This is a genomic window from Polaribacter irgensii 23-P (genome assembly GCF_000153225.1).
Lineage (GTDB): Bacteria > Bacteroidota > Bacteroidia > Flavobacteriales > Flavobacteriaceae > Polaribacter > Polaribacter irgensii.
This window is the reverse complement of record NZ_CH724148.1, coordinates 660669-776011: the sequence shown is the minus strand read 5'-3', so window position 1 is coordinate 776011 and position 115343 is coordinate 660669. Positions and strand designations below refer to the sequence as shown.

Below are 115343 nucleotides of genomic sequence, written 5' to 3'. Positions count from 1 at the left end.
CAATAGCTTCAAATAGCAGTGAAAGTATTTTTTCTTGGGAGTGTTTTTTATCTACAGCTCTAAAAGTCTCTTGTTCAATTGTACCGTTTTTTATGCGGCCAATATTAATGTTTGTGCCACCAATATCGATTCCAAGTAGTGTACCCTCCATAGTTACTTTTGTGAATTTTTTAGATTGATTGTTTTATTATGTATTAAGGGAGATGCCCAGAACCCGATACTTAATATAAATAGTAATGGAAGAATCAAAAAGAGCATTCCTGTTTTTAAAGAGGTTAATTCGCCAAGCCATCCCACAATAAAAGGGACAATTGCACCACCGGCAATTCCAGTGCATAAAATACCTGACAAGGAGCCGTGATGTTTTTTTACAGAGTTTAGTGCTAATGAAAAGATGATAGACCACATGACAGAGATAAAAAAGCCAACCAAAGGAAATGAAATTAGGGCAACATTTGCGTTTCCTGTTAACGCGAACAGCAAAGCTAAAATAGTTGCAATGGTTGCAATAATTAATAGTTTTCGACTGTCCATTATTTTTAAGAGTAGTAAACCAAGTAGACAACCAACCGTAAGCATTGCCCAAAAATAAGCAACTGTATTCGCTCCAAATATTTTGGAATCTAAGCCGTGATATTGTAATAAAAATTGTGAAATCCAATTTCCAATTCCTTGTTCGACTCCTACATAGCAGAAAATTGAAATAAAATAAAGCGCAGTCCATTTATTTCTTAAAAGTTGCAAGTATGAACTTACATCACCAGCCCGTTCGCTTTCGTTTTTTATAAAAATCGGGTATTTTGTTTTGAATACAACTACTAATAGAATACAACTGATTAATGCAAATACCACATAAAGGGATACCCAAGGAAGCTCTAAAGGCACAAGGGATGTCAAGAAGCTAGCAAGAACGCCTTTTGTTTCAAGATTTGTATTCACCAGGCTTTGGTATAGAAAAGGACTTGCAAAAGAGGCCAGTCCGAATACAAGTTGGGCCAATACAGAATTAAATGCAAAATGTTCTTCTCCACCAGAAACACGAAGCAATGGGTTGATAACCACTTGTAAAACAGCCATACAGGAACCCAAACTAAAGAGGGTAAAACTAAACGATATATATCCTGGAGAAATCACAAAAAGTAAGGATGCCAATACCATCACAAAAAAGGAGAGTGATAGTAAATTCTTATTGCTATATTTTTCAGATAAGAAACCTGCAGGGATCGACATGACGCCGTAAGCAATAAAAAAAGTAAACGGCAATAACCCCGTAAGGGTTAAACTTAAATTAAAACTAGTTTTAACATCAACGATTATAGAGTTAAGAATATTTGTAATGAAAGATATGACAAAGAAAATCAACATTACTAGGGCAATAATAGAATAGGGTGTTTTTTGGATAGGGGTCTCTTTTGTCATGCGCTTTTTTCTATTACAAGATTAAAAATGGGTGTATACTTTTACTTTAACATTGGAAAAAGTCTTTTAATTTCTTTGGTATTGGGTTGCTTTCCATATTCACAAATTTCAAAGAATTCTGCGTGTTTTGGCAATATATTTTTTGAATTAGGGTACCACTTCTTTAGCACATCTAGTTCTTCTTTATCCCAAATGGTTTTTTTTGCGTACTTTTTCTTTAACCAAGCGAGCCGGTCTTCCTTGCTTGTGGGTATTTCCTTTTCTTTCACACCACTAACCCAAGGCAACCATTCAAACATTTGAGAGTCGTGGGCTGCTAATGCGGCTATTTTTTGGTCAACAACGGCATCTATAACAATAGCAATATCTTTAGAAAATGGATACGGCTTCTTAAAGTGATCTTTCATGTAGAGAAAAACTGGATTTTTTTTAAGTGGAGGGGTGTCTGGCGTTACATTTGGAACGATTACCAAATACGCGGCATCTTGCACTGCAATTCCAGCATTCCTGTGATCTGGGTGATAATCATTGGGTCTTAAACCCAAAACAATGTCTGCATCCCATTCTCGTATTTTGCGAATTACTTGGTGTCTTACATGTAAGGTTGGTATTAATTCGCCATCGTGATTGTCAAGGACATCGTATGTTATGTTTAATATTTCTGCTGCTTTTTGAGCCTCAGCTCTTCTTCTTTTTCCTAAAAAACCACCACCTTCACTTTGGTGACCTGCATCTCCATTTGTTAAAGATACAAACTTCACTTTGTGTCCCATTTTGGCATACAGTGCTGCAGTGCCTCCAAACTTAGCATCACAATCGTCAGGGTGGGCACCAAAAGCTATAATTTTAAGAGGTTTTATCTGATTATTTTGAGCGCCTAAAAAACCTCCTGTGTTTATCAGGAGTACAAGTAAAATTAGCTTTTTCATTTTTTATTGTTTAGAAGTTAGCATGGGAAAAAGTTTTAGAATCTCTTCATCTGTTGGTTGTTTTCCATATTCACAGATTTCGAAAGACTCCACATACTGGACCGCATTTCCTTTTTCATTACCGTACCATTTGGTAAGCGATTTTCTTATTTCTGGTGTAATGTTACTTTTAGCACCCCACTTATTTTTTAGGTATACTAGACGCTCAGATTTGTCCTCTGGAACATCAGATAATTTTCCTTCTGTCCAGGGTAACCATTCGTAAAACTGCGAATCATGCGCATCTAGACCATACATTTTTTGGTCTAAAGTACTGGAGATATCAATTGTAATTTCCGGCTGAAACGCATACGGCTTTTGAAAAGGATCCTGTAAGTATAGAAACACTGGGTTTTTCTCAAGAGGGGGCGTATCAGAGACTACATTTGGAACAATTACCAAGTACGCTGCATCTTGCACGAGAACTCCTGTATATCGGTGATCTGGGTGGTAATCAACAGGTCTGTGTGTAAGTACAATATCTGCGTTCCAATTTCTAATTTCTCTGATTACTTGGTGCCGAATATCCAACGTAGGCAAAAGCTCTCCGTCATGATTGTCTAAAACAGTGTATTCAATATTTAACCGTTTTGCAGCTTCGTTTGCTTCAGCTCTTCTGATTTTAGCAAGTGCACCACCGCCTTTCTCAAAATGACCGGCATCTCCGTTGGTTATAGATACAAACTTGACATTATGTCCCATTTTAGCAAAGAGTGCTGCAGTGCCTCCAAATTTATTATCACAGTCATCGGGATGAGCTCCAAAAACAATAATATTTAATTTTTTAGTGTTCTGACTTTTTAAAGTGCCAGTAAAACAGAGCAGTAGGATATGGGATAAAAGAATTAATTGGGATTTATTTGACATGATATCCGTTGTTTTATCTTGAGAAAATTATTAATTGTTTTGAGTAAAATTACTGTTTATATCCATTTCTCTTTGAGGTATATAAAACAGCTCTTTTACTGCTGATTCAGGTACAAATGACTCTGCAGTATTAACTTTTTCTTTCGCAACGTTCAATCTTTTGATGTCTGCCCATCGGTGGTTTTCAAAAGCTAGCTCGACTCTTCTTTCGTGAAGAAGCTTTTCCAAGAATGTTCCACTAGACGCAGCATCTATGTCTGCTAAGCCCGCTCTATTTCTAACTTGATTTATAAATCCATAGCTTTCTGTGGATTCGCCAAGAGATTCTGCTAACATTAAAAGCACATCTGCATATCTAAAAACCACAAAATTAATATCGGAATCATTTTCTACAGGTGGGTTACCACTGTACTTTTTGATATAGTTTGCTGTAATTGTTTCATTATTTTCGTTGATATAAGAAGTGCCTACAGAGATGTCAAATCGAGTGTCGTTTACTTCATAAGCTCCTATCATTCCATCCGTGGGTCTATTTCTACCAAAGCCCTGACCATTTTGTAAAAAAGCGTTGGGAGAAAAGTCATTTGTAAAAGAACTCCCTTGTCCGATGCCCCCGCTTATGAACTGCACTTCAAAAATAGACTCGTCATTATTTTCATTCATGTGTCCCCAAAGAGAAGTGTAATCTGGAAGCAGTCTATAATTATAGGTAGAAACGATCCGCCTTAAAACCATCTCCGCTTCACTTTTTTGACCCACAGTTAAATATACTTTCGCTAACAAAGTTGCCGCTGCGCCTTTTGTTGCTCTACCTACATTTAATACATCATAATCTTGAATAAGATTTCCTTCTGCTTTCACTAGGTCCGTAATAATCTGTGTGTATACTGCAGTTGGACTTACTTGCGTTAATTTTTCACCAGGTATGAAAACGTCCAATTGTAGGGGAATATTGCCATAGGCAATAGCAAGATGATAATACATTAAAGATCTAAGAAACAAAGCTTCTCCAATGATTCTGTTTTTAAGAGTATCCTCCATTTCAACAGCATCTATTCTATCCAGTATTGCGTTGCAGTTAGAAATTACCCTGTAAGACCCTTTCCAAGCGGCATCTACCTGCTCGTTTAAAGCGTCTTCTGTAAAGGTATTTATTACAGTAAATTGATTTGCTAATCCCGTTTGGTCCGGACCTTGGTCGGTATTATCACTTCGCATTTCAAACATGGTCCAATAAGATCTTCCATACACTTCTTTGGACTGCAAACCTCTATAGCTTGCATTAATACCAAAAGTAAAGTCTTCAACATTCGTATAAAAGTTAGCTTCGTTCCTTTCAGATACAGGCGCTAGGTCGGTATAATCGTCGCTACACGCAGTGAACGCGATCGTTGTTAATATAAATAGGATTATGTTTTTCATTTGACTTAATGTTTTGAATTAAAAGTTAAGGTTTATACCAAATACAATAGTTTTATTTAATGGATAAGCGCCATAATCTTCACCGGGAGTTAGACCTCCTGAGATATTGCTTACTTCGGGATTGTACCCTAGATAATCAGTGAATGTAAACAGGTTGTTTCCAGTTATATACAGCCTTAATTTATCTATACGTCCATTTAGAATTTTATTTTCTGGAAAAGTATATCCAAAAGTTATATTTCTAAGTCTAATAAATGATCCGTCTTCAACTTGATAAGAGGAAGGTCTGTTATTATTACCGTGTTTTCCAGTCTCTCTGTCGGCTCTAGGAATAATGCCATTCCCAGGATTTTCTTCAGACTTCCACCTGTTGTTCCACATGGCATAAGAATTAAAGTTAGCTTCTCCGTTTCCTAAGTGTCTTCTGGTAAGGTTTAGTATTTCATTTCCTTCAACCCCTTGAATAATAAAGCTTAGATCTACTCCTTTATAGCTAAAGTTATTGGTAATACCCCAGGTAAAGTCTGGAAAATAACTACCTGTAACGGTTCTATCTGCTGCTGTAATTTGCCCATCTCCGTTAACGTCTTTAAACTTAAGGTCTCCAGGTGCTGGATTTGGAGCTTGTGTATCTACTGGTGCATTGGTAATATCGGTTTGATTTTGATAAATTCCGTCTACTACATAACCATAATAACTACCGATCTCACTTCCCACTCTAGTAATATGCCTTTCGCCGGCTCCACCTTTTGAAATTATAGGTTCATTTTGAGCATTTAAAGACATCACTTCGTTTTTATTTGCAGAAAGATTAAGGTCAGTACTCCAAGAAAATTCATTCACAAAATTTCGAGATCTCAATGCTATTTCAAATCCTTCATTTTTTACTTCACCTAAATTTTGTAACACTGTATTAAAACCAGACACAGCTGTTAAACTTACGTTTAATAGTAAATCTGAGGTAATTGTTTTATAGTAATCTGCGATGAAGAACAAACGGTTATTAAATAACCCTAGCTCAACACCAATGTTTGTTTGCGCAGATTTTTCCCAAGTAAGTTTTGGATTTGGAATGGTTGTTTGTAATAGTCCATTTGCTTCGCTTCCGTTAAAGTTATAGTTTGAGGGGCTTAGCAGACCAACAGATCCATAGTTTGGAATTTCAAAATTTCCAGTTTCACCCCAACTTAAACGGACCTTTAGCTCTGAGATAGCATCTATTTTTTCCATAAATCCTTCTTTGTGTAAGCGCCACCCTAATGAGAAAGATGGAAAATATCCAGTTTGGTTGTCATCGCCGAAACGAGACGACTTATCAGTTCTCATCGTTCCTGTAAAAAGGTATTTATCTTTATAACTGTAAGTTCCTCTTACAAACGCAGAAGCTAAAGACCATTCTTCTTCAACTGAAGTTCCAGCAAATACTTGCCCTCCACTTAGCGTTGTAACCTGGTCGTCTGGAAAATTATTTGCAGAAACTTGTGAAATATTTATTTTATCTTTTTGAAAAGAATATCCAGTAACTGCATTCAAATAATGATCGCCTTTTTCAAATTCATAATTTAAGGTATTTTCCCATAAATAATTTACACTCGTAGAAGCAGACGCCTGTCCGAAAGATTCGCCATTAGTTGCGTTTCTATAAAGCAGTGAATTAGCACGGTAAAAATCACGGTTAAATATATTTATATAAGAACCTCCAAATGTTTTAAAATCCAATCCTGGAATTATTTCATAGGTAAGCCCCAAAGAGGCTTGGTTTTGAAATTGAAATAATTGGTCGTCAATGGCGTCTGAAATAGCTAAGGGGTTACTTGCAGTCGTAGTACCTCCACCAAGATGAGATTGATTGTTGGTTTGATTGGGCATTCCTTCTGAATTATAGGGCTTTACAATTGGAGAATGAACCAACGCAGAATAAATGATTCCTGGAGGTCTTGCAAAATAAGGTGCATTTGCAGGTTGCTTTTGATTATTTGTTAATGTAGGAGCTAATCGTAAGTCTAACTTTAATTTTTCAGTTAGCTCAGAATTTATTGTAGTTAATAACGTAAATCTCTCATATTCTGATTTTGCAATGATTCCTTCTTGATTAAAATAACCTCCTGAAATATAAAAACTTGTTTTCTCTTTTATAGGAGAGGCATAAGAAAAGTTATAACTGCGCATGGTTGCTTCTCTAAAGATTAAATCTTGCCAATCGGTGTCTGTTCCATCCCAATTTAAGTAGGATTCAGGCAATTCATAATTTGTATTACCTCTGTCTCCTGGACCTATGGGATTATTAATAGATGCGCCGGGTACTGAAGAAAGATAATTATTGTTTCGTGCATCACGTGCATAACTTATCAATTCTTCAGAATTCATTAAATCAATTTTATTGGTGACATTTTGTATTCCGTAAAAAGAGTTGAATGAAAATACTCCTGTATCTTTAGATGTGCCTCTTTTGGTTGTTACTATTACCACCCCGTTTGCTCCTCTAGAACCGTAAATAGCAGCAGCGGATGCGTCTTTTAGTATTTCAATAGAAGCGATGTCATTTGGGTTTATAGTAGCAAGGGGATTTGAAGAAGGTTGCTGAAAGCGTCCAACTCTTCTTGATAATTCTCCTTGTGCACTTACACTTGTGGAACCTTTAGAAATGGGAATGCCATCAACAACAAATAAAGGGTCATTTCCTGCAGAAATTGAACCAGTACCACGGATGCGTATTTGTGGGCTTGCTCCTGGCTCTCCTGTTGTTTCTTGAACTTGAACACCAGCTACTTGTCCAACAATAGCATTTTCGATACTAACTACTGGAAGGGCTGCAATTTGATTTGAGCTAATTGAAGATACAGATCCGGTCACTCTCTTTTTAGCTAACTTTCCATATCCGACCACTATGACAATTTCATTTAGTACATTCTTATCTGGATTTAGCTTAACCACAATATTTTCGCTAGAAAAAGGAATTTCTTGTGTTTTGTAACCCGTGTAGGATATAATTAAAATGTCTGTTTTATTTTCTAATGTAATTTGAAACAAACCGTCAAAATCAGAGACCACTCCTTTTTTAGAGCCTTTGATTAAAATGCTTGCTCCCGGAAGGGGCTGATTATTTTCATTTAATACTTTTCCAGAAATTTTAAAACCTTGTTTTGTCGTTCCATCTTTGCCGTTGGTTTTTTTTAAAGCTGCTAAAGAATTATTTGGATTCGTTACAATTATTTGTGTTGAGACAATTTTAAAGGCATAGTTTAAATTTGAAAATAATTTTAACAATGCTACTTTAATATACTCGTCTTTTACGTCTATACTTACTTTCGAATTGAGATCTATTTGAGACTGTTCGTAGAAAAAATTATATTCTGTTTGTGATGAAATGGCTTCAAAAATTTTTGTTAAAGTTGTGTTTTCTAACTTTAATGTAATTTTTTGATCCTTATCGTTTCCGTAAGTAAAGCTGTTTACCATAAGAAGTAGCGCAGCAATGACGAAAACTTTTATTTTTTTTCGAAATTTCTTTTCATTTTGTTGGAATAGATTTTTTTTCATTTTGCTCAGGTTTTAGGGTTAATCAATTTAAAAATTCGTTTTAGAGATTGAAAGTGATTTTTACATGTCAATTTTTTTTTTAATGGTAATTTTATTTCCTTTTATTGTGTAATAAAAGCTTGTGTGATTACTTAAGGTCAGTAATATTTCATTTATATTTTTTGTTTTAAAGACTCCTGTATACGAGTGCGTGTAGAGATTCGCATAGCTATTTCTTATTTCAACATCAAATTGTCGTTCTAGCTTTTGAAAAATACTAGCAATGTTCTCATTGTCGAATATTAAAAGACCTGACTTCCAAGAGATGTAGGGTTTGACATTCACTTTTTCAATCTTGAGAATGTTTGAAACCCCGCCTTTAGATGCTTTTTGTGAAGGTTTAATAATGAGATATTCAGTATTGGATGTTTTTGTCTCTTTCACTTCTTTAACCCCTACGCTTCCTTCCACAAGAACTACTTCTGTCGTAGCATCCGTCTTATAAGCAGATACATTAAATTCAGTTCCGTAGACTCTTGTATTGAGTGTTTCTGTTTTTACGATAAATGGAATATTTTTATTTTTAGCCACTTTAAAATAGCCTTCTCCTTTGAGAAAAACCTCTCGTTTAGCAGCTCCATTAAAATGAGCAGGATAGGTAAGTACAGATCCAGCATTTAAATAAACATAGGTTCCATCGCTTAGGACAACGTCAAACGTCTTTCCATAAGGCACAGTAAGTGTATTTTCAGATGCCAATTGATTTTCGCTGTTTGTATTATCAGTATACTTTAAAATATTTTTTTGAATGGTTCCTATTTTTTCTCCATTTCTATTTGTGATAACTTGTATCCCATCATTCTCAATTAGTTGTGCGTTGTTGTCTCCAGTTATTTTTAAAATGATACCAGAGGTATTGAGTACAGAGAAGGCGTGTTTTGTTTTATTATACTCGCTTATTGCATAGGTTGTTGTAAGTAATAAACCGATAAAAACGGCTGCGTATTTTAGCCAATTATTAAGAAGTTTTTTGCGTTTATTCTTAGAAGAATTGATTGCTTTAATCTTATCAAAAAGTAAATCAGTGCCTTCTTCTGAGTTAAAAGTCTTAAATTTAATAGCGAGTAAAAGGTCCGTTTTCACAGCAGCTTTGAAATCTTGTTTATCTTTTTCAAGCCATTTTAAAAATGGTTTTGTTTTAGCCTCAGAATTGTTTGAGACTAAAGAACTATTCTTTTCTTTTTTATTAAAATCTTGGGTCATTTTTAATTAAGGCTTTTGTTTTTTATAAAGACGTAGATTTTTCTAAACACCCCCAACATTTTTCTTTTTATTTTGTTGAATTTGTTAAATTTTAAAACAGGACACATATGTGAATATATTCAAACTACTATAAATCAATTCATTGAGGTGTTTAAATAATTTTTAATAAAAATGTATTCCTACAATAAAAAAGAGTGAATATTACTTTAAAGATATAAATGAGACTATTTTAAATTTTTAAAAGCTTCGGGCGTTCACTATTTTTTGAGGTAGACTTCGCAATAAGCCAGTGTTTTGAAGAGAATTTAAGTTTTATAAATGAAGGGTACGATTCTACTAATCTGTATTGAGATATAAGTAGGCTTTGGGGGATGCGTGGACTTTAGAGAATTTTCACTTTTATTTAAAGTGGCAAAATAGGCGCATCCGAGAACTTTCTTTTAAAGGAGAAAGACAAAGGGGTGATGAGGTTTTTTTTAAAGCACACGTATTCGTAATTATTTAAAAATTATAAACACACAGTTTAGGAGGATTGGGTTACTTTTTTTCTAATTTTTTTTAAAGCGATAGAGATCTGTCTCTCTACAGTTTTTATAGAAATATTTAATTTGTGTGCGATCTCTTTATACTTCAGCCCCTCTTTTTTAGCGAGGATAAAAATATTTTTACATTTTTTTGGCAATAGCTCTATTTCTTGAGCAATAAGTAAGTGCATTTGCTCTATCTCTTCCGGAGAGGTTTCAATATATTCTAATAATGCTTCTTGTTTTAAGTGTTGTAATAGATTCTCTTGTTTTTTTTCTTTTCTTTTGGAGTCAATAAAATAGTTGTAAATCGCTTTTAGAAGGTACCCTTTTAGAGAAGTATTAATATCTAAAATTTTTCTTTTTTCCCAAATTTTTACAAGGGTAAGTTGTACAATATCTTTTGCTATTTCGTCGCTTCCAGAGAGTATGGATGCATAGTTGCACAGTTCTGAGTAGTATAGTTTATAAAGATGCCTGTAGGCCGCTTCCCTTCCTTTCTTTAGTTCTGATATAAAGAAGGCTTCCACACAGTAATCATGTTTTTTTTCCAAACGATTAAAATCAGTTAACAAAATTAGATACAAGTTTATGAAAATCATCAGGAATTAACAAGTTTTCTAAGGGAAAACCTAAAAGGCATATTTTATTTTGATTATCCTTCATTTTTTAGAAGTTAAGAATAATAAAACGTTTTTAATTGGTACTTCCTTTGTCTTTTTAAATTTGCAAGATGTACAGCAATTTAACTTAAAAAAGAGAAGAGGTATTGAGGTCATTGGTGAGAACGACGTGAAAAAGTACACAGCATTTTACAAGCGGTAGTTGTGGTTTTTGACATTCATTCAAAATACAGCAAGGGCATTGTTAATTGTGCTGTCTTTAAAATGGAGAGGTGTTTTTAACACGCGTCCATGGATAAAAATTTCAGCAAGAGATAGGTAAGATGCTTTGACTATTAATTCTCTGGCGAAGAACGTTGGAATAAGTAGCATTGATTCGGTATCTTATAATTCTTGTTCTCTTATTGCCTTCCAAGGTACAGGAAAGGTGCTTGAAAATGCAACGTTTGAAGTACCCAGCCGTTTTAATAACTCAGGGATGAGAGGTTGTGCTTTGACGTTTTTGTAAGGTTTCCAGTTTTTATTTATCAAACAAAAAAGACAGCTTAATGAAAAATTTTGTAACAATTTTATTGATGGCTATTTCCATTCCCTTTCTTGCTCAAGAATATAAATTGAAGCAAGGATATCTTGCTGAGGGGTATATTGTCGCATCTTATTTTTTGGTAAAGCGGCAGAAGGAGATAAAAAAGATAGTGCTGAATTTAATAATATCAACGTTGAGTTTGCATCCAAATAAAAAATTAAAAACTTTTAAAGGTGTGCCTAAAAAACAGATTCTTGCTTTAAAAGTGTTCTTATTACTTCTAAATTAAACAAAAAAAGAGCTCAATAGTTTCAGCTCTTTTTTATGTTTTATTTGAGGTATAAGCTAGGCGACAACCAATAAGTAGTAGGTCTTTTTACCACGTTGCAATAAGACGTATTTATTTGCAATTAAGTCTTCTTTAGAAATCGTATAATTTTCTTTGATTTTTTCTTTATTTACAGAAATAGCATTTTCTTTTAAAGCCCTTCTTGCATCTCCATTAGAGTCTAGGAAGCTTGTTTGTGCGGCCAAAGCGCCAATCATATCCAAACCCTCTTCGATCGCAGCAAGAGATACCGTTGCTTGCGGTACGCCGTCAAAAACATCTAGAAAAGTCTGCTCATCCAATGCTTTTAAATCAGCAGCAGTAGACTTTCCAAATAAGATATTAGAAGCGGCAATCGCTTTTTCGTATGCTTCTTTTCCGTGCACTAGCAGCGTAACCTCTTCTCCTAGGCGCTTTTGTAAAACACGCATGTGCTGTGCTTCACTATGCTCTGCAATTAAAGATTCAACTGTTTTTTGATCTAAAAAAGTAAATATTCTGATGTATTTTTCAGCGTCTTCATCCGAAGTATTTAACCAATATTGATAAAATTTATAAGCAGAGGTTCTCTTTGCATCCAACCAAACATTTCCACCTTCAGATTTTCCGAATTTAGAACCGTCAGATTTTGTAATCAAAGGACAGGTAATTGCATAGCCTTTTCCTCCAGCAATTCTGCGGATCAACTCTGTTCCTGTTGTAATATTCCCCCATTGATCAGAACCACCCATTTGAAGGGTTGTTGCATTTTCTCTAAATAAATGCAAAAAGTCGTATCCCTGCACCATTTGGTAGGTAAACTCTGTGAAAGACATTCCTTCTTTAGACTCTGAACTAATTCTGTTTTTTACAGAATCTTTTGCCATCATATAATTTACACTGATGTGTTTTCCAACATCCCGAATAAACTCTAAGAAAGAGATTTCTTTCATCCAATCGTAGTTATTTACTAAAAGCGCGGCATTTTCTGTTTTCGATTTAAAGTCTAAAAAGTTGCCCAACTGTGCTTTTACACATTCTTGGTTGTGGCGTAAGGTTTTTTCATCTAATAAATTGCGCTCAGAAGATTTTCCAGAGGGATCCCCAATCATACCAGTAGCACCGCCAACTAAAGCAATGGGCTTGTGGCCACATCTTTGGAAGTGTGCTAGGAGCATTATGGGTACTAAGTTTCCAATATGTAATGAATCTGCCGTTGGATCAAAACCAACATATGCACTTCGCATTTCCTCAAGTAAGTGTTCTTCAGTACCTGGCATGCTATCATTTAACATTCCTCTCCACTGCAATTCTTCAATAAAATTCTTCATGGTATTCTGTTTATCAGGCTGCAAATATAACTTTATCACTTAAAATATACTAAATTCGCTCTATGATTTTAGTTACCGGAGGAACAGGATTGGTAGGAGCACACTTGTTGTATCATTTGATAATAAATAAGGAAGAAATTCGAGCTATTTATCGTTCTGAGGAAAAAATAGAACTGGTAAAAAAAGTTTTTTCTTATTATACTGACGATCTTTCTTTAATCGAAAAAATTAGTTGGTTTAAAGCCGATATTACAGATGTTCCTTCCATGATTCCAGCCTTTGTTGGGGTTGAAAAAGTATACCATTGCGCTGCCTTTATTTCTTTTAATCCAAGGGATTATGTTGAAATGAGAAAAGTAAATATTCATGGAACTGCAATTATTGTCAACCTCTCTATCGATGCAAAAATAAAAAAGTTATGTTTTGTGGGTTCGATTGCTGCAATTGGAGATGCCCCTAATGGTGTGTTAATCACAGAAGAAAATGAATGGAATAAGGACTTGGACAATAGTGGTTATTCCATAACAAAGTTCGGTGCAGAAATGGAGGTTTGGCGCGCTAGTCAAGAACAAGTAGAGGTGGTTATCGTAAATCCAGGAGTGATTTTGGGCGCTGGATTTTGGGCGACGGGTTCTGGGAAATTATTTCATCAAGTGCATCACGGGTTTAAATATTATACAGCGGGAATTACTGGTTATGTAGGTGTAAAGGATGTTGTAAGTCTTATGATTTTGTTGATGAATTCTGATGTTAAAAATGAGCGCTTCATTTTAGTTTCAGAAAATAAAACATACAAAGAGCTTTTCTTTTTAATAGCAGACACCTTTGGGAAAAAAAGACCTGCGATACGAATAAAACCTTGGCAAACAGAGTTGTTATGGCGCTTTTCAGCTGCAATGGCAAGATTCACAAGTAAAGCGCCTCTACTAGGCAAATATGCTGCAAAAAGTGCACATGAAATTTCGGAATATTCTTCACAAAAAGTTATTAAAACAACGTCTTTTAAATTTGAAAAAATTGAGGAGGTTGTCAAAGATGTTTGCAGTAGCTATAGAAAGTAACGTTTTTATTTTTTTATTTTTAAACGATCTAATTTATTTTTCTTTTCAGTATCGGTAATCGCTTCTTTAAGCGAGTCTGCGTTTTTTTTAATTTTTTGAAAGGCATTTTTTCTAGACTTTAATTTTGCTGCAGCATTTTTTAAAATCTCTTGATATTGATCGACGGTAGACATGTAGTAATAATTACTCGCATTAAAACGCGTGCTGTCAATTTTAAACTTTTCGTAAACCAAAGGCATGTAATTAATATTTTTTTGTAGCTTTTTGTTTTTCAAGAACTTTGCACTAGAAGCAATGACCATTTCTTGAAGTAAGAGGCTCATCGTGTCACGAGGTATTAAATTCTTTGGTTTCTCAAAAATTGTATTGCTTGTACAAGAGACAAAAAACAGGAAAATGAAGAGGCCGCTAATTGTTTTCATATTATCTGTTAAACGTGATTCTTTTCCCTTTGATATCGTTGTTAAAAATGCCGTTGTTGTAGATTAAGTTTCCATTCACAAACGTATGCGTTATCGTTGACGAAAAGGTAGTTCCTTCAAATGGTGACCAGCCGCATTTGTATAGTATATTGTCTTTAGAAACCGTTTGAGATTGGTTGGGATCAATCAGTACTAAATCGGCAAAATAACCCTCCTTTATAAATCCACGTCTTTCAATTTGGAATAATTTAGCAGGATTGTGGCTCATTTTTTCAACCGCTTTTTCAATAGGAATGACGCCTTCTTTTACCTTTTCTAAAAGTGCAACAATTGCGTGTTGCACCATCGGTCCGCCACTAGGCGCTTTGGTATAGATATTATTTTTTTCTTCTATCGTATGGGGTGCATGGTCTGTTGCCAATACATCGATTCTATCATCTAACAAGGCTTTCCACAAACCTTGCCTGTCGTCTTCCGTTTTCACAGCTGGATTCCATTTAATAAGCGTTCCTTTCTTATCGTAATCTTTGTCGGAAAACCAAAGGTGGTGAATGCAAACCTCCGACGTAATTTGCTTTTCTTCAAGAGGAATGTCATTTCTAAACAAATGAGTTTCTTTTTCTGTTGATAAATGAAAAACATGCAGCCTAGCACCCGTTTTTTTAGCCAATTCAATCGCTTTTGAGGAGGACAAATAACAGGCCTCTACACTTCTAATAAAGGGATGATATTTCATAGGGATGTCATCACCATATTTTTCTTTATAAATGGCAGTATTCTTTTTTATGGTTGCTTCATCTTCACAATGTACAGAAATAATCATCTTTGTAGAAGCGAAAATTTTTTCCAAAATTTCTTCATTGTCCACCAACATATCTCCCGTCGATGAGCCTAGAAATAACTTAATTCCAGCTACTTTTTTGGGGTCTGTTTTTAAGAGTTCTTCTAAATTATCGTTAGTTCCACCAAACATAAAAGAGTAGTTGGCATAGGAGTCTTGTGCGGCAATTTTAAATTTGTCTTCTAACAGCTCTTGCGTTGTCGCTTGAGGAATTGTATTTGGCATTTCTATAAAGGTGGTAATTCCACCTGCAATTGCAGCTCTACTTTCGGTCGCAATGTTTGCTTTGTGCGTCAAGCCAGGTTCTCTAAAATGTACTTGATCATCTATAAATCCAGGGATTAAATAACTCCCTTTTGCATCTATGATTTCAACACCTTCCGGAGCCGTTATTTCCGAAGAAATAGTTCTTATAATTTCGTTTTCAATGAGAACATCGCCCTTAAAAATTTTATTTTCGTTGACGATTGTTGCACTTTTTATTAAGGTTGCTTTTGTCATTTTATTTTAAATATCAATTCTCATATTAACCAAACTCCTTTGGAACCCAAAACGTTCATAGGGCTTTATGGCGGCAGAATTATTACTGTATACGTCTAATCTTAATTCTTTTAAACCTTTTTCTGTGCCCCATTCTCTTAAGGACTCTAAAACGAAAGTGCTGACCTTCCTTCCTCTAAACGATGGTTTTACGAAGATAAACCCAACATATCCATGTTTGGGATTTTTGTGATACGTCTGGGATTTTTTTATTTTCAGATAACCGCAACCTACTAATTCTTCTCCTACTAAGGCTACTAAAAAATGCGTGTTTTTATCATTTATTAGTTGGGGAATATTGTAATAATACAGTGTGCCATCTCCTAAAAACGTATCCAAAGGTTTTTCTGCAGCAACCACTCCTTGCTCAAATTCTAAAAGTGTTTCGATGTCGCTGAGTTGTGTCGTTCTTAGAGAAATTTGATTCATTGTCTTTTATTTTGGCAGTCCTTTTAAGGTCATTTTTATCACACCAAACAAGGCTTCAGAAACAATATTTCCATTCATTTTTGAGGTGCCTAGATTTCTATCTGTAAAAACAACGGACACTTCTTTGATCTGAAATTTATGTTTCCATGCCTTAAATTTCATTTCAATTTGAAAGGCATATCCAACAAGTTTTACCTTGTCTAAGTTTATCGTTTCTAAAACACATCTCTTCCAGCAGACAAATCCAGCAGTGGTGTCGTAAATAGGAATTTGAGTTATAAAACGAACATATTTTGAAGCAAAATAGGAAAGTAACAATCGTTTAATATTCCAATTTATTACATTTACCTTGTTGTTTACATATCTAGATCCTATAGAAACTCCAATGCCTTCATTGTTACAAGCATTGTATAAGCGAACTAAGTCTTTAGGATCGTGTGAAAAATCGGCATCCATTTCTATAATGTACTCATAGCTTTTGCACAGCGCCCATTTAAAACCGTGAATGTAAGCAGTTCCTAAGCCTGTTTTATTCATTCTTTTTTCTAGAAAAAGCTGGGCTGGAAATTGTTCTATTAATTTCTCTACAATAGTAGCGGTTTTGTCAGGAGAATTATCATCAACAACTAAAATATGGAACTTCTTTTTTTGAGCAAAAACAGCAGTAATGATTGCCTCTATGTTCTCTTTTTCATTAAAGGTGGGTATGATAACAAGCGTATCTGACATAAATGAAATTTCATGAGGTAAGATGGCAAATATACATTTTTAAATTATTAGTTTTGTGTTAATATTTTCAAATTATATAAATTGCAAGCACTAGAAAAAATAGCGAACAGTACAAATTGGATTTCCATCGTGCTGCTTTTGCTTTTGGTATTGATTGCTGTTTTAAAAGTACTTGATTCAGAGAAATTAAAAGGCTACGTTTTTGCTGTTTTTAATAAAGGTTTTGCAGACGGTGAGTTAGGTAGAGATACTTCTTTTTTTAGTCTTTTTCACAATGTGCTTTTTGTCTTTTCGTCTTTAGTGTTAGCGTTTGTCATTAGTTTAATTACTGCACAAAACAAAGATGGTTTGGCAGTAAGTTTCTCTTATTACTTGACTATATCAGGAGTTGTTTTTTCATATCTATTAATTAAAAGACTGCTTGAAGTATCTTTTTCAAATCTTTTCCTTCTTAGAAAAAGATTGCGATTTTATATCGTCTCTAAATATAGTTCGCTATACTCTATCTGTTTTTTTCTACTTATTTTATTTATTGTTTGTCAATTTGGCCCACTGAGTGTTTCCTATTTGGTACCTATAATTATTGGCTTATTTCTTGTGAGATTTGTGCTTCATATACGCCATAATAAAAACCTGGTTTTTAATGAGTTATTTTATTTTATATTGTATCTTTGCGCCTTCGAAATAGCACCGCTATTAACTCTGTTTAAGTTGATGTTTTAAATTAAAAACCCCAAGCGTATGAAAGTGAAAACTATTTTAGTATCGCAACCTCCTCCAAAGACAGAAACCTCTCCTTACTTTGATTTGTCAGATAAACAGAAAGTAAAAATCGACTTTAGGTCTTTTATTCATGTAGAAGGTATTCCTGTAAAAGAAATTAGAAATCAAAAAGTTGATTTTAAAGAGTTCACTGCCATTATATTGACAAGTAGAAATGCAGTAGATTATTTTTTTAAAATTGCTGAAGAAATGCGTTTTAAAGTGCCGGATGATATGAAATATTTTTGTCAATCTGAGGCTGTTGCCTACTATTTGCAAAAGTATGTGGTGTATCGAAAGCGTAAAATCTATGTGGGAGCTAGAACTTTTATTGACCTAACAAAGTTAATTAAGAAACACAAGACAGAAAATTTCTTGTTACCTTCTTCGGACAAACTAAAACCTTTAGTTCCTGAGGAATTAAATGCATTAGGAGTAAAGTGGACGCGTCTCGATTTGTATCGCACTGTTGTGAGCGATTTGTCTGATTTAGAAGATGTTTTTTATGACGTATTGGTTTTTTTCAGTCCTTCAGGGATTGAGTCATTATTCCAAAACTTCCCAGGATTTAAGCAGAACAACACGAGAATTGCTGCTTTTGGAAACTCAACTGTAAATGCCGTTACAGAAGCGGGTTTAAAGTGTGATATTGAAGCACCATCCCCAGATACTCCGTCAATGACTATGGCCTTAGATAAATACATAAAAGCTGTAAATAAGAAATAGGATTGTACTCAAACGGATATAAATACAAAAACCAAGCAGTACTGCTTGGTTTTTGTATTTACATTAAAGGTTGAATTTAAGAGGTCCTTTTTTCACCCGTACTTAGGCAAATAGTGTTGCAAATGCCTCTTCAATTTTACCTACTAACACTAGCTTGATGCCATGGTTTTTAGAAGCTATTTTATTATATTTTGAAGCTACTAAGGTTTTATACCCTAGTTTTTCTGCCTCTAAAATTCGTTGGTCGATTTTAGAAACAGGTCTGATTTCTCCGGCCAATCCCACCTCCGCAGCGAAACAAACGTTGGGGTTAATAGCAATGTCTTGATTTGAGGACAAGATTGCAGCCACGACTGCTAAATCAATTGCGGGATCATCAACATTGATGCCTCCAGTAATATTTAAAAAAACATCTTTTGCACCTAATTTAAAGCCAGCACGTTTTTCTAAAACAGCCAAAATCATGTTGAGACGTTTTAGATTATAACCGGTTGTTGAGCGTTGTGGTGTGCCATAAACAGCAGTAGAAACCAAGGCCTGTATTTCTATCATTAATGGGCGTATACCCTCTAAGGTAGAAGCAATTGCAGTTCCACTTAAATCAGAATCTTTTTTAGAAATTAATATTTCAGATGGATTTGAAATTTCGCGGAGTCCAGTAGAGAGCATTTCATAAATACCCAGTTCCGATGTGGATCCAAATCTATTTTTTTGAGATCTTAAAATTCGATAGGTGTGGTTCCTGTCGCCTTCAAATTGTAAAACAACATCGACCATATGTTCTAGAATTTTTGGTCCAGCAATGTTTCCGTCTTTGTTAATGTGACCAATTAGCAATACTGGAGTAGCGGTTTCTTTTGCAAATTTTATGAGTTCTGCAGCCGTTTCTCTAATTTGAGAAATACTTCCAGGGGAGGCATCAATATTTTTGGTATGCAGTGTTTGTATCGAATCAATAACCAAAACTTCTGGCTCCGTTTCTTCTATGTTCTTAAAGATTTGTTGGGTGTTGGTTTCGGTAAGAATTAAACAATTAGAATTGTTTGCCTCCAATCTATCAGCTCTCATTTTTATTTGAGACTGACTTTCCTCACCAGAAACATACAGGACTTTTTGACGGATGTTTAAAGCTACTTGTAATAATAGCGTAGATTTTCCAATGCCAGGTTCTCCACCCAGAAGCGTTACAGATCCTTTTACCAAGCCTCCGCCTAACACAGTATCCAACTCTTTGTTGTTGGTAACAATTCTTTCTTCAGGGTTTAATTGGATATCTGCAATTTTTAGAGGTTTGTTTACCGTTTGTTTTGCAGTGGTTGATTGTTTCCAAATTCGTTTCTCTTCTTGCTGAATTATTTCTTCAACAATGGTATTCCATTCTTTACAAGCACTACATTGCCCAACCCATTTTGCATGTTGTGTGCCACAATTCTGACAGAAAAAAGTTGTTTTGGTTTTCGCCATCTTTAGTAGTTTTTTGTTTTTATAATTTTGAATTTACGTGTTCTTATTGTAAAGTGGGAGTAATAAAAATGCCAATCCCCCAAAAAGAACAATCATTGCCGTCTGGGCTGTCCACATAATCCAGCCAAAAGCGGTAGCTGTTTCCGTAGGAATATCAAACAATGCCAGTGCACTAGCCACAGCAATTGGATACAAACCAATCCCGCCGTTTGTGGCGGCAATGGAGAATCCACCTGCAATAAAACCGATTAAGATACCCCCTAAGGGAACGTGTAAACCTTCAATTGCGGGTATGGTTGCCCAAAACATGGCAACATACATTATCCAAATAAATACGGTGTGAAAAATGAAGGCCCACTTATTTTTCATTTTAAAGATGCTTGTAACACCTTCTATCAAACCAGCTACAAATGTTTTAATTTTTAACAAGAATCCTGATTTTGCTTTTTTTATAAAAGCATATGATGTAAAAAATCCAATTCCTAAGACAACAAGACTTACACTAATTTTTATGGGATTAAAATTGCGAATCAAAAGACCGTAAATAAAATCAAATTGAACAAAAAGCGTAATTATAACTACGCAAAGCATCATAATTAAATCTGCAATTCGCTCCGCTACAATGGTCCCAAATCCTTTTTCGAAAGGAATTTCTTCATAATTTGTCAAGACCAATGCTCTCGAAACCTCTCCTGCTCTAGGAATTGCTAAATTCACTAGGTACCCTACTAAAACGGCTAAAATACTATTCGTAAATTTTGGTTTAAATCCAAGAGGCGCCAACATAAACTTCCACCTATAAGCTCTTGATAAATGGCTTAAAATGCCAAAGAAAAGACCTAGAAAAATAAAACTATAGTTTGCTTCTTTGAAGAAAGTACCAAGCGTTTTTAGAGAGATGTCAGAGAGCGAGTACCAAACTAAAAAACCACCTAAAGTCAGTGGTAAAACTATTTTTAAAATCTTTTTAATATTCAATTTACGTGAGTGTATTGTCGTTTTCATTTGGGAAAACTAAGCATGGCTTGAACTTTTTGGCTTCTTCAAAATCCATGAAGCAGTATACGATTAAGATTAAAACATCTCCCTTTGCAACTTTTCTTGCCGCCGCCCCGTTTAGTGTAATTTCTCCACTTTTTCTCGGACCGGGGATTGCATAGGTTTCCAAACGCTCCCCATTATTATTATTAACGATCTGAACACGCTCTCCTTCGATTATATTCGCTGCATCCATTAAATCTTCATCTATGGTTATGCTTCCGATATAATTTAAATCAGCACCCGTAACTTTTACTCGGTGGATTTTAGATTTTACAACTTGAACTAACATTTTACAAAAATACTATTTTTTAAATTACAAATTGTTTAAATGAAGGTTGTCAATTAATCTTATTTCATCAGCGAAGACCGCAATAAACGCACGGTGTTTTTTACGAGAATCTTTAATTTTAATTGATTCTAAAGATTTTTCATTTGCAATTGTAAAGTATTCTAAACGCAAAGAGGTGTGGTTTTTAAACTGATTATCAACCCATTCCGTAACTTCCAAAACACTTTGTGTATTGAACTTTCTACCAACCTCTTGCAGCACTTTATAGATTAGTGGTGCGGCAATCCGTTGTTCTTTAGACAGTCTTACGTTTCTAGAGCTCATTGCCAGACCGTCTTGTTCTCTATAGATTGGACATCCTTTGACTTTTACTTGTAAGCCATGTTTTTTTACCATTTTTTTTATGACCTGCAATTGTTGAAAATCTTTTTGGCCAAAATAAGCTTTGTGAGGCGCTACAATTTCAAAAAGCGCTTTTACAATAGTTCCTACACCGTTAAAATGTCCTTTTCGAAATTTCCCTTCCATTTGGTGCTCTATTCCGTCAAAATTGAAGTTTTCTGAAGTAATATTATTTTCATAAATTTCTTCTACAGATGGAGTAAATAGAATGTCGCAGTGCACTGAGCGTAACATGTCGATGTCTTTTGCTAAGGTCTTTGGGTATTTCGCTAAGTCTTCAGCATTGTCAAATTGAGTAGGATTTACAAAAAGGCTCACCACAACAATATCATTCTTTTGCTGAGCTTTTTTAATTAAGGACAGATGACCGCGATGTAAGGCGCCCATCGTTGGTACAAAACCAATGGTTTTATTGTTGCTTTTATATGCTAAAAGACAGTCTTTTAAGTCGTTTTTTTTACTGAAAACTTTCATTTTAAATACATTGATAAAGTGTGCAAACTTACCATTTTAACACGATATTAGCATAATAATTTGTATTTTTGCGACTCTTATAAAAGAGTTTGATTTAATGAAGGACAAGAGAATTTTATTTGTTTCATCTGAGGTGGTCCCTTATCTACCCGAAACTGAGCTAGCGCTGACTGCATTTAATGCAGCAAAAAACGCCCATTCCAAAGGAGTACAAACTAGAATTTTTATGCCAAGGTTTGGTGTTATCAATGAAAGAAGACACCAACTACACGAGGTAATTCGCCTTTCTGGAATGAATCTTGTCGTAGACGACATGGACATGCCGCTTATTATAAAAGTAGCTTCTATTCCCAAAGAAAGAATGCAAGTCTATTTTATAGATAATGAAGAGTATTTCAAGAGGAAAGCAGTTTTTACAGATGAAGATGATCAACTTTTTGAAGACAATGATGAGCGGGCAATCTTCTTTGCGAAAGGTGTTGTAGAGACGGTTAAAAAGTTAAATTGGGCACCAGATATAATTCACGTGCACGGTTGGATGGCCTCATTATTACCACTTTATCTAAGAGAATTTTACAATGAAGAACCTCTTTTTTCTGAAAGTAAAATTATTACTTCTGTTTACAGTAACCCCTTTGAAGGAACTTTAAATGAAAAACTTGCGGATAAACTAAAGTTTGATTTAAACGAAAATGATAAAATCGCTACAGTTCGCATTCCGAGCCATACGAATATATTAAAAAGTGCGATCGAAAATTCGGATGCAATTATTCATGGGAGTGAGAATATATCTGAAGAGTTAACTACTTTTATCGAAGAGAAAAAAGTTCCTGTGTTGAGTTTTCAGGAAGAGAATTTTAAAGAAAGTTATTTAAGTTTTTATGCTGATTTAGTTTCAGCCAAATAATTGTTTTATTTTGGAAAATATTTTTAGAAAAGGCACCTCTCTTGGTGTTTTATTTTTGTTATTCGTTGGTTTTGTTTCATGTGAAAAGGATTTTACAGATATTGGATCCGGTGTAATTAGTAATACAGAGTTTTCAACAGGAGATGTTTTTTTAGATGTTGAAATCACACAAAATAATATTACTTCTGTTCGAGCAGACAATATCAGACTTGGCATTTTGGGGGAATACTGGTTAGGAGTCTATAATAAGCCTTATGCAAAAAAGATAGTAGCAGGATTTGTTTCTCAACTCTCCTTACCATCAGGTCTCGAAATATCTAAAGCTCCAGTCAATGACACCACAACTAGTTATAATTTAGATAAAGTCATTTTAAAAATACCCTATACATCCATATTTACTGGCAAACAAGCAGATGGTAAATCAAAATTTAGATTGGATTCGATTTTAGGGAATCCATCCCTCCCTACAGAATTAGAGGTGTATCGAAACGGAACATTCATAAATCTTTTAAACCCTGAAGATCCATCAAAAGGGAATTCATTTTCATCCGATTTCGTGTACCAAGAAGAGGAATTATTAACAGAAGTAGGTTTCACTTTCAAGCCCAGTGCTGTTGATACGGTTTTTTATTTCAATAGAACAGACAGAAGTGCGGCTGTTAATAGCACTTTAATTATTCAAGATACTTTAAAGCTCTCGAATGCAAGTAGTCTTGCGGCTCCTTTTTTGGCAATTCCGTTAGATTTAGATGAAATGAAACGCTTGTTTTGGGATAAGTTTGAAGATCCTGATTTTTCGTCATCTGCCGAATTTCAAACTTATTTTAAAGGAATTATTGTAAAAGCGAAAGGTGAAGATGGTGCTTTGGTTCCAATTAATTTAGCAGCCATGCCTTCAGCAGCAATCGACTTTTTCTATGCAAAAACGGTTCTAAAAGACGGTGACGTCGTAGAAAATACCACAAGTAGCTATAGTTTTCCACTTTCTAATGCAAGAATTAGTACCTATACGATGTCTTCTGCTTCTCAGCCTGTTCCAAACGAGAATTTCATAATTCAAGGGACGGCCGGCACCTCTGCAACAGTCAAAATTTTAGGTGTAAATTTAGTAGAACTTGAAAGTAAAAATCCTTTAGACCCTATTTTAAAGTACAAAAATAAGGACGTGAATGCGGATGGTTTTTTAGACTTGGGAGAATTGGGATCATTGACAGATGAAGCAAGCCAGGGAGGTTTGTTAGTAAACGACGCGCTGTTAACTTTTCACGTAAATAGCTCCACTAGTAATACTGCTGACCTTTTACCTCAAAAATTGTTAATTTATAAGAATATGCAAAGTGTTGGTCGCTCGTTGTCTACGCATGTCGAAGATGCCTACACCGAATTTGCATCGTTTGGTGGTGCTCTGTTGATAGGTGAAGACGGAACTCCGGATAGCTACAACTTTAAAATTACAGATTATATCTCTAATTTACTAGACGGAGCCACAGAGGAGTTTCCTACTTTAGAATTAAAAGTTTTCAACCAGATTACAGATGTACCTTTAAGTGGTGCAGGAGTTTTAGATGTGAACGTGAAAACGTACAACTGGAATCCAAGATCTGTGCTTTTGTTAAATGGAGAAAGTGCTGTAAACGGAGTTGGAAAAGCACAATTAAAAATATCGTATACAGAGAGAAAGAAGTAAATAAATAACCAAGGGAAGAAACAATTACTATGTGTGGAATAACAGGTTATATAGGATATAGAGATGCATATCCTATTGTAATAAAAGGATTAAAAAGATTAGAGTATCGCGGGTATGACAGCGCTGGAATCATGATGTTTGATGGCACTAAGATCCAACTTTCAAAAACGAAAGGAAAGGTTGCTGATCTTGAAGATATTATAAATAAAGAGCAAAGCCGAAAAAATGGAAATCTTGGTATTGGTCACACGAGATGGGCTACACACGGGGTTCCAAATAATGTTAATTCCCACCCACACACATCTCAATCAGGAAATTTAGTCATTGTTCACAACGGAATCATAGAAAACTATGATGCATTGCGGAAGGAATTAATTTCTAGAGGATACGTTTTTAAGAGTGACACAGATACCGAGGTTTTAATAAACTTAATAGAGGACGTCAAGAAAAATGAGGCCTGCAAATTGGGGAAAGCGGTGCAATTAGCTCTAAACAACGTGATAGGAGCTTATGCCATTGCTGTTTTTGATAAAGCAAAGCCAGATGAAATAGTAGTCGCTCGCTTAGGGAGCCCCATTGCAATTGGAGTGGGAAAAGACAATACTGAATTTTTTATAGCTTCAGATGCCTCTCCTTTTATCGAATATACAAAAAACGCTATTTATTTAGAAGATGAAGAATTAGCGATTATTAAAATTGGGAAAGGAATAAAAATTCATAAAATTAAAGGTGACGCGCAGGTTCATGCTAATGTTCAAAAGCTGAAATTGAGTTTAGACCAAATAGAAAAAAGTGGTTATGATCATTTTATGCTTAAGGAAATCCATGAACAGCCCAAAGCGATTATAGACACGTATCGCGGTAGAATGCTGGCAGATGAAGGAATTATAAGATTGTCTGGTATCGACGACAATATAAATAGGTTTTTAAATGCAGAGCGCATCATTATCGTTGCTTGTGGTACTTCTTGGCACGCAGGATTGGTGGGAGAATATCTTATTGAAGACAAGGCTCGCATACCCGTAGAGGTAGAATATGCCTCAGAATTTAGGTATAGAAATCCAATAATAACGTCGAAAGATGTGGTAATTGCGATTTCACAATCTGGTGAAACTGCAGATACATTAGCTGCTATAAAATTAGCAAAAGCCAAAGGTGCTTTTGTTTTTGGTATTTGTAATGTTGTAGGATCTTCGATTGCAAGAGAAACACACGCGGGCGCATATACACATGCAGGACCAGAAATTGGGGTAGCGTCTACAAAAGCATTTACCACACAAATTACACTTTTAACGCTGATCGCATTAAAATTAGCCTCTAAAAAAGGAGAAATTTCTAAACCTCAGCTTCGTGAGTTTATGCAGGAAATGCAGCTCATTCCTAAGAAGATAGAGGCATTGTTAAAGATAGAAGATAAAGTAAAGGAGATTGCTGCGGTTTACAAAAATGCAACGAATTGTTTATACCTTGGCAGAGGTTTTAATTTTCCAGTAGCCTTAGAGGGAGCTTTAAAATTAAAGGAAATTTCATACATTCATGCAGAGGGATATCCTGCGGCTGAAATGAAACACGGTCCAATTGCTTTAATCGATGAAAATATGCCAATCTTTGTGATTGCAACGAGTAAAGGACACTATGAAAAAGTAGTAAGTAACATTCAAGAAATTAAATCGAGAGCCGGGAAAATTATTGCAATTGTTACGGAAGGCGATACTCAAGTAAGAGAAATTGCAGATCATGTAATTGAGATTCCGGAGACCGCCGAGGCGTTGACACCTTTGTTAACGACTATTCCTTTTCAATTACTTTCTTATCACATTGCCGTCATGTTAAATAAGAATGTAGACCAACCAAGAAATTTAGCGAAATCAGTTACGGTAGAGTAATTTACAGTCATTTTATCTAAAAAACCCAATTAGTTAGTTGGGTTTTTTAAATCTATTTTGTCATGGATTTTAACATGGTTTCCATCATTCCAAAGTGTTAAAATATCGGTTGCAACTGCCGCTCCGCTCCCTGCAGCAATTGCAAATTGACTTCTACATCCGGCAATAGTGCCACAACAATACATCCCTTTCTGTATAAAATAATTTGTGTTTTTAAGTTGAATTCTATCCTTTTCGGGATTTGCTTTTTGGTGCGGTCCTATAAAGTCGTTCAAACCTTTTATGGTGAGAGGTTTTGAGTAGTTTAAGGCGATAATTATTATTTTAGCGATGTACATTCCTTTATTTGTGGTTACTTCATAAAGATCAGCAGCATGTACTATTGAAATTACTTTTTCATTTTCTATTTGAGAGATCCAAGGATATTCTGTTGCCAATTGTTGTTTGCCAGAGACTAAAATATCTTTACCAATCGTATTAGGAGACAACCCTAAAACATTGTTGAACAATGCGTTTTGTAAGTGTGAAGCTTTTTGATGTGCGATAATGGCAATATTCTTTTGAATTGCAAAAGGTTTTTCTCTTGCAGACCCCAATATTAACGCACATTGTAAACCAGCAACACCACCGCCTATAATAAGTGCATCAAAATTCATATTAAATAAATAAGGCTTTAATATTCTGAGCAAAAAGTTTTACCGAAATCGCTAACAATATAACTCCAAAAATCTTTCTAATAATTTGAATTCCGTTGGGCCCGATGATGCGCTCTATTTTTGAAGACGTTTTCAATACAATATAGATTAAAGCTACATTTAAGAGTACGGCAACAATGATATTTTCTATATAAAACTCTGCCCGCAAAGAAAGTAAGGTTGTTAAGCTTCCAGGACCAGCAATTAGTGGAAAAGCCAAAGGAAAAACGGTTGCGGTAATAGGTGCGGAACCAGAATCATCTTTGTATAATGTGATGCCTAAAATCATTTCTAACGCAATAAAAAATAAGATAAAAGAACCGGCAACGGCAAAGGAATTTACATCGATTCCTATTAAAGTTAATAAACTTTGGCCCAAAAAAAGAAATACAATCATGATAACACCTGCAATTACAGATGCTTTTTCAGACTGAATATGTCCTACTTTTTTTCGTAAATCTATGATAATAGGGATGTTACCGATAATATCTATCACCGCAAATAAAACCATAAAGGCTGTGAATATTTCCTTAAAATTAAATTTCATACGTATTTTTTTATTTTGCGAAATTAGTCAACTAACTTTATCCAAGTGTAAATTTAAAGAAAAAAAATCCCTTATTTTTGCAGCATGTTTCAATTAGGAAAAACAATAGTTTCAGAGGATATTATCGAAAAAGATTTTTTGTGTAACCTTTCAGCCTGCGGGGGAGCGTGTTGCATAGATGGCGATGCCGGAGCGCCCTTAGACAAAGAGGAGGCAAAAATTTTGGAAGAAATTTATCCAAAAGTAAAACCTTTTCTTAGAAAGGAGGGAATTGCAGAAATAGAAAAACAAGGAACTTGGGTTACAAGTGAATGGGGCGAGCTAGAGACGCCTTTAATTAACAATGCAGATTGTGCGTATGTGATTTTTGATAAAAAGAAAACAGCACTATGTGGAATAGAAGAAGCTTATAATTCTGGCGCAATCGATTGGAAAAAGCCAGTCTCTTGTCACTTATATCCAATAAGAGTAAAAGAGTACAGTGAGTTTTCTGCAGTAAATTACGATAAATGGGAAATTTGTGATGATGCCTGTGCTTTAGGAAAAGAATTACAGGTGCCTATTTATAAATTTGTGAAACAGGCTTTGGTTCGTAAATTCGGTCAGCAGTGGTACGAGGATTTAGAGAAAGTGGCAGCAAAGCATTTGGAAAAAAACACACCTGTAGATTAAAAAAATATTTGCGGAGGTAGGTGTTTCTTTGGAGTTGCTTGGGAGTGTTCATGCAGATTAAAAAGCAACTATTAGCGTGTTTTGTAAAGGCATCATTTAGTTTTAGTACTTTTATAATATGAAAATTTCTCAATTTTTAGATGCTACTTATTTAAAAACCGCACAACAAGCAGGTGTTTCCGAACAAGAAAATCTGCTTGGGGTCTTACAACTTGCAGAAGAAGCTATTTTGAATGGGTATAAGTTGATTATGATTCGTGCGAATTATATAGTGCATGTGAAAAATATACTCAATGCTGCTAAATCTCCAGTTTTAATAGGAACTGTAGTCGATTTTCCTGAAGGGAAATCATCAATACAACAGAAGCTGGAAGAAGCACAAAAGGCCATTTCTTATGGAGCGCATGAATTAGACTTTGTGTTAAATTACAACGCCTTTAAAGCGGGAAATATTGATGCTGTAATCGCAGAACTCAAGCAGTGTGTTGCACTTTGTATAAGGCATCATAAAGTGGCGAAATTCATTATAGAGGTAGCGGCATTATCAAATGAAGAAATAATTGTAATTTCCCAATTGATAAGAAAAGTAGTGCTCGAAGATTTTGGAGAGGAAAATGCAAAGAATGTATTCGTAAAATCTTCTACAGGGTTTTTTCAAACGGAAGCAAATAAGCCAAATGGCGCAACGATAGAAAGTATGAAGTTGATTTTAGAAAATGCGAAACCGTTAAAAGTAAAAGCAGCTGGTGGCGTAAAAGACTATAAAACGGCTCTTGAGATGCTTCTTTTGGGGGTGGATCGTATTGGCACTTCTTCTTCGAAAGAAATAATAAGTAAAGGGCACAACACAAATTCAGGATACTAATTTGAAGGATTTTTTTGCACACGAAAGCGCTATTATAGACAGGAATTGCAGTATTGGTAAAGACACCAAGATCTGGCATTTCAGTCACATTATGTCCAATTGTAGTATTGGTGAAGGCTGTACTATTGGTCAGAATGTGGTAGTTGCCCCAAAAGTGATTTTAGGAAGAAATGTAAGAGTTCAAAATAATGTCTCTATTTATTCGGGAGTTATTTGCGAAGATGATGTGTTTTTAGGTCCCTCTATGGTTTTTACCAATGTTATAAATCCGAGAAGCGCCATAAAAAGACAGCACGAGTATCAAGAGACTGTTGTAAGAAAGGGTGCAAGTATTGGTGCTAATGCAACTATTATTTGTGGCAATAATATTGGTCAATATGCTTTTGTTGGTGCGGGGGCAGTTGTTACAAAAGAGGTATTGCCTTTTGCATTGGTTGTTGGGAATCCTTCAAAGCAGATTGGTTGGGTTAGTGAATATGGTCATCGGCTTGCATTTAACAAAGTAGGATTTGCAGTTTGTAAAGAGAGCAAACAAGAATATCAATTAAAGAACAATGCGGTTTTTAAACTCTAGTTTCAAGGGCTATTAAATTATTAGTTGTCCTTGGGATAGCAGAATTTTTAGAAGGGCAGTTTTCTGACTGTTTTTGGTAACTTTTCCGTTTCAAATGGACTGGTTTTTGTTGAAATTTTTTTCTATTTTCGTTGTCTTCGCAATTTTATTATTCAATTTAACGAGCGTTTTTTTCAATTATTTAACACTAAAAGCTCTGAAAATTGCGGTAAATTCATAATTATCAAATATCTTTGCAGTCGAATTGATGGGATATGAATACAGCCGTTATTTTAGATAATAAAACAGATATGAAAACGATAATTTCAGACCTTAAGCAACTGACAAAAGTTGGCTTGTCCTTAAGTGTCGTGTTTTCATCTGTTGCCGGTTATCTTTTAGCTGCAGAAATCATCAACTATTTTACGCTTCTTCTTTTGGCAATTGGTGGGTTTTTTATGGTTGCTGCTTCTAACGCCTTCAATCAAATTATAGAAAAGGATACAGACGCTATTATGAAGCGAACTCAAAACAGGCCATTACCAACAGGGAGAATGTCTGTCAATGTAGCACTTGCGATTGCCATTGTATTTGCAATTTCAGGAATTTCAATTCTATATAGTATCAATCCTAAGTCTGCGTTGTTTGGAGCAATTTCCATTTTTTTATACACTTGTGTCTATACTCCATTAAAATCGGTAACCCCTTTAACGGTTTTTGTGGGTGCAATTCCTGGAGCAATTCCGTTTATGTTAGGGTGGGTCGCAGCGACAAATAATTTCGGTATCGAAGCAGGGTTTTTGTTTATAATTCAGTTTTTTTGGCAATTCCCTCACTTCTGGGCAATTGGCTGGTTACAGTTTGAAGAATATAAAAAAGCAGGTTTTAATATGTTGCCTATGGGCACAAAAGACAAAGGCGCTATCAAACAAATCATTTTTTACACAGTTGTTATGATTTTAGTATCCATAGCACCTGTTTTAAAAGTTTCAGGTGCTTTTTATATACACCCAATAACAGCAGTTATTGTGGCTTTGTTAGGGATTTTAATGTTGTACTATGGTTTGAAGCTTTACAAAAGCGAGCAGAATATAGACGCAAGAAAGTTAATGCTGTCTAGTGTGTTGTACATTACAGTAGTGCAGATTATATATGTTGTAGATAAATTTTTACATTAAAAAAGGAAGATGGTAGAACAAACATTAAATGAAGAATTAACAGTTGCAAGAAAAATATCTGCAAAACCAATGTTGTGGGTTGCAATGATAAGTATGGTTATGTTTTTTGCAGGATTAACAAGTGCATACGTAATTAGTATGAAAAGAGATGATTGGGTGACTTTTGACTTGCCAAATGCTTTTTATATTAGTACTTTTTTAATTATAGGTAGTAGTATTACTTTAATGTTATCCCAAAGATTTATAAAACAAGATAAAAGACAATTATCTATTTTGTTATTGGTAACAACATTGCTTTTAGGAATCGGTTTTATTTGGCAGCAATATGTGGGTTTTAATCAACTAAAAGACCTCGGACTTTACTTTACAGGAAAAGGGAGTACTGTGTCCACATCTTTCATTGTTGGGATTACCTTAATGCACGTTTTACACCTGCTAGCAGGGGTAATTGTCCTTCTCGTTGTTATTTATAACCATTTTAAATATAAGTATAAACCAAATGATTTGCTGGGGTTTGAACTCGGTGCGATCTTCTGGCATTTTGTAGATGTACTTTGGATTTACCTATTTTTCTTTTTCTATTTTATTAGGTGATGAAAAATGATTATTTTTGCGAGACTACTTTAACACTCAATCAATAGAATACGTTTATGGAAGCAAATACTGCTGTACCAATGGAAGAAAAAGGAAAATGGGACGGAGGTGGTCCGAAACCATTTGCATCGAGTTACGGAAAGATGATGATGTGGTTTTTTATTTTATCAGATGCATTGACTTTTTCAGGTTTCTTAGCAGCTTACGGATTAACGCGTTTCAAGTTCATAGACTCATGGCCCATAGCTGACGAAGTTTTTACACACGTTCCTTTCGTTCACGGTGAATTTCCAATGATTTATGTTGCCATTATGACATTTATCTTAATATTTTCATCGGTAACTATGGTTTTGGCGGTTGATGCTGGTCATCAAATGAAAAAAAGTAAAGTAACTTGGTATATGTTTATCACAATAATTGGTGGTATCGTTTTTGTTGGTTCGCAAGCTTGGGAGTGGAATACATTTATAAACGGAACCTATGGGGCTGTAAAGACTACCGAAGGAAAGGTACTTCAGTTTGTGAAAAATGGGAAACAAATTGCTTTGGCAGATTTTGTAACAGAGCCGAGAACAGATGGAAGAATACAACATACTCGTAAGAATGGATTATGGTTTGAGAGTGAAGGAGCAATTCCAAATTATTCTGTAGCACAAGTATTACAAGCTTACAATGCAAATTCTGACATTCAAGTGAGGTCAGAATATATAGATTCAGGTGAAAAACAAAAAACAATTCTTTCCAGAGAAGAGGGCTCAGCAAGCTTGTTACAAGTAAAAAATGTTGTTGAAGGTGCAAACCTGCAAGCAAATGAATACGGAAAGACTAGTTTTTCAAATTTCTTTTTCTTTATTACTGGTTTTCACGGATTTCACGTAGTTTCAGGAATTATAATTAATATTATTATATTTTTTAATGTCATTTTGGGAATCTACGAGAAAAGAGGCAATTATGAAATGGTAGAAAAAGTAGGATTGTATTGGCATTTTGTAGATCTAGTTTGGGTATTTGTATTTACCTTTTTCTACTTAGTTTAATAAAATATAAAGAGCATATATGGCACAAGCACACGTATCAAACACAAAGAGAATCTGGATTGTTTTTGGAATTCTTTCTGTAATTACATTGGTAGAAGTTTATTTGGGAATTATCAAACCAGATGCCTTGCATTTAAGTGGTCCGGGGACAAGTTGGTTGAATTGGATTTTCATTATTTTAACACTAGGAAAGGCCTATGGTATTGCGTGGGTTTTTATGCACTTAGAAGGGGAGAATAAATGGTTCAGACGTGCTATTGTTTGGTCAGGAGTTTTTTTAGTTTCTTACTTGGTAACCTTGTTATTAATAGAGGGTGGTTATATATCCGATATCTTGTCACCACTGGTGAGATGGTAACATAAAATATCAAAGAGGTGGTGAGGGCCACCTTTACTGCATTAAATAACACTTTTTAAAAAGCACCTATGAAATTTTTCACTAAAAAAAGAGTAGTCCTATTTTTGTTATTTATTTTTCCACTTATTTGTTTTTTATTGCTTTCTACCGGTAAGAATAACTTTACAAAGTTATCTACAATTACAAAAAACGTTACGGATGTCTTAGAAATTGATGCAACGAAAAATGTTACATTGTCAGGAAATGTCTCTTTAATTTGTTTTTTAGGAGAGGACGTTGGCAAAAATAAGGCTGGGCTCTTTAACTTAAACGAAAAAATTTATAAAAAATTTATAGATAATAAACAATTCCAAATTATTGCATTATTTCCTGACGGAAAAGAAGTGGAAGCAAAAAGGTTAAAGGAAGAAATAGGAGCGTTTACAGATATGAAAAACTGGCACTTTGTGTCGGCTTCAGCATTGAATATTAACCTGTTTTACGAGAGTTTCTCTCTTGGAGAGCCACTCGTAGCTCTTTCGTCTCCAAACGCTTTTATTATAGATAAAAAACTGAGTTTAAGGGGGCGTGCAACAGAAGAAGAATTTGTTTTTAGTTATAATATGAATTCAGTTTCTGAGTTGAAAGACAAGCTTAAAGACGACATTAACGTTTTGTATTACGAATACTACGCAGCTTTTAAAGAACGAAATGAAAATAAAGCGGATCGATAAATAAAAAAATACCATGAAGAAGAAAAATTCTTATGTTGGGATCGCATTTATTATATTATTATTTGGCATTTATACAGTTCCCAAAGTGGTAAATCGCTTCAAAACGAATGCCGAGCTGGTTTATTTATATACAGATGAGGTGCACCCTGAAAAAAGAAAAGTTCCTGCATTTGAGTTTATCAATCAGGAGGGAAACATTATTACAAATAAGGACTATGATAATAAAGTCTATGTAGTAGAATTCTTCTTTTCAACATGCCCTTCGATTTGTCCAATCATGAATCAAAAAATGGTAACTATTCAAGACGATTTTTTTGGCAACCCCGAATTCGGAATCGCTTCTATATCGATTACACCAGAAATAGACACCCCAGAGGTGTTACGGGCCTATGCGAAGGACAATGGAATTACACACAAGAATTGGCATTTGTTAACAGGAAAGTCAGATGCGATTGTATTTGAATTAGCAAAACAAGGATTTAAATTATATGCTGGTAAAGGAGCCGACGAACACGGTGGTTTTGAACACTCTGGTTACTTTGCTTTGGTAGATAAAAAGGGGTTTATTCGTTCGAGAACTGATGAAAATGGAAATGTTATAATTTATTATAATGCTTTACAGGACAACGGTTTTCCCGACCAGATAAAAGAATTGAAAGAGGATATTAAAATTTTGTTGAATGAATAAGTTAGCACAAGAAAAAAAATATAAAAAAATTATTACCGCGCTATCGGTTGTAATTCCGATTGCTGTAGCTGCGCTGTTTGGTGTAAATCTTAGGAGCTTAGGCTTTGACGTTGCACCTTTGATGTTTCTTCCACCTTTGTATGCAACGATAAACGGGGTAACAGCGATTTTATTAGTTGGGGCTGTGATTTCAATTAAACGCGGAAATAGAAAGTTACATGAGCGTTTTAATACTGCTGCGATTGCTTGTTCTCTATTATTTCTTGTGATGTATATCGCGTACCACATGACTTCAGATTCAACAATATTTGGTGGTGAAGGAATCATAAAGTATGTTTATTACTTTATTTTAATAACGCACATCGCACTGTCTATTATTGTAATCCCTTTAGTATTGCTCACGTATATGAAAGCAAAGTTAGGGCTGTTTATAGAGCACAAGAAAATTGCTAGGAAAACCTTTCCTATCTGGTTATATGTTGCCGTTACTGGCGTTGTAGTTTATTTAATGATATCTCCTTATTATGTTTAAAAACAAACTTTTTTTTATCGTTTTAGTGTTGGTTGCCTTTATTCCAGAAACAACCTTCTCTCAGTGTGCCATGTGTAAAGCAGTGGTAGAAAATGGTGATGTTGCTATTGCAGAAGGCGTGAATAGCGGTATTACGTATTTAATGGTCTTTCCTTATCTTCTAATAGCGATTTTATTTTTCACTATTTACAGATATAATAAGAAAGTGAGGGCTTAACTTTTTAAATTAGAATAAATACTGTAACATCTTGGGCTTTTGTGCGTCTTATTAAAAGTATCACAAGCTAACTTCTTAGTAGCTTTCGATTTTTTTATTGGGCAAGTAATTAAAAAAAAGTAGGCTTTTTGATACTAATATTTATACTAGAAATCTCATAATATTAAATATCTTGAAAACTAAATTTATTCTATTTGTAGCGTTGTCCATTTCAATCACTTCTTTTTCACAAAAAAAGTGGACATTAAGAGAGGCTGTAGATCAAGCTTTGGCAAAGAACATTTCTATTCAGCAAAATAAACTAAGTGTAGCGCTTGCTAAAAGCAATGTAGATGTTGCGAAAGGTAATTTTCTTCCAAATTTAAATGCTTCTTCAAGCGGTAATTTTTCTTCCGGTTTATCACCAGATCAAAGTGGTATTTTAACGAATACAAATAACTTTAATGGGTCTTTTAATTTGAACAGTAATGGTATCATTTTTAATGGGTTTAGAAACACAAATACTTTTAAACAGGCGCAATTGGGTGTTGAAAGTAGTTTGTATGACCTTAAGAAAATGGAAAACGACATTTCTTTAAGAGTTGTAAATAATTATTTAAACGTGTTGTTTGCGAAAGAAAATTTGGAGGTTGCAAAAATACAGGCAGCAATTAGTAAAAAACAAATTATAGCAGCGCAAGCTCGTTTTGATGCGGGTTTGTCAGCAAAGGGTGAGTTGTTAAATTTTAAATCTACTGCTGCAAATGACGTTCAAAATGTAATTTTGCAGGAAAATTCATTGGATTTAGCATTGTTAAATATCGCGCAATTATTACAAGAGCCAGCAGAAGGTTTTGATGTTGCGCCAATAGAAGTAGAGGCGCCTTCGGCAAATCTATTATATGATAATTCTTCGATTGTTTTTAGTAAATCATTAGCGTACATGCCAGAAATAGCCAATGCAAAATTAGATATTGAAAATGCTAATTTTAATATAAAAATTGCAAAGGCATCTTTTTTACCTTCATTAAGTTACAACATAGGAGCAGGAACTTCTTATTTCCATCAATTTAATAATTTATTCCCAACTCAGGTGAACAGTAGCTTTGGAAGTCAATTTGCTGATCGTTTTCGATATGGAGCAGGAATTTCATTGAATATTCCAATTTTTAATAGATTTCAAACCAAAAACAGGGTAGCGCAATCTTTAATTAATAGAGAAATTTCCGAAGCGAGATTAGAAATTCAGAAGCTGCAATTAAAACAAACTATAGAACAGGCCTTTTTAGATGTAAAATCTAGTTTAAAGACCTTTGAAGCTTCAAAGATTTCTTTAGAAGCGCAGATAGAAGCTTTTAAGAACGCACAGGAAAGATTTAATTATGGCGCAATGACTTTATTTGACTTTGATTTGGTGCGAACGCGTTTAGTAAATGCGCAAGGCGCGAAAATTCGCTCTAAATACGATTATGTGTTTAAAACAAAAGTATTGCAATTTTATTCTGGAGAATTGGTTTTGTAGTAAATTTCATAAAGACATTAGCTAGCAGCACTCGTTTATCAACTTGTGCTGTTTTGTTTTTTTGAAATACTATCTTTGTAAAAAATTAGATTTTGGCTATTATTTTAAACATAGAAACTTCAACAAAAAATTGTTCTGTTAGTATTGCTCGGAATGGAGAAATTATTGCAATTAAGGAATTGAATAATGGGAATTATTCACATGCAGAAGTCTTACATCCTTTTATGCAAGAAATTTTAATTGAAGCAGATATCTTAAGCGAAGAATTAGATGGCATAGCAGTTAGTAAGGGCCCAGGATCATATACAGGATTAAGAATTGGTGTTTCAGCCGCAAAGGGCCTTTGTTTTGCTTTAAACATCCCCTTAATTTCGATTGATACGCTGCTGGCGCTGTCGCATTCAATAAATGTTGATAATGGTGCGATTGTACCGATGCTGGATGCAAGAAGGATGGAAGTATATGCTGCGGTTTTTGATTCTGGGCATAACAAAATAAGAAAGGTGCAAGCAGAGATTATTGATGAAGCTTCTTTTTCTAAATATCTCTCGCTTGGAACGGTGTACTTTTTAGGGGATGGTGCCCAAAAATGCCAAGAAATAATAACTCATAAGAATGCAGTATTTATTCTAGACAAGTTCCCTTCTTCTAGACAAATGGCAGCGTTGTCCTATCAAAAGTATGTGAGACAAGAGATTGAAGATGTTGCTTATTTTGAGCCCTTCTATTTGAAAGACTTTGTGGTAATAGCTGAAAAAAAGAAGAAGCCTACTTTTTAAATATTTTTAGTTTATTGGCACTTTGGGTATAATTTGCAGTCAACAAGCGTTCGTGGCTCCGCATACTTTTCTAGGAGCGGGATATATACACGACGAATCTAAAGAACTTCATTAATATTTTGGCGCCTTACCTTGCAGATACAGATAGATTTAGTTTTTAGTGAGACGAATGATGTTAATATTGTCGAATTTCTAATGTTAATTTAATGTTACGTAAATGTTTGTAAATTGTTACAAAAAAGCATATCTTTGATTGTAACGCATTACGTAACAAACAAATTATGAAAAAAATAATCACAATTGCAATGTTTTGCATCGCAGCGATAGGATACTCTCAGGATATAGAACCAACGTATGAGGCGGAAGGAGCACTTGTAAAGGCGACTTATTATCATGAAGAGGGTACAATTAGTAAACAAGGATATTTCAAAAATAAGAAGTTAACAGGGAAATGGACGCGCTACGACAAACAAGGGAATAAAGTACAGATGGCTTTTTATAAAGATGGAAAAAAGACTGGAAAATGGTTTTTTTGGAATGAGGGCTCTTTACAAGAAGTTACGTATGTGAATAACGCTGTGCAAAGTGTAAATCGATGGACACCAGAATCTAAATTGGCAATAAACAAATAAATAAAATTTAAAAAGGGCACAGATAAAACCAGAGTATAAAATACTTTGGTTTTTTTTGTGTCTTATTTTTTGGATTGAAAAGGGAGGTTTTACTGCGACATTTATGATTTTAAATAGGGCTCATTATTGCTGTATTTGACAATTCTTTCGGTCGCGTTTACATGCGAACGTTGCATACAAAAAACGTTGAATGTCTCTTGATTAAGAGCATGGGTAAAACCAGCTACTGCAACCGGGTCTTTTGTAAATGCAAAAACGCTCAGAGCGAGCTCTAAGCGTTTTTTATATAGTCTCAAGATTTTTTTTACTCTACGAGTAGGGAAAACGGAATGTTATAGCTTACACCTACTGGCTTACCACGTTGTTTACCAGGTTTCATTTTAGGTAACATGTTCATTACTCTAATAACTTCATCTTTAATTTTTGGGTGTGGTGCACGTGCCTGAATTTTAACAACATTACCTTGCCTATCAATTTTAAATCCTATGAAAACTCTTTTTCTACCTGGAGATAATCCGAGTTCATTTGGTAATTCTGCATCAAATTTTCGTGAAAAATGTTTTTGAACCATTTTACTAAAGCAGTCTTTTAATTCTTTTTTATCGCCTTTGCATCCTGGAAATATAGGTGCATCTTCAATAATCATAAAATTCACATCTTCAACAAATTCCTCAGCTTCTGCAATCTCAACAATTTCTTCAATTTCAACAGCTTCATTTTCGTCTGTTTCGGTAGATTCTATGACGGTTTCTTCAACTTCTTTTTCGTCTTCCACAACTTCAATTTTTTCAGGAGCTGGTGGTGGTGGTGTTTTCGGCTTCACGGGCTCTACTCTCTCCGTAATTGGAATGTCTTCATCCATCATTGCATTCATACTCACAACACCTAATCCATTGGTGGTTTTATCGTACGTTTTCTTCTCAATCGCAGCATACGTAACAAATAAGGCTAAAACAAGACCGATTTGCATAAATATCTTACTGTAATTTTCTAAATTTGATTTCGGATTTTTCTTTATTTCCATGAGGTAATATTTTATATATAGTTCGCTAATTTAACTAAATTATTGTTTTAATTAGAAGTCTTTTCTTTTTTTAATCTATTTTTTTTTGAAATTTGATGAAATAGTAACAATCCCAGTAAAACTCCCAAAGAATTGGCGGCAACATCAAGGTAATCTCCTGTTCTGTAATTTGTTATTGCATATTGCAATACTTCAATAATCATACCAAATAAAATACAGCAAAGTGCTATTGCATATTTTTTTTGTTTTTTTTGCAAGGCGATCAACCATGTAATACAGAGGGTTGCGTACGCCACACCGTGCTGGAGTTTGTCTAAGTGTTTGATTTGAATACTTTCATGAATGGGTATTTTTATCAAGCTCAGATAGAGTATTCCTACGGAAACAATGAGGGCGATGCTTTTAAATTTATCCTTTAATAAGAAGTTCATAAGCGGCAGCATCTAATAAATCCGCGATCTGCGATTCGTCAGAAATTTCAATTTTAATCATCCAACCTTTGTCATAAGGATCAGAGTTTACCAACTCAGGATCGTCTTCTAGCGCCTCGTTAAAGGCTATAATTTCCCCTGTTAACGGCATAAATAGGTCAGAGACCGTTTTTACGGCTTCCACAGATCCAAAAACTTCTCCTTCGGCTATGGTATCATCTAAAGTGTCCACATCTATATAAACAATATCGCCAAGTTCTCCTTGTGCAAAGTCTGTAATTCCTACAGTTGCTATTTTACCTTCTATTTGAATCCACTCGTGATCTTTTGTATACTTTAACGCTACTGGGATATTCATTTTTAATCTATTTTATTGATGTTACTTATTTAATTGCCTCCTAAATTATAAATAATGTTAAATCCTCCATTGATCGCTTGTCTTGGAAATGTGGTGGATATAGCATACTTAGATGTTTGATGGTTGTAATAGAAAGATGCTGTTAAACTATTACTCAGTCTATAATCTGCTGTAAATTTAATAGAAAATAACCTTTGTCCACCACTTATTTGGTTATTATCTTCGTCAACAGCCCTAATTTGTGTTAAATTATCTCTTAAGGATACATCGGCTCTTAAAATGATATCACCTTTTAAGCTTACTTTCTTTCCAGTAAAACGAGTATCTATTTTCACATCTTTAATTACATACCCGAGCCCTGCAATATATTCTATTCCTTTGATATCTGTCAAGGTACTATTATTGAAATTCATTGTAAGTGTTCTGTCGCTCTTAATCTCCCCTCTTAGAGAAAATGAATTTCTCATTTTCATATCAACTTTTATTAAAGGAGAAAATTCATCTACTAAGGTAACTGATGAAACGAGAAGTTGTGGCTCGTAATTATTAGATGCATTCGTTATAGAATAAGGGTTTTCATTGTTGTATTGTAAGTTGTTGGTAAAACTAGAGATGGTATATGACGATTTATAACCATGGGATACAATAAAATTACTAAAGTTTTCTTTAAAGAATCCCAGTTGCATCAATCCAGTATAGCGAAGCGTCCAATTCGGAATCGGAATATTTTTGAACAATCCAGTATTTATATTTTCTGGATTAGATCCTGAATATGCCGCTAGAAATGCGGGTAACAAAACTTGTTGACTGTTGCTTCCAAAACCTGCGATAGGAGCTCCTGTCTCCTGTGCTAGTCTATTTGCAATCACACCCCTATAGTCGCGCATGGTTTGAAAGAGTGCATCACCGTCTTTAAAGGCAGTGGCAATCATCGAGTGACTGGCACTAAAGTTTCCAGTTTCGAAGGCAGGAGCGCTAAAATCTAAAGCGCCAAGAGCAGTGCCGTCTGCAAGTACGTCTAATTGTTGAGAGAGATCGCTTGTTTGAATTTTATTTCCTCTAACGTCAATATTTAAATATTTAAAAGGCCTTAATGTAAAGGTATAATCCAATTTGTTATACTTGGTTTGTCGGTATGTTTTATTGTAATATTCACTGTTATCAGGATCTCTTGGACCAACCAACCAGCCATTTTGCAAGGCGTTATTTCTAATATCTACTTGACTACCAAAAGCAAAAGAAGTTGGAGCACCTCCAAAAAACCCGATATCTTCTGTGTAGCCTGGTAAAAATTGACCATTATTTTCTGAATAACTTATTTTTCCTTGCTTTATAGCGGTGATGACCGTGTACATACCCTTTAAAAGGGTCTTAGCAAGGGGTGTTTTTTTACCTAGGTATGGCACTCTTTTGTATTTTTTTCTCGCTTTTTTTGGTTTTTCAGCGAGGCTATCTAGTGGCTTTAGAGAACCCCTTTGACTTGGGATAGCTCTTCTTTGAGTTCGTGCCCATTTTTCGAAGCCTAAGCTTTTGTATAATTTATCAAAATTGAACGTTCCATTTAAATTTTGAGTATTTGCATTTTGAATAACATTACCTACTAAATCAACATAGGCAACATCTATTCCGTTAACATCGATGGTACTTTGTGCAGCAGCTTGCCAATCGAAGTCTGCCGTATAGCCGTAATCTGCTGTTATAAAACTTAGAAAAGGAATTTTATTAATAGGCAACTGATAGGTACCGTTTAATTTTTGATGATAATGGTTGGCTCTTCCCATATTAAAAAATTCATCGAAGATTTGAATGTCGTCCTCAGTATCAAAGGTGTCATAAATAGCACTATTGGTTGCATTAAAATTAAATTGTAGCGCTTTTGTGAGATTAAATCCAATGGTGTAATCCCAGTCAAATAAAAATCTATGCTGTTTTAATGCAGGTTGGTCTGACAAGCCAGGCACTAAGTTTCGAGACTGCTGTTCTGTAAAGTTTCTATTTATTCTAGAATTTACAGCAATCGAAGAGGGAACAGGGTTGAAATTAAAATCTTTAAAAAGTTGTAAATATTTGCTTTGTAAAAAAGAGATATTTTTAAAGGGTTCTATAAATTTTCCTGGAAAGTTATAATTATAAGTTGCGCTAGTAGTTACGTTTTCACGGACATATTTTTTGATGTTGTAATCTCTGTGGAGTTCTTGGTTTTGAGCATAGGAAAGAGAAATGTTTTCAACGTCATAGAAGGCCGTTTTTTTCGATGAATTCGGGTTTCTATTCTTCTTGACATTCATAAAACTAATACTCGTTCTTTTGGTGTAATCTCGAGAAAACTCACTGTTGGGATTTTGTTCTAAAGCATCTTTTAAAATAACATCTTGGTATTGGGGATCAAATTTTGGATCTATAAATTTTTCTCCAATACTATAGCTCATAGGCAATTGTATTCCCCATTTTTGTGGAGTTAAGACTTTGCCTAAATGGATCGTAGTTGCAATGTCATATTGTTTTGTTTCATCCAAACTTCGTTGATTTATGCGATCTCCAACATTTCCAAAGCCTATGGTAGACATACTTCCTGCTAGTGAGATATTTGCAACATCTGCCAAATTTGCATCTGCATTTATAACTCCTGCCCAACCACCTTTGTTGTCAAAGTTGGCAGCGCGTAATTCATTAAACCAGATTTCTCCACTTTTTGCAGACAAAGAGGTGTTTTTAATACCCAACATAATAGTTCTTAATTGCGCCAGCGTAGGATTCCCTTTTACACTGATGCTGTATGGGACATTGTTGTCTTGTATTTGAGAGGTATATATTTTGGCGACAGAATAATTAATGGTGTTTCTTTCTAATTTCACTTTACCAAAAGCTTCCAAGAAAGCATTTAAATTATTTGCTTCTGGCCAAATATCTAAGGCAGTTGTACCTGTTTTAGTAACGGTTAACGGAATTTCAATCTGATAAAAATTTTCGTTTAAATCAGTTCCGAGTCTTATGATTGCAGACATGTCTCCGTCAGCTAAAGTACCTTCTCCTTGAATTTCTTGCAAGTGCATAAACATCTTTAATTGTTTAAAACGTCTCAAGTCTACACTAATGTTTTTATAAATAGCTCTTACTTCCGACGGTTTTAAGAGATGTGTTTTTAAAGTTACAGATTGTTCATTTTGCAATTGCACAGTGGTACTTCCTTGCAAGCGCTCTCTTTGAATTCCGGGGGGTTGCGTGTAGCTTCCCTCATTTTGTTCAATACTTACAACCCCAACTTCAAAAGCATTTAATTCCTTTTGATTTAACTCTCTGTCTGAGTTTGGCTCCGAATCTAGCGTTCTTACATAGCGTCTCCAATCTCCTCGAACCAAGTCTAATGCACCAAAACGAATTACAACAGGCATTTTGAAATTAGTTAAAAACATTCTAATAAAACGAATACTGTTAAAATCAGAAATGCTGTTAAAATCAGAAATGCTGTCTTTAGGGAAAGAGGTTCCACTGCGTATAGGAACCCTAAATTGATACCATTTTGTCTGCTGTGTGTTTCCGTTTTTAAGAGTTGTAGTCGTTGTTTTTTCGTCAACAACATAACCAGTGCCTTTCGCTAAGTCTGCTTGGTTCATCGAGATTTTATACTGATAATAACTCTCTACAGTATTCATGGTTTGGTCTCTGTTGATGTCTTCAGTGTCTGGGTATGTTGAGGAGGAAGTGGGAAAAGACTCTGTTGATTGATTTAAAGTTGGCGAGTTTCCTTGTGGATTATTAAAGTCTTTATATCTTTTTATAATGGATGCGTCTATGTCATCTAAAGCAGCTCCTCGAAAGAATTGAAAGTTATCTGCAGCAGGATCCTTTAAAGCGGCAAACGGTCCAATACCATCCAAATTTTTTTCTTCGGCATCATTTAAGCCGTCAAAACCAATATCTTGATTTATACGAGCATCGTCTTCTTCATTAAAAGCATAAATAATAGAAGGGTTCTTCGGAATATCTCCCCAAATAGTTTGGTTTATATTATTATCTTTAATTTTTAAACCGTCTTCTGGCAGACCATTTTCATACATTTTTCGGTTGTCTTTTAAAATATCTTCAGAGATATTTCCTAAGTTGATGTATAAATCTCCAACTTGGTTCATTAAATTTGTGGGGTCGACATCCTGGGGCAGCCCTTCTTCGGTGGTTATCGAGTAATTTTGATAGGGATCCATAATCCAAAACTGCATGTATTCCACATTTGCTTGGTCAAAGTTGTTGGTTGTTAACGCACGCATCACTCCTCCCCATCTTGTTTCAGGATTTTGCAAGCGAACTTCATCACCTTGAATAATTGCGGCTGGGTCATAATTATAAGATCCTCTTTCTTGCGGGAAAAAAGCCAAATCTAAAGTTCTTACTAAAGAGTTCTGAGTAATATCTAATTGCAGATTTGGAAATAGTTCACGGTAATTAATTTGTCTTGTTTCAGCTCTAGAAAGTTGGTCTGCATTTATGTTTGAAGGTGTATTTCCAAGACCATAAAAAAGTTGATCTATGCTATACCAGGCTAACTTTCCTCTTTTATAATTGTAGGATAAATCCTCTTTTTCTCCGTTTAAATTTAGGAAATATTTCGGAGTACTTGCCTCATACCAGTCCAATGCAGATAAGATACTTATCGGTATTTGAGAGGCCTCAAAATCATCTATGTACGAAGTAGCGCTACCGGCAACATCAATACCGCTGGGTGTGCCAGGAATTAAATACGCTAGGTCTCCTCTTATAGACAAGTTAGAGGCGGCATCTGTGTCTACAAAAGGCAGCTTATTTGCTAACTTTGTGAAAAACGGAATTTCTGAAGAATAATCAAAATTAAAACCGATCATGGTGTTGTCTATGGGCTCAGCTCCAAAGTTAACTTTTGGCGTCAAAGGCCTTTCTTCAATATTTAAGTACGTAGCACCAACTATAAAATTTTCTGAAAAGGTGTGTTCAATATCTACGCCGAAGAACGTTTTTCTTTGTTGATTGAAAACAGCATTATTTTCTGTAGAGACATTAATTGGAGCTCCAGAGGCTTGTAGGCCTGGGTCTATAATCTGCACTCTTCCTAATTGATAATCTACAACGTAATCTACGCCTTCTACCAGCTGTCTTCCTCCAGAAGAAACGCGAACAGATCCTCTTGGTACGTTAAAGGCACCAATAGGAATACCACCAGAATTCTCAGATTTGAAATACCCTTTTAGAAAGTATTTGTCTTTATTTTGGAAGTTATTTTTAATGTTAATTTTTGTGTTTAAATACAGTTCTTTAAATAAGAAACTAGCATCAGAAGGAGCCGTTAAAGTACCTTCTAAACCATTTCCAAAAGGCTCGGGTTCAGGGAAAAAGATAAATCCGTTTTCAGAGTTTACAGTAACACCTTCTATATAATCAAAAAAGCCATCAGCACTTCTAAACTGACTTTGGTCTAATTGATCTAATTTTAAAATTTGCAGCAAAGGCAAGTTAGAAATGCCAGTAGTTTGTGCGTTTTGTAACACATTGGAAGGAATTCCGGTTTGATCGTCTCTGTATTGAACTTCAAATCTAAAACCGTCTTGCGTAAGTGGAAAGGCTCCCAAGGCATACACGTTTTTCATCATTAAACGCCATGTTGGAAAAGACTCGTCTTCACCTGTATTGGTATTTGTTCTCTTTGTTTGTAAGATTTCTGAACGCAGCAACTTTACGGCTAAATTGTCAGGAGCCTGAATACCATCATTAGAGAACTCTCCAACTTTAAAGGAGTTTTTAGTACTTCCTGTTACAGTGCCTGCAACGGTATATTCGTAGGCTACTGCCAAAACCTCTCCATCGTTTAATCTTCTATTTAAAGAGATAAAACCCAATTGAGAATTTAAGTGATATTCATTTACTTCTAATTTTCTAGCATTTTCTAAGACAGAATAATTCGTTCCGTTTTGCATCGCATAAGGCTGCAGCTTCCTAGCTACATACGCGACATCTCGAAAAGACTCAGCTCGAATATCGCCAGAGGGAATGATGTCAGTACCTATTCTGTTTGCACCATTAAAAGGTAGATTATTTCCTGAAACCTGAGCCTGCAGAATACTAGGGTCTAAAACCAGTCCATTAGGGTCTACCAAAACATTAGACTTAGATTCTCCAATATCTGCAAAGGCAACAATACTTCTAAAATCTTCTGTACTTGCGTTTCTATTGGTGATCCAAACTTCTACTCTCGTAATATTTATTGGGCTGTTAATTAAAGGGTAATTTTTGAGTGCGTTGGCATAGGTATCAATAAAGTATTGTGCTAAGAAAAAGTGCCTGTCATTGTCATAATCTGTGGTTCTCAGTTCAAAAGATTGTATGGAAGCACCTCCTTCCGCTACAACTGTTTTGGATTCAGAATTTTTTTGAGAAAAGACAGTGGTAACTTTCGTATTTCCAAACTGTAAATCTGCTTTTACACCAAACAAACTTTGTGCTCCCGTAATCAAAGAATTTTTTATTGGCATGGATATGTTACCCGCTTCAAAACCTTGCAAAATATCATCTTCATTGGGTTCAAATCCAATTTTTATTAGATTTTGGAAATCGAAAGAAGCCTGTGTATCGTAATTTGCAGTAAAATCTAAACGCGTCCCTATTTGCGCTCGAATACTTGCGTTTATTTGCTGATCAAAATCAAAGGTAACATTACTTCTATTTTTTTCGGAAATTTGAGGATTGTCAGTATTTTGATAGATAAACCCAAGTTTTAGGTTTAAGCTTCCCGTGGGTGTCACTTTTACCTCTGTTCCACCAAAAATAGTTTCAAAAAATTTATTGTTTACGTAGTAGGTAGGCAACAAGTCTTTCTGAGCTTCTTTTGCTCCTTCTTTCTTTCCGTCCGCAGCACTTACTTTTTCTTTAAAGTAGTGCAACATGTCCCTTTTTAAACGATATTTTTGATAGTCTCTTGGAGATAAATAAATAGGGATACGGGTGGCATAATTTCCTATTTTCTCCACGATTACGTACTTGTTTAACAATTTGTCAAAGACAACTTCTTTTTTGGCAAGATCATCTAAAAATAAGCCCCCTTTTTGCGTGTTTTTAAAGTTATAACGCATTCCTGTAGAATCTATTACAGCTTTTACGGAATCATTTATTACAGTGTTTTGAGCGCAGATGGTAAGGTTTACTCCGAAGGTAAGGGTGAGAAATAAAATAAAATGCTTAACAAATGAACCCAATAGATTATAAACTTTTTAAAGCTAATTTTATGATTTGCTCTATAGTTGCATTTGGGTATTCCTTAACAATGGTTGCGACCAATTTGTCGGATTGTTTTCTTTGAAAACCTAATACTTCTAAAGCAGATAACGCTTCCCCTTTGTTTGTATTGCTTGGGCTCATAGAAACTTCGTCAAGATCAAAAGTTTTTACTATTTTATCTTTTAAATCTACAATTACTCTTTGTGCTGTTTTTGCACCAATACCTTTTACAGATTGTATTAGCGCAACATTTTCTGATGCAATTGCCTGTTGAATTTCTTCTGCAGTCATTGAAGACAACATGGTTCTAGCAATACTAGGACCAACGCCGGAAACGGAGATTAAAAATTTAAAAATTGCCCGTTCCGTTTTGTTGATAAAGCCAAACAACGTGTGCGCATCTTCCCGAACAGACAAATGTGTGTATAAAACAACATTTTCGTCTGCTGGGAGAGCTGCATACGTATTTAAAGAAATATGCAATAAATAACCGACACCGTTACAGTCTACAACAACTTCCGTTGGGTTTTTTTCTACTAATCTTCCGCGAACTTGTGTGATCATAAAAATATTTTCAGATTTCTAAAGTACTGCTTTTATTTCTTGTTTCTTTTTTCTTTTTGCTGTGCATCTACAACTGCCAAAGCAGCCATATTTACCATTTCGTCTACACTAGCTCCTAATTGAAGAATGTGCACTGGTTTGTTAAAACCTAAAATTACAGGTCCAATAGATTCTGCTCCTTCTACTTGCTTCAATAATTTATAAGTGATATTTGCAGATTCTAAGTTTGGGAAAATTAAAACATTGACTTTCTTTCCGTTCAGCTTAGAAAAAGGAAATTCTTTTGCTAACATTTCAGGGTTTAGAGCAAAGTCTGCTTGTATCTCTCCATCAATAACTGTGTTTGGAAAATGACGATGGGTATACGCAACAGCTTCTCTTATTTTCTTAGAAGTTTCTGAGTTTGAAGAACCGAAGTTAGAATAAGAAAGCATGGCAATGTTTGGTGTCATACCGAACATATTTACAAATTTTCCTGTCATTTGGGCAATTTTTGCCAACTCTTTCGCTGTTGGATTTTCATTAATCGTAGTATCTGCCAAAAATAAAGGACCTTGTTTGGTAAGCATTAAATTACAGGCAGCAATTTTGGAAACATCTTTGTCTTTTTCAATAAGTTCTAGCATTGGTTTCACAACTGTTGGGTAGGGTCGCGAGTACCCCGTGATTAGGGCATCTGCCTCGCCCTCATTGACCATCATGGCAGCAAAATAGTTTCGCTCTCGCATGAGTTTCTTTGCTTCTGAAAACGTGCGTCCTTTGCGTTGTCTGTTTTTCCAATATGCTTCTGCAAAACGGTTTCTTCTTTCTTTTTCTTCGTCTGTTTTTGGATCTATAATCGTTACATTATCGGTAAAACCTATTTCTTCTTTTAACTCAAGAATTACATCTTTTCTACCTAATAAAATTACAGTTCCTAGTTTTTCTTCATGCACCCTTTGAGCTGCTTTTAGCACATCTAAATGGTCTGCTTCTGCAAAAACAACGCGTTTTGGATTGCTTTTTGCTCTGTTGTGCAAAAGGCGCACCTCTTTGCTTCCTGAGCCAGATCTTTCCATTAGTTCTTCTTTGTACTTTTCCCAATCTGTAATTGGCTCTAAAGCAACACCAGATTCCATTGCAGCTTTTGCAATTGCGGGTGGTATTTCATAAATTAATCTTGGATCAAATGGTTTAGGAATGATATACTCCCTTCCATAAGTTAAACTAACTTCGTCATACACAATGTTCACTTGCTCGGGGACTGATTTTTTAGCCAGGTTTGCCAAAGCATGAACGGCTGCCATCTTCATTTCTTCATTAATTTTGGTCGCTCTTACATCCAAAGCACCTCTAAAAATAAACGGAAATCCAAGTACATTATTTACTTGGTTAGGATGGTCAGATCTTCCTGTTGCCATGATAATATCCTTTCTCGTTGCCACCGCAATGTCATATTCTATTTCAGGCACAGGGTTTGCCATTGCGAAAACAATGGGGTCTTTTGCCATAGATAAGAGCATAGCAGGGGTTACAATATTTCCCTTAGACAAGCCTATAAAAATATCAGCATCGTGCATCGCTTCCTCTAAGGTTTGTAAATCTCTGTCGGTTGCAAACTCTTCTTTTTGTGAAGTTAAGTCTCCTCTGTCTTTTCGAATAACACCTTTGCTATCACACATGACTACATTTTCTCTTTGTACACCTAATTTTAGGTATAATCGAGTGCAGGAAATTGCGGCAGCACCTGCCCCATTCACAACAATTTTTACTTTGCGAATATCTTTTTCGGTAATATCAATTGCATTCTTTAGGGCTGCAGCAGATATAATTGCAGTTCCGTGTTGGTCATCATGCATGACAGGAATGTCTAATTCTTCCTTTAAGCGTCTTTCAATTTCAAAAGCTTCAGGAGCTTTAATGTCCTCTAAATTTATCCCTCCAAAAGTAGGTGCAATTGCTTTTACGGTTTGAATGAAGAGTTCTATATCTGTGGCGTCTATTTCAATATCAAAAACATCGATATCTGCAAATATTTTAAAAAGCAATCCTTTTCCTTCCATTACGGGCTTTGACGCTTCAGGACCAATATTTCCCAAACCTAAAACCGCAGTTCCATTTGTAATTACTGCCACTAAGTTTCCTTTAGCGGTATACTTGTATACGTTATTTCTGTCTCTTGCTATTTCTAAACAAGGCTCAGCAACTCCTGGAGAGTACGCTAAAGCTAAATCGTGCTGGGTTGCATATTTTTTTGTAGGAACAACCGCAATTTTTCCTGGTTTTGGTTTGGCATGATACAATAAAGCCTCATGCCTTTTTCTTGAATCGTTCATAAATGAATTGTTTAGTATAACTGACAAATATAAGGATTTCAAAGGAAGAGAAAACGAAGAAAGAGAATCTTTTAAGAGATATAAAACGAATCTTTTGCATCTTTCTTTTATGGTGTTTGTCAATGTGCATCTTAGAGAAGAAATGGTCTGTATTTGAATTGAAAAAGAGGTTGTCTAAGAAGTCAGATGCATCAAAAAAATAACACCAAAATATTTTTATCAATTTGTAAAAGAGAAAAGAAAATAGAATATTTTTGAAATCATAATTTCTATCTATTAAAAATATTAATGAATAAGTATATTGTTGTTAATCAGCCAGAAAAATGGAATTTTTCCATAGAAAATAGCACGGTAATTTCTGCTCAAGAGTACCTCACAGATCCCAGGTTTTCGCTCATAAAAAAAGCGAGAATCTTTAATTTATGTAAAGATTATAGCTATCAAACAAAAGGATATTATGTTTCTCTTTTAGCTGAGGCAAGAGGGCATTTGGCAATTCCTACAATTAAAAATTTAGTAGATTTAAAAAATTTAAAATTAGTAAAATTTATTTCTGATGATTTTGAAGATGTACTGCAGCAAAGTTTAAAAAATATTAAGACAAGAGAATTTGTTCTGAGCATTTATTTCGGGCAAAATATTGCCCAGAAATACAAAGAAATAAGTGGTCTTTTTTACAAACATTTCCAAGTTCCTTTTTTGCGCGTTCAATTTTCATTTCATACCAAATGGAACATAGAAAGTATAAAAGCAATTTCAGAAGCTGAAATACCAAACGAACATTTGGCATGCATTTATGAGTTTGCAAATCAGTATTTTGCAAAAAAGAGGTATGATACGCCGAAGCTAATAAAGACAGATTTCGATTTGGCAATCTTAGTAAATCCCAATGATGCTGCGCCGCCAAGCAATTTGAAAGCGTTAAAAAAATTCATTGAAATTGCGGAAAAAATGAATATTTATGCAGAAATTATTGGTCCCAAAGATTTAAGCAGACTTACTTCTTTTGATGCCTTGTTCATTCGCCAAAGTACAGAAGTGCACAATGAAGCCTATGCCTTTGCTAGAAAAGCACAACAGGAAGGCATTGCAATTATAGACTATCCAGACGCTATTTTAAAGTGTTGTAACAAAGTTTTTATGGCAGAAGCTTTAAATAATGCACACATACCGACCCCAAAAACTTTAATTGTTTACAAAGAAAATAAGTTGAATGTTTTAAAAGAGATAGGCTTGCCTTGTGTGTTAAAAGCGCCAGATTCTACTTTTTCTTTTGGAGTGAAAAAAGCAGAAACAGCAGAAGAGTACAGCAAATTAGTAAATGAAATGCTCAAGGAATCTGAGTTGATTATTGCACAAGAGTTTTGCGCATCAGATTACGATTGGCGCATCGGTATTATAGACAATGAAATTTTCTATGCTTGCAAATACTATATGGCTAAAGGACATTGGCAAATTTACAATTGGAAGGCAAAAAAGAAAAATGACCAAGATGGAGATGCAGATTGTTTGCCGATAGAAAAAGTGCCAAAAAAAGTACTGAATATGGCCCTAAAATCGGCTAAGATAATGGGCAAAGGTTTGTATGGGATCGATATAAAAGTGGTGCATAATAGCCCCATGGTTATAGAAATTAATGACAATCCAAACATAGATTTTGGTGTAGAAGATTTGTATTACGGAGATTTGGTTTATAAAAAAATCCTTACCGCATTAAAAATAAGAGTGCAATAAAATGGCTAAAAAATATCATTTATTTGAAGTGTACGGCATCGAGTTAGAATACATGCTTACCGACAGTCGCTCCTTAAAAGTTGCGCCAATTGTAGACCTTCTTTTGACACGAAAAAACGGCAAATTAACAAGCGATGTCGACAATGGAGAAATTGCTTGGAGCAACGAGTTAGTTGCCCATGTAATAGAATTAAAAACAAATGGACCCACTAAAAAGTTAGATAATTTACCCGCACTATTTCACAAAAATATTAAAGAAATAAATACCATTTTAAAATCTTTAAATTCGCAATTAGTACCTACAGCTGCGCATCCATTAATGAATCCTCTCACAGATACTTTATTATGGAAACATAGTTATAGTGATGTGTATGCGTTGTACAATAAAATTTTTGACTGTAAAGGCCACGGTTGGAGTAACGTGCAAAGTACACATCTTAACTTGCCATTTTTTGACGACGAGGAGTTTGAAAAACTACATGCAGCCGTGCGAATTATCTTGCCTTTAATTCCGGGTTTGTGTGCAAGTTCTCCAATATTAGAAGGAAAAAATACAGGATTTAAAGACACGCGTTTAGAGTATTATAAAACCAATCAAAAAGAGATTCCAGAAATGGCAGGGATGATTATTCCCGAAAATGTTTTTTCTAAAAAGGACTATTACAGCACTATTTTTGATCCTATAAACAAGGCCATAAAGCCTTTTGATACCGAACATATTTTAGAGCACCATTTTTTAAATTCTAGAGGCGCAATTGCTCGTTTTGACAGAAGTGCCATAGAAATAAGATTGATAGACATTCAAGAATCTCCAAAAGCAGACATCGCTATCTGTGTTTTCATTATCGAAGTTTTAAAATTGTTGGTGAATGGCAATTTAGCGCCGATTTCTGATCAAAAGAAATGGACAAATGCAGCGCTGTTTCCGATTTTAAACAATGCAATAAAAGAGGGCGAAACAAGCATGGTTTCTAATTTAGAGTATTTAAGTCTTTTCGGGATCTCAGAAAAAGTGACCGTTAGCACTATTTGGATACATTTATATGCGCTTGCAAAACCGAATATAAACCCTTCACATTATGAAGCTTTAGAGTGTATTTTACAAAATGGCACCTTGGCAACGCGGATAATAAATGCATTAAACAGTGATTTTTCTGAGAAAAACATTTTAGCAGTGTATCAAAAATTAGCCGCTTGTTTAGAATTCAATAGCCTTTTTAAGGGATGAAACTAATCTTGTCTTGCGAGCACGGAGGAAATGAAGTTCCTGTAAAATACCAATATTTATTTAAAAACAATCAAGCAGTATTAAACTCACACAAAGGGTATGATCTAGGAGCGTTAGATGTTTTTAATGCACTAAAACCCTTGTCATATACTTCTTTTTTCAGTGTCGAAAGTCGCTTGTTAATTGAGTTAAACAGATCTTTACATCACAAGAACTTATTTTCTAAATTTTCTAAAGAACTTCCTTTAAAAGAAAAAGAATCTTTAATTAAGAGCTATCAGACTTATAGAAATGCGATAGAAACTGCCATTAAAACAGTTGTTGACAGGAACGAACGGGTACTTCATATTGCGGTGCATTCTTTTACACCAATTTTAAATGAGGTAAAAAGAAATTGTGATATCGGCTTGTTATATGATAGTAGAAAAGAGCAAGAAAAAGAGTTTTCTAGGCGATTAAAAAGAGAGATTCTTTCTGTGAATGCTGCATTGAATGTTCGTTATAACAATCCTTATTTGGGCAAATCAGACGGTTTTACAACCCATTTACGAAAACAGTTCCCTAAAAACTACTTGGGTATTGAGCTGGAAATCAATCAAAAATTTTCCAACAAAAATAAAATGGATTCCTTTTTAAAGGCTTTAATATACGACGTTTTGAATAAAGGGATAAGTTTTTAAGAGTATTGCTTGCGCTTCTTTTGTGGATGTTTTATAGTATCTCAAATCTTTAAAAATTACAGCGATTAAATTTATAACAATTGCTTAACGATCTCTTTTCTTTTTTGTAATATTGAAAATGACTGTTGTATTACTCCTAAAAATTAAGGTTATATTATTTTTAGTTTTGCATAAATGAGATGCGCCGCGTAACAAAACCCTTAAATTTGCGTCTACTATAAAAAATTATTCATGAAAAAAATCACAGCGATCCTTCTCTTCTTTTTTGTCTTTGCGATGAATGCGCAGGTAGCGGGAAATGTAACGAATGAAAAAGGAGTTCCCCTTTCTTTTGTGAGTGTTTATTTAAGTAAAACAGTCACGGGAACGACTACAAATGATAATGGAGATTATATTCTAAAGTTAGAAAAACCGGGTAATTATACTTTAATCTTTCAAATTATAGGCTACACCACTTTAAAAAAAGAGCTACAGATTACCTCTTTTCCGTTTGAATTAGATGTGGTGCTAACTGAAGAAAATATAGGCTTAGAGGAAATTGTGATCTCCACAAAGGACAATCCTGCAAATAGCATTATTAGAAATGTAATTAAAAACAAAGAGAAGAATACAGATGCATATGCGAAGTATACCGCAAAATTTTATTCCAGAGGATTGACGCGTATTAAAGAGGCACCAGAAAGTTTTCTTGGCCAAACTTTGGGCGATTTTGGCGGTGGTTTAGATTCTACGAGAAGTGGAATTATTTACTTATCAGAAACTTTTTCTAAAATCTCTTTTCAAAAAAATCCAAGTAAATTTAAAGAGAAAATTACAGCATCTAAGGTTTCGGGTAGCGATAATGGTATTAGTTTCAATAGAGCACAAGACTCTAACATAGACCTATATGAAAACAGTTTGCCAGTTTTTAATGATTTAATTTCACCAATTGCGACAAACGCGTTCAGTTACTATCGTTACAAATTGGTGGGTACATTTTATGACACCAACGGAAAGTTAATCAATAAAATAAAATTAATTCCAAAGAGAAAGGCAGACCGCGTTTTTGACGGTTTTATTTATATTGTAGAAGACGATTGGGCTTTGTATGGTGCCGATGTTACGGCTACTGGTGCGCAAGTAAACATACCAATAATAAATTCGCTACAGTTAAAGCAAGGGTATAACTATTCGAAAGAAATAGACGGATGGGTTTTAATCAATCAAACCATTGATTTTGATATTTCTATTTTTGGATTTAAGCCAAATGGACGTTTTTCGTATACATACTCGGACTATAACTTTACACCTAATTTTACGGAAGATACGTTCACAAACGAAGTCTTGTCTTTTGAAAAAGAGGCAACAAAAAAAGATACGGTTTTTTGGAATAAATTAAGACCTGTTCCTTTGACAGATGCGGAGACGGCGGATTATAAAATTAAAGACAATCTTCAAACAATTAGAAAGTCAAAAAAATATTTAGATTCTTTAGATACGAAATCGAATTCTTTTGGTTGGTTGGATCCAGTAACAGGATATACCTATAGAAACTCTTTTGAAGATTGGTCATTTTCATATAACGGACCCTTGTTTCAGACAGCATTCAACACGGTTCAGGGGTTGAATGCCACTGCCGGTTTTCGGTATTTCAAGTCTTTAAATAAGAAGGGAAAGTGGTGGAGTGCTAGTGTAAAGGCAAATTATGGTTTTTCTGATAAAAAGATGCGTCCAATTTTTACATACAGCAAAAAGTGGGACAATCTTTCGAGACCTAGCATGACAATCTCTGGAGGAATCGCAGCAGTTCAATTCAATAGAAGGGTTCCTATATCTACGCTCGACAATTCAATACGCTCTCTTGTATTAAGACAAAATTATTTAAAAATTTATGAAAAGCAGTTTGCTGAAATCAGGTATTCAGAAGAAATAAAAAATGGTATTTATTTTTCATCAAGTTTAGAATACGCAGAAAGGAAGCCTCTTTTTAATACGAATGCGTACTCTTTTGCCAAGCAACGTGGAAATGAAGCGTACACTTCCAACAATCCTTTAGCCTCTTCAGATGTCGTGAATGCTCCTTTTTCCGCACACAAAATAGCTATTTTTAATATTGAGACACGCTTTGTTTTTGGGCAAAAGTTCCTGTCTTATCCCGATAGGAAGTCGAATTTAGGAAGTGAAAAGTATCCTTCTTTAAGCCTAAATTACAGAAAAACATTTGCAGCTTCGCGAAAAGGACTGCAGTCTGATGTGCTAATTACAAATATTAGACAAGAAATTAAGACAGGTACATATGGTGATTTAGCATACCATATTCGGGGTGGGTTGTTTTTAAAGAAAAAGGATATTGCGTTTATGGATAATTTACAGGCCAAAGGGAATCAATTGACTTTTGTAACGGATGCACAATTGAATAATTTTGGTCTGTTGCCTTATTACAAATTTTATACGAATGATAAATATGCAGAGGCGCACGTGGATCATAATTTCAAGGGTGCTATTTTAGGCAGAATACCTCTTGTAAATAAATTAAATTTTCACTTAATAGGAGGCGTGAAAACGCTTCTGATGGCCGATAAAAATCCATATACGGAGTATGCTGTTGGGTTGGGTAATATTGGAATTGGAAAGTGGCGTTTGCTAAGGATAGACTATGTTCGTTCTAATTTTGGGGGAATTAAAAAAGAAGGTTTTTTATTTAGAGTCAGTTTGTTTAATTAACTTCGAGCAATGAAACTGAAACTACTTTTTTTTGGAATTACTTCAGATTTAATGGGGGTTCGCCAGTTAGAAATAGCGCTGGAAGGATTGGCTTCTGTGGCTTATTTAAAGCGGGTGTTAGAAGAAAAATACCCGCAGTTAAAAGAGTGTAATTCGTATGCATTTGCGGTAAATGAAGCGTATGCTCTTGATTCTTTATTGTTAAAGGAAAATGATGTGGTTGCTTTGATTCCCCCAGTTAGTGGCGGTTAAGTCTTCCTTTTTCTTTTAAAGGGAAAGTAGCGTAAAGTAAAGCATGCTACGCGTTTTAAGGGTGTTATCCGTCTTTTACTTCAAGTACTTCTTGTCTACATAGAAAGTGCCAAAAGGGATCACAGAAGCAAGGCATACAATTCCCAGAGTCTTAAAGTTCCACTGCATTTCTTTTTTTAGGACTACTGCCAAAACGAGATACAACATAAATAAGACACCATGAGGCATTCCCAGTCCCTTAACAAAACTTGGATCATTCAAAGCATATTTATAATACAGGCCCAAACTCATTAATAATAGGTAAGAAACTCCCTCTAAAAAACCAACAACCCTAAAGATATTTTTCATGTATTATTTTAAAATTATAAATGTGAAAAGTTTTCGTGTTTTCTAGAATTAAAACCGATTTATTTTCTGTCTTAACACACACTGTAAAAATACAAATTTGTTTTCCTATTTTTGTGCAACAATGAAGAGAACTTCTATAAAAATACGATCTAAAAAATTAGATGTGAACGAATGTCGTAACTTTGTGACAGATGCCTCTTGTGGAGGTATTTCTATCTTTATAGGAACGGTTCGAAATGATACTGAGGGCAAAGAAGTATATCAGTTGGCATTTTCTTCTTATAAGGCAATGGCAATTAAAGAAATGGAAAAGATTGCATCGCTTGCTTTAGAGAAGTTTGCTATTCATAAAATTGCAATTCACCATGCAGAAGGAACGCTTCAGATTGGGGAGGTTCCCGTGATTATCGCCGTGTCTTCTAAACATAGGAAAGCGGCTTTTGAGGCCTGCGAATTTGCAATTGATACGTTAAAAGAAACTGTACCTATCTGGAAAAAAGAATATTTCGCTGACGGGGAAGTTTGGGTTAACGCACATCCGTAGTTTATTTGTTGTTTGCTGAATGCATTTAAACAGACCCTACCTGAAGGAGTAATTAACCAACAGGCAAGGTTTTAAGTGTACTATTTTGCATAGCGATTTTGTAACCACAAGTAAAATTGCAGTCCAAATAAAAGTGCGCCTGCAAGCAAATGGACAGCTTGTGTTCCAATTGGGATGTCTGCGTAATACATTAAGATACCTGTAATTGCTTCTAAGAAAATTAAAAAGACAACCCAATTTATAAGCGTGTATCCTAAGTTTTTTAATTGATTTAAATAAAACATTCCGAAGTTTACCAGGACAATTGCAATGGTAAATGACCTGTGAAAGTAGAATTTAAAACTTGGGTTCATTAGACTGTGGTTTTTGTTCTCGAAACCAAACAATTTTACTTGTTCATCTATAAATTGACGCACTTGCGTTCCCATCGCAATTTGTACCAATGAAAAAAGCACAGAAACAAGCAATAATTTACTAAATAAAGAATTGTATGTAAATATTTTTTTAGACTTAGACACAATAAATTTAAGCCATAATAAGAGTCCAATAATGACTAAACCAACAATCATGTGCACCGTAATAATGGCAGGAGTTAAGTTGGTGTCTACAACCGTTTTTCCCAACCACGCTTCAAACAGCATTAAAAAGAAAGCTCCGAATGCTAGTAGTGGGATTCTTTTGTCTGTTTTTCGGAGTTTAAAAGCACCATAAATTAAAAATAAAAACACAAATCCAGCCAATACAGAGATTAAACGGTTGATGTATTCTGTCCAGGTATGGTATTTATTGAAGGTATTGTAATCGTGTTTTGTGTATTCAGACCAGTTTTTTGTATTGAAGTTTGTTTCCGTTTTTAAATCGCGCTTAGCAACAAATAAAACTTCTTCTTTTATAATAATCAAACCTTCTTTATAAGCAGTATTTGGCTTCCACGTTATTTGATCTTCGGATGTCGGGGGGATGTAGTAACCAAAACATTTGGGCCAATCAGGACAGCCCATTCCAGACCCAGTCATTCTTACAATAGCACCGGCTAAAAATATTAAATAAACAGAAATAATAGTGATTTGTACTATTCTTGGAAATCTATTTTTCATCAAAAAATCTTTTTACAAAGATACTTCAAAAATAGCCTCGCGAATACAATATATACAACCTATCCTTATGTTTAAAAATTCTAAATAAAGCCTGTTTTTTAAAAAATAAATTTTGAATTTTACTACAGTGGATTACACGTATTTTATTTTTTGAGTAAAAATTAATTTTAAAAGTTCTTTTTGAGAATATCAACAGTAGTAGGAACTTAGGTGTTTTTTACTTTTTAAAACGTTGTATTTCAAGTGTTTGAAAAACTGAAGTTTGTTTGCGATATCCGCAAAATCCAGCAAATTGTTAAAAACTTCCCGCATTTTGTGAATAACTATGACTTTCGATTTGGTACAAAAAAGGCAACCTTTGTAAGGGTTGATTCCAACAATCTATTAACTACTAAAAACACCAAATTCCCGTGAAAATTACACAAATTATAAAAAGAGACGCTTTAATTAGCCTTTTTGAATTAGATAAAATTACAAAAGCAATTCAAAAAGCAATGTTATCTGTTGAGAATGGAAACAAAAGCGACGCTATAGCAATTTCTGAAAGTGTGAATGAAACATTACTAGAAAGAAAACGCAGCGAACCAGATTATATCCCTACAGTAGAGCAAGTGCAAGATATTGTCGAGTATAAATTAATGGACAGCCCTTTTCAAGATGTTGCAAAAGCTTATATTTTGTATAGAAATGAGCAGGCAAGAATTAGAAAAAGAAATGTGTTCGAAAAAAGGTTAAATCTAAAGCCGTACGATTATCCCGCTTTAACGGAATATGTAGATGCGATTAGACACTCCTATTGGATTCACACAGAGTTTAATTACACGAGTGACATTCAGGATTTTAAGGCATATCTTTCTGAAACAGAGAAAAGTGCCATTAAAAATACAATGCTTGCAATTTCTCAAATAGAGGTAGCGGTTAAAACTTTCTGGGGAGATATTTATAAAAAAATGCCCAAGCCAGAAATCGGTGCAGTAGGTTCTACGTTTGCAGAAAGTGAAGTGCGTCATCATGATGCATACTCTCATTTGTTAGAGATCTTAGGGTTGAACAACGAGTTCGAAAACTTAAAGAAGAATCCTGTTATGATGCGACGGGTGAATTATTTAGAAGGTGCTTTAAAAAATGTTAAAAGTGAAGACAACAAAGAATTTTCGGAATCTATAATTCTATTTTCTCTCTTTATCGAGCATGTCTCTTTGTTTTCTCAGTTTTTGATTATCATGGCTTTTAATAAGCATAAAAATGTCTTAAAAGGAATTTCGAACGTGGTAGAGGCGACTTCAAAGGAAGAGCAGATACATGGAGATTTCGGTATCGATATTATTAAAATAATCAAAGAGGAAAATCCAGACTGGTTTGACGAAGACCATAGTTTAATGGTTCAAGAAATGTGTGAAGAAGCATTTATTTCTGAGAGCAAAATAATTGATTGGATTTTTGAAAAAGGAGAATTGGACTTTTTGCCTAAAAATGTAATCAAAGAATTTATAAAAAATAGATTTAACAAATCGTTAGGAAGTATAGGAATTGCAAAAATATTTGAAATCGATGCAACTTTATTAGCCCAAACAGATTGGTTTGACGACGAAATTATAGGAACTAAACACGGAGATTTTTTCGTAAAAAGATCCATCAACTATAGCAAAAGAACGAAGAGTATAACCAGCGACGACTTATTTTAAATTATGAATCCAAACGAACTAAAGACCACCGATCTTACCGAGCACGAAAAATTAATTCAAGCAAATAATAGCGCTAGAAAAGAAATTTTAGAAAAAACAAAGGAACCAGAAATCAGTTGGCTGACAGAAAATAGTCGTAAATTTTTAGAGTCGGGTTATTTGACGGGGAAGACAACGCCAGAAGAAAGAATACGCGAGATCGCAGATAATGCAGAAGGTATTCTAAAAATGAAGGGTTTTTCGGATAAATTTTATAAGTATATGGCAGCGGGTTATTACTCGTTATCATCACCAGTTTGGTCTAATTTTGGAAAGAAAAGAGGTCTGCCTATTAGTTGTTTTGGTTCGCACGTGGCAGATGACATGGGAGATATTTTATATTCGCAGTCAGAAGTTGGTATGATGTCTAAATTAGGAGGTGGTACTTCTGGTTACTTTGGTAAATTGCGTAAGAGAGGTGCAGATGTTAAAAATAACGGTTCTTCATCTGGATCTGTTCATATCATGCAGTTGTTTGAAAAAATGGTAGATGTTGTGAGTCAGGGTTCTGTAAGACGTGGACGTTTTTCTCCATATTTGCCAGTAGATCATCCAGATATTAAAGAGTTTTTAGAGATAGGAACAGAAGGAAATCCAATCCAAGAATTAACCCACGGTGTCACTGTAAGTGACCAATGGATGGAAGAAATGATTGCTGGTGATGTAGAAAAGAGAAGTATTTGGGCAAAAATATTACAGAGAAGAGGAGAGATTGGATATCCATATATTCTTTTTAGAGACAATGCAAACAACGGAACGGTAGATGTCTATAAAGACAAGAACCATGAGATCTATGCAAGTAACTTGTGTACAGAGATAATGTTACCTTCTAATGACGATTGGTCTTTTGTATGCTGTTTGTCTTCGATTAATTTGGTGCATTATGAAGAGTGGAAAGATACAGATGCAGTAGAAACACTTGCTTACTTTTTAGATGCAGTAATGGAAGAATTCATTACAAAGTTAGAGGTATATAAAGATTCCTCGAAAAGAGACGATCAATTTACGTTTCGTTTTATGGAAAAAGCATACAATTTTGCAAAAGACAATAGAGCACTCGGTTTAGGAGCTCTTGGTTGGCATTCACTGTTACAGTCTAAAATGCTTGCTTTTGATAGTCAAGAGGCCTATGATTTAAATACAGAGATCTTTAAGGTGATTAAAGAAAAATCATACAAAGCGTCAGAAGAAATGGCAACATTGTATGGGGAACCAGCAGTTCTAAAAGGGTATGGAAGACGCAATACAACCTTAAATGCGATTGCACCAACAACGTCATCTGCATTTATTCTAGGACAAGTATCACAGGGTATAGAACCAATATGGTCTAATATTTATGTAAAAGATATAGCGAAGATAAAAACAACCATTCGGAATCCTGTTTTAGAAAAGTTATTAGAAGATAAAGGTGAAAGCACTTCAGATGTTTGGAAAAGTATTCGAGACAACGACGGTTCTGTGCAGCATTTAGCAATCTTAACAGATGCAGAGAAAGAGGTGTTTAAAACCTACTCAGAAATAGATCAAAAGGTAATTGTATACCAGGCGGCAAATAGACAAAATCACATAGATCAAGGGCAATCTATAAATATAATGGTGCACCCAGACATGCCAATTAAAGAGGTAAATGATGTCTATATTACAGCTTGGAAGTTAGGTGTAAAATCGATGTATTACCAACACAGTATGAATGCAGCGCAAAAATTTAAACAAAAGAAAGACTGCGCAACCTGCGAGGGATAATCTTTACGATTATTTTTTATTAAAAGTAGATAAAAAAGAGAAGTCGGAAGGCTTCTCTTTTTTTGTATTTTCGTTCTTTCTATTATTTTTTGCTCTTAAATTTAAGAATAAGAATTGCATTACTAAAAAGACACAATTATGAATTGGGAACAACTCCTCTCTTTAAAGCGCTTTGGCGACACACAAAAACGCGAAAGAATCGCACAAGATGAAACCCGTCTGGGTTTTGATGTAGATTTTGATAGAATTATCTTTTCATCGGCATTTAGAAGCTTGCAAGACAAAACACAGGTAATTCCGTTGTCTGAAACTGATTTTGTACACACGCGTTTGACACACAGTTTAGAAGTTTCTGTGGTGGGAAGAACTTTAGGAAGAAGAGTGGGTAAAGTGTTGTTAGAACGCTACCCAAATTTAGCAACTTTAGGGTATACTTTTAATGATTTTGGCGCCATTGTTGCCGCTGCTTCTGTAACGCACGATATTGGGAATCCTCCTTTTGGACATTCTGGAGAAAAAGCAATTGGCGAGTATTTCAAAACAGGGAACGGTGCAAAATACAAAACACAGCTTTCAAAAAATGAATACCAAGATCTCATCGATTTTGAGGGAAATGCAAACGGATTTAAAATATTAACAGAATCTAGAGAAGGAGTTTCTGGTGGTCTACGTCTGTCTTATGCAACTCTAGGAGCCTTTTTAAAGTATCCGAAAGAAAGTCTTCCGAAAAAACCTACAACACATATTGCAGATAAAAAATATGGGGTTTTTCAATCGGAGAAAAAAGAGTTTTTAGACGTAGCAAAAGATCTAGGAATGTTGCAAAAATCAACAATAGCAATTTCTTTTCACAGACATCCTTTGGCGTATTTAGTAGAAGCTGCAGATGATATTTGTTATACAATTATCGACTTTGAAGACGGGATCAACCTAGGCTTAATTGAAGAAGAGTTTGCTTTAGAATACATGATTAAGTTAGTAAAAGATACGATTGATAGCAAAAAATATCATTCACTAAAACATAAAACTGACAGGGTGAGCTATTTGCGTGCTTTGGCAATTGGTGTGCTAATCAATGAGGCTGTAACTATCTTTTTAGCAAATGAAGAAGCTATTTTAGAGGGCGCTTTTGAAAAATCTTTACTCGAGAAGTGTAAGTATGAAGCACAAATAAACGACATACTAAAAATAAGTTTCGATAAAATTTACAAAAGTAAAGAGGTGGTAGAAAAAGAAGTGGCTGGCTACCGAATTATTGCAGATTTATTAGATGTATTTGTGACCGCTTTAAATAATAAATTTGATGGGAATGCGTCTAATTTTGACGATTTAGTATTAAACTTATTGCCAGAAGAATACAAAACAGAATCGGTTCAGTTGTATGACAGAATTATGCAGGTTTGCAGTTATGTTTCAAGAATTTCTGACAGCTATGCCATCCGAATGCACAAAAAATTAACAGGAAATATTAGTTAATGTTAACTGCGTATCAATTCAGTACTAAACTAGGTTGAGAAAATCATAATAGTGAAGAAAAAAGTACTGTCCATATTTGCTACAATAATCGGTATTTGTGTTTTCTACGTCAAATTCCAAACGGAGGAGAATCAATCATTTATTATAACTCCAGAGGGCAAGCTTAAGCTTAAATTAAAGCCAAACAATGCGAGCCAATTGTATGCTATTGAAAGAGAAAAGTTTGAATTGAATATGCAGAAGAACCCAATCAAGGGTGAGGTTCTTTCTCAAGAATAAAGAAAAGGGTACAATACATTTTTTAAATTAAAGCGGAAAAACAGTCACAAAAAGGAAGCTTTGATGTCGTTTATTTCCAGAGGTCCTTCAAATTTAGGAGGAAGAACAAGAGCTTTTTCAGTAGACATTTCTGATCTTACCAGTAATACAATGCTGTCAGGTGGCGTAAGTAGCGTATGTTTAGAACTACGAATGGTGGCGCAAGTTAGACAAAAGTAACACCTCAAGGTGCAATTCATCCAACAAACCCTGATATCGTTTTAGCAGTATATGCAAATTATGGAATTGACAACATCTTTTTAACCACCAATGCAACATCAACAGCACCAAGTTGGACTTTGGTAGAAAGAAACTTATCGGCACATTCAATTCGTTCTGCTGCAATAATACAAGTTGGTTCTCAGACTGTTTATCTGGTGGGAACTGCAAGAGGTTTGTTTAGTTCATCAGACCCTACCAGTAAAGATTGGGAAATGGAGGGATAGAACAGTATCGGACTTGTTTTAATTAGTGGTTTGGTTTACAGACCATCAGACAATACACTTTTAATAGGAACGCACGGCAATGGAATGTTTGAAAGTACAGTAGGAAGCACACTTGCTACAAATGATTTTAATACCCCTGAAATGGGGATATCCTTCTATCCAAATCCTATTCAAAAGGATTTAAATTTACAAAGCACTGCCATTGAGTTAAGTAAGAATGTAACGTATTACATTTCTGATACTACTGGAAAAATAGTAAAAAAAGGAAACGTTAAAAACAAAACAATTGATGTTGAAAATTTAAACTCTGGAGTCTATTTTATTCATTTAAATATAGATGGTAAAAAACAGAATTTCAAGTTCATAAAAAATTAATAAACGGCATGATTAAAACACATATTTTAAAATATTGTTTTTTACTTGTGTTGATAGGCTGCGCAAACACGTACAAGTTAGAAAAGAAATCCACTTTGAGCTTTAGTGAATCTTATTTTAAGTTTGTGCCCTCTGGTATCAGAGGAGGAAATTCTGCATATAATATTTATCTAACAATCGATAAAAGCAGCAGTCTTGACAAAAAGGATGTAAAGATTCTGGGTGTTTATTTTAAAGAGAAATATGCGAAGTTTAAACGTCAAGGTTTAGGTACATATTAGGCATATGTTAAAGAAAAAAGTACTGCTAATAAATTAGCGTTTGATACCAACACTACATCTAAGATTTTTGAAAATACTGAGCAAAAAACACCGTTCAATTTAAAAGAGAACGAAGCTGTAATTTGTTATTTAATGCATGAAAAACGGAAGTATCTCAAAATAATATTAACGAAAAAAAAGGTAAACTTCTTTCCTATGTAAGTGTAAAATAACGATTATGTATCTAAAAAAACGCCGAATTTGGCGTTTTTTATGCTTTTGAGAATAGGACAGCTAAACTATTTGGATCTAAGCCGATTTTATTTTGAAGTTCAGAAATACTACCATGTGTTATAAAATTGTCTGGAATTCCGAGAACTCTAACTTTATTGTAATACTCGTTCTCTGATGCAAATTCTAGAACAGCCGTTCCAAAACCTCCTTTTATTATACCATCTTCAACTGTAAATATGGTTGTATGGCTCTTAAAAATTTGGTGTAATAATGCGGTATCTAGAGGCTTTACAAAACGCATGTCAAAGTGCGCTATCTCAGATGGGTCTTTCATTAAATTGATTGCTGTAGAAACATTTCTAGCAATTGTTCCAATGGAAAGTATTGCTATTTTATTTCCCTTTTTTAATGCGACTCCTTTCCCGATTTCAATTTCTTTAAAAGGTTTTTGCCAGTCTATAATTTCACCCGTTCCCCTTGGGTAACGAATAGCAATTGGGCTTTTTAACCCTAGTTGTGCGGTATATAAAATATTGCGCAGCTCAATTTCAGTACTGGGAGCAAAAACAATTAAATTAGGAATGCTGCGCAAGTAGGCCAAGTCGAAAACACCATGGTGCGTAGCGCCGTCTTCTCCAACCAACCCCGCACGATCTAAACAGAAAATTACTGGCAAGTTTTGAAGGGCAACATCGTGAATTACTTGATCATAAGCACGTTGTAAAAAAGTAGAATAGATGTTGCAATACGGAATTAGACCCTGTGTTGCCATGCCTGCTGCTAAGGTTACCGCGTGTTGCTCTGCGATTCCAACGTCAAAAGTTCTTTTCGGAAACTCCTCTAACATAAGTTTTAAGGAACTTCCGGTTAACATTGCAGGTGTAATGCCGACAATATTTTCGTTGTTTGCCGCGAGTTCCACAATTGTTTTTCCAAAGACATCCTGATATTTGGTATATAAACTCGCAACTTTCTGAATCCGTTCTCCTGATATTTTGTCAAATTTTCCGGGAGCATGATAGGTCACCTGGTCGTCTTCAGCCTGTTGTAATCCTTTTCCTTTGGTGGTGATAACATGCAGGAATTTAGGTCCTTTAACTCCCTTCAAGCGTGCGAGCTCTGCGAGTAGTTTGGGTAAATTGTGGCCATCTATAGGTCCCGAATAATCGAAGTTTAGCGCTTTGATAATGTTGTTTTGTGCCGCAAGCTTGCGATCGGTTTTCACCCGTGTCAAATACTCTTTTAAAGCGCCCACAGAAGGGTCAATACCAATGGCGTTGTCATTTAAAATAATAAGCAAGTTGGCGTTGGAAACTCCTGCATGGTTGAGTGCCTCAAAAGCCATTCCACTGGCAAGAGAAGCATCGCCAATAACAGCAATGTGTTGTTTTTCTGTGTTCCCTTTTAGATTAGAAGCAATTGCCATTCCCAATGCTGCTGATATAGAGGTAGAAGAGTGTCCCACACCAAAAGTGTCATAGGGACTTTCTTTTCGAGAGGGAAAGCCCGAAATTCCATTCAAGCGTCTATTGGTATGAAAAACAGTTTTTCTTCCTGTTAAAATTTTATGTCCGTATGCTTGATGTCCTACATCCCACACCAACAGGTCGTTTGGAGTATCAAACAAATAATGTAGTGCAATTGTGAGCTCTACAACTCCTAAGCTTGCGCCTAAATGGCCTTCTTTTGTAGCCACAATGTCGATAATAAATTCCCGCAATTCTTTCGCCAATTCTGGCAATTGTATAGGATTTAATTTTCTTAAATCTTTTGGGTTCGATATGTGGTCTAACAAAGTGTGCATCTTAGGACAAAAATACAACTTCAATTTTTAGGTTAGCAAAATGGCGAAAGAATAAGTTTAAATCTATTGGAAATATTTTACTTAATTTTGTTTCTAAGAACGTACTCGATATGATACAGCCTTTTGACGATATTTATTTTATGAAAAAAGCTTTTCAAGAAGCTGAAAATGCCTTTGATAAAGGTGAGATTCCAGTGGGAGCTGTAATTGTATTAAAAGATCAAATAATAGCAAGAGCACACAACTTAACAGAGACTTTAAATGATGTTACTGCACATGCAGAAATGCAGGCGTTTACGTCGGCAGCAGATTTTTTGGGTGGAAAATACTTGAAAGAATGTGTTTTGTATGTCACTTTAGAACCTTGTCAAATGTGTGCGGGAGCAAGTTACTGGGCCCAAATCGGTAAGATCGTATACGGCGCTTCTGAACCAGAAAGGGGTTTTAAAAATTTGCAGACCACATTGCATCCAAAGACAAAAGTAATTGGTGGAATTCTAGAAAATGAATGCTCGCAAATTCTAAAGCGCTTTTTTATCGAAAAGCGAAATTTAAATTAAGTATCTATATACTCTAGAATATCTGCGGGTTGGCATTCTAAAGTTTTGCAAATAGCTTCTAAAGTGGAAAAGCGAATTGCTTTTGCTTTCCCAGATTTTAAGATGGATAAGTTTGCTGTTGTAATCCCCATAATTTCAGCCAATTCTTTACTTCTCATTTTGCGTTTGGCAAGCATTACATCTAAGTTTACAATGATTGGCATATTATATTGTTAAATCGTTTTCTTGTTTTGTTGATATCGCTATTTTGAATATTTCACTTAAAACTAAAAAGAATAAGCCCAAACAGATAATTACTAAATGTTGATTTAAGCCAAACGCCAAGGTTATTTTTTGTTTAAAATAAATTTCACCAATTATAGATATAGACAGAGAAATAAAGCCAGAGAGCATTAAAAGGTTTCCTATTTTTTGAAATAGTTTAAGGACTGTTTCTTCAAAGATTTTTATTCTTGTGAAGTAGTGTAATACTTTTCTAAAGAAATACAAGGCGGCAATAATTAATAAATAATTTAGCGAAGAGATGGCAAATAATACTTTTGACAGTAGATCTTTTTCGTTAAAATTGATTGTATTTATTTTAATATTGAATTCACTAGGGTCGACAAAGAAAATTGCAAAAGATAAGCCAAGTAGCATCAGTATTATTGGCGTAGAGAAAATCCAAAGTAGATCTACAATCGCTTTTAAAAGAGATAATTTTTTCATAGTTATATGGTGAGGTTATTTTCTTGTTTCAGTTTTCTAGCAATCATAAAACTTGCACTAAATAAAAGAAGGAATAATCCTGCAATCATTAAAAAGATGCTTTTTAAATCAAAAGCAGCAATAATTAGGCTAGAGCGCGCAAATAATGAGTTCATTTTTACAATATTTTGAGTTGTGTTTAAGATATAAATACCTGATAAAAATTGAATGAGAATAATAGAAACCCCAATAAAGACAAATATATTCCCTGCCTTTTTTAAGTTAACTATTACGCTTGCGGTGTAAAAGAGAGAATTTACAAAGGAGGCCATGCTTTTTTTTAAGTAATATACAGCAACAATAAAGAGAACAAAATTTAGTGCATTTGTAAATGGATCTATTAAAGTTTGCCAATTAAAAAATACTGGATTAAAGATCATTTTAAAGTTTTGCAAGAGCGGCGGTAGCGGGTCGTTAAAAAAATAGACTGCGCACCAAAATAGTAGTTGCGAAAAAAAGACGGTTATGAGTCCAAAAAATAACAAGTGGATCGCTACTTTTAAAGTTTTTATTGTTTTCATCTTTTTTATTGTAGTCGACAAATATATAATAATTATTGATAAACAATAATAAAATACCCTAAAATAATAATTTAATAGTTTAATGACCTTTGTTTTGTTTCAAAGAGATACAGTCAATCTTTAGGAATATTTACAATTAGTTTGGTGTATGCGCTTTTTAATTTTTCAATTGCACAGGTCATTTCTTCAGTGTCTAAATGACCAAAACCGAAGCGAATGGCACAGGTGTTTTTATTCTGATATAGAATCGTCTTGGGTAGAAACAAATTATTTTTTTCGGCTTCTTCAGCCAATTTCACCAAGGATATTTTTGGCTCAAATTGTAACCAAATAGATAAGCCACCAGCAGGAATTTTCCAATGTGAAATTTCTGAAAAGCTTTTTTTCAAAAGTCCACATAATGCATCGCGTCTTTGTTTATAGTGGACCACATTTTTTTTCATAAGGCGAGAAATTTCACCTTCAATAATTAATTCAGACAGCATCTGTTCTTGTATAAAATCGCCCTGTTTATCGAGCAACTGTAAATAATTTTTTGCTTCAGAGATGAGGTCTTCTGAAGCAACGACAAAACCTGTTTGAAAACTGGGAAATAGTGATTGCCCTAGCTTTCCTAGATAGATAACCATTCCGTTTCCGTCTGCACTTGCCATGGGCAGCATGGGAGAGCCTTCAAACTGAAAATCATAATCGTAATCATCTTCAATAACAGCAAATCCATAGGCTTTTGCAAGCTGCAATAACGCCAAGCGACGCGCTGCACTTAATTTTACAGTTGTTGGGTAATCGCGATGTGCACAGATATACACACAGCGAATGCTATTTTTTATAAAATGTTTTTTAATGTATTCAATATCTAAACCATCTGCATCTACAGGAATAGTTTTGATGTTCGCACCCGCTTGTTGAAAAATCATATTGGCAGCGTAATTACTTAAATCGCCAACTAAAACAACATCCTTTTGTTTTATCAATAGTTGAGATACGATGTACAAACTCATTTCTGTGCTCCGCGTGCTTATGAGATTTTGTGGGCGTATGTGAAACCCCCTCGTGGCATTTAAATAGTTACACAGCTGTGTTTGAAAGATAGAATGAGAAAGTTCGCTGGGTCTGTTCCATTTTTTTATCAATGTTTTTCTTTTCATAGCAGCACTGTACCATCTTGTAAATTGATGCACAGGGTGCAAGCGTACATCTGGTTTACCGTCGTTAATGCTATATTTTGCAGTAGTTACTGGAAGCGTAGACGCTAAATGAAATGATTTTTGAAACGGAAATCCCGTGGTTGTAGCGTAGCTATATGCTTTGGCTATTTTTTGTGAAGCTGCTTTTATTTTTGTCGTGTTTAGGGCGGTTTCTAAAACAAAAGTTCCTTTATTGGGCAGTATTTCTACCCAACCTTGGGCCGCTAGTTCCTCGTAGATTGCCACGGCGGTATTTCTATGCACCTTTAACAATGCACTCAATATCCGTGTCCCAGGTAACTTTGTTCCTGTAGCGAGATATTTTCGTTGTATGGCATTTACAATTTGCTGTGAAACTTGGATGTAAACAGGTTGAGGCATTGATTTGTCAAAATCAATTAATTGTTTGAATACGATATTAACCGGACTATCTATCATTTTGAAACTGGACTAGTTTAGTCGTCCGGAAAGTTACCACTTTTGCACTGCTTTTAAATACTAAAAACGATTAAAATGATGCGAAGTACCTTAATAATGTGTGCGATTTTGATGTTGCACCTAAATCTATTTTCACAAGAAAATAAGACGCCACAAGAATTAGACACCATTGTAATCAAATCGACACGGATTGATTTGCCGTTCAAAGAGAATTCGAGAACGATAACTGTGATTACTACACAGGATATAAAAAATAGTGCTGCAACCAATGTTGCAGACATATTGCAACAAGTGGCAGGTGTAGACATTAGAAGAAGAGGTACTGGTGGAGGTCAGGCTGATTTGTATATTAGAGGAGGCGGTTTTGATCAGACATTATTGTTAATTGATGGAATTAAAATGGATGATTCGCAAACAGGTCACCATACCATGAATGCTGCGTTGCCGATTGAAGTAATTGAAAGAATAGAAATTATTAAAGGACCTGCAGCAAGAGTTTTCGGACAAAATGCATTTACAGGTGCTATCAATATTGTCACTAAAAAGAAGTTGTCAAATACGGTTTCCGCAAATATAGAAGGGGGTTCTTTTGGACAATTAAATGGATCTGTGACAATTGGAAAAGAATTTAAAAACACTTCGATAATTGCGCACGTAGGGGCACTTACCTCAGATGGATATCGAGAGAATTCTGATTATAACAATTATAACTATTTCCTTAAAGGAGTTTTTAATAAGGAAAAGCAAGCGATAGAAGTTGTGGCTACTTTTTTCGATAAAAAATTTGGTGCACAAAATTTTTATACACCTGAAGCCTTTGGGTTTAATGAGTATGAAGAAACGCAAAACAGTTTATTTGGTATTTCAACAACTTTTAAAACTGATAAATTAAAAATTACTCCTAGGATATACTGGAAAAGAGGCCAGGATATTTTCTTGCTGAAAAGAGACGATCCAAGTTTTTATCGAAATTTACAGATTACGAATAAGACAGGTGTGGAGGCAAATGCTGCCTATACTTCGAGATATGGGGTCACAGGTTTTGGAGTTGATATTTCTAAAGTTTCTATAAGTAGTAATAATTTAGGAGATAGAAGTCGGACAATGGCAAATTTATTTTTAGAGCACCGTTTTAAATTTGCAGATGGTGTAATCGATGTAACTCCAGGTGTGGCGGTTACCTATTTTTCTGATTTTAAATTTCATGCGTTTCCAGGATTAGATTTGGGGATTGTGTTAACAGACAATTTGAAAGCGTATGGGAATGTGGGAGTTACGTATCGCATTCCTACCTATACGGATTTGTACTATAAAGATGCAAGTACGAGTGGGAATCTCAATTTGAAACCAGAAGAAGCGTTCGCACAAGAAATTGGATTAAAATACAACTCAACTCGATTTACGAGTTCCTTTGCCTTTTTTAATAGAGATGCCAATAATTTAATCGATTATGTGCGAACGAACAATACAGATGCTATGTTTATTGCTACAAATATTACAAAGGTAAACACCAAAGGTTTTGAGTTTAATACTGCGTATCGCTTTAAAATTAACGATTTTAATCAGAGCTTATCTTTCGGGTACAGTTTTTTAGATGACGATATTTTAGATCAAAACAAAGAATTGTCAAGGTACTCTTTAAACACCTTAAAGCATCAATTTATCACACGCTTTACCAGTAAATTATTTAAAAACGTTAGCCAAAATATTATCTATAGGTACGCAGAGCGCGCTGTAGGGACCAGTTATAATGTGTTGGATGCTTCTTTAATTGTAGCGCTTAAGACTTTAAGCTTAACCGTTACAGCGAACAATATATTTGATGCAGCGTACATAGAATCGGGATTTGTTCCTATGCCGCCGAGAGCTATTTTGTGTGGTGTTCGTTATGGATTTTAATCAAACTCATTTTTTTACATTTTAGATGCCTTGATACCTCAATTTGTCAGGGCATTTTTGATGTCTAAAGTTTTTAATAGAAGCGCCTTTCGTTTGGATAGAATAGAAATTGGCAATCCTTTTAATGAAGCTTTGGTATTTCGTAGTACATTGAAAAACACACTTTTTACAGGCAGTCAAAAAAGAATACAAACTTGCAATGCAATTCATGAAGTGTTTTTTGGTCAAATAAGACTCTTTGTCCAAATAGAAGGAACTTTTGTCCACCTTTAATAGGCGGTATTGGTTGTATCTTTGTAATCTATTAAGGCAATGCGTTTTTAAGTTAGTGTTCACCTATTTTATAAACACTAGAATCCTAAGCAAACAAATAGATAAATAAAAAACCACAAAATTCAGAGGGTTTAAATTGTTTGGGTATTTCAGTTGTTATAATCAAAGACCACGAAAACGGCGTTTTGATATGTAGACAGCAGTCCATAAAAAAGGGACCGTATAATCAATAAATTAATTAAAAAAAGTAATTATGAGTACATTTAATGTTCCAACAAAGAACGAAGTATCAGAAGATAATCAAGTAATTTTCACTCAAATTGAAAAAAAATTAGGCTTTGTGCCCAACGTATACGCTTCGCTTGCACATAGTGATACCGCTTTGGGTAACTTTTTAGCTTTTGGGAGTTCAAAAACAAGTTTTTCAGCAAAAGAAAAAGAAGTAATTAACCTAGTGGTAAGTCAGATAAACGATTGTACATATTGTTTGGCTGCGCATTCTGCAATGGGAAAAATGAATGGTTTTTCTGAAGAAGAAATTTTAGAATTAAGAGCGGGTACAGCTTCTTTTGACCCTAAATTAGACGCTTTGGTGAAACTTGCAAAGTATACTGCGGAGAATAAAGGCGCAGCAACAGTAGCAATTTTAGAGAATTTTTATGCACAAGGGTATACAAAGGGAAGCCTTGCCGATGCTATTTTAATTATTGGAGAAATTACAATCACCAATTACTTTAACAATGCGATTGAGGTTGCGATAGATTTTCCTGAGGCGCAGGCTTTATAAGGAGCTCGAATATTTTAAGGTAAGCGTTGCATTAGAAAAAACAATTCTATAGTATTTTGTGAAGGATACTAAAGTAATTCGTTTTGTGTTAAAAGGAGACAGACAGGGATGTTTGTCTCCTTTTTTGTTTCAAATAAAGCACAAGTGAAAGTTCTTCTTTTATTTTTTATTCAATACTGTAATGCAGCGAATGGCCATTCATTTTTTTGCAGTTGCGTATTTTAAAAAAAAGGAAAGTGTCAGCGAATAAAAAAGAATTGATATTAATGAATATGGATCATTCACAAATTTTTGACTAAAAAGGTTCTAAAATGTAGAAGTAGTCGTTCTAACAAATAAAAGTCCTATTTTTGTATTGTATTACCAAAAACACACTATTGTTAAACTATTATTCTTATCCACATACCACATCTAAAGAATGGGTAACTTTTGTTCATGGAGCAGGAGGTAGCAGTTCTATTTGGTATAAGCAGGTGCGTGATTTTAAAAAGCATTTCAATGTTTTAATTTTAGATTTACGAGGCCACGGAAATAGCAAGCCAAAGCTAAAGGATACGTTTAAAGTAAAATATACATTTGATTCTATTACAGCAGACATTGTAGAGGTTATTGATGCATTGAAAATTGAAAAATCTCACTTTATTGGTATTTCTTTAGGAACGATCTTAATACGGAATTTAGCGGAGAAAAGACCAGAGTTGGTGAAGAGTATGATTATGGGTGGTGCCATTATAAAGATGGATTTTCGTTCTCAAGTGCTCATGAAAGTTGGCAATATTTTTAAGTCTGTAGTGCCGTATATATTTCTATACAAGCTCTTTGCATTTATTATTATGCCGAAGAAAAACCACAAGAAATCTAGATTATTATTTGTAAATGAAGCGAAAAAATTATATCAGAAAGAATTCATTCGCTGGTTTAAGCTAACGTCAGAAATCAATCCTTTGTTGCGCTTTTTTAGAACAAAAGATATTAAAATTCCCACGTTGTATGTTATGGGAGCGGAAGACCATTTGTTTTTACCTTCAATTAGAAACATTGTTGCAGAACACGTAACGTCTTCACTTTTTGTCATTGCCAACTGTGGCCACGTAGTCAATGTAGAACAGCCAGAAACTTTCAATAGTAAAACTATTCTTTTCATCAATTCTTTGGCATAAAAAAAGCACGTTTTTCAACGCGCTTTTTAGATTCCTTATTGCAAGATTAACTTTGCATAAGATCTTCAATTTCTTCTGCTTCAATAGGAATGTTTCCCATTAAATTATAAGGATTTCCTTGTTCTTGAATCACAACATCATCTTCTAAGCGAATTCCAAAACCTTCTTTAGGAAGATAAATTCCGGGTTCTACTGTAAAGACGTTGTTTGCTTCCATTTTTTCATATAACAATCCGTAATCGTGCGTATCTAAGCCAATATGGTGAGAAGTTCCGTGCATGAAATATTTCTTGTATGCAGGCCAATTTTTATCTTCATTTTGAACATCAGACCTGTCTAATAAACCTAATTTTAAAAGTTCTGAGGTCATTAAATTTCCAACTTCCTCGTGGTATTCTTTCCATAAGTTGCCTGGGACTAGCATTTTAGTTGCTTCGTTCTTTACATGGTTTACAGCGTTGTATACCTCTTTTTGCCTCGTTGAGAATTTGCCAGAAACAGGAATTGTTCGTGTCATATCGGAAGCGTAATTGGCATATTCTGCAGCGGTATCTAATAAAATTAAATCTCCACTTTTACATTGCTGATTGTTTACTGTATAATGCAGGACATTGGCGTTATTTCCAGACGCTATAATTGGCGTGTATGCAAAACCTTTTGAACGGTTTTTCATAAACTCGTGAATTAATTCTGCCTCAATCTCATATTCCCAAACACCGGGTTTTGTAAAGTTTAAAATTCTACGGAATCCTTTTTCTGTGATATCACACGCATTTTGCATGAGTTTCAATTCAATAGGATCTTTGACTGCGCGTAATTTTTGTAAAATAGGATTGCTTTTTGCCACGGAATGGGCGGGGTATTTGAGCAACAGTTTTTTTATAAAACGATCTTCGCGCGTTTCTGTTTCTACGTTGGCTCTGTAATGCTCATTGGTATTGATGTAAAAAGTATCGCAATAGGTAGACATCTCAAACAATACTTTGTCTAAATCTTGCAGCCACAGCACTTTTTTAATCCCAGACGTTTCAAAAGCAGCTTCTTTGTTTAGCTTTTCACCTTCCCAAACTGCAATGTGCGCGTTGGTTTCTCTTACAAATAAGACTTCTCGTAAATTTTCATTCGGACAGTCAGGGAATAACACCAAAACACTTTCTTCTTGATCTACACCACTTAGGTAAAAAATATCTCTGTGTTGTTCAAAGGGCAATGTGCTGTCTGCACTGATGGGATAAATATCGTTAGAATTAAAAACAGCTAAACTTTTTGGCTTCATTTGCGAAGTAAAGTTTTTCCGATTTTTTACAAATAACTGACGTTCTATTTTATGATATTTCATTTGGGGTCATTTTTATTGAGCAGCAAAGGTAGGAATAATTAATACGAACTTAAAAGAAGGGTGTGGCTGTCTAAAAATAAAAAACCCTTTGCCGGTTGTTAAAAACGGCAAAGGGTTGTGTAAATCTGAATTGGTTAGAACGGTTTAGTAACGCTTCTTTTTTGGAGCACTCGTTCTTCCCCTGCCTGAAGGCTCTGAGGGTTTATTTCCTTTAAAGTGCGGTTTGCTCTTTGGTTTATTTCCGTCTGCTTTATTTTTCTTACCAAAAGAACCTTTGCTCTGTGAAGCAGCTCTCTTTGGAGGATCTGTATCTGTGGGCTCAAAACCAGCAACGATGGTCGATTTTAGCTTTTCATTCAGTAATTTTTCAATCTCACTTTGGTATTCACTTTCCTCACTACACACCAAAGAAATTGCTTCTCCTGCCGCTCCTGCTCTTCCTGTTCTTCCAATTCTGTGTACATAGTCTTCTGGTACATTTGGCAACTCAAAATTAACAACATGTGGCAATAAAGGAATGTCCAATCCACGAGCAGCAATATCTGTAGCGACTAAAATTTTAATACTTCCATCTTTAAAGTTTTTTAGTGCTTTGGTTCTTGCACCTTGACTTTTATTTCCATGAATAGCAGCGGCAGAAATATCAGCTTTTATTAATTTCTCTGTCAGCTTATTGGCACCGTGTTTTGTTCTCGTAAAGACTAAAACTTGATTCCAATTCCCCTCTTTGATTAGTTTTATGGTAAATTCTGTTTTTTTGTTTTTGTCAACTTTATACACCTTATGGGTAACTTTTTTAGCAGTTGAATTTTGAGGAGCCGTTTCTACGGAAACTGGGTCTCTTAAAATTCCCGAGGCCAACTTTTTAATATCGTTTGAAAAGGTTGCAGAGAACATTAAGTTTTGACGCTTTGCAGGCATAAAACTAATAATTTTGTTGATATCTCTCACAAAACCCATGTCTAACATGCGGTCTGCTTCATCTAAAATTAAAACTTCAACACGCTTAAAAGAAAGCGCTTTTTGGTCATGCAAGTCCAATAATCTTCCAGGAGTTGCTACTAGAATATCGACACCACTTCGCAACGTTGCAATTTGTGGTTTGGCGTTTACACCTCCAAAAACAACGGTGGATTTGATGTCTACGTATTTGCTATATTCTCTAACATTATCGTGTACTTGGGCAGCCAATTCTCGTGTTGGTGTCAATACCAGCGCGCGCAAAGGTCTGTATTTGGGATGCTTTGTTTCTACTAAATATTGTAAAACAGGCAGTGTAAAACCTGCTGTTTTTCCAGTTCCAGTCTGTGCGGAAGCTAAAATATCTTTTCCCTCTAGTATGTGTGGAATTGCTTTTTCTTGTATGGGGGATGGTTTGGTGTATCCCTTTTCTTCAACAGCTTTTACTAGTGCTGGGGATAGGCCTAAATCTTTAAATGTCATATGTGTAATTTACGAAGTCAACTTTATATAATTGTTTCAGGGCACAAAGATACATTCTTTAAAATTAGACCCGAATATTTCTCAAGGAACCTTTTTGTGTTAATTTTTTTGATATGGTGATTACAAGTAGTAATTTCATCCCTTGAAATTCAAAAAAAATCTTATGAAATTTATTATCCAATCTTTAGTGCTTTGCTTTTCGATGTCCTTAGTAGCACAAAACCCTACAGAATACGAGGTGATTCAAAAGTCTCTAGCGCAAAAAGCGGCTATGAGGGAGACTTCATTAGTAAAGAATCTTCCGTTTAAAAATATCGGTCCCACGGTCATGAGTGGGCGCGTTGCAGATGTGTCGGTAAACCCTAAGAATGTTACAGAGTTTTATGTGGGATATGCTTCTGGGGGTTTGTGGTATACAAACAATAACGGAACTACGTTTACTCCTGTTTTAGACAATGCGAGCACGCAAAATATTGGAGATATTGCCGTTGATTGGGAAGCTGGAACTATTTGGGTAGGCACCGGTGAAAAAAATTCATCTCGTTCCTCGTATGCGGGGATTGGAATTTTAAAATCTACAGATAAGGGCGCAACTTGGACACATGTGGGTCTGTCAGATGCGCACCATGTGAGTAGAATTCTAATCAATCCAAATAATAAAGACGAAGTAATTGTAGGAGTTATTGGACACTTGTATTCTTCAAATGCAGAAAGAGGTGTTTTTAAAACCGTTGACGGTGGAAAAACTTGGGTAAAATCACTCTTCATAAATAATGAGACAGGGGTGATCGATATTGCGGTTGCGCCGGAAAACTTTAATATTATGTACGCTGCCTCTTGGGAGCGGGTTCGGAAAGCTTGGAGTTTTGATGGGGATGGAAATAGCGCTGCGATATATAAAAGTACGGATGCCGGAAGTTCTTGGGTGAAAATCGGAGCCAACAGTGGCTTTCCTATAGGAGAAGGTGTTGGTAGAATTGGACTGGCTGTTTTTAATGAAAGTACGGTGTATGCTTTGCATGACAGTCAATTTAGAAGGCCAAAAGATGCTAGTGAAAAACACTCAGATGCGTTAACAAAGGAAGATTTTAAAACCATGTCTTCAAAAGATTTTCTTGACATCGCAGATAAAAAATTAAATGCGTACTTAAAAAATAATGGATTTCAGGAGAAGTACAGGGCAGAAAATGTGAAACAAATGGTGCGTGTGGGCTCTGTAAAGCCAATTGATTTAGCGAAATATTTAGAAGATGCGAACGCCGTATTATTTGACACGCAAGTAATTGGAGCAGAGGTTTTTAAAACAACAGATGGAGGGGTGTCTTGGAAGAAAACTCATGATTACTTTTTAGACGGAGTCTACAGCTCTTATGGATATTATTTTGGTGAAATTAGAGTAGATCTCCAGGATGAAAACGGAATTTACGTTTTAGGAGTTCCAATTATCAAATCGAAAGATGGGGGAAAAACATTTACGTCTATCAGCAAAGAGAATGTGCATTCAGATCATCAAGCTTTGTGGGTAAATCCTAAAAAATCAGGACATATTTTAAATGGGAATGATGGAGGATTAAACCTTTCTTATGACGATGGTGAAAATTGGATTAAGTTGAATGATCCTGCGGTGGGACAATTTTACTCCGTATACGCAGACAACCAAAAAAATTATAAGGTGTATGGTGGTTTGCAAGACAATGGTGTTTGGGTTGCGGACAACAATGCTAAAATTGATAAAGGATGGCAACAATCAGGTCAAAATCCATACGAATCTATTATGGGTGGAGACGGAATGCAGGTGCAAGTAGATGAGAGAAACCAAAACATTGTATACACAGGGTATCAATTTGGAAATTACTATAGAATCGACAGAGCAGCAGAAACTCAGAAGTACATTCAGCCAAAACATGTGTTAGGAGAAAATCCATACCGTTTTAACTGGCAAACACCAATTCATTTATCAAAACACAATCAAGACATTCTATATTTAGGAGGAAATAAACTGCACCGCTCATTGAACCGTGGAGACGCTTGGGAAACCATTTCTGGGGACCTAACAGCAGGAGGTAAAAAAGGAAACGTGGCTTACGGAACTTTGACCTCAATATCAGAAAGTCCGTTTCAATTTGGGTTGCTATATGCAGGCTCCGATGACGGTTATGTGCACGTTACTAAGAACGGTGGTGGATCTTGGACACGCGTCTCTGATGCATTTCCTGAAAATTTATGGATCTCTAGAGTGGTTGCTTCAAAATTTAAAAAAGAGCGTGTTTACGTGACTTTAAATGGATATCGATTCGATGACTTTACTCCGTATATTTATGTTTCGGATGATTACGGCCAAAATTGGAGGGATCTCGGAAATCAACTTCCTACAGCTGCCGTAAATGTGCTCAAAGAAGATTCAGAAAATGAAGATTTATTGTACGTAGGAACAGACAATGGTTTGTATGCTTCCTTAGACCGGGGGCTTTCATGGGAGGCCTTTTCAAAGAATCTTCCCAATGTTGCGGTGCATGATTTGGTGATTCAGCCAAAAGCAAAAGAATTAATTGTAGCCACACACGGTAGAAGTTTATACAAGGCCAATATTGCCATGCTTCAAAAAATGAATGCTGCTATCTTAGCAAAGAGTATTCATCTCTTTTCAATTGAAAATCTTAAAAAAAATACTGCATGGGGACGTTCTTGGAGTCAATGGAGCAAAGCGAACACACCAGAAATTAAAATTCCTTTTTATGTAAATGCAGATAAAGAAGTTGTTTTAGAAATCTATTCAGGAGCTGTAAAAGTAAATGCAATTTCGGTCACTGCGAAAAAGGGCTATAATGAAGCAATTTTTGATGTTTCATTTTCTAAAAAAGGCAAGAAAGCATTTGAGAAAGCAATGAAAGATGCAGCAGTAGAAACAGCCAAAAACGGTGTTTTTTATTTGCTAAAAGGAAAATATAGGGTGAAAACTAGTTCTTCTGAAAGTGAATTTGAGATAAAATAGGGAGTAGCTATAAAAATAAAATTGAAGGTAGTGTGGTTTTCGCTTTTTTACAAGAGCACCTCACTATCTTTTTTTTGGAAATACATTCTCTTTTTTTGAGGGACATTGAAAGTTATTTAAAACTGTTCTAAATATTTACTAAAACGTTGTAATTTTTTTGTTAGACGATCTGTTTAGACGTATTTTTGTAGTCACAATTTTAACCAGTTATACAATGAGCGGATTTTTTAAATCTTCAATTGGAAGAAAAGTAGCAATGGCGCTTTCGGCGTTTTTTTTAATGTTCTTCTTACTCCAACATTTATCAATAAATATTTTATCAGTTTTAAGCCCTGAGACTTTCAATGAAGTATCTCATTTTATGGGAACAAATCCCTTGGTTCAATTTGTACTGCAGCCCATCTTAATTTTTGCTGTAGTTTTTCATTTTGTCATGGGCTTTGTATTAGAATTAAGAAATTCCCGAGCTAGGAAAGTAGCGTATGCTAAAAACAACGGTGCAGCAAATTCTAGTTGGATGAGTAGAAATATGATTTGGAGTGGAATGACAATTTTAGCCTTTATTGGGTTGCACTTTGTTGATTTTTGGTTTCCAGAAATGAATACAAAGTTCATCCAACAAGACTGGTCAGGAACGATGGAAGGCGTAGAAGGTTTGCGTTACCATCACGAGCTGGTTGAAAAATTTGTAAATCCGGTTAGAGTAGGAGCCTATGCTTTTGCTTTCGTTTTGCTAGGGTTGCACTTAGCACACGGCTTCACATCAGCGTTCCAGTCAATGGGAGGCACCGCAGGAAGAAAGAAAATATTACAAACTATTGGTAAGGCGTATTCAATTTTAATTCCCTTAGGGTTTATTACCATCGCCGTTTACCATTACTTTAACCATTAATCCTATCGTATTATGGCTTTAGATTCAAAAGTACCAAAAGGTCCAATTCAAGACAAATGGACAGAGTATAAAAATCATATCAATCTCGTAAATCCTGCGAACAAGCGTAATATAGACGTAATTGTTGTAGGTACTGGCTTGGCAGGTGGTTCTGCGTCTGCAACTTTAGCAGAGCTGGGATATAATGTAAAATCATTTGCATACCAAGATTCTCCGAGAAGAGCGCATTCAATTGCGGCGCAAGGAGGAATCAATGCAGCAAAAAACTATCAAGGAGACGGAGATTCTACTTACAGATTGTTTTATGACACTGTAAAAGGAGGAGATTACCGTTCTCGTGAGGCAAATGTTTATAGGTTGGCAGAGGTTTCTGCAAACATTATTGATCAGTGTGTTGCACAAGGAGTTCCCTTTGCACGTGATTATGGTGGTTTGTTAGACAATCGTTCTTTCGGAGGGGTTTTAGTTTCTAGAACTTTCTATGCAAAAGGGCAAACAGGTCAGCAATTATTATTAGGAGCGTACTCTGCAATGAACCGTCAAATTGCACGTGGAAAGATTGAAATGTTCAATCGCCATGAAATGTTAGACGTTGTTATTGTCGATGGCAAAGCACGTGGAATTATTGCACGTAATTTAGTTACAGGAGAAATTGAAAGACATTCTGCACATGCAGTAGTCATTGCTTCTGGAGGCTATGGAAATGTATATTTCTTATCTACCAATGCCATGGGATCTAATGTAACTGCAGGTTGGAAAGTGCATAAAAAAGGCGCGTATTTTGCGAATCCATGTTACACACAAATTCACCCAACATGCATTCCAAGATCTGGAGATTACCAGTCGAAATTAACTTTGATGTCAGAGTCATTGAGAAACGACGGTAGAATTTGGGTTCCAAAACATATGGAAGATGTTTTAGCGATTCGAGAAGGAAGTAAGAAACCTACTGAATTAACAGAAGAGCAAAGAGATTATTATCTAGAAAGACGATATCCTGCATTTGGAAATTTAGTTCCTCGTGATGTTGCTTCTAGAGCAGCAAAAGAACGTTCTGATGCTGGTTATGGAGTAAATGCAACGGGCGAAGCGGTGTATTTAGACTTTGCGGCTTCTTTTGAGCGGTATGGAAAAGAGCAAGCGAAGATTCACAATATTCAAAATCCATCAGAAGCGAAAATAAAAGAATTAGGCCAAGCGATTGTAAAGGCAAAATATGGAAATTTATTTCAGATGTATGAGAAAATCGTAGATCAAAATCCATATGAAACGCCAATGATGATATATCCAGCGGTACATTATACAATGGGAGGTCTTTGGGTAGATTATAACTTGATGACCACCGTTCCAGGCTGTTATGCTATTGGGGAAGCAAATTTTTCTGATCACGGGGCCAATAGATTAGGAGCTTCTGCATTGATGCAAGGATTGGCAGATGGTTATTTTGTGTTGCCATATACAATTGGTGATTATTTAGCAGACGATATTAGAACCGGAACAATTTCGACAGAAAGTCCAGAGTTTGAAGCTGCTGAAAAAGAAGTAACAGAAAGGATAGAATTTTTGATCCAGAACAAAGGGATACATTCAGTAGATTATTACCACAAAAAATTAGGAAAAATTATGTGGGATAAGTGTGGAATGTCTAGAAATACCGAAGGTTTAAAAACTGCTATTGAAGAAATTTCTGCTTTGAGAAAAGACTTTTGGCAGAACGTTAATGTTCCTGGAACCGCTACGGAGTACAATGAGCAACTGGCAAAAGCAGGAAGAGTTGCAGACTTTCTTGAATTGGGAGAGTTGTTTGCAAAAGATGCTTTGGTGCGAGAAGAATCTGCTGGTGGACACTTTAGAGAAGAGCATCAGACAGAAGACGGTGAAGCAAAAAGAATTAAAGAATTCCAATTTGTTTCTGCTTGGGAATACAAAGGAGAGCCAAAAGACGCCGTTTTACACAAAGAGCAATTGGAATACGAAAATATAGAGGTTAAAGAAAGAAGTTATAAATAATATAGTTTATGGTTGAAGGTTGCTAGTTTATGGAAACAAAAACTAACAACAAACAACTAAAAACCAAAAGCTAAATAAAATGGACTTAACACTTAAGATTTGGCGTCAAGTAGACGCAAAAGACAAAGGAAAAATGGTTGATTACAAGGTGACTGAAATTTCAGGAAGCATGTCTTTCTTAGAAATGATGGACGTCTTGAACGAGCAGCTAGTAAACGCTGGAGACGAGCCTGTGGCTTTCGATCACGACTGTAGAGAGGGAATTTGCGGAATGTGCTCTATGTATATCAATGGTGAAGCACACGGACCAGACAGAGGGGTTACTACCTGTCAATTGCACATGAGAATGTTCAAGGATGGTGATACCATTACTATTGAACCATGGAGAGCTGCTGCGTTTCCTGTAATTAAAGATTTGGTTGTTAACAGATCTGCTTTTGATAGAATTCAACACGCAGGTGGATATATTTCTGTGAATACATCAGGAAATACGCAAGATGCAAACGCAACTCTGATATCTAAAAAGGCAGCAGATACTGCCATGGATGCAGCAACTTGTATTGGTTGTGGTGCCTGTGTAGCTACCTGTAAAAATAGTTCAGCAATGCTTTTTGTGGGTGCAAAAGTATCTCAGTATGCACTTTTACCTCAAGGACAAGTGGAAGCGGCAGACAGAGTTCGAAACATGGTAGCGCAGATGGATTTAGAAGGCTTTGGAAACTGTACAAACACTGGTGCGTGTGAAGTAGAATGTCCAAAAGGTATTTCTTTAGACAACATTGCAAGAATGAATAGAGAACTTATGAAAGCTTCTATTTAAGATACACAGTACGCTTCTATTGCTAGCGATCTTTCTTTTTAGAAAAATCGTGTAAAAAAATAAAAACCCAAAACTACTATAGTTTTGGGTTTTTTATAGTCCTTGCCTTTAGTGTAGTTGATTTCTTTTAAAAGTTCTTCAGGACTTATTTCTAAGAGCCCTAAAACTTCAAAGAGTTCTTGTAAATCTAATTTAGTTCTTCCATTTTCTATTTTAAAATAGCCGCTTTCACCTATTTTAGTCTGATCTACTATGGTTCTTTGGCCAACTCCAGGATGCTTTCTGGTAGCCACAATTTTTCTAAAATTGTAGCATAATTAGATTTTGCAGCAAATCTTTTCTTCTTCTTCTTCTTCTTCTTCTTCTTTTTCTTGCATCTTAAAAATTTTCCCAACACAAAAATATTAAGTATTCTGTGGTCTGATTTGAACTCCCTGAAAACAGTACTTTTTGGACTCCCTGAATCCAGCTAGTCTGAATTGGAGGGTTCTTTATTTTGGTAGCTAAAAACTTTTTTTTAAGTTTATAAAAAGTTGTCATAAAAAAGTAATTAATACTAATAAGTATCGATACGTATACATTGTTTGAAACACCTTTAACAGCTTTATTTGAAGTGAAATAGCTCTTTTGAAGCTTTGTTCTGCTAACAAATACAATTCTGGTTGGCCGTTTTTAAATTGTATCAAAAGTAAAAAAAACCTCCGTTTGCGGAATTAAGAAATATAAAAATTACTAAATAAATGTATCACTTAAACAAATGCTTATGTAAATAAACATTCCCGGTATCTCGGGACAAACAGAGGAAGTCTTGCAAAAGTAACCCTTTTTCTAAAAGTTTTTGAAGAATTTTAAACTTGTGTATTCATTTAAAGATCTAAAAATTATTAATAACGAACCTAAATAAAAAGGAGGTTATAAAATTTCCCAAAGTGAAAAAGTTATTATGAAGTCTAGTTTTTGTGCTAGCAACAGAAAGTACTTGAATGAATGCTACTAATTCTAGTACTCCAATGGATCGAGATTGTTTTCAGGAAGCTTGGGATTTTGGGACTGAAGAAGGTGGTGGAGATGAGACTAGAGAATGGGAAATGATGAATAGATATTATACACATTGGTGTACATAATAAGTTTAAGAGGTGATTCGTCACCTCTTTTAATTTTAAAAATATAATAAAATGAAAATATATTTAACAAGTGCTTTTTTATTTCTTTTTATAACCTCAGTAACTTCCCAAGATTTAAAAGGTAGAGTAATTTATGGTAAAAAACCTAAAACTCAAATTTTATCGAAAACTGATTCAATTAGATTAAAAGAAAACCCAGAAAAACATAGAAGATTTTTAAAAGTGAGAGAAATAATTTCTGATGAAGAAAAGAAATTAGTTTTTGAATTAAACTTTAAGAATAATGAAAGTTATTTTTATTTAAAACCAATATTAGAATCAGAGAATCATAGAAATCCATATAGTTCTATAAGTACTTATGATAAAGGGATTTATTATAATAAAGAGAAACGTATTTTACAATTAAATGCTTTTGGTGAATTATTTTTAATTACCAAACCCAAGTTAATATGGAAAATACAAAAGGAAAGTAAAAACATAGGAGGTTATAATTGTATCAAAGCCACAACAGAAATTATTGTGAATACAAAAGGGAGAAAACAATTAATTGCTGCTTGGTTTACTACAAAAATACCAATTTCTTTAGGGCCTTTAGGATATGATGGTTTACCTGGTTTAATTTTGGAGCTAGAGGTTTACAAGAAAATTTACTATGCTAAAAAAATTACGTTAAATGCTAAAGAAGTAATAAAAATAGAAAAACCAATTAAAGGAATTAAGGTGTCTGAAAAGGAATATCATGAGATGGCATCATCAACAATGCAAAAATTAAAAAAAAGTAAAGGTTTATAAATTAGCGGAGAAAAATAGGACGAAATTTTAGAAAAGTCAGCAATAACTAGTAATAATAAAATAAAAAACAGCAGTCTAAAGAAATAGTAGAGAAATACCCTGCTGTAAAAAGGAATAAAAATAGTCGATACTTATGAATATCGATACGTCTAAATTATTAGAAACACCTTTAACAGCTTTATTTGAAGGGAAATATACCTTTTGAAGATTTGTTGTGCTGCTAAACACAATTTTGGTTGGCCGTTTTTAAATTGTATCAAAAGTAAAAAAAACCTCCGTTTGCGGAATTAAGAAATATAAAAATTACTAAATAAATGTATGCGTAAATAAACAACAACAAACAGCGGAAGTCTTGCAAAACGAACCCTTTTTCTAAAAGTTTTTAGAGAATTTTAAACTTGTGTATTCATATAAAATTCTAAATATTTATTAATAAATAAGCCTAAAAATATAATTGGGTTTTAAAATACATTATAATGAAAAAGTTAATTTTAAGTCTAGTCTTTGTGCTAGCAACAGGAACTACTTTAATGAATGCGAATTCTAATGATGAATTATTTATTAATTTAATGAAAGTTACAGAAGTTTTGGAACAAAATAATTGTAGCGATTGCGTTGCAGACTTAAGAGCAGGAGCCTTGGCTATGGCAGAAGATCACGATGATAGAGGAGCAGGCGGCGAATTGATGGAGTTATACGGAAATTTTTATACTGCATGTCGCGCAGCTAGGTGTTAATTTTATTTAATTTTTATGCCCAGAGGTCAAAAACTCTGGGCATTCTATAAAAACTTTTAAAATGAATTTATTAAAAACACAATTATTACTTTTCTTCTTTTTTACTACAGGATTTTTTTCTCAATCAAATTCTTCGGGAATAATACATTACGAGTCTGAAATTAATAGTAAAAAATTAAAGGAATACATGACAAATAAAAGAGAAAAAATAAAGAGCAAAGGTCTTGTTAAATCTCTTGATAAAATCTTCCAAAATACAAATTCCATTAAATCAAAATTAGTTTTTTCTGATGGAAAGGGTTTATTTAAAGTTGAAGATAAATTAAGTTTAGGGGATAAAGATTTGGCACAAAAAGTTCTAGAAACAGTAAGTGGTGGTTCAAAAGAATATTATTACAATACCAACTTAAAATCATACTTAATTAAAGATTGTGGAGCACTTGGGGAATGTTTTATTTATCCTAACACATTTTTAGAATGGAAATTAACTCAAGAAACCAAAATAATAAATGGGTTTGGCTGCTATAAAGGCACAAGAAGTAACGGAAAGGTTATTGCTTGGTATGCACCTTCTATTCCCATTAGTTTTGGGCCAAAAGGAGAATATGGTTTACCAGGTTTAATTTTAGAATTAGAAGAAGGAAAAATTATTTTTAAAGCAACTAAAATTATATTAAATCCAGAGAATGAGCTTGAAATTAAAGTTCCAAAAGATGGGAAAATAGTTACAACAAAAGAATACACACAAATTATAAAAAAAGCCAAAAAAAGCGTGTTTGGTAATTAATGGAATAGGCTAAAAAGATGCTATTTTTAGGAGCTGTTATTTTTAGTAACAGGAAGTACTTTAAGGAATGCAACAACATCGAACAAAGAAACTTTAACCAACGATATGGCCTTATTTGGTTGTTGGGAGTCTGCTGATTTGACTGAAAGATTTTCTGATGCTTTGGCAAGTTCAGAGGGACGTACAATGACATATGAACAACGTCACAATGTTTGGGCAGCAGCATACGATACTTGTATGAATTAAAAAAAGAGAATAAGCTTTAAATTGAAATTTAAAGCTTATTAGATAATTGATTGAGGCACTAACAAAGTGCCTCAATTTTAAAAACAAAAAACAAAAAATGAAAATTTTAATTATTTATGCTTACTTTTTATTAAGTATTAACTCATACAGCCAAAAACAAATTTATACTGGTGAAATAAACTATGAAGTAAATATGTTAGTAAATGAAAGTAAATTAGATTCAATCGCTAAAAAAATTAAAGGATCGGAAAATATGAAAAAGATGATAATTTCTAATATGAAAAATCAAAAAAGTATTAATTTTAAGTTGAAATTTAGTAAGAATGAATCTATTTTCGAAGAAGAAAAAAGACTTAAAATAAATGAGAAAAAGATTAATTTTACTAGAATAATGATGGGAAATGGTTCTTATTACACAAATAAAAAAACAAAAGAAACTTTAAACCAAAAAGAAGCTTACGGGCAACTGTTTATTGTTGATGTTTCACAAGTAGAATGGGAATTAACTCAAGAAAGAAAAAAAATAGATAGTTATGTTTGTTACAAAGCTACCACTTTTAAAGAGGTAGAAAATTCAAAAGGAAAAAATAAAGTAGAGGTTATAGCTTGGTATACAACAGAACTACCCTATAATTTTGGTCCTAATGAATTCAACGGTTTACCCGGTTTAATATTAGAATTACAAGAAGGTAATTTAATAATTAAAGCATCTAAAATAAATTTGATGAATAAGAATGTTGAGATTAAAAAACCTTCTAAAGGGAAAAAAATAACTTTAGAAGAATTCAATATTCTTAGTAAAAAAATGTATGAAAATAGAAAAAATTAATTTTGAGATTAAAAATAATTGATATTATTTATGAAAAAGAACCTCCTATTTATTTTATTGCTTATTTCATTTTCTGTGTTTTCTCAGAAAGTAACATTAAGCGGATCGGTAAAAGACAGTTTACAAAATCCAATGCCGTATGCAAATGTCATTGCAAAACCCAAAGATATCTCTAAAAACTTGCAATTTGCTATTACAGATAACGAGGGTTTTTATCGTTTGCAATTGGCAAAAGGAGATACCATTAATATTAGTATTTCTTATTTGGGTTATAAGCCGTTAGCCTATCAATTTATAGCTTTAAAAGGCGCTCAAAAAGATTTTATTTTAAAAGAATCTTCAGAAAGTTTAGATGAGATTGTGATTGAGATGCCCGTAACCGTTAAAGGAGATACTACAACTTACAAAACGTCTAAATTTATAGATGGTTCTGAGCGAAAACTAAAAAATGTTTTAAAAAAATTCCCAGGCGTTGAAGTCGATAAAAACGGAACGGTTACGGTACAGGGCAAAAAAGTAACCCAAATGCTAGTAGATGGTAAAAAGTTTTTTGGTGGGAACTCGAAACTTGCCGTAGAAAACATTCCTGCAGATGCCGTGGGCAATGTAGAAGTCATCGACAATTACAACGAAGTGGCTTTTTTAAAAGGACTCACAGATTCTGATGAAATGGCAATGAACATCAAATTAAAAGAAGATAAAAAACGTTTTGTTTTTGGTGATGTGGAAGCCGGAAAAGGCAATGAAGATTTTTATAAAACCAGTGCAAACCTTTTCTACTATGCACCAAAAACGAATGTAAATTTTATAGGAAACATCAATAATACAGGCGAAAAAACATTTACGTTTCGAGATTATATGAGTTTTTCTGGAGGTGTAAATGCCATTTTTAGTGGCAATTTTGATTGGAAAGGAGGTTCTTTTTCTCAATTTATGGAAAGTAATGATGTCTTAGTAAGCAAACAAAAGTTTGGCGCTTTGAACATTACTAAAACAGCGACTTCTAAACTAGACATTGCTGGATTTCTTATTTTTTCGAATACAAATACCAGTAGTTTTATAGAAGATTTTAATGAGTATAATGCATTTACAGAGCAAAGAACCAATAGTACCCATAAAGACAATGTCTTAGGTATTGGGAACCTGAACATCGAATATACCCCCAACTCTTTAGAGAAATGGTATTTTAGAACCCAAGTAAAAAGAACCAATAATAGCAATAACAATCGTTTACTCTCTTTGGTAAACAATGCTGCAAATACCATTGATACAGACAGAGATTTGGTGGCAACTTATATCAATCAAAATATAGAATGGCACAAAAGACAGTCTGATAAGCACACTTTTTCTGCTGTTTTTAGTTGCGTTTCTGATACCAGTGCTCAAAATGCTTTTTGGCAAACCGAAAACCCTATTTTGCAAGGTTTAATTCCTGCAGACAATGCGCAAGACTTGCTGAGCATCTTACAAGATAAAAACACCAAACAGCAACAGATAGACTTTATTTTTAAACATTTTTGGGAGCTGAATAACAGCAACCATATTTATACAACCTTCGGGAATAAATTTTTAAATGAAGATTTTTTCACAGAAGACAGGCAGCAATTAGATGATTTTAGCTTCAATAATTTTTCTTCTGATGGCTTTGGAAATGATGTAAATTTTAAACTGAATGATGTTTTTGCAGGACTTCACTATAAATTTAGGACAGGTATTTTTACTTTTAAACAAGGTGCTTTTTTGCACAACTACAATTGGAGCGTGAACCAGCAAAACCAAACAACTAAAAATAAATGGGTGGTTTTACCCGATTTTTTAGCAAAAATTGAATTTAATAAATCGAAAAAAATTACCGTTAATTACAATTTAAAAACCACTTTTTCAGATGCCAGTAGATTTGCCAATCGTTTTTATTTACAATCGTATAACTCGGTTTTTAAAGGAAATGAAACGCTAGAAAACAATCTATTTCATGCGGCAAGAATTTATTATAGCAGGTTTAGCTTGTACAGAGGCATTATGCTGTTTGCAAGTCTAAACTACAACAAACAAATACAAGGAGTAAGAAATACGGTGGCATTTGATGTAAACAATCCAAATGCTTCTCAAAGAATCAATCAGTTTTTAACAGCAAAATTATTTGATAATCTGTCGGAAGACCTGAGAGGAAATGTGCATTTAGAGAAAAGTATCAAAGACATTAAATACAAGTTAGATGTTGGCTTTAACAATGCTAGTTATATTCAAGAAATAGACACTATACTTCAAACGAATAAAAACAAGAACTACGATTATGAGCTTGCTTTCGAAACCATGTTTGATAATTTTCCTAAGATAGAAATAGGAGTTCGTAGGGCTATTGGTCGGTTTACTTCTAGTAGCAATACCTCAAAATTTGTAACTACAGAACCTTTTGTAAACATAGATTACGACTTTCTTAAAGACTTTATTTTTAATTTCGATTATAGAAAAAGCATCTATGAAAATAAAGATTTAAGTCAGAAAAACACCTATGAAATTGCAAATGCAACACTGTCTTATAAAAACGAGGATAGTGCCTGGTCTTATAAAGTAAGTGCAAAAAATATGTTCAATGCACAGTTTAAACAAAGCAATCGTTTTTCAGAGTATGTAGTTTCAGACACCAAAACTTTTATTTTACCAAGAATATTGATGTTTTCTATTGGGTATAATTTATGAGAATATTCTTTAACTACAAAAACAAATAGGGGTTGCAGATAGCATGTGAAACACGGTAGAGCAAATAGGTCTTGATGGTTTTGAAAAATGTAGAGACGCGGTTGTTTGACAAGTCGAGTGCCTAAAAGGTATTTTTTTAGACCACATTGCAACAATGAACAGAGCATTCATGAAAGCATCCATACAATGCGGTCTTTTGCGAATTAAAGACAAGTAGCTTGAGATAAAATTGAAAAAGTTGGTATCCATAAAAAATTCAAAAAGAGCATTCGTCTTGCGTTTTTTAGAATCTTTGGCTTTAACTTATGCGATGTCTTTAAAGAATTCTTCTGGACTTATTTTTAAGAATTCTAAAATTTCAAGCAATCTTTCTAGGTCTAATTTTGTCTTTCCTTTTTCTACTTTAAAATACCCTCCTTCACTAAGGTTTAGGTGATTTGCCATGTTTATTTGCGTCACTCCATTTGCAATTCTGCTGGCAATAATCTTCTCTAATACTTTGAAGTAATTAGATTTTGTATTTGAATTTACCTTCCCTTCTCTGTTCATAATAAAGTGTTCTTGAAACAAAAATACCATAATTAACAATAGTAATATATTTTTTATGGTGACCCTGGAAACAGTGTATTTGAGCATCCCTGAATTCAGCTACTCTAAAAAGCAAGGTAATTTTTTTGGTGGCTACACTTATATTTTACATTTTTGTTTGCTGGGAAAATGCTATGAAAAAGAATTTATTCCTCAAACTGTTGTCTATTTTTAAAGAAGAGTAACAAAAGTTTAAAAGCGAACCACCGTTTTTTAAAACTTATGCAAGTAAGATTTATAGAAACCTCTTTTAATTGCAGTTCCCGTGGAAACGGGAACTTCAAAAGAGTTAAAATTTCAAAGAATTTTTAAATTTTAAGAGCACTGCAAGAAGTGTGAATGGTTTATCTTCAAACAACGTCCTTTATAAAGGAGTCTATTTGCTTTGAAAGAAGAAATAGTATCGATACTAAACGCAGGTATTGTGTTGTTGAAAATAAGCGGTTATTTCCGCCCAAAATCTGCAGGAATTTCTCCCCACGCTTTCGTCTCCCATTTTAAAATAGGGTTTTTAACTGTATTTTCTTTTAGCCAGTTTTCTGCTCTTTTTATCAGTATCAATAGCTCTTTGTTTGAAGCATCAAAGGCAAGGTTCGTTTTGCATTTTTTTTGTTTTACCCAACTCATTGCCGTTCTAGAGTCCGAATAAATAGGGATATCTTCTTTGTTCTTGTTTTTTAAAAGTGCAATTCCATGGACCAAAGCTAAAAATTCACCAATGTTATTTGTACCTCTTTCATAAGGGCCTCTTTTAAAAATTTCCTGTTTGTTATGTGTTAAAACACCTCTATACTCCATTTTTCCTGGATTTCCAGCACAAGCGGCATCCACAGAAATACTTTCTAAATTGGGGTGTCCATAGGCCGTTTTTTCAGATGCTGACAATTTTGGTTTTTTTGTATTTTGTCCAATGTAATCGGCATAGTTTTTAGAAAATGCAATTTCAGCCTCTTTTAAGTCAGCAAAAGATTTGTACTGAGCGCTTTCAAAGCCATCGATTTGTTTCTTACAAACGTTCCATGATGTGTAAATTCCTTTTTTTCGACCATTCCAAACGACATAAAACTTTTTTTTACTCATGGATGGTTAAAATTACTTCTTGTATTACTTTTGGAAAGTAATGCTGTTCTAAGAGATGAATTTTTTCAGCAATGGTTTCTGGAGTATCTGCTGAGCGTAAAGCAGTTTTTGCTTGAAAAATAACAGCACCTTCGTCATAGTTTTCATTTACATAATGAATTGTGATTCCAGTTTCTATTTCATTATTGCTTTTTACCGCTGCGTGAACATGGATTCCGTACATTCCCTTTCCACCGTATTTTGGTAATAATGCAGGGTGTATATTGATAATTTTTTTTGGAAAAGCACTTACAATTTTTTGCGGAATTCGCCATAGAAATCCAGCAAGCACAATAAAGTCGGCCTCTTTTTTCAAAATATTTAAAATGCTATCTGAAGTGTAAAAATCTTCCTTATCAAAAAGGAGACATTTAGTGTTCAGTTTTTTACACCTTTCGAAAACCTTGGCATGCCGATTGTTACACAATACATGCGTAACTTTTGCCGTTTGAGTATGTTTAAAAAAATTAATAATGTTTTCTGCGTTCGATCCGGAACCAGAAGCAAAAACAACAATACGCTCCATATGTATCTATCTAAAGTACAAAAAAAGGGATAATTATTAACAAACTGATTCTTTTCAGGAAAGATTAAATAATTTTATTTACTTTTAATCTTCATTTTTTGGGGCAAATATTAGTTATAATTAATAAGAATCGTATTTTTGCCCAGATTTAAAATTTAAAATAAAGAAATTATGTCAGACATTGCATCAAGAGTAAAAGCGATTATCGTAGACAAATTAGGCGTTGACGATAACGAGGTAACAACAGAAGCTAGCTTCACAAATGATTTAGGAGCAGATTCTTTAGATACTGTTGAGTTAATTATGGAATTCGAAAAAGAATTTGATATTCAAATTCCAGACGATCAAGCAGAAAACATTGGAACTGTAGGTCAGGCTGTTAGTTACATAGAAGAAGCAAAAAAGTAACATTTATATGCAATTAAAACGAGTTGTAGTAACTGGACTTGGCGCATTAACGCCAATTGGTAATAATATTGAAGAATATTGGAACGCTTTAGTTAACGGAGTTAGCGGAGCAGCACCTATCACACACTTTGATGCTGCCAAGTTCAAGACTCGTTTCGCATGTGAGTTGAAAAACTTTAATCCTACAGATTTTATCGATAGGAAGTCTGCTCGCAAGATGGATAAATTCGCTCAGTACGCTATGGTTGCTTCAGATGAGGCAATTGCAGATTCAGGACTGGATTTAGAAACGATTAATAAACTGCGAGTTGGGGTTATTTGGGGAGCGGGAATTGGAGGCTTAGAAACACTTCAGAACGAAGTCTTAAATTTTGCTGCTGGTGACGGAAATCCGAAATTCAATCCCTTCTTTATCCCTAAAATGATTGCGGATATTGCGCCAGGACATATTTCTATAAAATATGGGTTCATGGGCCCTAATTATACAACCGTTTCTGCGTGCGCATCGTCTGCAAATGCAATGATAGATGCCTTAAATTATATCCGTCTCGGATATTGTGACGTGATTGTTACCGGTGGTAGTGAAGCGGCGATTGCAATAGCGGGAGTTGGTGGATTTAGCGCAATGCAAGCTTTATCTACGAGAAACGAATCACCAGAAACAGCTTCAAGACCCTTTGATGCTAGTAGAGAAGGTTTTGTTTTAGGTGAAGGTGCAGGAGCATTGGTTTTAGAAGAATATGAATACGCCAAAGCAAGAGGCGCAAAAATTTATGCAGAGGTAATTGGTGGTGGAATGTCTTCTGACGCACACCACATTACAGCGCCACATCCTGAAGGTATTGGAGTCATTGCTGTAATGAAAAACTGTTTAGAAAATTCTGGGATTAATCCCGAAGATGTAGATCACATTAACACACACGGTACTTCCACTCCACTTGGAGATGTAGCAGAATTGAAGGCGATTTCAGCTGTTTTTGGGGAACATGCAAAAAACATCAACATCAATTCTACAAAATCGATGACTGGTCACTTATTAGGTGCTGCCGGTGCAATAGAGTCTATTGCCGCAATTTTAGCAATGAAACACAGTATTGTACCCCCTACAATTAATCATCAAAATATTGATGAAAATATCAATCCAGATTTAAATTTAACGCTAAACAAAGCCCAAAAGAGAGAGATTAGGGTTGCGATGAGTAATACGTTTGGTTTTGGAGGTCATAATGCCTGTGTAGCTTTTAAGAAATTAGATGAGTAGCGTATGAATTTTATTCGTAAAATAGTTAAATCTCGACCTCAAGAGGACATAATACTACGTGACGAATTAAAAAAGCTGTTAAAATTTTCACCTACTTCCATCAATAAATACAAAAAGGCATTTACGCACAGATCTGTCCAAATGATAGACAGGAAAGGGATTCCCATTAACTATGAGCGTCTTGAGTTTTTAGGAGACTCCATTTTAGGAGCTGTAATTTCTGCATATTTATACAAGGAAGCTCCCAAAGGTTCTGAAGGTTATCTTACACAAATGCGTTCAAAAATTGTAAGCAGAGAGCACTTAAACGAGTTGGGAAAAGATTTAAATTTAATTCGTTTTGTAAAAAGTAATATCGATCAAGCGAATGTAGGAGATAATATCCATGGCAATATTTTTGAAGCATTAATTGGAGCGATCTACTTGGACAAAGGGTTTAATTTTTGTCAGAAGTTTATTCATCAAAATGTAATTGCACCTTACGTTGATATAGCGAAGTTAGAGGGTAAGATTACAAGCTACAAGGGACTGATTATAGAGTGGTGTCAAAAACAAAAGAAAAGATATGCTTTTGATGCGTACGAAGATTCTGGCAACGAGACTACGAAACACTTTAGTGTGAAGATCAGCATAGATGGTCAGCAAATAGCTAAGGGAAGAGCTACTTCTAAGAAAAAAGCAGAGGAACAAGCTTCAAAAAGGGTCTATTTTGCCTTTCAAAATGAAATTTCTCAAGACTAAAGCGATAACGTTTTCGTGAATATACCTTAGAATACTCGTAAACTATTAGTAATTTCGTGCATACATTTGAATGTAAATTTATAAGTTATGCAAATTCATGCTTTGGGTTTAGAAGATTTTTGTGAGGAGGAATATACATTAATAGGTATTCACACCGCGCTGGAGGATTACAGACTTGCATACCTTTTAAATAAAAATTTACAAACATGTTTTTCAAAGTCGCAGAAAGATTTAGAATTAGAAGGAGATCAGAATCGTGCATCATTTTCCATCTATAACTTTTGCAGTAAAAAATATGCTTTTGATTGGTCTCTGATCGCAAACATTAGTAAAATAGAGCACCAAGCTGCGCGAAATGAATTTTTTTCAATTATTGAAACAAGAATGTATTTAATTCCAGAAGAAAAAAAAGTAGACTACTTTATTAAAATTTCTGGAGAACTGACTGCAGACTTTGTTGCGGATACGGTAAAAAAAATAAAAACGATTGAACAAGTAGTCACTTCTTATTCAATAAATAAAGACACATTAAAGTCCAAAGACTTTTTAATATTTTAATATGATAGATTACAAAAAAACAAAAATAGTAGCTACACTTGGGCCGGCAACAGATTCAAAAGAGGTTTTAACAGCGTTGGCAAGAGAGGGAGTAAATGTATTTAGAATTAATTTTTCGCATGCAGAGTACGATAACGTAGAGAGAACAGTAAAAACGATCCGAGAAATCAATGAAGAAAATGGCTATAATGTTGCCATTTTAGCTGATTTACAAGGCCCGAAATTACGAGTTGGTGTAATGGAAGATGGGGTGGTTTTAAATGATGGAGACCTGTTTACATTTACGACAGAGAAATGTATCGGTACCAAAGAAAAAGCCTTTATGACCTACCAACGTTTTCCTAAAGATGTAAAAGTTGGCGAGAAAATAATGGTAGATGATGGGAAATTGTTATTTGAAGTACTTTCTACAGATAAGGATAAGGAGGTTGTTGTGAAAGTAATTGTTGGAGGTCCCTTAAATTCTAAAAAGGGGGTAAACTTGCCGAATACAGCCATTTCTTTACCAGCACTTACCGAGAAAGATAAGAAGGATGCAATATTTGCATTGGGATTAAATGTAGATTGGATGGCCCTTTCTTTTGTGAGAACTCCAGAAGATTTAAGAATGTTACGTGATTTAATTGATGAGCATTCTGATTACCGAGTTCCGGTGATTGCAAAAATTGAAAAGCCAGAAGCGGTTGAAAACATTGATGCTTTGATTCCATATTGTGACGGTTTAATGGTGGCGCGTGGAGATTTAGGCGTAGAGATTCCGATGCAAGACGTTCCATTGATTCAGAAGAAATTGGTAAGACGTGCAAAAAGAGCGAGAATACCGGTAATTATTGCGACTCAAATGATGGAGACAATGATTGAAAATGCGGTACCCACAAGGGCAGAGGTAAATGATGTTGCAAATTCTATCATGGATGGTGCAGACGCGGTAATGCTTTCTGGCGAAACGTCCGTAGGAAAACATCCGATAAGAGTAATTCAAAAAATGGCTGAAATTATTAAGGCTGTCGAAAACTCTAGAATGATTAAAGTACCACACGAAGCGCCACATATTAGAACCAACAGATTTATTACAAAATCAGTTTGCTATCACGCTGCGCTAATGGCAAATGACATCGAAGCAGCTGCGATTTCTACCTTAACGAATAGCGGTTATACTGCTTTTCAAATTTCGGCATGGAGACCGCAGTCTAGAATATTAGCATTTTCATCAGAAAAAAGAATTTTAGGAAAACTAAACTTACTTTGGGGTGTAAAGGCTTTTTATTACGACAAAAACTTAAGTACAGATGATACCGTTGTGGATATCAATAGAATATCAAAAGAAAAAGGTTATGTTCAAAAAGGAGATTTGATGATCAACCTTACCTCAATGCCCGTAGAGGCAAAAGGAATGGTTAATACTTTAAGAGTTTCGGAAATAGAGTAAAGTATTTTAGAACCTAAATTTTAAAAGCATTCTGAAGAAATTCAGGATGTTTTTTTTTGGAGTTTAAAAGTCATTTATAGAGAGATTTCTGATTGCACTCATTTTGTTTACATCGAACAAAAAGTGCTTTTTTTAGCAGTGTGCATTTGAGTTTTTATAAATTGGGGCTTATTTTTTTTAAAGATCAAGTCAAATTAAATGTAAAAAAAGTACAAAGTTTGAAAAAATATGGTAGCTTTAAGTGCAACTTAAAATAAATGATCATGGGAATTAAGAGCTTTCAAGGAAAAAGAGACGTACACCAAGAAAAAGAAAGTGCCCAAATTTTAGTGTCTGATTACATGACTACGCGTTTAATAACCTTTAAAGCTGAAGACTCTTTAGACCACGTCATTGAAAAGTTAATTGTGCATAATATTTCTGGGGGTCCGGTGGTAAACGACGAAAATGAACTAATTGGAATCATTTCTGAAACCGATTGTATCAAACATATTTCTGAGGGTAAATATTATAATATGCCTTCGGATACCAATAATACGGTTGGGAAACACATGGTGAGAGATGTAGATACGATTGATAAAAATATGAATATTTTTGACGCGGCATTTAAATTTATTTCTTCTCGCAGAAGAAGGTTTCCAGTAACTGAAAGCGGAAAAGTAATTGGGCAATTGAGTCAAAAAGATGTTTTAAAGGCTGCGCTTGCCGTAAGAGGTAATACTTGGAAATAAGACTTTTCTTTTAGTTTTTTATAAAATTAATTTTCCGAGATGTTGCTATTTTTGAAAAATATTCAAATCAACTTAGCATCAGCATTTATAAATTTTATTTTTCTTTTCGAATCAGTAGAAAAAGCTCGCTTTCTAAAGCGAGGTAACCTTCATTGTACACATAAAAGTAGGTGTTTCCTGTTTTTGTTTTGTAGATGGACGTAAAGAATTGAAAATCGAATCCGTTGTCATATAATTTAGTACGGGTTACTTTTGTTTTCCCAGAACCATTTAATTCTGATAAAATTTTATAATTTTTTCGAAGCCTGTTATTAACGTTTCTGATAAGATTTTTACTGCCTTTATCTACGCTATTATTAAAGCTATTTCTGCAATAATCCGAACAAAATTTTTGATCGATCCTGCCTTTTAGAGCTTCTTCACACGCCAAACATATTCTAGTTTCCATAGTTTAAAGATACATTAAATTATTCGGGTGCAAACGACTACAATCAATTACAATCGAAAGTAATTGCTTTATAACCGAATAAAATTAAGAGGGTGTCGCAACTTTGCAGTGTCAAATAAATTGACAGCATACATTATAAATCAGCATTACATTGCGAAATGCACAAAAACTTATCTTATGAATACGTTAAGAAACAAAGTACAGTTAATTGGTAGATTGGGTCAAGAGCCAGAAATAGTAACCTTTAAAGACGGTAACAAAATGGCGAAATTTTCAATGGCAACAGATGACAGTTACAAGGACAAGGAAGGAACTAAAGTAGAGCGTGCTTATTGGCACAATATTATCATTACAGGAGGTCTTGTCAATGTAGTCGAGAATTATGTAAATAAAGGTCAGGAAATAGCTTTGGAAGGCAAGTTAACAAATAGATCTTACGAAACCAAAGAGGGTGAAAAAAGATATGTTACAGAGATTTTAGTAAGTGAATTGTTACTTTTAGGAACTAAACAATAGTTATTTTCATTTTGAAAAAGAATAAAATCCATTCCTTTGAATGGATTTTATTTTATCTTGGTATACATTTTGAATTTAACTTTAAAAACCAGAGAAAATGAAGTCCATAAAATTGTTATTTATTTTAAGTCTCGTTTGTTGTTTTTATCAATGCAGTAGCTCGATCTTTGTTTCAAATCCGCCCTTTAGTGTAGAAAAAGCGTTTTACAATGACTGGGTTGGTGGGCAGCCAGGAGTTCGCGGAATGCTGCTAGAAGTGCATTTAAAAAATGCTGCTGGAATTGTATTTGATTCTTTGTATTTTCAAAGTAAAAGTACCGAGGTATCTGTGCGAAATCTAGATGCTAAAATCCAATTGATTGGTCAATATACTATTGCGAATCGTATAAGAAGGGATGTTATTTTGAATAAAGATTCAAGTAAAGAGTTGAAAAATCCATTCCCAAGCCTGCGGCAATTTCCTTTTGATTTAATGAACAATGAAGCCGTTCTTAGCTATAAAAAAGAAGGTAAAATGTTGTATTTCAAAGTTAAAAATATAAGGAAGGTATCAACAGTTCCTTTTCCATCCGCCCCAAAAGGCAATTGATTTGTTTCTCAGCATTGAACATAGCACTACTTCTTAGTGTTTTTTTTGTCTTAGAATGCGTCTTTTATACACGAGTAATGTTACAGTCTTGTTGCATGAAGTTTTTAAAATTGCTTTTATATTTTTGACTATTTGTTGTTTAGAAGTTTATGCGCAGGCATATAAAGACAATTTTAGAGAGAATACAGCTTTTTTAGCGAAGTGCTCATCAGGTATCAGCATAAAATAGAGATTATTGCATAGCGATTGGTAAGGGAAATGTTTTTGTGTTCCTCAAGTATGTAGGCCTTCTTTTTTAAAGGGAGTATCAATAGGTGTATAGTAATCTTTTAGCTTTGCGTCGAATAGGAATAAACATTGGCATATGTGTTACTTATTCTATGGGAATGCAAATAAATTAGAGTGCATACGGTTTGTATAATTTAACTTTTACGCTGTTTCTGACGCAGATAATAGGGCTTTATAGTCATGAGTAAAATAGCATTTCTTTCTTTGCAGAATGTCAGTGAAGTACCTCTAATTACTGTTAACTATATTATAAAAGCAGTAAAGTTTCTTCTTGAAAATGTAGGGCATCTTAGAAAGTAAGCATCCCTAGTATTTTTGGAGTCGATTACGTACTAGCGTTTATTTCTTAAAAAGCAACCCTATTTTAAAGTGCGCTAGAACATTTTGGCACGCAAGTTGCAATAAACAAGTAAATTACGGTAATGCCTCTTTCGTTTAAGGTGTTGGTTTTTCAAAGATTTAAAAGATTACAACAGAGCGTATCGTGACAGCACAAGTGGATGTTGGAATGGAGGGTTTGAAAATATTGGAAGATTGGTCTGTACAGTTGCGAATGTAGCGCTTTTGGTAAATTCTAAAACCGGTTTTTTCACGTCATTTAAAAGAGACAAACACGGGTAAATCCTATTATTGCCGCAAGGAATGCAAATGCAAATCGATTCGAATTATAGAGAGAAAGCAAGATTAGAAAAGTTTAAAGTAAAGTTTGGTTAGTTGATTTTGATTGGATATTTTTTAATATCCAATTGAAAGGAAAATCGTCCTGAGGAGGGCGGTTTTTTTTTGTTTATAATTGGTGAAGAAGTATCTTTTTTATTTTTTTATATACAAATAGTTTGTTTAATTTTATGGAAGTATTGTAAACCAAAATAGAGATTAAGAAAAGAATCTCTCTAAATCATTAAAATGAAAACAACAGCATTTATAACAGGAGCAACTTCGGGAATTGGTAAAGCTACCGCAGAAATTTTTGCAAAAAATAAAATTCGTTTAATTCTTTGCGGTAGGCGTGCAGATCGATTAGAAGCGTTGAAGCAAACACTTGGTGAAATTACTGAAGTAACAACATTGCAGTTTGATGTGTCTAAAAGAAGTGAAGTAGAAAATGCAATAGCATCGCTACCAGACAATTTTAAAAACATTGATATTTTAATTAATAATGCTGGAAATGCGCATGGAATGTCGAGTATTCAGGAGGGAGATATTGATGATTGGGATGCAATGTTAGATATCAATGTAAAAGGATTGTTATATGTGTCCAAAGCTATATTTCCTCAAATGATTGCTAGAAATAGTGGTTTTATTGTAAATATTGGTTCAATTGCAGGTAAGGAAGTATATCCCAACGGGAATGTGTATTGTGCTTCTAAACATGCAGTAAATGCGCTGAATAAGGCCATGCGGATAGATTTAAACAAATACAATATTCGCGTAGCTGCAATTCATCCTGGTGCTGTAGAAACAGAATTTTCAAAGGTTCGTTTTAAGGGGGATATAGAAAAGTCAGATGCGGTATATAAAGGATATAAACCTTTGCAGGCAGAAGATATTGCAGATATTATTCATTTTGTTGTAACGCGACCGTACCATGTGAATATTGAAGATTTAGTAGTCTATTCAACAGCGCAAGCAAGTCCAACAATAATGAATAAAAATTAAGTCAATAGCGGAATTGTAAGCAATTTTGGCTGTGTCTGCGAAGTAATTTCATTTCAGAAATCACCTAAAAAAAGTACACAATGACAGCATCTATTTTTTGTCTTAAAAAAAATCCCGTTTAATTTCTATAAATGCATGCAGGAAGGTAAGGAGTCTCTTGGACAAAAAAGTCCACTAATATCTAATAAATTCTAGTTTTCTCTAAATAAGAATCTTGTAGATTTATAAAAGCCAAAAAAAATCAGTGCTGCTTTTTTTTGGCTTTTATTTTTTTGCATTGCTTTTATGCATTGATATATACGGGAGACGCAGATTTTTCTATCAGTGTTCCAATAGGCTCCGCAAAAAGACCTTTACTTTTAAGTATGGCAGCAACTTTTTGAGAAGCCTCTTTTTTAACCGCAATTAATAGCCCTCCACTAGTTTGTGGATCACATAAAATATGCCGTTTTTTCTCATCTTCAAGCGTTACTTTATGTCCATAACTTTCCCAGTTTCTTACAGTACCTCCAGGAACACATTTTTTATCGAGATAGCCATGAATTTCCTCAAAGATTGGCACTTTACTATAATTAATTTCGGCAGATACATTACTTCCCTCACAAACTTCAAGTAAATGACCAAGGAGCCCAAATCCGGTTACGTCTGTCAACGCAGTTATTTCTTCAATTTCTGCAAGTGCTAATCCAACATCATTTAGGATGATCATAGAATTAGCTGCAATATCTTTATGTTCTTCCTCTAAAATACCTTTTTTCTGTGCCGTAGCTAAAATTCCAATTCCCAAAGGCTTGGTCAGATATAAAATACTTCCTGCTGCCGCCTGGTCGTTGCGTTTTAAATTAGATATTTTTACGGATCCAGTCACTGCCAATCCAAAAATAGGTTCTGGGTTGTCAATACTGTGACCTCCCGCAAGTATTATCCCTGCGTCAGAACATGCTTTTCTACCACCTTCCATTACTTGAGCAGCCACTTCTGGAGCTATTTTGTCAATGGGCCAGCCTAATATTGCAATGGCCATTAATGGTTTTCCTCCCATGGCATACACATCGCTTATTGCGTTTGTTGCTGCAATTTGTCCGAAAGTAAAGGGATCATCTACGATGGGTAAGAAAAAATCTGTTGTGCTAATAATACCAACTCCATTTCCCATGTCATAAACAGCAGCATCGTCTCTAGTGTCGTTTCCAACGAGCAGGTTGGTATCTTTAATTTTCGGAGAAGTAGATGCTAAAATCGTAGTAAGTACTTTTGGTGATATTTTACAGCCACATCCAGCACCGTGGCTATAGCTTGTTAATTTAATAGGTGTATCCATTTTTTTTATTGTTGTTTTAAAAATATTGCCGTTTTTTCAGGGTTTACAGTAGGGATTTCAAATTTTAATATTGTAGACTTTACTCTTTTTTCCAAGCCCTTTAAATAGTATTTATCGTAATAAAAGAGCGTAAGCGTTACAACCTCGTCATAATTTTTATTTTCTAGCGCGGTAAGGGCTAATTTTGCTTTGTCATTCCCCAGTCTTTTTGCGATTTTGCCAATGGCCTCTCCTAATTTTTGCTGATTTAAATTTGCATATGTGTTTACAAGATGTTGCACTCTCTCTTTAAAGGGAACTTCCAAGAAGTAGACGGGCATCGTCCCCATTTTTTCGTAAAAGGCGTTCGGAATGGATACTTTTCCAATGGATTTACTTTCATCCTCCACCCAGATCGGTAGTTTGGTATCTAGTTTTAGTATTTCTGAAAACAGCTTATTTTCAAACTGTTCAGTAGTAGGCTGTTCTGGAAGATCAATGCCTCCAAAAGCAGAGCCTCTGTGGTTTGCCAATCCTTCTAAGTCTATTACTTGTGCTCCTTTGCTTTTTAAAGCATGCAGTATTTCTGTTTTACCTGTACCGGTGTAACCACCTAAAACTTTAAGATGGAGGGTTTCTGTGAAAGAGTCCAAAACATAATTTCTAAAGGCTTTGTATCCATTTTCGATAACATAGATTTTTGTAAAACCGTTTTCGAGAAGGTGCGTGGCAAATGCATTACTTCTCATACCTCCTCGCCAGCAGTGTATTACAGCCTCCTTCTGAGGAGCCACTAAGAGTGCGCTCTTCACAAAATCAGTTAATTTTGGCTTTACAAACTCGTAGCCAATTTCAATGGCTTTTTCTTTTGATTCTCTCTTATAAGCAGTCCCAACTATTGCGCGCTCTTCGTCTGTAAATAATTCAATATTATGAGCATTTGGGATGTTTCCTTTTGCAAATTCACCTGGTGACCTTACATCGATAATAGGAAGTTGTCTTAAATTTTCAAAGTAAAAACTGATTGTTATAGATTGTTTCATTGTAAAGCGTCTAATTTAAAAAGAGATGATTCCGAAAAAACTGCGTTTACAAGCAGGTAAACCGATTTAGATAGACAGTCGTATTTGTCTAGTATTCGTTGTTGTAGCAATTGATGTGGACTTTAAGACTGCTTCTAACATTAAAACAAGGATACGTTGTTTATTTGTTGTACTCTATTTGCGGAAAAAAAAGGAGAGCAAACAGCAACTAGTAACAGTTTAATGTTTTGTTTCTACAGTGAAACAAAGTTAACTGTTTTTGAGAAGGTTAAGCGGGTATTCCTTGTTTATATTCTATAAAATTTTACAGATCAGCGTAGGATTAAATCAGCGTAATTAAAAAAATATTTTTGCTGTTTTGAGGAAAGTCGGCATTTCTTGAGTATTCAACTTTTCGATAGTAACTTCAAAACATTTTAATAAATAGTTTTATATTAAAACTATTTTGTGGCTATTTTAACCTGTAGTTGGTTTTGAATTTGTTGGGTTTAAGGACCTAAAACAACCAGTATCAGTAGGATTTGAGAAAAATTGTCTCAAATGATTTTTTTTGTAACTTAGATCGATAATTAAAACCCATTTTTATGCCAAATTATATTTTAAATGTAAACGGAGAGCAAGTCCGTATTTCTGCAGATTCGGACACACCTTTATTGTGGGTTTTACGAGATGAGTTAGACTTGGTAGGAACCAAGTTTGGTTGTGGTATTGCACAATGTGGTGCGTGCACAGTTCACATAAACGGAGTTGCTGCAAGGAGTTGTCAAATGCAGGTTTCTTTTTTAGAAGATACAAAAATCGTGACGATAGAAGGATTGTCTGTGGACGGCAAACATCCGGTTCAAGAAGCTTGGAAAGAAATTGATGTGCCGCAATGTGGATATTGTCAAACAGGTCAGATTATGACAGCTGCTGCGTTTTTAGAGGAAAATAAAAGGCCATCAGAGATAGAAATAAGGAATGCGATGCAAGGTAATATTTGCCGATGTGCTTCGTATAACAGAATAGAAAAAGCCGTGAAAGTTGCTTCAGAAAAAATAGGATAATTATTAAAAATTAGAAAAAATGGAATTGCATAAAAAAGATAATTTTAGTCGCAGAAATTTTTTAAAAACATCAGTCTTGGCAAGTGGTGGTTTGCTAATTGGATTTAATTTATTGATAGCCTGTAAGCCTGGTGTGCAAATGCCCGTAGATATTGACAGTTTAAACTTTAATGATTTCAATGCGTTTATTAAAATTTCGAATGAAGGATATGTAACTATTTTTTCTCCGAACCCAGAAATTGGTCAGGGTGTAAAAACATCGATGCCGATGCTTATTGCAGAAGAATTAGACGTCGATTGGAAGAATGTAACGGTGGCTCAAGGAGTTTTAGATACAAACAATTACACGAGGCAACTTGCAGGTGGCAGTCAATCGATACGTTTTGGTTGGGAGGCACTTCGACAAACAGGAGCAACTGCAAAACAAATGTTGGTGAATGCTGCAGCATTAAAATGGAATGTAGCGGCTTCAACTTTAAAAGCTTCTAAAGGAATTATTACGAATCAAAATGGTGAAACTTTAGGCTATGGTGAAGTTGTAAAAGAAGCAGCGATATTAGCCGTTCCAGAAAATGTAGTCTTGAAAGATCCCAAAGATTTTACAATTATAGGGCAAGAAATAATCAATGTTGATATTGACAAAATTATTACTGGAAAACGCTTGTTTGGTATTGATTACAAGGCAGACGGCATGTTGGTTGCTACTGTTTTGAGACCGCCATCTTTTGGTCAGAAATTAAAAAGTTTTGATGCCACAGAAGCGAAAAAAGTCAAGGGAGTAATCGATGTGATTACGATCGGAGATAAAGCAAGAAAATACTTAGATACTGGCAAAAATAACTGGACTGTCAAACTCTCCAAAACAGACAAAGTTGTGGTAATAGCAGAAAACACATGGGCAGCTATGAAAGGCAAAAAAGCGCTTTCTGCTGTTTGGGAAGAAGATGGGCAATTAGAATCTACAGAAGACCACGAGAAGGCGTTAACAGCTATTTTAGATGGTAAAAATTTAAATATAAATAGAGAAGATGGCGCAGTAGAAAATGCATTTGCAACCGCAGACAAGGTGATTGAAAAAACCTACCACTCGCCTTTTTTACCACATAATTGTATGGAACCGATGAATTTTTATGCAAATGTAACTGCAGATAAAATACATTTAGTGGGTCCTGTGCAAACACCAGAGTATGCAGCAAAAGTAGTTGCAGCGTTGCTAGATTTTGATTTGGATAAAATTCATTTAGAAATGACCAGAATGGGGGGTGGCTTTGGAAGAAGACTTTATGGAGACTTTGTATACGAAGCTGCAGAAATATCGAATCTTATTAAAAAACCAGTAAAACTTGTTTCGACAAGAGAAGACGATATGACTACGGGTATTTATAAACCGGCTGTAAAATACAGAATAAAAGCAGCTTTAAAAGACGGGAAGGTAACGGGATACCATTTAATAGAGGCGGCTATTGGAAGTAATATGTATGGGGCTATTTCAAATTTCTTTCCTGCTGGATGTATCCCTAATTATAAAGTAGAGACCGGCAATTATAACAGCAACATCACAACCGGCGCTTGGAGAGCGCCATACACAAATTTTTTGGCATTTGCAGAGCAAAGCTTCTTTGATGAGTTGGCAATAGAACTAAACATAGATGCAATTCAATTGCGTTTAGACTTATTGCAAAATGTAAAAAATACAACAGACGAGCGCATAGAATATTCTGGACAAAGAATGGAAGATACCATTAAATTAGTAAGAGAAAAAGCCAATTGGGGAACTACCAAAGAAGGCGTATATCAGGGTTTTTCTGCCTATTATAGTCATAATACACATGTTGCAGAAATTGCAGAAATCGAGATAAAAGACGGTTTGCCAATTATTAAAAAAGTAACCGTTGCTGTAGATTGCGGGATTGTGGTAAATCCGACAGGAGCAAGAAATCAAGTTGAAGGAGGTGTTTTAGACGGAATTGGACACGCAATGTACAGTGATTTTTCATTTAAAGACGGCAAACCTCAAGATCAAAATTTTGATACATATCGCTTAATTAGAATAAACGAAACGCCAAAAGTGGACGTCTATTTTGTAGAAAACAACAACGCACCAACAGGATTAGGAGAACCGGGTTTGCCACCTGCAGGAGGAGCAGTAGCCAACGCAATTAATGCTGCTTTGGGGAAAAGAATATACAGGCAACCTTTTGTAAAGGAATTTAATGAAAGTAGTATGCTCAGTTAAAGGGAACACTTAAAAATGTCACACAATTGTGCTTTTATAGCAACCCAAAGAAGTTTCCTTCTTTGGGTTGCTATTTAAAAATAAATTTCTTGTGCAATTCTAAACGTATTGGCGTGTGCATTTACAATGGTATTTACATCAGGAGAATATCCACCGCCCATAGAGCACATCACAGGAATTTTTAAGTCGTAGCAAGTTTGTATTACAAAGTTGTCTCGTTCTTTACAGCCAGCTATTGTTAAATCAAGTTTCCCTAACTTATCACTTTCGATTACATCTACACCACACAAATAGTATATAAAATCGGGTTTTTCTTGTTGAATAAGTTTTGGGAGTGTTTCTTTTAGAAGCGTTAAATAGGTAGCATCTTTCGTGTTATTTTCTAATGCAATGTCCAAATCAGAGGCCTCTTTGACAAACGGATAGTTACTTTTTCCGTGCATAGAAAAGGTAAAGACACTGCGGTCGTTTTGAAATATTTCTGCAGTACCATTTCCTTGGTGGACATCTAAATCTACAATTAGTATTTTATCAGCCAACCCTTTTTGCTGTAAATATTTCGCACCAATTGCTTGGTCATTTAACATACAAAAAGCCTCTCCTCGATTTGAAAATGCGTGATGTGTACCGCCTGCAATATTCATTGCAATTCCGTTTTTTATGGCATATTCTGAAGCTTTCATTGTGCCATCTGCAATCATCATTTCCCTTGCAATAAGTACTTCAGATAGTGGAAACCCAATTTTTCGGGCCGCTTTTTGAGAGAGCGTGATGTTTAATAAATCAAAAAAATATTCGGGGTCATGCACTGTAAAAAAATGCTTGTAGTTTGGGATTTCTGGCTCAAAGAAATTTTCTTCCGTACACGTTCCCTCATAGAGCAGTTGCTGCGGTAAAAGATCGTATTTTTCCATTGGAAATCGATGGCCTTTTGGCAACTCGTATTTATAAATAGGATGATTTGCTATTTTAAGCATTAACTAACTTCTTGTCCGTTTGTTACTGTTTTCTCTGGTTGCATAAAAGCCAATTTTCCGTTTGGAGTCTCTGTCATTAAAATCATTCCTTGACTTTCTATACCTCTAATATTGCGGGGTGCTAAGTTCACTAAGACAGCTACCTGCTGACCAATTATTTCTTCTGGTGAGAAGCTTTCTGCAATTCCAGAAACAATAGTCCTCGTATCGATGCCAACAGCTACTTTTAATTTTAAAAGTTTTTTAGTCTTTGCTACTTTTTCTGCTTCAAGAATCGTTCCTATTCTAATGTCTAACTTCGTAAAATCTTCAAATTCAATTGTTTCTTTTTGAGAAGAAATTACTTTGTTTTCCTGCTCATTTGCAACTTTAGTTGCTTGTAATTTTTCAACTTGCATTTCAATTTCTTCGTCTTCAATTTTAGAAAACAACAATTCAGCTTTATTTATTTGATGTGTCGCTGGTAGTAAAATAGCATTTTCAACGACATCTTCCCAAGATAAATGGGAGTCAATATTTAAAATTCCTTTTAATTTTTTAGCTGTAAAAGGTAGAAAAGGTTCAGAAACTACTGCTAAAGCTGCAGAAATTTGTAAGGCCACATACAGTATCGTTTGTACTCTTTTTTCATCTAACTTTATAACTTTCCAAGGCTCCTCGTCTGCTAAATATTTGTTTCCAAGTCTTGCTAAATTCATCAATTCTTGAGAAGCTTCTCTAAAACGATATCTTTCAATAGATTTTCCAATTGTATTTGGGAACTCTTTTACCGCTGCTAAAGTGTCTTCGTCAATATCAGAAAAGTCATTAGGAGCAGGCACCACCCCACCGTAATATTTATTTGTTAAAACAACAACACGGTTAATAAAATTGCCAAAAATAGCAACGAGCTCATTGTTGTTTTTTGCTTGAAAATCTTTCCACGTAAAATCGTTGTCCTTATTTTCTGGTGCGTTTGCAGTCAGGGTATATCGCAATACATCTTGCTGATTTGGGAACTCCGCTAGATATTCATGCAACCAAACTGCCCAGTTTTTAGAAGTCGATAATTTATTACCTTCTAAATTCAAGAATTCATTAGCAGGAACATTGTCAGGTAAAATATAATCTCCGTGCGCTTTGAGCATTGATGGAAAAATAATACAATGAAAAACAATGTTGTCTTTTCCGATGAAGTGCACCAGTTTTGTATCGTCTCGTTTCCAATAATCTTCCCAGTTTTTTCCTTCTCTTGCTGCCCATTCCTTGGTAGAAGAGATATATCCAATAGGGGCGTCAAACCAAACGTATAGCACTTTTCCGTCCGCCTCTTTTAAGGGCACAGGAATTCCCCAGTCTAAATCTCGAGTTACAGCTCTGGGTCTAAGGCCATCCTCTATCCAACTTTTCACCTGGCCGTACACGTTCGGTTTCCAGTCTTTTTTGTGTCCTTCTAAAATCCATTCCCGTAAGAAATCTTCATGCTTATCTAAAGGTAAAAACCAGTGTTTTGTTTTTTTTACAGTAGGTACATTTCCGGTAATGGCAGATTTTGGGTTTATTAAGTCTGTTGCATTGTGGCTAGTTCCACAGCTCTCACATTGGTCTCCATAGCTTTCTTCAAAGTTACATTTTGGGCAGGTTCCAACAACAAAGCGATCTGCGAGAAATTGATTTGCTTCAGCATCGTATAATTGAGCAGAAGTTTCTTCAATAAAGTCCCCATTGTTATGTAATTTTGTAAAAAACTCAGAGGCCGTCTTATGGTGAAGTTCATTAGAGGTTCTAGAGTAATTGTCAAAGGAAATTCCAAAATCTAAAAAAGATTGTTTGATGATTCCATGGTATTTATCGATAATATGTTGGGGGGAGACTCCTTCTTTTTTTGCACGCATTGGAATGGCTACACCATGTTCATCTGAGCCACATATGTAGGCTACATCTTTACCAATTAAACGCAAATAACGGGCATAGATATCTGCGGGAACATATACTCCTGCTAGATGTCCAATATGAATTGGACCATTTGTATAAGGTAAAGCTGCGGTAATCGTGTATCTTTTTGGAGCACTCATGTGTTCTTTGTATTATTTTTGTACTGATTTTTCAACTGCAAAAGTACAAAAAACCGAGTTTTAAAAGTCACTGAAAATAGATACATTTACCTCTGCGAGGTATTTTAATAATAAGAACTAAAAAATAAAATTTACTTTGAAGAAAAGAGTCGGATTTATAGGGTTGTTTTTGATGTTTTATTTTGCTGTAAATGCACAGGGAGTTTTAAATTTTAAAAGTCCCTCTTATTTACAAAAAGGGGATACCGTTGCAATTATTGCACCCTCTGGAATTTTAAAAGAGCGAGCAGCAAGTATTCAGAAGGCTACAGAGTTGTTAGAGGGTTGGGGTTTGAATGTGGCAATAGGAACACATGTATTCAATCAACAATATCATTTTTCAGGAACAGATGCAGAGCGTGCTGTAGATTTTCAAAAGGCATTAGACAATCCGAGTATCCGAGCTATTTGGATGGCAAGAGGAGGCTATGGAGCGGTGAGAATTTTAGATAGAATAAACTATTTTAAATTTAAAGAAGCGCCAAAATGGGTGGTGGGTTTTTCTGATTTCACAGCATTTCACAATCACATACACAATCTTGGTATAGAAACGATCCACGGAATGATGGCGACTAGTCTCGAGGGAGATGAGAGTGAAATAGTTGAAACAATTGGAAGTTTTAAAAAAGCGCTTTTTGGAAAAGCTTTGCAATACACAATTGCTTCTTCAAGATACAATAGATACTCTGATTCAGACGCAGTAAAGAGTATTGAAGGGCAATTGATTGGAGGAAATCTCACTATTTTGGCGTCGATGCTTGGGTCTAAAAGTCAGATTTCTACTTCGGGGAAAATTCTATTTATTGAAGAAATAGGGGAGTATAAATATGCAATTGATAGAATGTTACAAAGTTTAAAGCGCGCAGGATATTTTAAGAATGTGAATGCGGTAATTGTTGGTGATATAAGCAATGTGTTGGAAAACTCTACAGTGTGGGGCAGTTCGATTGAGGAATTAATCTTAGCAGTAGTTCCAGACAATGTGCCTGTTTTATTTGATTTTCCGGCAGGCCATGAAGCGGATAATAGAGCTTTGATTTTTGGGAGAAATGTGCAACTACAATTTGGTACAGATAGTTGTTCCCTTATTTTTAAAGAAAATTAGGAAGTAAACTTTCCGCTGCAATACAAGTAAATAATTTTCTAAACATCAGCAATTTCTTTGGCTTTTAAGTCATTTTGGTATGGCTCGGATTACTGTAAGCAAAGTCAAAAACAGCATTCGCAGGAAACCATATCGAAAATGGCATTATTCTTAGAAATGGAAACTTTGCACACATTCCGCTATTAGTGCTCCATGGATGTATAAACTGCGGGTACATATTTTCAAAAGGTAGCGGCTAATTTTGGTAAATCGCAGTCTTCGTAATAAGAGCAAACCGATCTTTTGTCAAGATGCGCAATTTATTTTTAGTATCATTTTGGGATTTTATTCGTAGATTATACGAATGAATCAGTAAAAGTCATTTATTTCCTAATTATGGCAGTACACAACGAACTTGGTAAAAAAGGAGAGCAATTGGCCTGTGATTTTTTGATAAAAAAGGGATATAAAATTTTAGAAAAAAATTATCGCTACTTAAAGGCGGAGGTAGATTGTATTGCTCAAAAAGGCAATATCTTGGTGGTGGTTGAGGTGAAAACAAGGAGTAGTAGATACTTTGGAGATCCACAAGATGCTGTAAACCCTAAGAAGATCATGCATTTACTTTCGGCAGTGGATCATTATATTTTAGAAAAAGACTTAGATGTCGAGGTAAGATTCGATATCATCGCCATTGTACATCAAAAAAACAAAACGAAAATGGAGCACTTAGAAGATGCTTTTCTTTATTTTTAACTTTTATGCAACACTGCTAAGCGTATAACAGGTCTCAATTAACAGCGGAACGGTTTTTTATAGTTCTCTTAAAGCAGCTTTTAAATCTTCGAGAGCTACTGGTTTTGAAATAATTTTCTTGTTCTCATCTAAAATAAAATAATTTGGGGTTGCATGGATATTGTAACTATTTGCAATTTTATTTTCCCATTTATTTAAGCCTAATATGTGATGCCAATTGGGCAATGCCATTTTCATTGTTTTCCAGTTTTTAGCACTGTTTTCCATAGAAAAAGCAATTACTTTTATTTTTCTTTGGTCTTGTAAAAACTGCTGTAGTTCCGGAATTTCTCTTAAACAGTGACCGCAATCGGTGCTCCAAAAAAGGAGAAGATAATAGGGAGCATCTGTCAAGGTAGAAAGCCTAAAGTCTTGATCGTTTTCTGTCCATGAGAAATCAGGAGCAATACGACCTACTTCTGCCGCAAGTAGTGCTTTCTTTTCATTTTTAAATGAAAGGCTTTGTAGCTCTTTCGGGAGTTTATTGTAATGGTTCTCAAAAATAAAATCTATTATTTCAATGTTCTTAGTCGTTTCAAATTGTGCAATTAAAAACTCAATTACTTCTTTTCTATAAAGGGGTGTTTTAATTTTTGAAAGCACAGTTGCAATCCCTTTTTTGAACAACATTTGCTGGGTTGTCTTGTTGTCTGAATAGTTAATATAAAAAATATAGTCTGTAATTTTATCTATCAGAAAAGGAGCGCTTAAGAGACGACTATCAGAAAAGTTTATATTGTTGAAAAAGGTTGTCGTTATGAAGGACATATAGGCCTCTGGAGAAGTTTTAATTTCAGAAGGGTTGGCTCGAAAACTTGCTTTAACAAAAGGGAACACATAAAGTTCTCGCGCAATTAATACATACTTTTGATAGCTACTTTCCAGCTGTGCTAGGGTCCTCTTGTAGCGTTCTTTTAGATGTAATTTTGGGTTTTTAATTGCCGCTATCTGAATAGAGTCTAATTTTTGTTGTTTTTCAGCGATTTCGTTCAAGTAACTTGCATAAACGATATTTTCTTTAGATTCAGAAAATAAAATTGTCTCTTCCGGATATTTTGGGTGAAAAGAGAAACTGATATTTTCTTTATTGAAAATAAAATTAACAAATCCAGTATCGCTTGTATTATACCGAACTCTGTAAGAGCCTACTTCGGTATCTGCTGGTATTTCAAATTGGAACCTACCGATACGCTGCTTTTTACCTTCAATTAAAAGGCTATCATTTTTGATGATTGCGCTCTTAACAAATTGCTGTTGAGTACCATTAACGTGATATAACAGCACCCAGTCTGTTTTTAAAGTATCGGTTAATGTGCCATTTATAATAAACTGGGCGTGGGCTATTGAACTTATAAAACAGAGAAGGGCGAATATCTTTTTCATTTTTTATTAATTTTTGTTTCATAACACGCTTTTAAACGTTGTGTAAAAATACTATTTCTAGAATAAAATAAGTACCTCGAACATTAAAAAACAGCAACATGTCTTTTTTAAATTAAGCTATTTGGATCACTGTTGCTCGTTTAAAAACCGGAGTAGAATTGAGTATTTTGTTTTTCTAATAAGTGTACTTTGCACTCTAGAGATTAGTAGTCTTTGGTATTGGTTTGGGTGAATGCGCTGCAATAGAAAATAGTTATGTTTTTCTACTTTATATAGAGGTACATTCAAACTGTAAGTTATTCACAGAGGATGCATTCAGGATTTTCTTAAAATAACTGTGTAGATGAATAATAGCGTCTTAAAGCAACGCTTTTTGGATGCCGAATGAAGTATTGACGCAGGCAATCGGGTGCAAGATATTGATCACTTCGGAAGAGTTGGGTTGTCTAAAACCATTTTGCCACATTTCATAAAACACAACTGCAGTCATTTTTTAGCAACTACAAGTATTTTGACAATAGGTTATTTGGAACGTCTTTTAGTTCTCATGATACGCGTCCTTAAAAGTAAAAGAGAAGAGCTATGTATTTCGGGGGTGAAAGAAGGAGTGGATGTACACACTGATTTTTTTACAGAACTATTGTTCTGTGTATCGGAACAGCACCGCCTACTTAGGCTTCGAAATATTTTAAAGCATCAAAATAGGTGATAATTGCCTCTTTCATTAATACCGTTTGCTCGCCTGGCTTTAAATTTGGCAGTTCTGTAAGGATTTTATAATGAGGCCAGTAATCGTCATCATAATAATCAAATTCATAATATCCGTAAGGCTCTAATAATTTGCAGATAGCAATGTGCATGAGATTCACCTTTTCATCTTTTTTAAAAGCAATATTTCCCTTACCAAGTTCCTGAACACCAATTAAATAAATAATACCATCCATATTTAGTTCATCTCCATCCGCAAATTGATCGGTTAGCTTTGCAACCAACAGTTCCCATTTCTCTTTAAGATTTATAACTTTAGACATTTCAATTAAATTTAAGAGTGTAAAGATACAATGCGCATTTTAAAAAATTAAAAAAAAAGATGTAGGTTTGATGAAATTATTTTAATGAATGTTTTTGATGTAGTTATTGCAGCGCTTTTAATTTTTGGCTTTGTAAGAGGGGTTATGAAAGGTTTTTTTGTAGAAGTTGCTTCGCTGTTAGCATTAGTAGGTGGGGTGTATGGAGCGATTCATTTTTCCCATTTTATTGTTGGTTTTATAAAAGAATATGTCTCTTGGAGCGATGATTATATTGCTTTAGTTGCATTTGCAGGAACTTTTATTATAATTATAATTGTCATTTCG

At 34.7% G+C, this 115343-nt stretch carries 109 protein-coding genes (2 of these 109 cut by a window edge); 64 read left to right on the top strand and 45 right to left on the bottom strand.

From position 1 onward, the window contains the following. The 8 genes from PI23P_RS03430 to PI23P_RS03395 form a co-directional block, all read right to left on the bottom strand. Nucleotides 1-151, bottom strand: partial view of an ROK family protein gene (locus PI23P_RS03430; RefSeq protein ID WP_004569340.1) — the 5' end (the start) only. It extends 695 nt beyond the left edge of the window; only the first 151 of its 846 coding nucleotides appear in the window; the start codon lies at nucleotides 149-151; its stop codon lies beyond the left edge, outside the window. Nucleotides 152-153: 2 nt separating this feature from the next. Then, nucleotides 154-1419 carry an MFS transporter gene (locus tag PI23P_RS03425; RefSeq protein WP_004569339.1) on the bottom strand — a complete coding sequence of 422 codons (1266 nt, stop codon included), beginning with the start codon at nucleotides 1417-1419 and terminating at the stop codon, nucleotides 154-156. Between the two features lie 41 nt (nucleotides 1420-1460). Further along, a complete protein-coding gene (locus tag PI23P_RS03420) occupies nucleotides 1461-2348 on the bottom strand; it encodes a PIG-L deacetylase family protein (RefSeq protein WP_004569338.1) in 888 nt (295 codons plus the stop codon). Between the two features lie 3 nt (nucleotides 2349-2351). After that, a complete protein-coding gene (locus PI23P_RS03415) occupies nucleotides 2352-3254 on the bottom strand; it encodes a PIG-L deacetylase family protein (protein ID WP_004569337.1) in 903 nt (300 codons plus the stop codon). A gap of 30 nt (nucleotides 3255-3284) precedes the next feature. After that, the gene (locus tag PI23P_RS03410; protein ID WP_004569336.1) at nucleotides 3285-4676 is read right to left on the bottom strand and encodes a RagB/SusD family nutrient uptake outer membrane protein; all 1392 of its coding nucleotides are present in this window, start codon (nucleotides 4674-4676) and stop codon (nucleotides 3285-3287) included. A gap of 18 nt (nucleotides 4677-4694) precedes the next feature. Beyond that, nucleotides 4695-8216, bottom strand: coding sequence for a TonB-dependent receptor (locus PI23P_RS03405; protein ID WP_004569335.1), 3522 nt, complete (start codon nucleotides 8214-8216; stop codon nucleotides 4695-4697). A gap of 60 nt (nucleotides 8217-8276) precedes the next feature. Beyond that, nucleotides 8277-9458: a FecR family protein gene (locus PI23P_RS03400; protein WP_004569334.1), complete on the bottom strand. Its 1182-nt coding sequence runs from the start codon at nucleotides 9456-9458 to the stop codon at nucleotides 8277-8279. Between the two features lie 523 nt (nucleotides 9459-9981). Then, nucleotides 9982-10536 carry an RNA polymerase sigma-70 factor gene (locus PI23P_RS03395; RefSeq protein WP_238299969.1) on the bottom strand — a complete coding sequence of 185 codons (555 nt, stop codon included), beginning with the start codon at nucleotides 10534-10536 and terminating at the stop codon, nucleotides 9982-9984. Between the two features lie 617 nt (nucleotides 10537-11153). On the opposite strand from PI23P_RS03395, the gene PI23P_RS03390 reads away from it, so the two are divergent. After that, on the top strand, nucleotides 11154-11420 hold the full coding sequence (locus PI23P_RS03390) for a hypothetical protein (protein ID WP_004569331.1): 267 nt from the start codon (nucleotides 11154-11156) through the stop codon (nucleotides 11418-11420). A gap of 56 nt (nucleotides 11421-11476) precedes the next feature. Here PI23P_RS03390 and tyrS read toward each other — a convergent pair whose 3' ends face one another. Continuing rightward, complete coding sequence (tyrS, locus tag PI23P_RS03385; protein WP_004569330.1) at nucleotides 11477-12769, bottom strand: tyrosine--tRNA ligase; 1293 nt, start codon at nucleotides 12767-12769, stop codon at nucleotides 11477-11479. A 62-nt stretch (nucleotides 12770-12831) separates the two neighbouring features. Between tyrS and PI23P_RS03380 the strand changes: the two genes are divergently transcribed. Beyond that, nucleotides 12832-13830 (top strand): NAD-dependent epimerase/dehydratase family protein, encoded by a 999-nt coding sequence (locus PI23P_RS03380; RefSeq protein WP_004569329.1) that lies wholly within the window; start codon nucleotides 12832-12834, stop codon nucleotides 13828-13830. 5 nt (nucleotides 13831-13835) lie between these two features. On the opposite strand, the gene PI23P_RS03375 is transcribed toward PI23P_RS03380, so the two are convergent. From PI23P_RS03375 to PI23P_RS03360, 4 genes are read right to left on the bottom strand one after another with little or no spacing between them, the layout of a single operon-like run. Continuing rightward, nucleotides 13836-14252: a DUF4296 domain-containing protein gene (locus PI23P_RS03375; protein ID WP_004569328.1), complete on the bottom strand. Its 417-nt coding sequence runs from the start codon at nucleotides 14250-14252 to the stop codon at nucleotides 13836-13838. A gap of 1 nt (nucleotide 14253) precedes the next feature. Then, nucleotides 14254-15594, bottom strand: coding sequence for a dihydroorotase (locus PI23P_RS03370; RefSeq protein WP_004569327.1), 1341 nt, complete (start codon nucleotides 15592-15594; stop codon nucleotides 14254-14256). A 6-nt stretch (nucleotides 15595-15600) separates the two neighbouring features. Then, on the bottom strand, nucleotides 15601-16062 hold the full coding sequence (locus PI23P_RS03365; protein ID WP_004569326.1) for a GNAT family N-acetyltransferase: 462 nt from the start codon (nucleotides 16060-16062) through the stop codon (nucleotides 15601-15603). 6 nt (nucleotides 16063-16068) lie between these two features. Next, nucleotides 16069-16791 carry a polyprenol monophosphomannose synthase gene (locus PI23P_RS03360; RefSeq protein WP_004569325.1) on the bottom strand — a complete coding sequence of 241 codons (723 nt, stop codon included), beginning with the start codon at nucleotides 16789-16791 and terminating at the stop codon, nucleotides 16069-16071. A 129-nt stretch (nucleotides 16792-16920) separates the two neighbouring features. Between PI23P_RS03360 and PI23P_RS03355 the strand changes: the two genes are divergently transcribed. Together PI23P_RS03355 and PI23P_RS03350 are read left to right on the top strand one after the other, a co-directional pair. Further along, complete coding sequence (locus PI23P_RS03355) at nucleotides 16921-17514, top strand: DUF4271 domain-containing protein (protein ID WP_238300039.1); 594 nt, start codon at nucleotides 16921-16923, stop codon at nucleotides 17512-17514. Between the two features lie 18 nt (nucleotides 17515-17532). Beyond that, on the top strand, nucleotides 17533-18279 hold the full coding sequence (locus PI23P_RS03350; protein ID WP_004569323.1) for a uroporphyrinogen-III synthase: 747 nt from the start codon (nucleotides 17533-17535) through the stop codon (nucleotides 18277-18279). Between the two features lie 102 nt (nucleotides 18280-18381). Here the strand turns inward: PI23P_RS03350 and radA are convergent, their stop codons facing one another. From radA to panC, 4 genes are read right to left on the bottom strand one after another with little or no spacing between them, the layout of a single operon-like run. Further along, nucleotides 18382-19743: a DNA repair protein RadA gene (gene radA / locus PI23P_RS03345; RefSeq protein ID WP_004569322.1), complete on the bottom strand. Its 1362-nt coding sequence runs from the start codon at nucleotides 19741-19743 to the stop codon at nucleotides 18382-18384. A 33-nt stretch (nucleotides 19744-19776) separates the two neighbouring features. Then, entirely contained in the window at nucleotides 19777-20748 is a 972-nt protein-coding gene (locus PI23P_RS03340) for a lysylphosphatidylglycerol synthase transmembrane domain-containing protein (protein WP_004569321.1), read from the bottom strand. Then, the gene (gene panD / locus PI23P_RS03335) at nucleotides 20723-21073 is read right to left on the bottom strand and encodes an aspartate 1-decarboxylase (RefSeq protein ID WP_004569320.1); all 351 of its coding nucleotides are present in this window, start codon (nucleotides 21071-21073) and stop codon (nucleotides 20723-20725) included. Before panD ends, PI23P_RS03340 begins: the two co-directional genes overlap by 26 nt. Nucleotides 21074-21097: 24 nt before the next feature. Beyond that, nucleotides 21098-21949 carry a pantoate--beta-alanine ligase gene (gene panC / locus PI23P_RS03330; protein WP_004569319.1) on the bottom strand — a complete coding sequence of 284 codons (852 nt, stop codon included), beginning with the start codon at nucleotides 21947-21949 and terminating at the stop codon, nucleotides 21098-21100. A gap of 97 nt (nucleotides 21950-22046) precedes the next feature. On the opposite strand from panC, the gene PI23P_RS03325 reads away from it, so the two are divergent. The 3 genes from PI23P_RS03325 to glmS are packed head-to-tail and all read left to right on the top strand — an operon-like array spanning nucleotide 22047 to nucleotide 26429. Next, complete coding sequence (locus PI23P_RS03325) at nucleotides 22047-22856, top strand: glycogen/starch synthase (RefSeq protein ID WP_004569318.1); 810 nt, start codon at nucleotides 22047-22049, stop codon at nucleotides 22854-22856. A gap of 10 nt (nucleotides 22857-22866) precedes the next feature. Then, entirely contained in the window at nucleotides 22867-24543 is a 1677-nt protein-coding gene (locus PI23P_RS03320; protein ID WP_004569317.1) for a DUF4270 family protein, read from the top strand. A gap of 29 nt (nucleotides 24544-24572) precedes the next feature. Next, complete coding sequence (gene glmS / locus PI23P_RS03315) at nucleotides 24573-26429, top strand: glutamine--fructose-6-phosphate transaminase (isomerizing) (RefSeq protein WP_004569316.1); 1857 nt, start codon at nucleotides 24573-24575, stop codon at nucleotides 26427-26429. A 29-nt stretch (nucleotides 26430-26458) separates the two neighbouring features. Here the strand turns inward: glmS and PI23P_RS03310 are convergent, their stop codons facing one another. Both PI23P_RS03310 and PI23P_RS03305 read right to left on the bottom strand, forming a co-directional pair. Next, nucleotides 26459-27085, bottom strand: a complete 627-nt coding sequence (locus tag PI23P_RS03310) for an NAD(P)/FAD-dependent oxidoreductase (RefSeq protein WP_004569315.1) — start codon at nucleotides 27083-27085, stop codon at nucleotides 26459-26461. A 1-nt stretch (nucleotide 27086) separates the two neighbouring features. Further along, nucleotides 27087-27671, bottom strand: coding sequence for a MarC family protein (locus PI23P_RS03305; RefSeq protein ID WP_004569314.1), 585 nt, complete (start codon nucleotides 27669-27671; stop codon nucleotides 27087-27089). An 84-nt stretch (nucleotides 27672-27755) separates the two neighbouring features. Between PI23P_RS03305 and PI23P_RS03300 the strand changes: the two genes are divergently transcribed. The 14 genes from PI23P_RS03300 (at nucleotide 27756) to PI23P_RS03235 (ending at nucleotide 37990) form a co-directional block, all read left to right on the top strand. Further along, nucleotides 27756-28343 (top strand): DUF3109 family protein, encoded by a 588-nt coding sequence (locus PI23P_RS03300; protein WP_004569313.1) that lies wholly within the window; start codon nucleotides 27756-27758, stop codon nucleotides 28341-28343. 118 nt (nucleotides 28344-28461) lie between these two features. After that, nucleotides 28462-29208, top strand: a complete 747-nt coding sequence (deoC, locus tag PI23P_RS03295; RefSeq protein WP_004569312.1) for a deoxyribose-phosphate aldolase — start codon at nucleotides 28462-28464, stop codon at nucleotides 29206-29208. Nucleotide 29209: 1 nt separating this feature from the next. After that, nucleotides 29210-29782 (top strand): acyltransferase, encoded by a 573-nt coding sequence (locus PI23P_RS03290; RefSeq protein WP_026288381.1) that lies wholly within the window; start codon nucleotides 29210-29212, stop codon nucleotides 29780-29782. A gap of 254 nt (nucleotides 29783-30036) precedes the next feature. Further along, nucleotides 30037-30939 (top strand): heme o synthase, encoded by a 903-nt coding sequence (gene cyoE / locus PI23P_RS03285; protein WP_004569310.1) that lies wholly within the window; start codon nucleotides 30037-30039, stop codon nucleotides 30937-30939. A gap of 9 nt (nucleotides 30940-30948) precedes the next feature. After that, the gene (locus PI23P_RS03280) at nucleotides 30949-31533 is read left to right on the top strand and encodes a cytochrome c oxidase subunit 3 (protein WP_004569309.1); all 585 of its coding nucleotides are present in this window, start codon (nucleotides 30949-30951) and stop codon (nucleotides 31531-31533) included. A 56-nt stretch (nucleotides 31534-31589) separates the two neighbouring features. Then, nucleotides 31590-32570 carry a cytochrome c oxidase subunit 3 gene (locus PI23P_RS03275; protein WP_004569308.1) on the top strand — a complete coding sequence of 327 codons (981 nt, stop codon included), beginning with the start codon at nucleotides 31590-31592 and terminating at the stop codon, nucleotides 32568-32570. Nucleotides 32571-32589: 19 nt separating this feature from the next. Next, nucleotides 32590-32928, top strand: a complete 339-nt coding sequence (locus PI23P_RS03270) for a cytochrome C oxidase subunit IV family protein (RefSeq protein WP_004569307.1) — start codon at nucleotides 32590-32592, stop codon at nucleotides 32926-32928. A gap of 68 nt (nucleotides 32929-32996) precedes the next feature. Then, entirely contained in the window at nucleotides 32997-33641 is a 645-nt protein-coding gene (locus PI23P_RS03265; protein ID WP_004569306.1) for a hypothetical protein, read from the top strand. A 13-nt stretch (nucleotides 33642-33654) separates the two neighbouring features. Then, nucleotides 33655-34329, top strand: a complete 675-nt coding sequence (locus PI23P_RS03260) for an SCO family protein (protein WP_004569305.1) — start codon at nucleotides 33655-33657, stop codon at nucleotides 34327-34329. Beyond that, nucleotides 34322-34861 (top strand): DUF420 domain-containing protein, encoded by a 540-nt coding sequence (locus PI23P_RS03255; protein ID WP_004569304.1) that lies wholly within the window; start codon nucleotides 34322-34324, stop codon nucleotides 34859-34861. Before PI23P_RS03260 ends, PI23P_RS03255 begins: the two co-directional genes overlap by 8 nt. Further along, nucleotides 34854-35078: a hypothetical protein gene (locus PI23P_RS03250; protein WP_004569303.1), complete on the top strand. Its 225-nt coding sequence runs from the start codon at nucleotides 34854-34856 to the stop codon at nucleotides 35076-35078. Before PI23P_RS03255 ends, PI23P_RS03250 begins: the two co-directional genes overlap by 8 nt. Before the next feature lie 172 nt (nucleotides 35079-35250). Next, a complete protein-coding gene (locus tag PI23P_RS03245; RefSeq protein WP_004569302.1) occupies nucleotides 35251-36579 on the top strand; it encodes a TolC family protein in 1329 nt (442 codons plus the stop codon). Between the two features lie 92 nt (nucleotides 36580-36671). Further along, nucleotides 36672-37358, top strand: a complete 687-nt coding sequence (tsaB, locus tag PI23P_RS03240) for a tRNA (adenosine(37)-N6)-threonylcarbamoyltransferase complex dimerization subunit type 1 TsaB (RefSeq protein ID WP_004569301.1) — start codon at nucleotides 36672-36674, stop codon at nucleotides 37356-37358. Nucleotides 37359-37639: 281 nt separating this feature from the next. Next, nucleotides 37640-37990, top strand: coding sequence for a toxin-antitoxin system YwqK family antitoxin (locus PI23P_RS03235; RefSeq protein WP_004569300.1), 351 nt, complete (start codon nucleotides 37640-37642; stop codon nucleotides 37988-37990). 304 nt (nucleotides 37991-38294) lie between these two features. Here the strand turns inward: PI23P_RS03235 and PI23P_RS03230 are convergent, their stop codons facing one another. Genes PI23P_RS03230 through PI23P_RS03205 form a run of 6 tightly spaced genes read right to left on the bottom strand, consistent with a single transcriptional unit; the run spans nucleotide 38295 to nucleotide 49921 of the window. Further along, the gene (locus PI23P_RS03230; RefSeq protein ID WP_004569299.1) at nucleotides 38295-39014 is read right to left on the bottom strand and encodes an energy transducer TonB; all 720 of its coding nucleotides are present in this window, start codon (nucleotides 39012-39014) and stop codon (nucleotides 38295-38297) included. Between the two features lie 47 nt (nucleotides 39015-39061). Beyond that, entirely contained in the window at nucleotides 39062-39445 is a 384-nt protein-coding gene (locus PI23P_RS03225; protein WP_004569298.1) for a VanZ family protein, read from the bottom strand. Then, nucleotides 39423-39803: a glycine cleavage system protein GcvH gene (gene gcvH, locus PI23P_RS03220; protein ID WP_004569297.1), complete on the bottom strand. Its 381-nt coding sequence runs from the start codon at nucleotides 39801-39803 to the stop codon at nucleotides 39423-39425. Before gcvH ends, PI23P_RS03225 begins: the two co-directional genes overlap by 23 nt. Before the next feature lie 29 nt (nucleotides 39804-39832). After that, the gene (sov, locus tag PI23P_RS03215; protein ID WP_004569296.1) at nucleotides 39833-47020 is read right to left on the bottom strand and encodes a T9SS outer membrane translocon Sov/SprA; all 7188 of its coding nucleotides are present in this window, start codon (nucleotides 47018-47020) and stop codon (nucleotides 39833-39835) included. 4 nt (nucleotides 47021-47024) lie between these two features. Further along, a complete protein-coding gene (gene ruvA / locus PI23P_RS03210; protein ID WP_004569295.1) occupies nucleotides 47025-47606 on the bottom strand; it encodes a Holliday junction branch migration protein RuvA in 582 nt (193 codons plus the stop codon). 32 nt (nucleotides 47607-47638) lie between these two features. Further along, nucleotides 47639-49921 carry an NADP-dependent malic enzyme gene (locus PI23P_RS03205; RefSeq protein WP_004569294.1) on the bottom strand — a complete coding sequence of 761 codons (2283 nt, stop codon included), beginning with the start codon at nucleotides 49919-49921 and terminating at the stop codon, nucleotides 47639-47641. Between the two features lie 288 nt (nucleotides 49922-50209). Between PI23P_RS03205 and PI23P_RS03200 the strand changes: the two genes are divergently transcribed. From PI23P_RS03200 to PI23P_RS03180, 5 genes are all read left to right on the top strand, one after another. Further along, nucleotides 50210-51655, top strand: coding sequence for a RimK family alpha-L-glutamate ligase (locus PI23P_RS03200; RefSeq protein ID WP_004569293.1), 1446 nt, complete (start codon nucleotides 50210-50212; stop codon nucleotides 51653-51655). Nucleotide 51656: 1 nt separating this feature from the next. After that, nucleotides 51657-52883 (top strand): glutamate-cysteine ligase family protein, encoded by a 1227-nt coding sequence (locus PI23P_RS03195; protein WP_004569292.1) that lies wholly within the window; start codon nucleotides 51657-51659, stop codon nucleotides 52881-52883. Continuing rightward, nucleotides 52880-53563, top strand: a complete 684-nt coding sequence (locus tag PI23P_RS03190) for an N-formylglutamate amidohydrolase (protein WP_004569291.1) — start codon at nucleotides 52880-52882, stop codon at nucleotides 53561-53563. The genes PI23P_RS03195 and PI23P_RS03190 overlap by 4 nt, the downstream gene beginning before the upstream one ends. Nucleotides 53564-53794: 231 nt before the next feature. Beyond that, the gene (locus tag PI23P_RS03185) at nucleotides 53795-56266 is read left to right on the top strand and encodes a DUF5686 and carboxypeptidase regulatory-like domain-containing protein (RefSeq protein WP_004569290.1); all 2472 of its coding nucleotides are present in this window, start codon (nucleotides 53795-53797) and stop codon (nucleotides 56264-56266) included. 9 nt (nucleotides 56267-56275) lie between these two features. Next, a complete protein-coding gene (locus PI23P_RS03180) occupies nucleotides 56276-56518 on the top strand; it encodes a MoaD/ThiS family protein (protein ID WP_004569289.1) in 243 nt (80 codons plus the stop codon). Between the two features lie 75 nt (nucleotides 56519-56593). On the opposite strand, the gene PI23P_RS03175 is transcribed toward PI23P_RS03180, so the two are convergent. Beyond that, nucleotides 56594-56866, bottom strand: a complete 273-nt coding sequence (locus tag PI23P_RS03175) for a DUF3817 domain-containing protein (protein WP_004569288.1) — start codon at nucleotides 56864-56866, stop codon at nucleotides 56594-56596. A 121-nt stretch (nucleotides 56867-56987) separates the two neighbouring features. Between PI23P_RS03175 and PI23P_RS03170 the strand changes: the two genes are divergently transcribed. Continuing rightward, the gene (locus PI23P_RS03170; protein ID WP_004569287.1) at nucleotides 56988-57410 is read left to right on the top strand and encodes a molybdenum cofactor biosynthesis protein MoaE; all 423 of its coding nucleotides are present in this window, start codon (nucleotides 56988-56990) and stop codon (nucleotides 57408-57410) included. A gap of 80 nt (nucleotides 57411-57490) precedes the next feature. Here the strand turns inward: PI23P_RS03170 and PI23P_RS03165 are convergent, their stop codons facing one another. Further along, on the bottom strand, nucleotides 57491-58507 hold the full coding sequence (locus PI23P_RS03165) for a COX15/CtaA family protein (RefSeq protein ID WP_004569286.1): 1017 nt from the start codon (nucleotides 58505-58507) through the stop codon (nucleotides 57491-57493). 410 nt (nucleotides 58508-58917) lie between these two features. Here PI23P_RS03165 and PI23P_RS03160 point away from each other — a divergent pair, with 410 nt between their 5' ends. The 8 genes from PI23P_RS03160 to PI23P_RS03135 all read left to right on the top strand — a co-directional run bounded on the left by PI23P_RS03160 (nucleotide 58918) and on the right by PI23P_RS03135 (nucleotide 64870). After that, nucleotides 58918-60192 carry a ribonucleotide-diphosphate reductase subunit beta gene (locus PI23P_RS03160; protein ID WP_004569285.1) on the top strand — a complete coding sequence of 425 codons (1275 nt, stop codon included), beginning with the start codon at nucleotides 58918-58920 and terminating at the stop codon, nucleotides 60190-60192. Nucleotides 60193-60195: 3 nt separating this feature from the next. Then, nucleotides 60196-61974 (top strand): ribonucleoside-diphosphate reductase subunit alpha, encoded by a 1779-nt coding sequence (locus tag PI23P_RS03155; RefSeq protein WP_004569284.1) that lies wholly within the window; start codon nucleotides 60196-60198, stop codon nucleotides 61972-61974. Nucleotides 61975-62112: 138 nt separating this feature from the next. Beyond that, the gene (locus PI23P_RS03150) at nucleotides 62113-63450 is read left to right on the top strand and encodes a deoxyguanosinetriphosphate triphosphohydrolase (protein WP_004569282.1); all 1338 of its coding nucleotides are present in this window, start codon (nucleotides 62113-62115) and stop codon (nucleotides 63448-63450) included. 51 nt (nucleotides 63451-63501) lie between these two features. After that, nucleotides 63502-63729, top strand: coding sequence for a hypothetical protein (locus tag PI23P_RS03145; RefSeq protein WP_004569281.1), 228 nt, complete (start codon nucleotides 63502-63504; stop codon nucleotides 63727-63729). A gap of 63 nt (nucleotides 63730-63792) precedes the next feature. Further along, the gene (locus PI23P_RS12490; RefSeq protein WP_004569280.1) at nucleotides 63793-63948 is read left to right on the top strand and encodes a hypothetical protein; all 156 of its coding nucleotides are present in this window, start codon (nucleotides 63793-63795) and stop codon (nucleotides 63946-63948) included. A 119-nt stretch (nucleotides 63949-64067) separates the two neighbouring features. After that, nucleotides 64068-64214, top strand: a complete 147-nt coding sequence (locus tag PI23P_RS12655; RefSeq protein WP_004569279.1) for a hypothetical protein — start codon at nucleotides 64068-64070, stop codon at nucleotides 64212-64214. Between the two features lie 30 nt (nucleotides 64215-64244). Continuing rightward, nucleotides 64245-64589, top strand: a complete 345-nt coding sequence (locus tag PI23P_RS03140) for a T9SS type A sorting domain-containing protein (RefSeq protein WP_018941875.1) — start codon at nucleotides 64245-64247, stop codon at nucleotides 64587-64589. Between the two features lie 8 nt (nucleotides 64590-64597). After that, nucleotides 64598-64870 carry a hypothetical protein gene (locus PI23P_RS03135; RefSeq protein ID WP_004569277.1) on the top strand — a complete coding sequence of 91 codons (273 nt, stop codon included), beginning with the start codon at nucleotides 64598-64600 and terminating at the stop codon, nucleotides 64868-64870. Nucleotides 64871-65120: 250 nt separating this feature from the next. On the opposite strand, the gene PI23P_RS03130 is transcribed toward PI23P_RS03135, so the two are convergent. Beyond that, nucleotides 65121-66887, bottom strand: coding sequence for a 1-deoxy-D-xylulose-5-phosphate synthase (locus tag PI23P_RS03130; RefSeq protein ID WP_004569276.1), 1767 nt, complete (start codon nucleotides 66885-66887; stop codon nucleotides 65121-65123). 110 nt (nucleotides 66888-66997) lie between these two features. On the opposite strand from PI23P_RS03130, the gene PI23P_RS03125 reads away from it, so the two are divergent. Then, nucleotides 66998-67447 carry a nucleoside deaminase gene (locus PI23P_RS03125; RefSeq protein ID WP_004569275.1) on the top strand — a complete coding sequence of 150 codons (450 nt, stop codon included), beginning with the start codon at nucleotides 66998-67000 and terminating at the stop codon, nucleotides 67445-67447. Here the strand turns inward: PI23P_RS03125 and PI23P_RS03120 are convergent. The 4 genes from PI23P_RS03120 to PI23P_RS03105 all read right to left on the bottom strand — a co-directional run bounded on the left by PI23P_RS03120 (nucleotide 67444) and on the right by PI23P_RS03105 (nucleotide 70340). After that, a complete protein-coding gene (locus PI23P_RS03120; RefSeq protein WP_004569274.1) occupies nucleotides 67444-67650 on the bottom strand; it encodes a helix-turn-helix domain-containing protein in 207 nt (68 codons plus the stop codon). The genes PI23P_RS03125 and PI23P_RS03120 overlap by 4 nt on opposite strands. 1 nt (nucleotide 67651) lies before the next feature. Next, nucleotides 67652-68155: a DUF2975 domain-containing protein gene (locus PI23P_RS03115; protein WP_004569273.1), complete on the bottom strand. Its 504-nt coding sequence runs from the start codon at nucleotides 68153-68155 to the stop codon at nucleotides 67652-67654. A gap of 2 nt (nucleotides 68156-68157) precedes the next feature. Further along, nucleotides 68158-68715 (bottom strand): hypothetical protein, encoded by a 558-nt coding sequence (locus PI23P_RS03110; protein WP_004569272.1) that lies wholly within the window; start codon nucleotides 68713-68715, stop codon nucleotides 68158-68160. A gap of 113 nt (nucleotides 68716-68828) precedes the next feature. Then, a complete protein-coding gene (locus tag PI23P_RS03105; RefSeq protein WP_004569271.1) occupies nucleotides 68829-70340 on the bottom strand; it encodes an aminotransferase-like domain-containing protein in 1512 nt (503 codons plus the stop codon). A 75-nt stretch (nucleotides 70341-70415) separates the two neighbouring features. Here PI23P_RS03105 and PI23P_RS03100 point away from each other — a divergent pair, with 75 nt between their 5' ends. The 3 genes from PI23P_RS03100 (at nucleotide 70416) to PI23P_RS03085 (ending at nucleotide 74459) form a co-directional block, all read left to right on the top strand. Further along, the gene (locus PI23P_RS03100) at nucleotides 70416-72239 is read left to right on the top strand and encodes a TonB-dependent receptor plug domain-containing protein (protein WP_004569270.1); all 1824 of its coding nucleotides are present in this window, start codon (nucleotides 70416-70418) and stop codon (nucleotides 72237-72239) included. A 526-nt stretch (nucleotides 72240-72765) separates the two neighbouring features. Further along, nucleotides 72766-73299 (top strand): carboxymuconolactone decarboxylase family protein, encoded by a 534-nt coding sequence (locus PI23P_RS03090; RefSeq protein WP_004569268.1) that lies wholly within the window; start codon nucleotides 72766-72768, stop codon nucleotides 73297-73299. A gap of 377 nt (nucleotides 73300-73676) precedes the next feature. Then, nucleotides 73677-74459, top strand: coding sequence for an alpha/beta fold hydrolase (locus tag PI23P_RS03085; RefSeq protein WP_004569267.1), 783 nt, complete (start codon nucleotides 73677-73679; stop codon nucleotides 74457-74459). A gap of 46 nt (nucleotides 74460-74505) precedes the next feature. Here PI23P_RS03085 and PI23P_RS03080 read toward each other — a convergent pair whose 3' ends face one another. After that, nucleotides 74506-75798 (bottom strand): aminopeptidase P family protein, encoded by a 1293-nt coding sequence (locus PI23P_RS03080; RefSeq protein WP_004569266.1) that lies wholly within the window; start codon nucleotides 75796-75798, stop codon nucleotides 74506-74508. A gap of 144 nt (nucleotides 75799-75942) precedes the next feature. Continuing rightward, complete coding sequence (locus tag PI23P_RS03075) at nucleotides 75943-77241, bottom strand: DEAD/DEAH box helicase (protein ID WP_004569265.1); 1299 nt, start codon at nucleotides 77239-77241, stop codon at nucleotides 75943-75945. 163 nt (nucleotides 77242-77404) lie between these two features. Between PI23P_RS03075 and PI23P_RS03070 the strand changes: the two genes are divergently transcribed. The 4 genes from PI23P_RS03070 (at nucleotide 77405) to PI23P_RS03055 (ending at nucleotide 83955) form a co-directional block, all read left to right on the top strand. After that, nucleotides 77405-80233, top strand: a complete 2829-nt coding sequence (locus tag PI23P_RS03070; protein ID WP_026288380.1) for a WD40/YVTN/BNR-like repeat-containing protein — start codon at nucleotides 77405-77407, stop codon at nucleotides 80231-80233. A gap of 214 nt (nucleotides 80234-80447) precedes the next feature. Next, a complete protein-coding gene (locus tag PI23P_RS03065) occupies nucleotides 80448-81125 on the top strand; it encodes a succinate dehydrogenase cytochrome b subunit (RefSeq protein WP_004569263.1) in 678 nt (225 codons plus the stop codon). 12 nt (nucleotides 81126-81137) lie between these two features. Beyond that, a complete protein-coding gene (locus PI23P_RS03060; protein ID WP_004569262.1) occupies nucleotides 81138-83135 on the top strand; it encodes a fumarate reductase/succinate dehydrogenase flavoprotein subunit in 1998 nt (665 codons plus the stop codon). A 79-nt stretch (nucleotides 83136-83214) separates the two neighbouring features. Beyond that, entirely contained in the window at nucleotides 83215-83955 is a 741-nt protein-coding gene (locus tag PI23P_RS03055) for a succinate dehydrogenase/fumarate reductase iron-sulfur subunit (RefSeq protein ID WP_004569261.1), read from the top strand. 38 nt (nucleotides 83956-83993) lie between these two features. Here the strand turns inward: PI23P_RS03055 and PI23P_RS03050 are convergent, their stop codons facing one another. Then, a complete protein-coding gene (locus PI23P_RS03050; RefSeq protein WP_004569260.1) occupies nucleotides 83994-84248 on the bottom strand; it encodes a helix-turn-helix domain-containing protein in 255 nt (84 codons plus the stop codon). A 690-nt stretch (nucleotides 84249-84938) separates the two neighbouring features. Here PI23P_RS03050 and PI23P_RS03045 point away from each other — a divergent pair. The 7 genes from PI23P_RS03045 to PI23P_RS03020 all read left to right on the top strand — a co-directional run bounded on the left by PI23P_RS03045 (nucleotide 84939) and on the right by PI23P_RS03020 (nucleotide 91170). After that, nucleotides 84939-85079, top strand: coding sequence for a hypothetical protein (locus PI23P_RS03045; RefSeq protein ID WP_004569259.1), 141 nt, complete (start codon nucleotides 84939-84941; stop codon nucleotides 85077-85079). Nucleotides 85080-85130: 51 nt separating this feature from the next. Next, on the top strand, nucleotides 85131-85871 hold the full coding sequence (locus PI23P_RS03040; protein WP_004569258.1) for a GLPGLI family protein: 741 nt from the start codon (nucleotides 85131-85133) through the stop codon (nucleotides 85869-85871). Nucleotides 85872-86347: 476 nt separating this feature from the next. Further along, nucleotides 86348-86608, top strand: coding sequence for a hypothetical protein (locus tag PI23P_RS03035; protein WP_004569257.1), 261 nt, complete (start codon nucleotides 86348-86350; stop codon nucleotides 86606-86608). A gap of 61 nt (nucleotides 86609-86669) precedes the next feature. Further along, on the top strand, nucleotides 86670-87395 hold the full coding sequence (locus PI23P_RS03030; protein ID WP_004569256.1) for a GLPGLI family protein: 726 nt from the start codon (nucleotides 86670-86672) through the stop codon (nucleotides 87393-87395). Nucleotides 87396-87500: 105 nt separating this feature from the next. Continuing rightward, a complete protein-coding gene (locus PI23P_RS12650; RefSeq protein ID WP_004569255.1) occupies nucleotides 87501-87641 on the top strand; it encodes a hypothetical protein in 141 nt (46 codons plus the stop codon). A 97-nt stretch (nucleotides 87642-87738) separates the two neighbouring features. Next, complete coding sequence (locus PI23P_RS03025) at nucleotides 87739-88470, top strand: GLPGLI family protein (protein ID WP_004569254.1); 732 nt, start codon at nucleotides 87739-87741, stop codon at nucleotides 88468-88470. A 30-nt stretch (nucleotides 88471-88500) separates the two neighbouring features. Further along, the gene (locus PI23P_RS03020; protein WP_004569253.1) at nucleotides 88501-91170 is read left to right on the top strand and encodes a carboxypeptidase-like regulatory domain-containing protein; all 2670 of its coding nucleotides are present in this window, start codon (nucleotides 88501-88503) and stop codon (nucleotides 91168-91170) included. A 303-nt stretch (nucleotides 91171-91473) separates the two neighbouring features. Here PI23P_RS03020 and PI23P_RS03015 read toward each other — a convergent pair whose 3' ends face one another. The 3 genes from PI23P_RS03015 to purN form a co-directional block, all read right to left on the bottom strand. Beyond that, nucleotides 91474-91719: a helix-turn-helix domain-containing protein gene (locus PI23P_RS03015; protein WP_018941873.1), complete on the bottom strand. Its 246-nt coding sequence runs from the start codon at nucleotides 91717-91719 to the stop codon at nucleotides 91474-91476. A gap of 483 nt (nucleotides 91720-92202) precedes the next feature. After that, complete coding sequence (locus tag PI23P_RS03010; RefSeq protein ID WP_004569251.1) at nucleotides 92203-92838, bottom strand: ribonuclease H1 domain-containing protein; 636 nt, start codon at nucleotides 92836-92838, stop codon at nucleotides 92203-92205. Further along, nucleotides 92831-93403, bottom strand: a complete 573-nt coding sequence (gene purN / locus PI23P_RS03005) for a phosphoribosylglycinamide formyltransferase (RefSeq protein WP_004569250.1) — start codon at nucleotides 93401-93403, stop codon at nucleotides 92831-92833. Before purN ends, PI23P_RS03010 begins: the two co-directional genes overlap by 8 nt. A 171-nt stretch (nucleotides 93404-93574) precedes the next feature. On the opposite strand from purN, the gene PI23P_RS03000 reads away from it, so the two are divergent. The 6 genes from PI23P_RS03000 to PI23P_RS02975 all read left to right on the top strand — a co-directional run bounded on the left by PI23P_RS03000 (nucleotide 93575) and on the right by PI23P_RS02975 (nucleotide 98531). Next, nucleotides 93575-93811 (top strand): acyl carrier protein, encoded by a 237-nt coding sequence (locus tag PI23P_RS03000; RefSeq protein ID WP_004569249.1) that lies wholly within the window; start codon nucleotides 93575-93577, stop codon nucleotides 93809-93811. A gap of 7 nt (nucleotides 93812-93818) precedes the next feature. Next, entirely contained in the window at nucleotides 93819-95072 is a 1254-nt protein-coding gene (gene fabF, locus PI23P_RS02995; RefSeq protein WP_004569248.1) for a beta-ketoacyl-ACP synthase II, read from the top strand. Nucleotides 95073-95075: 3 nt separating this feature from the next. Then, entirely contained in the window at nucleotides 95076-95813 is a 738-nt protein-coding gene (rnc, locus tag PI23P_RS02990) for a ribonuclease III (RefSeq protein ID WP_004569247.1), read from the top strand. Between the two features lie 87 nt (nucleotides 95814-95900). Beyond that, nucleotides 95901-96371 (top strand): IPExxxVDY family protein, encoded by a 471-nt coding sequence (locus tag PI23P_RS02985; RefSeq protein WP_004569246.1) that lies wholly within the window; start codon nucleotides 95901-95903, stop codon nucleotides 96369-96371. Between the two features lies 1 nt (nucleotide 96372). Continuing rightward, nucleotides 96373-97800 carry a pyruvate kinase gene (gene pyk / locus PI23P_RS02980; protein WP_004569245.1) on the top strand — a complete coding sequence of 476 codons (1428 nt, stop codon included), beginning with the start codon at nucleotides 96373-96375 and terminating at the stop codon, nucleotides 97798-97800. A gap of 263 nt (nucleotides 97801-98063) precedes the next feature. Next, nucleotides 98064-98531, top strand: coding sequence for a CBS domain-containing protein (locus tag PI23P_RS02975; RefSeq protein WP_004569244.1), 468 nt, complete (start codon nucleotides 98064-98066; stop codon nucleotides 98529-98531). A 94-nt stretch (nucleotides 98532-98625) separates the two neighbouring features. Here PI23P_RS02975 and PI23P_RS02970 read toward each other — a convergent pair whose 3' ends face one another. After that, a complete protein-coding gene (locus PI23P_RS02970) occupies nucleotides 98626-98979 on the bottom strand; it encodes a hypothetical protein (RefSeq protein ID WP_004569243.1) in 354 nt (117 codons plus the stop codon). A gap of 177 nt (nucleotides 98980-99156) precedes the next feature. Here PI23P_RS02970 and PI23P_RS02965 point away from each other — a divergent pair, with 177 nt between their 5' ends. From PI23P_RS02965 to PI23P_RS02955, 3 genes are all read left to right on the top strand, one after another. Next, nucleotides 99157-99495 (top strand): single-stranded DNA-binding protein, encoded by a 339-nt coding sequence (locus PI23P_RS02965; RefSeq protein ID WP_018941870.1) that lies wholly within the window; start codon nucleotides 99157-99159, stop codon nucleotides 99493-99495. Nucleotides 99496-99592: 97 nt separating this feature from the next. Continuing rightward, the gene (locus PI23P_RS02960; RefSeq protein WP_004569241.1) at nucleotides 99593-100084 is read left to right on the top strand and encodes a hypothetical protein; all 492 of its coding nucleotides are present in this window, start codon (nucleotides 99593-99595) and stop codon (nucleotides 100082-100084) included. 1194 nt (nucleotides 100085-101278) lie between these two features. Further along, a complete protein-coding gene (locus PI23P_RS02955; RefSeq protein ID WP_004569240.1) occupies nucleotides 101279-102031 on the top strand; it encodes an SDR family NAD(P)-dependent oxidoreductase in 753 nt (250 codons plus the stop codon). 283 nt (nucleotides 102032-102314) lie between these two features. Here the strand turns inward: PI23P_RS02955 and selD are convergent, their stop codons facing one another. Continuing rightward, nucleotides 102315-103352: a selenide, water dikinase SelD gene (gene selD / locus PI23P_RS02950; RefSeq protein ID WP_004569239.1), complete on the bottom strand. Its 1038-nt coding sequence runs from the start codon at nucleotides 103350-103352 to the stop codon at nucleotides 102315-102317. 5 nt (nucleotides 103353-103357) lie between these two features. Then, nucleotides 103358-104374 carry a tRNA 2-selenouridine(34) synthase MnmH gene (gene mnmH, locus PI23P_RS02945; RefSeq protein WP_004569238.1) on the bottom strand — a complete coding sequence of 339 codons (1017 nt, stop codon included), beginning with the start codon at nucleotides 104372-104374 and terminating at the stop codon, nucleotides 103358-103360. A gap of 584 nt (nucleotides 104375-104958) precedes the next feature. Between mnmH and PI23P_RS02940 the strand changes: the two genes are divergently transcribed. Continuing rightward, a complete protein-coding gene (locus tag PI23P_RS02940) occupies nucleotides 104959-105420 on the top strand; it encodes a (2Fe-2S)-binding protein (protein ID WP_004569237.1) in 462 nt (153 codons plus the stop codon). A 19-nt stretch (nucleotides 105421-105439) separates the two neighbouring features. Further along, on the top strand, nucleotides 105440-107656 hold the full coding sequence (locus PI23P_RS02935; protein ID WP_004569236.1) for a xanthine dehydrogenase family protein molybdopterin-binding subunit: 2217 nt from the start codon (nucleotides 105440-105442) through the stop codon (nucleotides 107654-107656). A 74-nt stretch (nucleotides 107657-107730) separates the two neighbouring features. Here PI23P_RS02935 and PI23P_RS02930 read toward each other — a convergent pair whose 3' ends face one another. Beyond that, entirely contained in the window at nucleotides 107731-108633 is a 903-nt protein-coding gene (locus PI23P_RS02930; protein WP_004569235.1) for a histone deacetylase family protein, read from the bottom strand. After that, nucleotides 108633-110687: a methionine--tRNA ligase gene (gene metG / locus PI23P_RS02925; RefSeq protein WP_004569234.1), complete on the bottom strand. Its 2055-nt coding sequence runs from the start codon at nucleotides 110685-110687 to the stop codon at nucleotides 108633-108635. Before metG ends, PI23P_RS02930 begins: the two co-directional genes overlap by 1 nt. A 172-nt stretch (nucleotides 110688-110859) precedes the next feature. On the opposite strand from metG, the gene PI23P_RS02920 reads away from it, so the two are divergent. Then, the gene (locus tag PI23P_RS02920; RefSeq protein WP_004569233.1) at nucleotides 110860-111831 is read left to right on the top strand and encodes a S66 peptidase family protein; all 972 of its coding nucleotides are present in this window, start codon (nucleotides 110860-110862) and stop codon (nucleotides 111829-111831) included. A 375-nt stretch (nucleotides 111832-112206) separates the two neighbouring features. Continuing rightward, nucleotides 112207-112566 carry a YraN family protein gene (locus tag PI23P_RS02915; protein WP_004569232.1) on the top strand — a complete coding sequence of 120 codons (360 nt, stop codon included), beginning with the start codon at nucleotides 112207-112209 and terminating at the stop codon, nucleotides 112564-112566. Between the two features lie 57 nt (nucleotides 112567-112623). Here PI23P_RS02915 and PI23P_RS02910 read toward each other — a convergent pair whose 3' ends face one another. Both PI23P_RS02910 and PI23P_RS02905 read right to left on the bottom strand, forming a co-directional pair. Next, nucleotides 112624-113988: a TlpA disulfide reductase family protein gene (locus PI23P_RS02910; protein ID WP_004569231.1), complete on the bottom strand. Its 1365-nt coding sequence runs from the start codon at nucleotides 113986-113988 to the stop codon at nucleotides 112624-112626. 671 nt (nucleotides 113989-114659) lie between these two features. Further along, a complete protein-coding gene (locus tag PI23P_RS02905; RefSeq protein ID WP_004569230.1) occupies nucleotides 114660-115019 on the bottom strand; it encodes a hypothetical protein in 360 nt (119 codons plus the stop codon). A gap of 84 nt (nucleotides 115020-115103) precedes the next feature. Between PI23P_RS02905 and PI23P_RS02900 the strand changes: the two genes are divergently transcribed. Then, nucleotides 115104-115343, top strand: partial view of a CvpA family protein gene (locus PI23P_RS02900; protein WP_004569229.1) — the beginning only. It continues 282 nt past the right edge of the window; 240 of the gene's 522 nt are visible here — the first part of the coding sequence; the start codon lies at nucleotides 115104-115106; the stop codon falls past the right edge of the window.

Bases quoted from the DNA above. Each gene is read 5' to 3' on its own strand.
- PI23P_RS03280 (WP_004569309.1), top strand. From the start codon at position 30,949: ATGGTAGAACAAACATTAAATGAAGAATTAACAGTTGCAAGAAAAATA.
- PI23P_RS03275 (WP_004569308.1), top strand. From the start codon at position 31,590: ATGGAAGCAAATACTGCTGTACCAATGGAAGAAAAAGGAAAATGGGAC.
- PI23P_RS03225 (WP_004569298.1), bottom strand. From the start codon at position 39,445: ATGAACTTCTTATTAAAGGATAAATTTAAAAGCATCGCCCTCATTGTT.
- rnc (WP_004569247.1), top strand. From the start codon at position 95,076: ATGAATTTTATTCGTAAAATAGTTAAATCTCGACCTCAAGAGGACATA.
- PI23P_RS12650 (WP_004569255.1), top strand. From the start codon at position 87,501: ATGGCCTTATTTGGTTGTTGGGAGTCTGCTGATTTGACTGAAAGATTT.
- metG (WP_004569234.1), bottom strand. From the start codon at position 110,687: ATGAGTGCTCCAAAAAGATACACGATTACCGCAGCTTTACCTTATACA.
- PI23P_RS02975 (WP_004569244.1), top strand. From the start codon at position 98,064: ATGGGAATTAAGAGCTTTCAAGGAAAAAGAGACGTACACCAAGAAAAA.
- cyoE (WP_004569310.1), top strand. From the start codon at position 30,037: ATGAATACAGCCGTTATTTTAGATAATAAAACAGATATGAAAACGATA.
- PI23P_RS03100 (WP_004569270.1), top strand. From the start codon at position 70,416: ATGATGCGAAGTACCTTAATAATGTGTGCGATTTTGATGTTGCACCTA.
- PI23P_RS03425 (WP_004569339.1), bottom strand. From the start codon at position 1,419: ATGACAAAAGAGACCCCTATCCAAAAAACACCCTATTCTATTATTGCC.
- PI23P_RS03105 (WP_004569271.1), bottom strand. From the start codon at position 70,340: ATGATAGATAGTCCGGTTAATATCGTATTCAAACAATTAATTGATTTT.
- fabF (WP_004569248.1), top strand. From the start codon at position 93,819: ATGCAATTAAAACGAGTTGTAGTAACTGGACTTGGCGCATTAACGCCA.
- PI23P_RS03200 (WP_004569293.1), top strand. From the start codon at position 50,210: ATGAATAAGTATATTGTTGTTAATCAGCCAGAAAAATGGAATTTTTCC.
- PI23P_RS03025 (WP_004569254.1), top strand. From the start codon at position 87,739: ATGAAAATTTTAATTATTTATGCTTACTTTTTATTAAGTATTAACTCA.
- PI23P_RS03165 (WP_004569286.1), bottom strand. From the start codon at position 58,507: ATGAAAAATAGATTTCCAAGAATAGTACAAATCACTATTATTTCTGTT.
- PI23P_RS02920 (WP_004569233.1), top strand. From the start codon at position 110,860: ATGTTTTATTTTGCTGTAAATGCACAGGGAGTTTTAAATTTTAAAAGT.
- PI23P_RS03060 (WP_004569262.1), top strand. From the start codon at position 81,138: ATGGCTTTAGATTCAAAAGTACCAAAAGGTCCAATTCAAGACAAATGG.
- PI23P_RS03055 (WP_004569261.1), top strand. From the start codon at position 83,215: ATGGACTTAACACTTAAGATTTGGCGTCAAGTAGACGCAAAAGACAAA.
- PI23P_RS03370 (WP_004569327.1), bottom strand. From the start codon at position 15,594: ATGACAAAAGCAACCTTAATAAAAAGTGCAACAATCGTCAACGAAAAT.
- PI23P_RS03255 (WP_004569304.1), top strand. From the start codon at position 34,322: ATGAATAAGTTAGCACAAGAAAAAAAATATAAAAAAATTATTACCGCG.
- PI23P_RS03265 (WP_004569306.1), top strand. From the start codon at position 32,997: ATGAAATTTTTCACTAAAAAAAGAGTAGTCCTATTTTTGTTATTTATT.
- PI23P_RS03250 (WP_004569303.1), top strand. From the start codon at position 34,854: ATGTTTAAAAACAAACTTTTTTTTATCGTTTTAGTGTTGGTTGCCTTT.
- PI23P_RS02935 (WP_004569236.1), top strand. From the start codon at position 105,440: ATGGAATTGCATAAAAAAGATAATTTTAGTCGCAGAAATTTTTTAAAA.
- PI23P_RS03375 (WP_004569328.1), bottom strand. From the start codon at position 14,252: ATGAAAACAATTAGCGGCCTCTTCATTTTCCTGTTTTTTGTCTCTTGT.
- PI23P_RS03175 (WP_004569288.1), bottom strand. From the start codon at position 56,866: ATGAAAAATATCTTTAGGGTTGTTGGTTTTTTAGAGGGAGTTTCTTAC.
- PI23P_RS03030 (WP_004569256.1), top strand. From the start codon at position 86,670: ATGAATTTATTAAAAACACAATTATTACTTTTCTTCTTTTTTACTACA.
- PI23P_RS03020 (WP_004569253.1), top strand. From the start codon at position 88,501: ATGAAAAAGAACCTCCTATTTATTTTATTGCTTATTTCATTTTCTGTG.
- PI23P_RS02940 (WP_004569237.1), top strand. From the start codon at position 104,959: ATGCCAAATTATATTTTAAATGTAAACGGAGAGCAAGTCCGTATTTCT.
- PI23P_RS03235 (WP_004569300.1), top strand. From the start codon at position 37,640: ATGAAAAAAATAATCACAATTGCAATGTTTTGCATCGCAGCGATAGGA.
- PI23P_RS03010 (WP_004569251.1), bottom strand. From the start codon at position 92,838: ATGAGTAAAAAAAAGTTTTATGTCGTTTGGAATGGTCGAAAAAAAGGA.
- PI23P_RS02910 (WP_004569231.1), bottom strand. From the start codon at position 113,988: ATGAAAAAGATATTCGCCCTTCTCTGTTTTATAAGTTCAATAGCCCAC.
- PI23P_RS03115 (WP_004569273.1), bottom strand. From the start codon at position 68,155: ATGAAAAAATTATCTCTTTTAAAAGCGATTGTAGATCTACTTTGGATT.
- PI23P_RS02960 (WP_004569241.1), top strand. From the start codon at position 99,593: ATGAAGTCCATAAAATTGTTATTTATTTTAAGTCTCGTTTGTTGTTTT.
- PI23P_RS03065 (WP_004569263.1), top strand. From the start codon at position 80,448: ATGAGCGGATTTTTTAAATCTTCAATTGGAAGAAAAGTAGCAATGGCG.
- PI23P_RS03170 (WP_004569287.1), top strand. From the start codon at position 56,988: ATGAAGAGAACTTCTATAAAAATACGATCTAAAAAATTAGATGTGAAC.
- PI23P_RS03415 (WP_004569337.1), bottom strand. From the start codon at position 3,254: ATGTCAAATAAATCCCAATTAATTCTTTTATCCCATATCCTACTGCTC.
- PI23P_RS03420 (WP_004569338.1), bottom strand. From the start codon at position 2,348: ATGAAAAAGCTAATTTTACTTGTACTCCTGATAAACACAGGAGGTTTT.
- selD (WP_004569239.1), bottom strand. From the start codon at position 103,352: ATGGATACACCTATTAAATTAACAAGCTATAGCCACGGTGCTGGATGT.
- PI23P_RS03040 (WP_004569258.1), top strand. From the start codon at position 85,131: ATGAAAATATATTTAACAAGTGCTTTTTTATTTCTTTTTATAACCTCA.
- PI23P_RS03340 (WP_004569321.1), bottom strand. From the start codon at position 20,748: ATGAAAACGACAATACACTCACGTAAATTGAATATTAAAAAGATTTTA.
- PI23P_RS03195 (WP_004569292.1), top strand. From the start codon at position 51,657: ATGGCTAAAAAATATCATTTATTTGAAGTGTACGGCATCGAGTTAGAA.
- PI23P_RS03015 (WP_018941873.1), bottom strand. From the start codon at position 91,719: ATGAACAGAGAAGGGAAGGTAAATTCAAATACAAAATCTAATTACTTC.
- PI23P_RS03230 (WP_004569299.1), bottom strand. From the start codon at position 39,014: ATGGAAATAAAGAAAAATCCGAAATCAAATTTAGAAAATTACAGTAAG.
- PI23P_RS03185 (WP_004569290.1), top strand. From the start codon at position 53,795: ATGAAAAAAATCACAGCGATCCTTCTCTTCTTTTTTGTCTTTGCGATG.
- PI23P_RS03120 (WP_004569274.1), bottom strand. From the start codon at position 67,650: ATGCCAATCATTGTAAACTTAGATGTAATGCTTGCCAAACGCAAAATG.
- PI23P_RS03360 (WP_004569325.1), bottom strand. From the start codon at position 16,791: ATGTCAGATACGCTTGTTATCATACCCACCTTTAATGAAAAAGAGAAC.
- purN (WP_004569250.1), bottom strand. From the start codon at position 93,403: ATGGAGCGTATTGTTGTTTTTGCTTCTGGTTCCGGATCGAACGCAGAA.
- PI23P_RS03350 (WP_004569323.1), top strand. From the start codon at position 17,533: ATGAAAGTGAAAACTATTTTAGTATCGCAACCTCCTCCAAAGACAGAA.
- panD (WP_004569320.1), bottom strand. From the start codon at position 21,073: ATGTTAGTTCAAGTTGTAAAATCTAAAATCCACCGAGTAAAAGTTACG.
- PI23P_RS03400 (WP_004569334.1), bottom strand. From the start codon at position 9,458: ATGACCCAAGATTTTAATAAAAAAGAAAAGAATAGTTCTTTAGTCTCA.
- panC (WP_004569319.1), bottom strand. From the start codon at position 21,949: ATGAAAGTTTTCAGTAAAAAAAACGACTTAAAAGACTGTCTTTTAGCA.
- PI23P_RS03045 (WP_004569259.1), top strand. From the start codon at position 84,939: ATGAATGCTACTAATTCTAGTACTCCAATGGATCGAGATTGTTTTCAG.
- PI23P_RS02955 (WP_004569240.1), top strand. From the start codon at position 101,279: ATGAAAACAACAGCATTTATAACAGGAGCAACTTCGGGAATTGGTAAA.
- PI23P_RS03325 (WP_004569318.1), top strand. From the start codon at position 22,047: ATGAAGGACAAGAGAATTTTATTTGTTTCATCTGAGGTGGTCCCTTAT.
- PI23P_RS02930 (WP_004569235.1), bottom strand. From the start codon at position 108,633: ATGCTTAAAATAGCAAATCATCCTATTTATAAATACGAGTTGCCAAAA.
- gcvH (WP_004569297.1), bottom strand. From the start codon at position 39,803: ATGAATATCCCAGTAGCGTTAAAGTATACAAAAGATCACGAGTGGATT.
- PI23P_RS02985 (WP_004569246.1), top strand. From the start codon at position 95,901: ATGCAAATTCATGCTTTGGGTTTAGAAGATTTTTGTGAGGAGGAATAT.
- PI23P_RS03260 (WP_004569305.1), top strand. From the start codon at position 33,655: ATGAAGAAGAAAAATTCTTATGTTGGGATCGCATTTATTATATTATTA.
- PI23P_RS03150 (WP_004569282.1), top strand. From the start codon at position 62,113: ATGAATTGGGAACAACTCCTCTCTTTAAAGCGCTTTGGCGACACACAA.
- PI23P_RS03300 (WP_004569313.1), top strand. From the start codon at position 27,756: ATGTTTCAATTAGGAAAAACAATAGTTTCAGAGGATATTATCGAAAAA.
- PI23P_RS03180 (WP_004569289.1), top strand. From the start codon at position 56,276: ATGAAACTGAAACTACTTTTTTTTGGAATTACTTCAGATTTAATGGGG.
- PI23P_RS02965 (WP_018941870.1), top strand. From the start codon at position 99,157: ATGAATACGTTAAGAAACAAAGTACAGTTAATTGGTAGATTGGGTCAA.
- PI23P_RS03035 (WP_004569257.1), top strand. From the start codon at position 86,348: ATGAAAAAGTTAATTTTAAGTCTAGTCTTTGTGCTAGCAACAGGAACT.
- PI23P_RS03000 (WP_004569249.1), top strand. From the start codon at position 93,575: ATGTCAGACATTGCATCAAGAGTAAAAGCGATTATCGTAGACAAATTA.
- PI23P_RS02915 (WP_004569232.1), top strand. From the start codon at position 112,207: ATGGCAGTACACAACGAACTTGGTAAAAAAGGAGAGCAATTGGCCTGT.
- PI23P_RS03080 (WP_004569266.1), bottom strand. From the start codon at position 75,798: ATGAAATATCATAAAATAGAACGTCAGTTATTTGTAAAAAATCGGAAA.
- PI23P_RS03125 (WP_004569275.1), top strand. From the start codon at position 66,998: ATGATACAGCCTTTTGACGATATTTATTTTATGAAAAAAGCTTTTCAA.
- PI23P_RS02970 (WP_004569243.1), bottom strand. From the start codon at position 98,979: ATGGAAACTAGAATATGTTTGGCGTGTGAAGAAGCTCTAAAAGGCAGG.
- PI23P_RS02905 (WP_004569230.1), bottom strand. From the start codon at position 115,019: ATGTCTAAAGTTATAAATCTTAAAGAGAAATGGGAACTGTTGGTTGCA.
- PI23P_RS12490 (WP_004569280.1), top strand. From the start codon at position 63,793: ATGTCGTTTATTTCCAGAGGTCCTTCAAATTTAGGAGGAAGAACAAGA.
- PI23P_RS03190 (WP_004569291.1), top strand. From the start codon at position 52,880: ATGAAACTAATCTTGTCTTGCGAGCACGGAGGAAATGAAGTTCCTGTA.
- mnmH (WP_004569238.1), bottom strand. From the start codon at position 104,374: ATGAAACAATCTATAACAATCAGTTTTTACTTTGAAAATTTAAGACAA.
- radA (WP_004569322.1), bottom strand. From the start codon at position 19,743: ATGGCGAAAACCAAAACAACTTTTTTCTGTCAGAATTGTGGCACACAA.
- PI23P_RS03310 (WP_004569315.1), bottom strand. From the start codon at position 27,085: ATGAATTTTGATGCACTTATTATAGGCGGTGGTGTTGCTGGTTTACAA.
- PI23P_RS03380 (WP_004569329.1), top strand. From the start codon at position 12,832: ATGATTTTAGTTACCGGAGGAACAGGATTGGTAGGAGCACACTTGTTG.
- PI23P_RS03410 (WP_004569336.1), bottom strand. From the start codon at position 4,676: ATGAAAAACATAATCCTATTTATATTAACAACGATCGCGTTCACTGCG.
- tyrS (WP_004569330.1), bottom strand. From the start codon at position 12,769: ATGAAGAATTTTATTGAAGAATTGCAGTGGAGAGGAATGTTAAATGAT.
- PI23P_RS03270 (WP_004569307.1), top strand. From the start codon at position 32,590: ATGGCACAAGCACACGTATCAAACACAAAGAGAATCTGGATTGTTTTT.
- glmS (WP_004569316.1), top strand. From the start codon at position 24,573: ATGTGTGGAATAACAGGTTATATAGGATATAGAGATGCATATCCTATT.
- deoC (WP_004569312.1), top strand. From the start codon at position 28,462: ATGAAAATTTCTCAATTTTTAGATGCTACTTATTTAAAAACCGCACAA.
- ruvA (WP_004569295.1), bottom strand. From the start codon at position 47,606: ATGATCACACAAGTTCGCGGAAGATTAGTAGAAAAAAACCCAACGGAA.
- pyk (WP_004569245.1), top strand. From the start codon at position 96,373: ATGATAGATTACAAAAAAACAAAAATAGTAGCTACACTTGGGCCGGCA.
- PI23P_RS03365 (WP_004569326.1), bottom strand. From the start codon at position 16,062: ATGAATCAAATTTCTCTAAGAACGACACAACTCAGCGACATCGAAACA.
- PI23P_RS03390 (WP_004569331.1), top strand. From the start codon at position 11,154: ATGAAAAATTTTGTAACAATTTTATTGATGGCTATTTCCATTCCCTTT.
- PI23P_RS03075 (WP_004569265.1), bottom strand. From the start codon at position 77,241: ATGACATTTAAAGATTTAGGCCTATCCCCAGCACTAGTAAAAGCTGTT.
- PI23P_RS03155 (WP_004569284.1), top strand. From the start codon at position 60,196: ATGAATCCAAACGAACTAAAGACCACCGATCTTACCGAGCACGAAAAA.
- PI23P_RS03405 (WP_004569335.1), bottom strand. From the start codon at position 8,216: ATGAAAAAAAATCTATTCCAACAAAATGAAAAGAAATTTCGAAAAAAA.
- PI23P_RS03090 (WP_004569268.1), top strand. From the start codon at position 72,766: ATGAGTACATTTAATGTTCCAACAAAGAACGAAGTATCAGAAGATAAT.
- PI23P_RS03205 (WP_004569294.1), bottom strand. From the start codon at position 49,921: ATGAACGATTCAAGAAAAAGGCATGAGGCTTTATTGTATCATGCCAAA.
- PI23P_RS03130 (WP_004569276.1), bottom strand. From the start codon at position 66,887: ATGCACACTTTGTTAGACCACATATCGAACCCAAAAGATTTAAGAAAA.
- PI23P_RS03110 (WP_004569272.1), bottom strand. From the start codon at position 68,715: ATGAAAACAATAAAAACTTTAAAAGTAGCGATCCACTTGTTATTTTTT.
- PI23P_RS03135 (WP_004569277.1), top strand. From the start codon at position 64,598: ATGATTAAAACACATATTTTAAAATATTGTTTTTTACTTGTGTTGATA.
- PI23P_RS03070 (WP_026288380.1), top strand. From the start codon at position 77,405: ATGAAATTTATTATCCAATCTTTAGTGCTTTGCTTTTCGATGTCCTTA.
- PI23P_RS03305 (WP_004569314.1), bottom strand. From the start codon at position 27,671: ATGAAATTTAATTTTAAGGAAATATTCACAGCCTTTATGGTTTTATTT.